The organism is Pseudomonas sp. KH_046_2 (assembly GCF_057838985.1).
Map to the genome: position 1 here is coordinate 4,295,905 of NZ_CM174480.1, position 115,343 is coordinate 4,411,247.

At 62.4% G+C, this 115,343-nt stretch carries 81 protein-coding genes and 1 pseudogene (1 of these 82 running past the window's edge); 35 read left to right on the forward strand and 47 right to left on the reverse strand.

What is annotated here, in order from left to right; genetic code table 11:
* Nucleotides 1-70: 70 nt before the first annotated feature.
* The 3 genes from AC3IX1_RS19525 to AC3IX1_RS19535 are packed head-to-tail and all read right to left on the reverse strand — an operon-like array spanning nt 71 to nt 2,376.
* Complete coding sequence (locus AC3IX1_RS19525) at nt 71-1,387, reverse strand: sensor histidine kinase (RefSeq protein ID WP_489385441.1); 1,317 nt, start codon at nt 1,385-1,387, stop codon at nt 71-73.
* Nucleotides 1,384-2,052, reverse strand: a complete 669-nt coding sequence (locus AC3IX1_RS19530) for a response regulator transcription factor (protein ID WP_489385442.1) — start codon at nt 2,050-2,052, stop codon at nt 1,384-1,386. The genes AC3IX1_RS19525 and AC3IX1_RS19530 overlap by 4 nt, the downstream gene beginning before the upstream one ends.
* A gap of 3 nt (nt 2,053-2,055) precedes the next feature.
* The gene (locus AC3IX1_RS19535; RefSeq protein ID WP_489385443.1) at nt 2,056-2,376 is read right to left on the reverse strand and encodes a PepSY domain-containing protein; all 321 of its coding nucleotides are present in this window, start codon (nt 2,374-2,376) and stop codon (nt 2,056-2,058) included.
* Between the two features lie 284 nt (nt 2,377-2,660).
* Between AC3IX1_RS19535 and AC3IX1_RS19540 the strand changes: the two genes are divergently transcribed.
* From AC3IX1_RS19540 to codA, 3 genes are all read left to right on the forward strand, one after another.
* Nucleotides 2,661-3,740 carry a patatin-like phospholipase family protein gene (locus AC3IX1_RS19540; protein ID WP_489385444.1) on the forward strand — a complete coding sequence of 360 codons (1,080 nt, stop codon included), beginning with the start codon at nt 2,661-2,663 and terminating at the stop codon, nt 3,738-3,740.
* A 75-nt stretch (nt 3,741-3,815) separates the two neighbouring features.
* Nucleotides 3,816-4,172: a 6-carboxytetrahydropterin synthase QueD gene (queD, locus tag AC3IX1_RS19545; protein ID WP_046042818.1), complete on the forward strand. Its 357-nt coding sequence runs from the start codon at nt 3,816-3,818 to the stop codon at nt 4,170-4,172.
* 187 nt (nt 4,173-4,359) lie between these two features.
* A complete protein-coding gene (codA, locus tag AC3IX1_RS19550; RefSeq protein WP_489385445.1) occupies nt 4,360-5,604 on the forward strand; it encodes a cytosine deaminase in 1,245 nt (414 codons plus the stop codon).
* Nucleotides 5,605-5,715: 111 nt separating this feature from the next.
* Here the strand turns inward: codA and AC3IX1_RS19555 are convergent, their stop codons facing one another.
* On the reverse strand, nt 5,716-6,708 hold the full coding sequence (locus tag AC3IX1_RS19555; protein WP_489385446.1) for a diaminopimelate epimerase: 993 nt from the start codon (nt 6,706-6,708) through the stop codon (nt 5,716-5,718).
* Nucleotides 6,709-6,873: 165 nt separating this feature from the next.
* On the opposite strand from AC3IX1_RS19555, the gene AC3IX1_RS19560 reads away from it, so the two are divergent.
* Nucleotides 6,874-8,025: an MFS transporter gene (locus AC3IX1_RS19560; protein WP_489385447.1), complete on the forward strand. Its 1,152-nt coding sequence runs from the start codon at nt 6,874-6,876 to the stop codon at nt 8,023-8,025.
* A 38-nt stretch (nt 8,026-8,063) separates the two neighbouring features.
* On the opposite strand, the gene AC3IX1_RS19565 is transcribed toward AC3IX1_RS19560, so the two are convergent.
* The 6 genes from AC3IX1_RS19565 to AC3IX1_RS19590 all read right to left on the reverse strand — a co-directional run bounded on the left by AC3IX1_RS19565 (nt 8,064) and on the right by AC3IX1_RS19590 (nt 15,683).
* Nucleotides 8,064-10,487 carry a TonB-dependent siderophore receptor gene (locus AC3IX1_RS19565; RefSeq protein ID WP_489385448.1) on the reverse strand — a complete coding sequence of 808 codons (2,424 nt, stop codon included), beginning with the start codon at nt 10,485-10,487 and terminating at the stop codon, nt 8,064-8,066.
* Nucleotides 10,488-10,585: 98 nt separating this feature from the next.
* Entirely contained in the window at nt 10,586-11,569 is a 984-nt protein-coding gene (locus AC3IX1_RS19570; protein ID WP_489385449.1) for a FecR family protein, read from the reverse strand.
* Between the two features lie 40 nt (nt 11,570-11,609).
* Complete coding sequence (locus AC3IX1_RS19575; RefSeq protein ID WP_057713991.1) at nt 11,610-12,110, reverse strand: sigma-70 family RNA polymerase sigma factor; 501 nt, start codon at nt 12,108-12,110, stop codon at nt 11,610-11,612.
* Between the two features lie 103 nt (nt 12,111-12,213).
* Nucleotides 12,214-13,122 carry a helix-turn-helix domain-containing protein gene (locus AC3IX1_RS19580; protein WP_489385450.1) on the reverse strand — a complete coding sequence of 303 codons (909 nt, stop codon included), beginning with the start codon at nt 13,120-13,122 and terminating at the stop codon, nt 12,214-12,216.
* The gene (locus tag AC3IX1_RS19585; protein ID WP_489385451.1) at nt 13,119-14,537 is read right to left on the reverse strand and encodes an aminotransferase; all 1,419 of its coding nucleotides are present in this window, start codon (nt 14,535-14,537) and stop codon (nt 13,119-13,121) included. The genes AC3IX1_RS19580 and AC3IX1_RS19585 overlap by 4 nt, the downstream gene beginning before the upstream one ends.
* Nucleotides 14,538-14,576: 39 nt before the next feature.
* Nucleotides 14,577-15,683, reverse strand: a complete 1,107-nt coding sequence (locus tag AC3IX1_RS19590; protein WP_489385452.1) for a polyamine ABC transporter substrate-binding protein — start codon at nt 15,681-15,683, stop codon at nt 14,577-14,579.
* Between the two features lie 216 nt (nt 15,684-15,899).
* Here AC3IX1_RS19590 and AC3IX1_RS19595 point away from each other — a divergent pair, with 216 nt between their 5' ends.
* From AC3IX1_RS19595 to AC3IX1_RS19610, 4 genes are all read left to right on the forward strand, one after another.
* Entirely contained in the window at nt 15,900-16,682 is a 783-nt protein-coding gene (locus AC3IX1_RS19595) for an enoyl-CoA hydratase-related protein (RefSeq protein ID WP_489385453.1), read from the forward strand.
* The gene (locus AC3IX1_RS19600; protein ID WP_008049801.1) at nt 16,679-17,860 is read left to right on the forward strand and encodes an acetyl-CoA C-acyltransferase family protein; all 1,182 of its coding nucleotides are present in this window, start codon (nt 16,679-16,681) and stop codon (nt 17,858-17,860) included. Before AC3IX1_RS19595 ends, AC3IX1_RS19600 begins: the two co-directional genes overlap by 4 nt.
* Before the next feature lie 324 nt (nt 17,861-18,184).
* On the forward strand, nt 18,185-19,306 hold the full coding sequence (locus tag AC3IX1_RS19605) for an HlyD family secretion protein (RefSeq protein WP_489385454.1): 1,122 nt from the start codon (nt 18,185-18,187) through the stop codon (nt 19,304-19,306).
* A complete protein-coding gene (locus AC3IX1_RS19610; RefSeq protein ID WP_489385455.1) occupies nt 19,303-20,895 on the forward strand; it encodes a DHA2 family efflux MFS transporter permease subunit in 1,593 nt (530 codons plus the stop codon). The genes AC3IX1_RS19605 and AC3IX1_RS19610 overlap by 4 nt, the downstream gene beginning before the upstream one ends.
* Before the next feature lie 12 nt (nt 20,896-20,907).
* Here the strand turns inward: AC3IX1_RS19610 and AC3IX1_RS19615 are convergent, their stop codons facing one another.
* The 5 genes from AC3IX1_RS19615 to AC3IX1_RS19635 form a co-directional block, all read right to left on the reverse strand.
* The gene (locus AC3IX1_RS19615) at nt 20,908-21,348 is read right to left on the reverse strand and encodes a carboxymuconolactone decarboxylase family protein (protein WP_489316667.1); all 441 of its coding nucleotides are present in this window, start codon (nt 21,346-21,348) and stop codon (nt 20,908-20,910) included.
* Nucleotides 21,349-21,526: 178 nt separating this feature from the next.
* A complete protein-coding gene (locus tag AC3IX1_RS19620) occupies nt 21,527-22,969 on the reverse strand; it encodes a mechanosensitive ion channel domain-containing protein (protein ID WP_489385456.1) in 1,443 nt (480 codons plus the stop codon).
* Between the two features lie 234 nt (nt 22,970-23,203).
* Entirely contained in the window at nt 23,204-23,830 is a 627-nt protein-coding gene (ycaC, locus tag AC3IX1_RS19625) for an isochorismate family cysteine hydrolase YcaC (protein ID WP_095942550.1), read from the reverse strand.
* A gap of 56 nt (nt 23,831-23,886) precedes the next feature.
* A complete protein-coding gene (locus AC3IX1_RS19630) occupies nt 23,887-24,570 on the reverse strand; it encodes an isochorismatase family protein (RefSeq protein WP_489385457.1) in 684 nt (227 codons plus the stop codon).
* A gap of 93 nt (nt 24,571-24,663) precedes the next feature.
* Entirely contained in the window at nt 24,664-25,530 is an 867-nt protein-coding gene (locus tag AC3IX1_RS19635; protein ID WP_489385458.1) for a pirin family protein, read from the reverse strand.
* A 104-nt stretch (nt 25,531-25,634) separates the two neighbouring features.
* Here AC3IX1_RS19635 and AC3IX1_RS19640 point away from each other — a divergent pair, with 104 nt between their 5' ends.
* On the forward strand, nt 25,635-26,543 hold the full coding sequence (locus tag AC3IX1_RS19640) for a LysR substrate-binding domain-containing protein (protein WP_489385459.1): 909 nt from the start codon (nt 25,635-25,637) through the stop codon (nt 26,541-26,543).
* Between the two features lie 187 nt (nt 26,544-26,730).
* Nucleotides 26,731-26,823, forward strand: a pseudogene (gene dkgB / locus AC3IX1_RS19645) (2,5-didehydrogluconate reductase DkgB); the annotation flags it as partial.
* Nucleotides 26,824-26,865: 42 nt separating this feature from the next.
* On the opposite strand, the gene AC3IX1_RS19650 reads toward dkgB, so the two are convergent.
* The 7 genes from AC3IX1_RS19650 to AC3IX1_RS19680 form a co-directional block, all read right to left on the reverse strand.
* Entirely contained in the window at nt 26,866-30,093 is a 3,228-nt protein-coding gene (locus AC3IX1_RS19650; RefSeq protein ID WP_489385460.1) for a transporter substrate-binding domain-containing protein, read from the reverse strand.
* Entirely contained in the window at nt 30,094-30,720 is a 627-nt protein-coding gene (locus tag AC3IX1_RS19655; RefSeq protein ID WP_489385461.1) for a response regulator, read from the reverse strand. It abuts the gene before it with no gap.
* Nucleotides 30,721-30,829: 109 nt separating this feature from the next.
* Nucleotides 30,830-31,231 (reverse strand): chemotaxis protein CheY, encoded by a 402-nt coding sequence (locus AC3IX1_RS19660; RefSeq protein WP_489385462.1) that lies wholly within the window; start codon nt 31,229-31,231, stop codon nt 30,830-30,832.
* Between the two features lie 105 nt (nt 31,232-31,336).
* Complete coding sequence (locus AC3IX1_RS19665; RefSeq protein ID WP_489385463.1) at nt 31,337-32,053, reverse strand: MgtC/SapB family protein; 717 nt, start codon at nt 32,051-32,053, stop codon at nt 31,337-31,339.
* 129 nt (nt 32,054-32,182) lie between these two features.
* Entirely contained in the window at nt 32,183-34,897 is a 2,715-nt protein-coding gene (mgtA, locus tag AC3IX1_RS19670; RefSeq protein WP_489385464.1) for a magnesium-translocating P-type ATPase, read from the reverse strand.
* Nucleotides 34,898-35,467: 570 nt separating this feature from the next.
* Complete coding sequence (locus AC3IX1_RS19675; RefSeq protein WP_489385465.1) at nt 35,468-36,805, reverse strand: lysine N(6)-hydroxylase/L-ornithine N(5)-oxygenase family protein; 1,338 nt, start codon at nt 36,803-36,805, stop codon at nt 35,468-35,470.
* A 133-nt stretch (nt 36,806-36,938) separates the two neighbouring features.
* A complete protein-coding gene (locus AC3IX1_RS19680) occupies nt 36,939-37,421 on the reverse strand; it encodes a sigma-70 family RNA polymerase sigma factor (protein ID WP_477777732.1) in 483 nt (160 codons plus the stop codon).
* Between the two features lie 386 nt (nt 37,422-37,807).
* Between AC3IX1_RS19680 and AC3IX1_RS19685 the strand changes: the two genes are divergently transcribed.
* The 3 genes from AC3IX1_RS19685 to AC3IX1_RS19695 are packed head-to-tail and all read left to right on the forward strand — an operon-like array spanning nt 37,808 to nt 42,356.
* Nucleotides 37,808-38,980 (forward strand): efflux RND transporter periplasmic adaptor subunit, encoded by a 1,173-nt coding sequence (locus tag AC3IX1_RS19685; protein ID WP_489385466.1) that lies wholly within the window; start codon nt 37,808-37,810, stop codon nt 38,978-38,980.
* Nucleotides 38,981-40,954 carry a MacB family efflux pump subunit gene (locus tag AC3IX1_RS19690; protein WP_489385467.1) on the forward strand — a complete coding sequence of 658 codons (1,974 nt, stop codon included), beginning with the start codon at nt 38,981-38,983 and terminating at the stop codon, nt 40,952-40,954.
* Nucleotides 40,955-40,961: 7 nt separating this feature from the next.
* The gene (locus tag AC3IX1_RS19695; RefSeq protein ID WP_489385468.1) at nt 40,962-42,356 is read left to right on the forward strand and encodes an efflux transporter outer membrane subunit; all 1,395 of its coding nucleotides are present in this window, start codon (nt 40,962-40,964) and stop codon (nt 42,354-42,356) included.
* Between the two features lie 130 nt (nt 42,357-42,486).
* Here the strand turns inward: AC3IX1_RS19695 and pvdP are convergent, their stop codons facing one another.
* Nucleotides 42,487-44,106: a pyoverdine maturation tyrosinase PvdP gene (gene pvdP / locus AC3IX1_RS19700; RefSeq protein WP_489385469.1), complete on the reverse strand. Its 1,620-nt coding sequence runs from the start codon at nt 44,104-44,106 to the stop codon at nt 42,487-42,489.
* Between the two features lie 241 nt (nt 44,107-44,347).
* Here pvdP and pvdM point away from each other — a divergent pair, with 241 nt between their 5' ends.
* The 5 genes from pvdM (at nt 44,348) to AC3IX1_RS19725 (ending at nt 52,310) form a co-directional block, all read left to right on the forward strand.
* Nucleotides 44,348-45,697, forward strand: a complete 1,350-nt coding sequence (pvdM, locus tag AC3IX1_RS19705) for a pyoverdine-tailoring dipeptidase-like protein PvdM (protein WP_489385470.1) — start codon at nt 44,348-44,350, stop codon at nt 45,695-45,697.
* Nucleotides 45,698-45,726: 29 nt separating this feature from the next.
* The gene (gene pvdN, locus AC3IX1_RS19710) at nt 45,727-47,007 is read left to right on the forward strand and encodes a pyoverdine-tailoring periplasmic protein PvdN (RefSeq protein ID WP_489385471.1); all 1,281 of its coding nucleotides are present in this window, start codon (nt 45,727-45,729) and stop codon (nt 47,005-47,007) included.
* Between the two features lie 16 nt (nt 47,008-47,023).
* A complete protein-coding gene (gene pvdO, locus AC3IX1_RS19715) occupies nt 47,024-47,908 on the forward strand; it encodes a dihydropyoverdine dehydrogenase (RefSeq protein ID WP_489385472.1) in 885 nt (294 codons plus the stop codon).
* Between the two features lie 208 nt (nt 47,909-48,116).
* On the forward strand, nt 48,117-49,766 hold the full coding sequence (locus tag AC3IX1_RS19720) for a cyclic peptide export ABC transporter (RefSeq protein WP_489385473.1): 1,650 nt from the start codon (nt 48,117-48,119) through the stop codon (nt 49,764-49,766).
* A 126-nt stretch (nt 49,767-49,892) separates the two neighbouring features.
* Nucleotides 49,893-52,310, forward strand: coding sequence for a TonB-dependent siderophore receptor (locus AC3IX1_RS19725; RefSeq protein WP_489385474.1), 2,418 nt, complete (start codon nt 49,893-49,895; stop codon nt 52,308-52,310).
* Between the two features lie 100 nt (nt 52,311-52,410).
* Here AC3IX1_RS19725 and AC3IX1_RS19730 read toward each other — a convergent pair whose 3' ends face one another.
* Entirely contained in the window at nt 52,411-52,917 is a 507-nt protein-coding gene (locus AC3IX1_RS19730; protein WP_489385475.1) for a PaaI family thioesterase, read from the reverse strand.
* A gap of 230 nt (nt 52,918-53,147) precedes the next feature.
* The gene (locus AC3IX1_RS19735; RefSeq protein WP_489385476.1) at nt 53,148-53,453 is read right to left on the reverse strand and encodes a hypothetical protein; all 306 of its coding nucleotides are present in this window, start codon (nt 53,451-53,453) and stop codon (nt 53,148-53,150) included.
* A gap of 89 nt (nt 53,454-53,542) precedes the next feature.
* Between AC3IX1_RS19735 and AC3IX1_RS19740 the strand changes: the two genes are divergently transcribed.
* On the forward strand, nt 53,543-54,874 hold the full coding sequence (locus tag AC3IX1_RS19740; RefSeq protein ID WP_489385477.1) for an IS4 family transposase: 1,332 nt from the start codon (nt 53,543-53,545) through the stop codon (nt 54,872-54,874).
* Here AC3IX1_RS19740 and AC3IX1_RS19745 read toward each other — a convergent pair.
* From AC3IX1_RS19745 to relB, 3 genes are read right to left on the reverse strand one after another with little or no spacing between them, the layout of a single operon-like run.
* Complete coding sequence (locus AC3IX1_RS19745; protein ID WP_489385478.1) at nt 54,862-55,134, reverse strand: hypothetical protein; 273 nt, start codon at nt 55,132-55,134, stop codon at nt 54,862-54,864. The two genes, AC3IX1_RS19740 and AC3IX1_RS19745, sit on opposite strands and share 13 nt — an antisense overlap.
* A 27-nt stretch (nt 55,135-55,161) precedes the next feature.
* Nucleotides 55,162-55,617 (reverse strand): GNAT family N-acetyltransferase, encoded by a 456-nt coding sequence (locus AC3IX1_RS19750; protein WP_489385479.1) that lies wholly within the window; start codon nt 55,615-55,617, stop codon nt 55,162-55,164.
* Entirely contained in the window at nt 55,589-55,789 is a 201-nt protein-coding gene (gene relB / locus AC3IX1_RS19755) for a type II toxin-antitoxin system RelB family antitoxin (protein WP_489385480.1), read from the reverse strand. Before relB ends, AC3IX1_RS19750 begins: the two co-directional genes overlap by 29 nt.
* Before the next feature lie 536 nt (nt 55,790-56,325).
* Between relB and AC3IX1_RS19760 the strand changes: the two genes are divergently transcribed.
* The gene (locus tag AC3IX1_RS19760; protein ID WP_489385481.1) at nt 56,326-56,685 is read left to right on the forward strand and encodes a DUF6124 family protein; all 360 of its coding nucleotides are present in this window, start codon (nt 56,326-56,328) and stop codon (nt 56,683-56,685) included.
* Between the two features lie 147 nt (nt 56,686-56,832).
* Here the strand turns inward: AC3IX1_RS19760 and AC3IX1_RS19765 are convergent, their stop codons facing one another.
* The 8 genes from AC3IX1_RS19765 to AC3IX1_RS19800 all read right to left on the reverse strand — a co-directional run bounded on the left by AC3IX1_RS19765 (nt 56,833) and on the right by AC3IX1_RS19800 (nt 86,846).
* Nucleotides 56,833-57,798: an alpha/beta hydrolase gene (locus AC3IX1_RS19765; protein WP_489385482.1), complete on the reverse strand. Its 966-nt coding sequence runs from the start codon at nt 57,796-57,798 to the stop codon at nt 56,833-56,835.
* A 280-nt stretch (nt 57,799-58,078) separates the two neighbouring features.
* Nucleotides 58,079-69,883 carry an amino acid adenylation domain-containing protein gene (locus tag AC3IX1_RS19770; protein WP_489385483.1) on the reverse strand — a complete coding sequence of 3,935 codons (11,805 nt, stop codon included), beginning with the start codon at nt 69,881-69,883 and terminating at the stop codon, nt 58,079-58,081.
* Nucleotides 69,880-72,978: a non-ribosomal peptide synthetase gene (locus AC3IX1_RS19775; protein WP_489385484.1), complete on the reverse strand. Its 3,099-nt coding sequence runs from the start codon at nt 72,976-72,978 to the stop codon at nt 69,880-69,882. The genes AC3IX1_RS19770 and AC3IX1_RS19775 overlap by 4 nt, the downstream gene beginning before the upstream one ends.
* Nucleotides 72,979-72,989: 11 nt before the next feature.
* Nucleotides 72,990-74,048, reverse strand: a complete 1,059-nt coding sequence (locus AC3IX1_RS19780; RefSeq protein WP_489385485.1) for a TauD/TfdA family dioxygenase — start codon at nt 74,046-74,048, stop codon at nt 72,990-72,992.
* Between the two features lie 52 nt (nt 74,049-74,100).
* Nucleotides 74,101-83,337 carry an amino acid adenylation domain-containing protein gene (locus AC3IX1_RS19785; RefSeq protein WP_489385486.1) on the reverse strand — a complete coding sequence of 3,079 codons (9,237 nt, stop codon included), beginning with the start codon at nt 83,335-83,337 and terminating at the stop codon, nt 74,101-74,103.
* 242 nt (nt 83,338-83,579) lie between these two features.
* Nucleotides 83,580-84,314 carry a thioesterase II family protein gene (locus AC3IX1_RS19790; protein WP_489385487.1) on the reverse strand — a complete coding sequence of 245 codons (735 nt, stop codon included), beginning with the start codon at nt 84,312-84,314 and terminating at the stop codon, nt 83,580-83,582.
* An 82-nt stretch (nt 84,315-84,396) separates the two neighbouring features.
* Complete coding sequence (locus AC3IX1_RS19795) at nt 84,397-85,569, reverse strand: MFS transporter (RefSeq protein ID WP_489385488.1); 1,173 nt, start codon at nt 85,567-85,569, stop codon at nt 84,397-84,399.
* A gap of 266 nt (nt 85,570-85,835) precedes the next feature.
* Nucleotides 85,836-86,846 carry a GlxA family transcriptional regulator gene (locus AC3IX1_RS19800; RefSeq protein WP_489385489.1) on the reverse strand — a complete coding sequence of 337 codons (1,011 nt, stop codon included), beginning with the start codon at nt 86,844-86,846 and terminating at the stop codon, nt 85,836-85,838.
* 89 nt (nt 86,847-86,935) lie between these two features.
* On the opposite strand from AC3IX1_RS19800, the gene inhA reads away from it, so the two are divergent.
* Nucleotides 86,936-87,622, forward strand: coding sequence for an isonitrile hydratase (gene inhA / locus AC3IX1_RS19805; protein WP_489385490.1), 687 nt, complete (start codon nt 86,936-86,938; stop codon nt 87,620-87,622).
* 286 nt (nt 87,623-87,908) lie between these two features.
* Here inhA and AC3IX1_RS19810 read toward each other — a convergent pair whose 3' ends face one another.
* A complete protein-coding gene (locus tag AC3IX1_RS19810; RefSeq protein ID WP_489385491.1) occupies nt 87,909-88,397 on the reverse strand; it encodes an SRPBCC family protein in 489 nt (162 codons plus the stop codon).
* Between the two features lie 278 nt (nt 88,398-88,675).
* Between AC3IX1_RS19810 and AC3IX1_RS19815 the strand changes: the two genes are divergently transcribed.
* Nucleotides 88,676-89,077, forward strand: a complete 402-nt coding sequence (locus AC3IX1_RS19815) for a lysozyme inhibitor LprI family protein (protein WP_489385492.1) — start codon at nt 88,676-88,678, stop codon at nt 89,075-89,077.
* 139 nt (nt 89,078-89,216) lie between these two features.
* On the opposite strand, the gene AC3IX1_RS19820 is transcribed toward AC3IX1_RS19815, so the two are convergent.
* The 3 genes from AC3IX1_RS19820 to AC3IX1_RS19830 all read right to left on the reverse strand — a co-directional run bounded on the left by AC3IX1_RS19820 (nt 89,217) and on the right by AC3IX1_RS19830 (nt 92,959).
* The gene (locus tag AC3IX1_RS19820; RefSeq protein ID WP_489385493.1) at nt 89,217-90,242 is read right to left on the reverse strand and encodes a histone deacetylase family protein; all 1,026 of its coding nucleotides are present in this window, start codon (nt 90,240-90,242) and stop codon (nt 89,217-89,219) included.
* A 151-nt stretch (nt 90,243-90,393) separates the two neighbouring features.
* On the reverse strand, nt 90,394-91,623 hold the full coding sequence (locus AC3IX1_RS19825) for a Zn-dependent hydrolase (protein ID WP_489385494.1): 1,230 nt from the start codon (nt 91,621-91,623) through the stop codon (nt 90,394-90,396).
* A 25-nt stretch (nt 91,624-91,648) separates the two neighbouring features.
* A complete protein-coding gene (locus tag AC3IX1_RS19830) occupies nt 91,649-92,959 on the reverse strand; it encodes an MFS transporter (RefSeq protein ID WP_489385495.1) in 1,311 nt (436 codons plus the stop codon).
* 484 nt (nt 92,960-93,443) lie between these two features.
* On the opposite strand from AC3IX1_RS19830, the gene AC3IX1_RS19835 reads away from it, so the two are divergent.
* The 4 genes from AC3IX1_RS19835 to AC3IX1_RS19850 all read left to right on the forward strand — a co-directional run bounded on the left by AC3IX1_RS19835 (nt 93,444) and on the right by AC3IX1_RS19850 (nt 97,833).
* Nucleotides 93,444-94,295, forward strand: a complete 852-nt coding sequence (locus AC3IX1_RS19835; protein WP_489385496.1) for a sugar phosphate isomerase/epimerase family protein — start codon at nt 93,444-93,446, stop codon at nt 94,293-94,295.
* A gap of 14 nt (nt 94,296-94,309) precedes the next feature.
* Nucleotides 94,310-95,380, forward strand: coding sequence for an isopenicillin N synthase family dioxygenase (locus AC3IX1_RS19840; RefSeq protein ID WP_489385497.1), 1,071 nt, complete (start codon nt 94,310-94,312; stop codon nt 95,378-95,380).
* A gap of 46 nt (nt 95,381-95,426) precedes the next feature.
* On the forward strand, nt 95,427-96,221 hold the full coding sequence (locus AC3IX1_RS19845; RefSeq protein ID WP_489385498.1) for an ABC transporter substrate-binding protein: 795 nt from the start codon (nt 95,427-95,429) through the stop codon (nt 96,219-96,221).
* Between the two features lie 64 nt (nt 96,222-96,285).
* The gene (locus AC3IX1_RS19850) at nt 96,286-97,833 is read left to right on the forward strand and encodes an amino acid ABC transporter permease/ATP-binding protein (RefSeq protein ID WP_489385499.1); all 1,548 of its coding nucleotides are present in this window, start codon (nt 96,286-96,288) and stop codon (nt 97,831-97,833) included.
* A gap of 23 nt (nt 97,834-97,856) precedes the next feature.
* On the opposite strand, the gene AC3IX1_RS19855 is transcribed toward AC3IX1_RS19850, so the two are convergent.
* Genes AC3IX1_RS19855 through AC3IX1_RS19875 form a run of 5 tightly spaced genes read right to left on the reverse strand, consistent with a single transcriptional unit; the run spans nt 97,857 to nt 103,585 of the window.
* A complete protein-coding gene (locus tag AC3IX1_RS19855) occupies nt 97,857-98,690 on the reverse strand; it encodes a class I SAM-dependent methyltransferase (RefSeq protein ID WP_489385500.1) in 834 nt (277 codons plus the stop codon).
* A complete protein-coding gene (locus AC3IX1_RS19860; protein ID WP_489385501.1) occupies nt 98,684-99,841 on the reverse strand; it encodes an acyltransferase family protein in 1,158 nt (385 codons plus the stop codon). The genes AC3IX1_RS19855 and AC3IX1_RS19860 overlap by 7 nt, the downstream gene beginning before the upstream one ends.
* Nucleotides 99,838-100,704, reverse strand: a complete 867-nt coding sequence (locus AC3IX1_RS19865) for a class I SAM-dependent methyltransferase (protein WP_489385502.1) — start codon at nt 100,702-100,704, stop codon at nt 99,838-99,840. The genes AC3IX1_RS19860 and AC3IX1_RS19865 overlap by 4 nt, the downstream gene beginning before the upstream one ends.
* On the reverse strand, nt 100,701-102,005 hold the full coding sequence (locus tag AC3IX1_RS19870) for a glycosyltransferase (protein ID WP_489385503.1): 1,305 nt from the start codon (nt 102,003-102,005) through the stop codon (nt 100,701-100,703). Before AC3IX1_RS19870 ends, AC3IX1_RS19865 begins: the two co-directional genes overlap by 4 nt.
* The gene (locus AC3IX1_RS19875) at nt 101,999-103,585 is read right to left on the reverse strand and encodes a glycosyltransferase (protein WP_489385504.1); all 1,587 of its coding nucleotides are present in this window, start codon (nt 103,583-103,585) and stop codon (nt 101,999-102,001) included. The genes AC3IX1_RS19870 and AC3IX1_RS19875 overlap by 7 nt, the downstream gene beginning before the upstream one ends.
* 425 nt (nt 103,586-104,010) lie before the next feature.
* Between AC3IX1_RS19875 and AC3IX1_RS19880 the strand changes: the two genes are divergently transcribed.
* The 9 genes from AC3IX1_RS19880 to AC3IX1_RS19920 all read left to right on the forward strand — a co-directional run bounded on the left by AC3IX1_RS19880 (nt 104,011) and on the right by AC3IX1_RS19920 (nt 114,028).
* The gene (locus AC3IX1_RS19880; RefSeq protein WP_489385505.1) at nt 104,011-104,925 is read left to right on the forward strand and encodes a GDP-mannose 4,6-dehydratase; all 915 of its coding nucleotides are present in this window, start codon (nt 104,011-104,013) and stop codon (nt 104,923-104,925) included.
* Nucleotides 104,922-105,893, forward strand: a complete 972-nt coding sequence (gene gmd / locus AC3IX1_RS19885; RefSeq protein ID WP_007988274.1) for a GDP-mannose 4,6-dehydratase — start codon at nt 104,922-104,924, stop codon at nt 105,891-105,893. Before AC3IX1_RS19880 ends, gmd begins: the two co-directional genes overlap by 4 nt.
* Nucleotides 105,894-105,896: 3 nt before the next feature.
* Nucleotides 105,897-107,339 (forward strand): mannose-1-phosphate guanylyltransferase/mannose-6-phosphate isomerase, encoded by a 1,443-nt coding sequence (locus AC3IX1_RS19890; RefSeq protein ID WP_489385506.1) that lies wholly within the window; start codon nt 105,897-105,899, stop codon nt 107,337-107,339.
* Nucleotides 107,340-108,137 (forward strand): ABC transporter permease, encoded by a 798-nt coding sequence (locus AC3IX1_RS19895; protein ID WP_489385507.1) that lies wholly within the window; start codon nt 107,340-107,342, stop codon nt 108,135-108,137.
* A complete protein-coding gene (locus tag AC3IX1_RS19900; RefSeq protein WP_489385508.1) occupies nt 108,137-109,396 on the forward strand; it encodes an ABC transporter ATP-binding protein in 1,260 nt (419 codons plus the stop codon). The genes AC3IX1_RS19895 and AC3IX1_RS19900 overlap by 1 nt, the downstream gene beginning before the upstream one ends.
* Entirely contained in the window at nt 109,393-110,769 is a 1,377-nt protein-coding gene (locus AC3IX1_RS19905; protein WP_489385509.1) for a glycosyltransferase family 4 protein, read from the forward strand. The genes AC3IX1_RS19900 and AC3IX1_RS19905 overlap by 4 nt, the downstream gene beginning before the upstream one ends.
* On the forward strand, nt 110,753-111,883 hold the full coding sequence (locus tag AC3IX1_RS19910; RefSeq protein ID WP_489385510.1) for a glycosyltransferase family 4 protein: 1,131 nt from the start codon (nt 110,753-110,755) through the stop codon (nt 111,881-111,883). Before AC3IX1_RS19905 ends, AC3IX1_RS19910 begins: the two co-directional genes overlap by 17 nt.
* 1 nt (nt 111,884) lies before the next feature.
* On the forward strand, nt 111,885-113,015 hold the full coding sequence (locus tag AC3IX1_RS19915) for a glycosyltransferase family 4 protein (protein ID WP_489385511.1): 1,131 nt from the start codon (nt 111,885-111,887) through the stop codon (nt 113,013-113,015).
* A gap of 95 nt (nt 113,016-113,110) precedes the next feature.
* Nucleotides 113,111-114,028, forward strand: a complete 918-nt coding sequence (locus tag AC3IX1_RS19920; protein WP_489385512.1) for a LysR family transcriptional regulator — start codon at nt 113,111-113,113, stop codon at nt 114,026-114,028.
* A 51-nt stretch (nt 114,029-114,079) separates the two neighbouring features.
* Here AC3IX1_RS19920 and AC3IX1_RS19925 read toward each other — a convergent pair whose 3' ends face one another.
* Together AC3IX1_RS19925 and AC3IX1_RS19930 are read right to left on the reverse strand one after the other, a co-directional pair.
* Nucleotides 114,080-115,021 carry a 2-hydroxyacid dehydrogenase gene (locus tag AC3IX1_RS19925; RefSeq protein ID WP_489385513.1) on the reverse strand — a complete coding sequence of 314 codons (942 nt, stop codon included), beginning with the start codon at nt 115,019-115,021 and terminating at the stop codon, nt 114,080-114,082.
* On the reverse strand, nt 115,018-115,343 hold the 3' portion of the coding sequence (locus AC3IX1_RS19930) for a class II aldolase/adducin family protein (RefSeq protein ID WP_489385514.1). The gene runs 430 nt beyond the window's last position; the window shows 326 of its 756 coding nt (coding positions 431-756); its start codon lies off the right edge, out of view; it ends in the stop codon at nt 115,018-115,020. The genes AC3IX1_RS19925 and AC3IX1_RS19930 overlap by 4 nt, the downstream gene beginning before the upstream one ends.

Sequence of the window (115,343 nt, forward strand, 5' to 3'; positions counted from 1 at the left end):
CCACAGTTAATGTTGACTGACATGGCCTCATCGCGAGCAAGCTCGCTCCCACAGGGCTCCTGATGTGGCTTCAAGTGTGTTTGGGCAACTCGATGACGACTTTCAACCCGCCCCACTCGCTTTCCAGCAACGACAGTTTGCCGCCCCAGCTATCGACGATGTCGCGCACGATACCCAACCCCAGGCCATGCCCGTCAGTCTGTTCATCCAGTCGAGTGCCGCGGCTGAACACTTGTTCGCGGCGGTCCTCGGGAATGCCCGGCCCGTCATCTTCCACGCTGAGTTCAAAACCCTCCGCAGTCTCGGCCACACTCAGGCGAACCTCTGCATCCGCCCACTTGCAGGCGTTATCCAGCAGATTGCCCAACAGTTCCAGCAGGTCCTCACGATCCCAGGGCAATTGCAGGCCGGTGGGTGCGCGGTAGCTCAGCGCCAGGTGTTCGCCATGGATCATGTTCAGGGTGGCCAGCAAGCCGGGGAGCTCGGCATCGCAATCAAACAGTGCGCCCGGCAACGCATCGCCGGACAACCGCGCACGATTGAGTTCCCGATTGAGCCGCTGCTGGACTTGTTCCAGTTGCTCCTTGAGGACTTTGCGCAATTGCGGGTGCGCATCGAGTTGCTCGCTTGAAGCCAGGCTCAACAGCACCGCCAGCGGGGTTTTCAAGGCGTGGCCGAGGTTGCCCAGGGCATTGCGCGAGCGCTTGAGGCTGTCCTCGGTGTGGGCCAGCAAGTGGTTGATCTGCGCCACCAGTGGCTCCAGTTCCACCGGCACCTGATCGTCGAGTTGCGAGCGCTGGCCCTGTTGCAACTGCGCAATCTGCTCGCGGGCCTGCTCCAGCGGACGCAAAGCCCGGCGTACGGTAATCCGTTGCAGCAGCAGAATCAGCAGCAGCGCTGTCAAACCGAGGCCAAACCCGAGCTGTTGCATGCGCCGGAAGCTTTCACGTATCGGCGTGTAATCCTCGGCGACGCTGATGGAGATCGGCACCCCCGAACGTCGATAGTCCGTGCGCAGCACCAGTAACTGTTGCCCTTCCGGACCCAGTTGCAGGTTGCCATGCAGACCGGGTTGATCGAGCACCGGCAGTTCCTGATCCCATAAGGAACGCGAACGCCAATGGCCATCGGTGAAATCGATGCGGAAATAATGCCCGGAGAACGGCCGCTGATAGGCCGGTGACAGGCGCCGCTCATCCAGTTGCAAGCCTTGCGGCCCGCGCACCAGCGCCGCCAGCAGGTTCTCGCTGTCATTGCGCAACCCGGCTTCAAGGTAGCGCTGCAACCCCATTTCGAACAGCCACAGGCTGGTTTGCGCCAGCACCAGGCCAACGACCACCATCACGCTGATCAGGCCCAGGCTCAAGCGGCGCTGAATCGATCTCACCGGGCTTGCCCGCCGAACAGGTAACCCTGGCCGCGACGGGTTTCAATCACACTTTTGCCGAGTTTGCGGCGCAAGTGGTTGACGTGGACTTCCAGCACATTGGAATCGCGCTCGGTTTCACCGTCGTAGAGGTGTTCGGCGAGATGGCCCTTGGAGAGGATCTGCTCGGGGTGCAGCATGAAATAACGCAACAGGCGGAACTCCGCGGCGGTCAGCTGAATGTCGGCACCGTCGCGCACAACGCACTGGCGACCTTCGTCCAGATGCAGCCCGGCGGCCTTGAGCGTTGGCTGGTTGACCTGGCCATGGGAGCGGCGCAGCAACGCCTGGATGCGCAAAAACAGCTCTTCGGGATGGAATGGCTTGGTCAGGTAATCGTCGGCGCCGGCCTTGAGGCCTTCGATGCGTTCGGCCCAGGAATCCCGGGCCGTCAGGATCAGCACCGGCGTGGCCAGACCCGCCGTGCGCCATTGCGCCAGCACCTCAAGCCCCGGCACGCCCGGCAAACCGAGGTCGAGAATGATCAGGTCGTAAGGTTCAGTACTGCCCTGATACACCGCATCGCGACCATCGGCCAGCCAGTCCACCGCATAGCCCTGGCGGTTGAGGCCGGCCAGCAGTTCATCGGCCAGGGGCACATGGTCTTCCACCAGGAGCAAACGCATGGATCAGTCTTCCTTGTCTTTCAATAATCGGCCGTCAGTCGCATCGATGTGCAGCTCACGGACCACGCCTTCGGGGGTCAGCAATTCGACATCATAAAGGTAGATGTTGTGCTTCTCTTCGAGTTCGGCTTCCAGCAGTTTTGCGCCGGGGTAGCGATCCATCGCTTGCTGCAGCAGTTGCTCCAGCGGCAGGATCACGCCCAGTTGACGCAGGCGCAGGGCTTCATCCTGATCCAGGTCGCGGGCCATCACTGCTGAGCAAAATGCCAGAAGCAGCAGCGCCATCCTGCGTGCGACACATCGATTGAGTAGAAACACCTTCATTACCAATCCTGATGATCCTTGAGTCACTGGCCGCTGACCGGGTCTAATTCCAGAGCGAAAGCCACAATGGTACCAGCGTTGCGTCGGGGGTCCAGGCGAGTCACCTTAACTCGCTGAACTTAATTGAAACTGAATTGCCATCATTGATAGCACCCCAGTCCCTGTGGGAGCGAGCCTGCTCGCGAAGGCGGCGGTACACCCAACACAGCGGTGACTGACACACTGCTTTCGCGAGCAGGCTCGCTCCCACATAATCTGTCCGCTGGCCATACATCGAGACCGCAATGACCGCCATCCACATCAAGTTCCCTTCCCTGACCCTCAAGGCCGGTCCGCGTGCCTTTGCGCGCATCCGGGACAACGGCTTGAGCGCCGCCGACGTCGGCACCTTGCCTGGCGCGGCTGGCGGTCCGAAGGCGCTGGGGATTCAGGGTCTGGACCTGGCGCTGTTCGGCGAGTGGCTGCCGGCGGCACCGCGTGAACGCTCGCTGATTGGCGCATCGGTGGGTTCCTGGCGCTTCGCCAGCGCCTGCCTGCCGGACGCCGCCGAGGGCATCCGGCGTCTCGGGCAGCTGTACACCGAACAACACTTCGCCAAGGGCGTGACCATGGCGCAGATCAGCCAGAGCTCACAGCGCATGCTCAATGACCTGCTCGACGGTCGCGATGCCTCGATCCTCAGTAACAACGATTACCGCCTGAACATCATGGTGGTCAAAAGCCACGGCTTGCTGGCCGACGATCATCGCGGTCGCCTGGGGCTGGGCCTGTCATCGGTCATCGCCGACAACCTGCGCGGCCGGGCACGGCTGGCACGGCACTTCGAACGCCTGATCATCCACGACCCGCGCCTGGCGCCGCCGGTCGATGCCTTGAATGACTTCCCGTCGCGCTTCGTCGCCCTCAATGCCGGCAATTTACGCCAGGCCCTGCTGGCTTCGGGCTCGATCCCGATGGTGATGGAAGGCGTGCGCGACCTGCCGGGTGCCGGCGCCGGGACCTTCCGCGACGGCGGTCTGCTGGATTACCACCTGGACTTGCCTTACAGCGGCAACGACATCGTGCTGTACCCGCACTTCACCGACCGGGTGATCCCCGGCTGGTTCGACAAGACCCTGCCATGGCGCCGCGCCTGCCCGGCTCGCTTGCAGAACGTGCTGTTGCTGGCGCCGTCGAAGGAATACCTGGCGCGCCTGCCCTACGGCAAGCTGCCGGACCGTAACGACTTCAAGCGCTTCATGGGCGATGCCCCGACCCGGCAGAAATACTGGCGCACGACCATGGACGAAAGCCGCCGCCTGGGCGACGAATTCCTCGAACTGGCCGCCAACGGTCGCCTCGGTGAGCGCTTGCTGACCCTTTAGTCAGGACAAACTGGTAAACTCGCCGCCTGCCCGAATCGCTGCGGCGAACGCCACCTGAACAGAGCTGAAAACACTGTGGAAATCTTCAAGGAATTTACTTTCGAATCCGCCCACCGCCTGCCCCACGTACCGGACGGCCACAAGTGCGGGCGCCTGCACGGTCACTCGTTCAAAGTGGCAATCCACCTGAGCGGCGACCTCGACCCGCACACCGGCTGGATCCGCGACTTCTCGGAAATCAAGGCGATCTTCAAGCCGCTGTACGAGCGTCTGGATCACAACTACCTGAACGACATTCCCGGCCTGGAAAACCCGACCAGCGAAGTGTTGGCCAAGTTTATCTGGCAGGAATTGAAGCCTCTGCTGCCGGAGCTGAGCGCGATCCGTATCCACGAGACCTGCACCAGCGGTTGCATCTATCGCGGCGAATAAGCCAGGCAACATAAATAACCTGTGGGGCGAGCCTGCTCGCGATGACTGTGGCACATTCAGCAGCAAGGTGACTGACACACCGCCTTCGCGAGCAGGCTCGCTCCCACATTTTGAACTGGCGGGATTCACCGATGGCGAGCTAACGTAAAGGGTATTGCCTAAACGATTCGCCAAAAGGATCTGCCCGATGCACATCATCAATGCCCGTCTGCGCAACCAGGAAGGCCTGCATGAGTTGTACCTGGAAAACGGCCTGATCAGCAGCATCGGCCGCCAGATCGAAGCCCCGACCCTGGGTCCTGACGATCTGGATGCCGGCGGCAACCTGGTGGTGCCGCCCTTTGTCGAGCCGCACATCCACCTCGACGCCACCCTGACCGCCGGCGAGCCGCGCTGGAACATGAGCGGCACGCTGTTCGAAGGCATCGAATGCTGGGGCGAACGCAAGGCAACCATCACCCAGGAAGACACCAAGGCCCGGGCCAAGAAAACCATCCAGACCCTCGCCGCCCACGGCATCCAGCATGTGCGCACCCACGTCGACGTCACCGACCCGCAACTGACCGCGCTCAAGGCCATGCTCGAAGTGCGCGAGGAAAGCCGGCATCTGGTCGATATGCAAATCGTCGCGTTCCCCCAGGAAGGCATCGAGTCCTACCGCAATGGTCGCGAATTGATGGAAGAAGCCATCCGCATGGGCGCCGACGTGGTGGGCGGCATTCCGCATTTCGAATACACCCGCGATCAGGGCGTCAGCTCGGTGAAGTTCCTCATGGACCTGGCCGAACGCAGCGGTTGCCTGGTGGATGTGCATTGTGACGAAACCGACGACCCGCATTCACGCTTTCTCGAAGTGCTCGCCGAAGAGGCCCGCAGCCGCGACATGGGTTCGCGGGTCACGGCCAGCCACACCACGGCCATGGGCTCCTACGACAACGCCTACTGCGCCAAACTGTTTCGCTTGCTCGGGCATTCGGGGATCAGCTTTGTCTCCTGCCCCACCGAAAGCATCCACCTGCAAGGTCGCTTCGACAGTTTCCCGAAACGCCGGGGCGTGACCCGGGTCAACGAGTTGCTTGAAGCGGGCATGAACGTGTGCTTCGGCCAGGATTCGATCGTCGATCCGTGGTATCCGCTGGGCAACGGCAACATTCTGCGGGTGCTCGAAGCCGGCCTGCACATCTGCCACATGCTCGGTTATCGCAACCTGCAAAGTGCGCTGGACCTGGTGACGGACAATAGCGCCAAAGCCATGAACCTCGGCGATCGCTATGGCCTGGAGCGCGGGCGGCCGGCGAACCTGCTGATTCTGTCGGCGGAAAGTGATTACGAGGTGATCCGCAGCCAGGGGCTTCCGCTGTACTCGGTGCGCGATGGCAAGGTCTTGATGAAGAGGACGATGCCGGTGGTGGAGTTCAGTGGGCTGAGCTGAAACTTGCACTGATTGGACTGGCCCCATCGCGAGCAGGCTCGCTCCTACAGTGGTTATATGTCGTTCACAAAACCTGTGGGAGCGAGCCTGCTCGCGAAAGCCATTTCAAAATCAATCGATCATTCGAGCCGTACCAAACAAGCTGACCCGACTCAACTCCCCCAACTCTTCCTCCAGCAAGATCGGCGCCGTGCCCCCCGGCATCATCACCTTCACCTCCCCGGCGCTGACCCAACCTGCCCGCCAGGCCGCACAGGCCACCGCGCTGGCACTGGTCCCCGACGACGCCGTCGGCCCCTCGCCCCGCTCGAATACCCGCGCGGCGATGTGCCCTTCGGACAGACGTATTGCCCATTGCAGATTGATTCCCGCCGGACAAGGTTTGCCTGCACCGACCGGTATGGCGTAAGCGATTCGCGTCAGCCCCTCACCCAGCGCCGGTTCTCGCATCTGCTCGTTGCCCGGCAGATCCCCGGCACTTTGCACCAGCGTCACGCAATGGGGATTGCCGACCCGCACGAACTGACTGCGCGACCATGCGCTATTGAGTGCCGACAATGGTTCAACGTGGCTGAGTTCGCGACCGTTGAACATCGCCGTTGCAACCCCGTGAGCACTGACCGCCGACGGCCCGAATCCCGGCTGGCCCAGATCGAGCCAGAAACCCTTCGCGCCCTCGACCTCTGCGACTTTCACTGAAGTCTGCCCCGGTGAAGGCGTATCAGCCTTGTCGTGATGAACCCTGAGCAGGCAGGCTTCGCTCTGCGGCAACAGCCCTTGATCGCTGAGGGCCTGGGAAAAAATCGTCAGTCCGTTGCCACTGCGCTCGGCCAGGGTACCGTCGGTGTTGACGATCAACAGATCAAAGGGAGGCGACGACTGAAATGGCCCCACCAGCAAACCGTCGCTGCGATGATCCTTGCTGCCGGACGGTTGAGTGCCTGGAGCCCAGCTGCAGCAAGCCTCGATCGCGGCGATCGCCCAGGCTTCGAGGGTTTGCGCTGCCTGGCTGGCCTGATCGGGCAGGTCGATACCCTGGCGGCGCAGTTCTTCGGGCGCTACCACGATGTAAATATTGCCCCGTGCATCGTACCGCTGCGCCATGGCGCCCTCCGCGTGTCATTGGAATCGCTCAACATATCGCGAAAAACAGCGGCGCTGTGCAACGATGTCACCCTACTTGACCGTAAAACTTTCCGGGCACTGATCGAACCCTCACAGGCCGATCACTGTCCGTTGAGGACGCGACGCTTATTGCCAAGGATTGTTATGACCAGCCTCAACAGCCAGACCACCTTCGTTCCCGGCCGCCTGGAACAGATGTCCACGCGCATCGGCTTTTTCATCGCCGGGGTCGGCATCGCCGCGTGGGCACCGCTGGTGCCGTATGCCAAGGCCCGGGCCGGGCTGGATGAAGGTACCCTGGGTTTGTTGCTGCTGTGCCTGGGGGTCGGTTCGATCCTGGCGATGCCGGTGGCCGGGATCCTGGCCACACGTTTCGGCTGCCGACGGGTGACGACCGGCGGGACCCTGCTGATCTGTGCCGCCCTGCCGCTGCTGGCGACGGTGTCGTCGATTCCGGCGCTGATCGGCGCATTGTTCATGTTCGGCGCGGGGCTCGGCACCGTGGATTCGACGGTCAACCTGCAAGCGGTAATCGTCGAGCGCGCCAGCGGCAAAAACATGATGTCGGGGTTCCATGGCCTGTTCAGCCTGGGCGGGATTGTCGGTGCGGCGGGTGTCAGCGGCTTGCTTGGCCTGGGGATTTCGCCCCTGGGGGCCACGCTGGTGGTGATCGTGTTGCTGCTGATCGCACTGGCCAAGGCCGTGCCGCATCTGTTGCCCTACGGCAGCGAGAGTTCGGGGCCGGCGTTTGCGGTGCCCCACGGCATCGTCCTGTTCATCGGCGGCATGTGCTTCATCGTGTTCCTCGCCGAAGGCGCGGCGCTGGACTGGAGCGCGGTGTTCCTGACACAGGAGCGTGGCATCGACACGGCGTATGCGGGGCTCGGTTATGCGGCGTTTGCCTTGACCATGACAGCCGGGCGCTTGACCGGCGACAAAATCGTGCGACACCTGGGCGCGACGCGGGTGATTGTGTTCGGCGGGCTGACAGCCGCTTCAGGCTTGTTTCTGGCGACGTTCGCGCCAAGTTGGGAGGCGGCGCTGGTGGGTTATGCGCTGCTGGGGGCCGGTTGTTCGAACATTGTGCCGGTGCTTTACACCGCGGTCGGCAAACAGACGGTCATGCCCGAAAGCATCGCCGTGCCGGCCATTACCACCCTGGGTTATGCGGGCATCCTGGCAGGCCCCGCCGTCATCGGCTTCGTCGCCCATGGCAGCAGCTTGAGCTTTGCCTTTGCCTTGATGGCGCTGTTGCTGGTGGCGGTGGCCGTTGGCGGGAGAGTGTTGAAGGTCTGAATTGTGGCGAGGGGGCAAGCCCCCTCGCCACAGATGAGCTAGAACCCGACACTGGCCTGCACAAAGAACGTGCGCGGCGCACCGACGTACATGCCCGAGTTGTTGTCGCTGGAACGGGTGAAGTACTGCTTGTCGAAGATGTTCTTCACCCCCGCCCCCAGTTTCAGGTTCGACACCTGCGGACCGAAGTCATAGCCGGCACGTGCGTTCCAGAGCACGTAGCCCGGGATATCACCGAACTGGCCGTCAGCGGTGCCTTCGGTGATGTAGTTGCCATTGAAGCTGCCATCGGCGTTCACGCCGGTGCCCGGCGAACGCTGCTTGGACTGGGCGAACGCATCGAGGTTGTAAGTCCAGCGGTTCACGTCGTAACGCAGGCCGGCGGTGGCCACCTGGCGGGAGTAGAACGGCAGGTCACGGCCCTTGAAGCCCGGGATCTCACCTTCGTAGGTGGCGCGGGTGTAGGTGAAACCGGCGTTGGCGGTCAGGCCGTCCAGCAGCGGGTTCAGCGCGGCCATGTCGTAGTGCACCGAGGCTTCGATACCCTGGTGCTTGGTCGCGCCGAGGTTGGTCCAGCCCACGTCATTGCTGATGTATTGCAGTTCGTCGTCGAAGTCGATGTAGAACAGCGTCACCTCACCGCCCCACACGTCATCGTTGTAGCGCGTACCGATTTCGTAGGTCTTGGCCTTTTCCGGCTCCAGGCCGTTGGCGGGCTCATTACCGATACCGCCCTGCCCCAGCTGGAAATACTGCAGCGCGCCGAACGAAGTTTCGTAGTTGGCGAACAGTTTCCAGGCATCGGACATGTGATACATCACGCTCAGGGCCGGCAGCGGCTCGTTGCTCTCGATGCTGCGTTTTTTCTCCGGCACCCGTTTACCGGCGGTATCGAGCACCGGGCGATCGTGCCAATCGGTGCTGATGTGCTCGAAGCGAATACCCGGGGTAACGGTCCAGTTGCCAACGTCGATCTTGTTGTCGACGTAGACCGAATTGGCCTCGGTGCCACCGGTGCGGTCCTGATAGACATGGCCGTCCGCCCCCGGACGCACAACCGGCTCGTTGTTGACCAGCGCCACACGACTGGCTTCTTCGTGCATGGCCTCTTTCAGGTAGCGATAACCGACGCTGACTTCCTGGGTGGTCGGGCCGACATCAAACACATGGGACACCCGTGGTTCGATACCGAAGGTGTAATAGGTGCGCGGGTAGGAGTTGAGTGTCTTCAAGTCACGCGAGGCGATGGTGCTGCCACGAAAACTGTCGGTGTAGTAAGTCAGCACTTCGGCCTGAGTGCGATCGTCGATCTGCCGCACCCACTTGAACGACACATCCTTGCGGCGGCCGCTGAAGTTGTCGTGGTCGCGCACCGATTGGAACGGGTCGGCGTCGTACTGCGCCTGGGTCAGGCCGCCGGGCATGTCGGCCTTGGCGTCGTAGTAGTGGAAGTTGAGGCTGAAATCGTCGACATCGGTCGGTGCCCAATGGGTCTTGAGGATCACGTCGTCGATGTCGTTGCCGTTGTTGCTTTCACGGTAGCCGTTGCCGTTCACGCCGGAATACAACAGCGCCACGCCCATGCCGTTGTCGGCGGTGCCGCCCATGAACGCGGTGTCGATGTGCTTCCAGCCACCGTGCTGCGAGGTTTCCAGGGTGGTGCCGATTTCAGCCGAGGCTTTTTCCGGGATCGCGCGGGTCACGAAGTTGATCACGCCGCCGACGTTTTGTGGTCCGTAGCGCACGGAGCCGGCGCCGCGTACCACGTCGATGCTGTCGAGGTTGCCCGAGGAAATCGGCGCCATGGACAGTTGCGGCTGACCGTAAGGCGCGAACGCCGCCGGGATGCCGTCGATCAGCACGGTGGAGCGAGGCGACAGGCGCGAAGTCAGGCCGCGCACGCCGACGTTGAGGGAAATATCGCTGCCACCGGTGCCGTTGGCGTCCTGGACTTGCACGCCCGGGACACGTTTGAGTACGTCGCCGACGTTCATCGCGCCCTGCTCGACCATGGCTTCGCGGCGCACCACCGTGCGTGCGCCGGGGTGGTTCTGCACCACGGCGGCATCGGCGTCGCCGAGCCAGTCGCCGACCACCTTGATGTCCGTCACGCCCAGTTCCAGTGGGCCGTTGGCCGCCGAAGTCGGCGCTGGCATCAACGTCACCGAACCTTCATCGATCTGGTATTGCAGGCCACTGCCTTGCAGCAACTGGCGCAGCGCGTCTTCCGGGGAAAGGTTGCCATCCACCGCCGGGGCCTGCTTGCCGGCAACCAGTTCAGGGCTGAAGAACACCTGAAGCGAGGTTTGCTGGCCCAATTGACTCAGGGCCTGTCCCAAAGGTTGCGCCGGGATGCGGATGCCGTCGGCGGCAAAGGCCTGGGGCAGCGCAATATTGACCGCCAGCGCGAGGGCCAGCGGCAACCAGGGGAGTTTGTTGTTTTTAGCGGTGGAGTTTTTCACGTCGAACGTAATCCTGTGGATCGCAAGAGTGTGCGCTTGTTAATGCAAACCAGTTGCAGTTGAACAGGAAGACGATGAACTCGAAAAAAACCTGAATTTTATTTTGAAATTATTTCCTGGCTGCCATCGTCAAGGGTGCGCACGGCCACCGGCAGGATGCTCGGCAAGGCCTTGAGCAGCGCATCAGTGTTGTCGGATTTGAACACGCTGGTCAGGCGCAGATCGCCCACCGCTGCGCTGGCGACCTTGAGCGGCTTCTCGCGATAGCGCGAGACCTGCTCGGCGACATCGGCCAGGCTGGCGTTGTTGAACACCAGTTTGCCGCTGCGCCAGGCGGTCATTTCCGCCGGATTGACGGCATAGGCGGCGGCAACTTTGCCCTGGGCATCGACGTGGGTGCCAAGGCCTGCCGTCAGATTGATGAAATCGTTGTCGGCGGCGTCGTGCCCTTGAACCTTGACGGTGCCCTGCTCCACCACCACCCGGGTTTCGCTGGCGCCTTTGCGTACATCGAATCGGGTACCGGTGACCGTGACCTTGCCGCTGCCCGCCGCGACCACAAAGGGCCGGCTGGTGTCATGCTCGACGCTGAACATCGCTTCGCCTGCATTCAATTCGACGTTGCGGCGATCCTTTTCAAAGCGCACCTTGATCCGGCTGCGGCTGTCCAGATCGACCACCGAGCCATCCGGCAGCGTCACATGGCGGCGCTCATTCAGGGCTGTTGAAAACTCGGTGGTGTAAGGCGCCGGATGATTGAAGCCGCTGAACAGGCCCAGGCCAAGCGCCACGGCCAGTACGCTGGCGGCCACCGCGTAGCGCAGCACCGGGCGAGGTTTTTTCAGGGTTGACGGGGTTTCACACAGGGCCCGCAAACGCGTCGCCGGCACCAGGTCGGCGGCGCTCCACAAGCCCTGCAGCACTTCGAATTCGTTGCGGTGCTGGGGGTGCTGGTCCAGCCAGAGCTCAAACCGGTGCCGCACTTCGACATCCGCAACCGGCTCCCGCAAACGCACAAACCACTGCGCCGCTTCATCGCGAACCGCTGTTTGCCCGCACGCACAATCACGAGTATCCATCATGGAAGTTCCTGTTTGGCTGGGGAGGAGAAGGCGGAGCCGATCATGACTGCAACCCGTCCAGGCGATCGCGCAGGTGTCGAAGCGTGCGGATCATATACTTTTCCACCATGTTCTTGGACAGCCCCAGGCGTTCGGCGATTTCTGCCTGGGTCAGGCCCTCGATTTTCTGCCAGACAAACACCTTGCGGCAGTTGACCGGCAGCTCGGTGAGCGCCCGTTCGATGGAATCCGCCAGCTGGATCGCGTGCATGAAATGCTCCGGGTCGCCGGTCGGCGACTCACTGAGATCGATCGCCTCTGACTCCATGGCGCCCCGCCGGTCCTCGCGCCGATAACCATCCACGGCAATGTTGCGCGCGGTCTGGTGCAAATACGCCCGGGGCTGTTGCACCACTGCCGAATCGGACTCAAGCACCCGCACAAAGGTATCGTGGGCCAGGTCCTCGGCCTGCTGACGATTCCTCAGGCGACGGGTCCAGGTGCCAACCAACTCTTCGTAATGCTCAAAAAAGCCGTGTCTGCGGGGCAGCTTGAGGGTCATTGCGGTGTGCTGTGGAGACGGAGCGTGAATAGTAATGCTTCCTATTAACCTGAAGCAATGGTTTGCCCCCCCCACACCGGTATCGGTAGGCCAAAAAATTGGGTCAGTGCCTGCGCAACCACTCGATAAACAGCGCAAACAATTCCGACTGCGAACCCACCTCCAGTTTCAGGTACAGGTTCTTGCGGTGCATGCGCACGGTTTCCGGTGAGATGCTCATCTGGCTGGCCGTGGATTTCACCGAATGCCCACGCAGGACCATGTGCGCCACTTGCCGCTCGCGCTCGGTGAGCAAGTCGCTGCCGAAATGCTCGAATGCCGACTGCACCCGGTGCTTGAGATCATCGCGCAGGCCCTGGTCTTTATCGCACTGGATCTCGCCACTGCGCAGCAATCCACGCTGACTGAACTCACTAATGAATTCGCGCACCAGCGGTTCCACGGCACGCAGCAGATTCAGCTGTTCACTGCTCAGGCATTCACCGCCGAAACCCTGATAGAGGCTGACGGAAATCTTCGTGTCATTGCCGGTATCGACGATGTAGTAGCTGTCTTCCGAGCAGCCCGCCTTCAGGTAATAGGATTTGTAGTAGTCACTGTCGAAGAAATTGTCCGGGGCAATTTCCTCCAGGTGATAGAACCCTTGCGCCAACCCCTGCTCCACCGCCAGGCAGAACGGGTCGAGCAAATAACCGCCGGCAAAATAGCGCTCCAGGATCGAGACCTGATACTCCTGGGCAATCCCGCGCTGATGCAGCAACTGGGGCGCGCGGTCCTTGCGCTCGAGGCTGATCATCATCGACTCGACGGACACCAGCTGCGCCAACGCTGACGCCAGGTGTTGCAGGGCGTCAGGCTCATCGATATGGGCGAAAGCCTCGCGCATTCCCCCATGCCATTTGTGCAATGCCCCGAAGGGCACCGCGATCAGCGTATCGTCGTCTGGTTTGCTCATGCCCCGCAGTCTAGCGGCTGGACAAGCCCTTGGTAACAGCCTGACTGACGAAATCATTGGCCCGCGTACTGTCCGCTCGCTTCAAGCTCGGCGGCGACTTCCAGAATGCATTCGCGCAGGGTCTCGACGATTTCATCGACCTGGACAAAGGTCAGGATCAGCGGCGGCGACATCACGTTGAGGTGCATGATCGGCCGCACCAGCAAGCCCCGGGCCTGGGCCCGCACGTGGATTTTCTCGCCAATGTTGATCTCGTCGGGGAACAGCGCCTTGGTGCGTTTATCGGCGACGAACTCCACGCAGGCCATGAGTTTCTGGCAGCGCACATCCCCCACCAGCGGCAAGCCCCGCAGGGTTGCCAGGCGCTCTTCCAGATAGGCCCCCACCGTGTCGACATGGGCCAGCAGGTTCTCCCGCTCGATGATCTCGATGTTCTTCAGCGCCGCCGTGCAGCACACCGGATGCCCGCTGTAGGTGAAGCCGTGGGTGAAGCAGCGGCCCTTGCCCGGCTCGGCGATGACTTTCCAGATGCGCTCGGAAAAGATGCACGCGCCCAGCGGCAGGTAGGCCGAGGTCAGGCCCTTGGCGGTGGTGATGATGTCGGGCTGCACGTCGAACACATCATAAGAGGCAAAGAACTTGCCCAGGCGCCCGAACGAGGTCACCACTTCGTCGGCGACGAACAGGATGTCGTAGCGCTGGCACACGTCCCACATGCGCTTGAGATAACCCCGGGGCGGAATGATCACCCCGCCCGAGCCCATGATCGGCTCGGCGAAAAAACCGGCGACCTTGTCCGCACCAATCGAGAGGATCTTGTCTTCGAATTCCTTGACCAGGAACTCGAGGAACTGCGCTTCATCCATGCCGTCCGGCGCGCGGTACGGGTTGGGGTTGGAGACGTGGTGGATCAGCGGGTTGGCGTAATCGAACTCCGGCACCCGGTCGGCGGCCTTGTTGCCGATCGACATGGTCAGGGTGGTGGAGCCGTGATAGGCGTTGAACCGCGCAATGACGTGCTTCTTCTCGGGTTTGCCACGGCAGTTCTGGTAGTACTGGATCAGCCGGTAGGCGGTGTCCACGGCGGTGGAGCCGCCGGTGGTCAGGAATACATGGTCGAGGTCGCCGGGGGCCAGGCTGGCGAGCTTTTCGCACAGCTGGATCGCCACGTTGTTCGACATGTCGGAAAACGGATTGGAATAGGCCAGTTGCCGCACTTGGTCAGCGATGGCTTCGGCCATTTCCTCACGGCCCAAACCGATGTTGGTGCACCACATGCCGCCCACCGCATCGAGAAAGCGGTTGCCCTGGGTGTCGTAGATGTAGGCGCCTACGCCTGCGACGATGTTCAACGAGCCTTGTTCGGCGTGTTCGTCGAACACGTGATAGCCGTGCATGTGGTGAGCCTTGTCGGCCTTGACCAGCCGGGACTCGTCCGCTGGGGAAAAAACGCTGCGTGTTGGCGTCGCCATAAATAAACCTCTAACCGAAATGACTAACGTTCGAACCCATCAGATGCCGCTTTTCACGGTGCTCCAGACCCGGGTAATCGCCCGCATGTCCTTGGCGTCCTGGGTCTTCTGCGGAAACAGCCGCTCGCGGGTTTGCGCATCGGGGTAAATCGCCGGGTTGTTGCGCACATCGGCGCTCAACAACGGCGTGGCTGCGGCATTGCTGTTGGCGTAATTGATGAAGTCGCTCACATCCGCCATCACCTGCGGCTGCATCAGGTACTCGAGAAACCTGTGGGCATTGGCAACGTGTGGCGCGTCGGCCGGGATGTACATGTTGTCGAACCAGATCAACGAGCCTTCCTTGGGGATGAAGTAGGCCAGGTCGATCTTCTTCTTGGCTTCTGCGGCGCGGGCCATGGCCGTGGCGTAGTCGCCGGACCAGGTCATGGCCATGCACACGTCGCCGTTGGGCAGGCTGGTCAGGTAATTGACCGAGTCGAACTTGCGGATGTACGGCCGCACGGACAGCAGCAAATCCTGGGCGGCTTTCAGATCCTCCGGTGCGGCGCTGCGTGGATCACGTCCCAGGTACTTCAGGGCCATGGGAATGACTTCGGTCGGGGCATCGAGCAGGGTCACGCCGCAGTCGGCGAAGCGCGAGACGATCTTGGGATCGAAGATCATCGCCAGCGAGCCGATCGGCGCGTCCGGCATGCGTTCCTTGATCTTGTCGACGTTGTAGGTGACGCCGTTGCTGCCCCAGGTATACGGCGCCGAGTAGGTGGTACCCGGATCATAGCCTTGCAGATCCTCCAGGACTTTCGGGTCCAGGTTTGTCCAGCCCGGCAGCTGTTTCTTGTCCAGCGGCTGGAACACCTTGGCCTTGATCAGCGGTGGCGCCAGGGAGGCGTTCAACACGATCAGGTCATAACCGGAGTGGCCGGTGAGCAATTTGGCCTGCACCGTTTCGTAGGCATCGAAGGTGTCGTAGATGACTTTGATGCCGGTGGCCTTTTCGAAATCGGCCACGGTTTTTTCACCGATGTAATCCGCCCAGTTGTACAGCCGCAGCGTATTGCTGTCGTCCACTTGAGCGGCGTAGGCATTCAATGTCAGCGGTACAACAAACAGACTGGAAATCACCTTAAGCAGCGTCTTGCCCATAGCAAATGCACCTTATAGCGAGTTCGGCTCTGGATGAGCGGATGCCCCCACTATTGGTCGATTCGCCGGGCGCGGCCATACCCCGAATGGGTGTGTGTCGCTTTTGGCACACCGGCATGGCAAAAAGCGGCAGTGCAGTTGACCCGTTTTGCCATAGATCCGGAGTTTGTCCGGCGCTTAAAGTGGCAGCCCTGAACCGACCCTGCAGAGCCTGCGATGACCGACCTGATCAAACACGAGCAACGCGACGGCGTGTTGACGCTGACCATCGACCGCCCGGAAAAGCTCAATGCGCTGAACAACGCTATGTACACGCAACTGGCCGAGCTGTTGCTGGCCGCCGACGAAGACCCGCAGACCGGCGTGATCATCCTCACCGGCGGCCCGGCCTGTTTTACCAGCGGCAATGACCTGGTGGATTTCCTGCAGAATCCACCCACTCATCTGGACGCCCCGGCGTTCTACTTGATGAAGGTCGTCACGCGCCTGCAAAAACCGCTGGTCGCGGCAGTCTGCGGTGCGGCCATCGGCATCGGCACCACCTTGCTGCTGCATTGCGATCAGGTACTGGTCACCCGCAACGCCAAGCTGCGCATGCCGTTCGTCAACATCGGCCTGTGCCCCGAATTCGGCGCCAGCCTGTTGCTGCCACGTCGGCTCGGCCATGCCCGCGCCGCGAGCCTGCTGCTGTTGGGCAATGGCCTGGACGGTAACGAAGCAGTGGCCTGGGGCCTGGCCAACGAAGCCTTCGATGACGGCGCACAATGCCTGGCGGCGGCGACAAAAATCGCCCAGCGCTTCCTGGCCATGCCCCAGCAAGCCTTGCGCCAGTCCCGGCAGCTGATGAAACAGGCTTCCCTGGCCGAACTGGAAGCCACCCTGCGCGAAGAAAACACGCTGTTCATCCAGCGCCTGAATACCGACGAGGCGAAAACCGCCTTGAACGCCCTGCTCAATCGCAGTACAGATAAGAATCCACCGAAAGGAAACCAGCCATGAACACTCCAGAAATCTACGTCGTCAGCGCCGCCCGTACCGCCATCGGTACGTTCGGTGGTTCGCTCAAGGACGTGCCACTGGCCGACCTCGCGACCACGGCCGTGAAAGCCGCCCTGGAGCGAGCCGCCGTGGACCCGGCGCTCGTTGGCCATCTGGTGATGGGCAACGTGATCCCGACCGAAACCCGTGATGCCTACATCTCCCGCGTTGCGGCGATGAACGCCGGCATCCCGAAGGAAACCCCGGCCTACAACGTCAACCGCCTGTGCGGTTCGGGCCTGCAAGCGATCATCAACGCCGCCCAGACCCTGATGCTCGGCGATGCCGACATCGTCGTCGGCGCCGGTGCCGAATCCATGAGCCGTGGCCCGTACCTGATGCCGAGCGCCCGTTGGGGGTCGCGCATGGGCAACGCCCAGGTCATCGACTACATGCTCGGCATCCTGCATGACCCGTTCCATGGCATCCACATGGGCATCACCGCCGAGAACGTCGCCGCGCGCAACGGCATCACCCGCGAAATGCAGGACGCCCTGGCCCTGGAAGACCAGAAACGCGCGGCCCACGCGATTGCCAATGGCTACTTCAGCGAGCAGATCGCGACCGTGGAAATCCAGGATCGCAAAGGCGTCAAACTGTTCAGCGTCGACGAGCATCCGCGCGCCACGTCCCTGGAACAGCTGGCTGCGATGAAGCCTGCGTTCAAGAAGGACGGCTCGGTCACCGCCGGCAACGCCTCGGGCCTCAACGACGGCGCCGCGGCACTGGTCATGGCCAGCGGCAATGCGGTCCAGGCCAATAACCTGAAGCCACTCGCCCGCCTGGTCAGCTACGCCCACGCCGGCGTCGAGCCGGAATTCATGGGCCTGGGCCCGATCCCGGCCACCCGCCTGGCGCTCAAGCGCGCCGGCCTGACCGTCGCCGACCTGGACGTGATCGAAGCCAACATCGCCTTCGCCGCCCAGGCCTGCGCCGTCAGCCAGGAACTCGATCTTGATCCGGCCAAGGTCAACCCGAACGGTTCGGGCATCGCCCTGGGCCACCCGGTGGGCGCAACCGGCGCGATCATCGCCACCAAGGCCATCCACGAACTGCATCGTACTGGCGGCCGTTACGCGCTGGTGACCATGTGCATCGGTGGTGGCCAGGGGATTGCGGCGATTTTTGAACGAGTCTAAGCAATAGCTGTACAAAAGGCCGGTGATCGCGCAGATCACCGGCCTTTTTCATTCCAGCAGACCAGTAGCGATTCCCTGTGGGAGCGAGCTTGCTCCGGGCGGCGTTCCGACGATTGCGGCCGTTCAGTCGACAAACATGCTGCCCGACACACCGCTATCGCGAGCAGGCTCACTCCTACAGTGGTTCTTCAGCGCAAACAAAATCTCCTTCCCTCTCTGGACCAACCACCTGACGACCGGCAGCAAAAACCAATTGCCTCAAAATATTACATACGTCATATTATAGCCATCATAATTAACCCCCGCTCCAACAGGTAATCCTCCATGACCAGCATGCCCACCGTTGAACCCGACCTGGCTGCCCCGGTGACTGCCGCCAAACCTCCCCTGCTCAAACGCCTGCTGTTGCCAACAGTGGGCATCGCAGCGTTGGTATTGGCCGGTGTGTATGGCGCGCATTGGTGGAGCGCCGGACGTTTCACCGAGGAAACCGACGACGCCTACATCGGCGGCGACGTTACGGTGATCGGGCCGAAAGTGGCGGGTTACATCGATGAAGTGCTGGTGGCCGACAACCAGAAGGTCAAGGCCGGCGACGTGCTGATCCGTCTCGATTCGCGCGACTACCGTGCCAACCTGGCCAAGGCCGAAGGCGCAGTGGCCGCCCAGGAGGCCTTGCTGGCCAACCTCGACGCCACCGAACAACTGCAACAGGCCGTCATCGGCCAGGCCCGCGCCGGCATCGACGCCGCCGGTGCCGAAACCGCCCGCTCCCGGGATGACGATGCCCGCTACAAGAAACTGGTGACCACCAACGCCGTCTCGGTGGAAAGCGCCCAGCGGGCCAACGCCACGTTCAAGACGGCCCAGGCCCAAAGCAACCGCGCCCAGGCTGAATTGCTGGCCGCGCAGCGCCAGTTGAATGTGATCGACACCCAGAAACAACAGGCCCGGGCCGCCTTGATCCAGGCCAAGGCCGAACGTGACCTGGCGCAATTGAATGTCGGCTACACCGAACTGAAGGCGCCGGTCGATGGTGTGATCGGCAATCGCCGGGCCCGGGTCGGCGCCTATGCCCAGGCCGGCTCGCAATTGCTCTCGGTGGTGCCAACCAGTGGTCTGTGGGTCGATGCCAACTTCAAGGAAGACCAACTGGCGCACATGGTGCCGGGGCAACGGGTGGTGATCCGTGCCGACGTGCTGTCGGGGCAGGAGTTCCACGGTCACTTGGACAGCCTGGCCCCTGCCAGCGGTTCGCAATTCAGTGTGTTGCCGCCGGAAAACGCCACCGGCAACTTCACCAAGATCGTGCAGCGGGTGCCGGTGCGGATTCACCTCGACCCGGCCGACAGTGTGCTCGGCCACCTGCGTCCGGGGTTGTCGGTGACCGCTGAAGTGGACACCCGCAAGGAGCCTGAAGCGCCAGCCGTGGCCAGCGCGCCATGAGCCGCGCCCTCGCCGCCCCGGCGCAACCGTTCAATGCCGCGAGCATGGCGACGGCGACCAAGGTTTTCGCCTTTGCCAGCATGTGCATCGGCATGTTCATTGCGCTGCTGGATATCCAGATTGTCTCGGCTTCGCTGCGTGACATCGGCGGCGGGCTCTCCGCCGGCACTGACGAAACCGCGTGGGTGCAAACCAGTTACCTGATCGCCGAAATCATCGTGATCCCGCTGTCGGGCTGGCTGTCCCGGGTGTTCTCGACGCGCTGGCTGTTTTGCGCATCGGCGGTGGGATTCACCCTGACCAGCCTGCTGTGCGGCGTGGCCTGGAACATCCAGAGCATGATTGCCTTCCGTGCCCTGCAAGGGTTTCTGGGCGGCTCGATGATCCCGCTGGTGTTCACCACGGCCTTCGTGTTCTTCACTGGCAAACAACGGGTGATCGCCGCCGCGACCATCGGCGCGGTGGCCTCATTGGCCCCGACACTGGGTCCGGTGATCGGTGGCTGGATCACCGACATATCGTCCTGGCACTGGCTGTTCTACATCAACCTGGTCCCCGGCATCTTTGTCGCCGTGGCCGTGCCGATGCTGGTAAAAATCGACCAGCCGGAACTGTCGCTGCTCAAAGGCGCGGACTACTTGAGCATGGTGTTTCTGGCGCTGTTCCTCGGCTGCCTGGAATACACCCTCGAAGAAGGCCCGCGCTGGAACTGGTTCAGCGACCGCACGATCCTGACCACCGCGTGGATCAGCGGCCTGGCCGGGCTGGCGTTCATCGGCCGGACCTTGCATGCGGCCAACCCGATTGTCGATCTGCGCGCCTTGAAGGATCGCAACTTCGCCCTTGGCTGTTTCTTCTCGTTCGTCACCGGCATCGGCCTGTTCGCCACCATTTACCTGACGCCGCTGTTCCTCGGCCGGGTGCGTGGCTACGGAGCTCTGGACATTGGTCTGGCGGTTTTCTCCACCGGGGTGTTCCAGATCATGGCGATTCCGCTGTATGCCTTTCTGGCCAATCGCATCGACCTGCGCTGGATCATGATGACCGGCCTCGGGTTGTTCACGTTATCGATGTGGGATTTCAGCCCGATCACCCATGACTGGGGGGCCAAGGAATTGATGCTGCCGCAAGCCTTGCGCGGGATTGCCCAGCAATTGGCGGTACCGCCGGCGGTGACCTTGACCCTCGGCAGCCTGGCGCCGGCACGGCTCAAGCATGCGTCGGGGTTGTTCAACCTGATGCGCAACCTGGGCGGGGCCATCGGCATCGCCGCGTGCGCGACCATCCTCAACGACCGCACCAACCTGCATTTCACCCGGCTGGCGGAGAATCTCAACAGCACCAACGAGGCCCTCAACCAGTGGTTGTCCCAGGTCGGCAACAACTTCGCCGCCCTCGGCCAGAGCGGTGACGCCGGGGTCACCGCCAGCCTGCATCAGCTATGGCTGCTGACCTACCGCGAAGCCCAGACGCAAACCTATGGCGACGCGTTCCTGATGATCATGGTCTGCTTCATTATCGCCACGGCGATGGTGCCCCTGATGCGCAAGGTGCAACCACCGGCCGCGCCGAGTGCCGATGCTCATTGATGTTTGTACAGGTCAGGCCTGGGGCATTTTGCGGAAGCCGATGGCCAGGCGGTTCCAGGCGTTGATGGTGGTGATGGCGACGGTCAGGTCGACCAATTCCTTGGCATCGAACTGCGCGGTAGCCAGTTCATAGTCTTCGTCCGGGGCATGGGTCTGGCTGATCAGGGTCAGGGATTCGGTCCAGGCCAGGGCGGCGCGTTCACGCTCGGTGAAGAACGGCGTTTCGCGCCAGGCCGACAGTGTCGCCAGGCGACGCTCGGACTCACCACCCTTGCGTGCATCGGCGCTGTGCATGTCCAGGCAGAAGGCGCAGCCGTTGATTTGCGAGGTGCGCAGCTTGACCAGTTCGATCAGGTTTTTTTCCAGCGGCAGCTTCGACACCGCCGTTTCCAGGGCGATCATCGCTTTGAGGGCATCAGGGGACGCGGTGTAGAAATCGATACGGGGTTTCATGGCGTGCTCCAGGGTAAATGAGTGTGTCACTACGTTAGTCCCACGAGCGGTCTACACAAATAGCCAATCCTTTAGAAGTCGAGGAGGCCATTGGCGGTAACGAGTGGCATGGGTGAGCGCATTCCCCTGTAGGAGCGAGCCTGCTCGCGAACCGCGCAGCGGCCATTCACCACCAAGTTCAAACCCGATTGCGCAACCACTGCAAAAAGCCCTTTTTCGCCACCGCCACCGGCAGGTCCTGAGTCAGGGTTTTCGCTTTGAGCAGCCGGTAATCGAGCAAAGTTTTCATTGCATCGCTGATGTCGTGACGGGCATCCAGGCATGGCTTGAGGTATGACTTTTCGATGCGGTACAAGCCACAGAATGTCTTGGCGGTAAACCGCGCAGGCACCGAACTGTCGTCCAGGATCCCGGCTTCGCCTATCACTTCCCCCGGCCCCATTCGCCCGGATTCAAAAGGTTCACCGTGCCGGGTCAGCGTCACCGTCACTACCCCGGACTCGATGATGAACAGGTGATCACTGACCTCCCCCGCGTCCAGGATCGTTTCCCCGGCGCGGAACGATTGCAAGGTCATGTTTTGGCTGAAGGTGTCTTTCTCTTCCTGGCGCAGGGTGGAGAAAATAGGCGAACTGTCGAGCAACGCCCGGGCCCGCGACAGGTTGCCCGGCGGATTGGGCTCCACGCTCGACAGCAGGTTGACGCCGGACGCCTGCAAGTGCCGGAAGGCCAGGTCGAACAGTTGATTGCGCACCGAACGTTTCTGGTCCATCTGCGCGACAAATCCGCTGATTTCATAGACCACGCCGGTGTTGCTGGCACTTTTCATGCCGACATTTGGCGATGGTGTGTCCAGCAGAAAGCGGCAACCCTGCATGGCCCGCTCCAGGGCTTCGATCACCGTGTTCGGTCGCGCGTGCGGGCTCACTTCCAACGAAACGGAGATGCCGAACATATCGCTCGGCCGACTGAAATTGATGATCTTGGCCTTGGCGGCCAGGGAGTTGGGAATCACCGCCATGCAACCCTGGGAGGTCTGCAGGCGCGTGGCCCGCCAGTCGATGTCGGTGACCCGGCCTTCCATGCCATCGATGGAGATGTAGTCATCCAGCTGATAGGGCTTGGTGGTGTTCAGGACGATCCCGGAGAACACGTCGCTGAGGGTACTTTGCAAGGCCAGGCCGACGATGATCGCCAATGCACCAGACGTCGCCAGCACGCCCTTGACCGGCAGATCGAGCACATAGGCCAGGGCGGCGATCACCGCGATCAGGAAAATCACCGCACCGAGCAGATCCTGAAGCAATCGCCCGGTATGCCCGACCCGTTGCATCATCACCGCGCCGATCAGAACAGTCAGGGTCCGCGCGCCGAACAACCACCAGCCGATCTGCAAGCCGGTGGCCGCCAGGTGCAGGGGTATGTTGTCGGGCCAGGGCGGTGGCTCCATCGGGTTCAGGCCTTCGTTGAACAACAAGAGGCTGAACAACGAAAAAATCACCACCCGCACCAACAGCCGCCAGGCGCTGCCAAAGGCACTGAGCAAGTACCACAACCCAAGATCGATCAGGATCAGCGCCATCGCGCAGATCAGCGGGTGTTCGGTGAGCAATGACAGCATCAAGCAACTCCAGCCAGGGCCAATTACGCGAAGATCGCATGGATTGGCCATAGTGTAGGAGCAATTGATTTGGCGGGATGAACACCCTCCCAAAAACACCACAAAACCAATGTGGGAGCGAGCCGGCTCCGGGCGGCGTTCCGACGAAGGCGGACTGACAGTCACTGCAACAGTGTCTGTTCTACCGTCATCGCGAGCAGGCTCGCTCCTACAGGGGAAGGCGTGTTGACTGGATTACTTGCTGTTGGCCAGCGTGCTGTAGCTGGTCATCAGGTTACGGTAATCCGGAATATGGTTGGAGAACAGCGTGCCCAACCCTTCGATGTCGTTGCGCCAGTCGCGGTGCAGTTCACAGGCCAGGCCGAACCAGGTCATCAGTTGCGCGCCCTGGGCGGTCATGCGGTTCCACGCCGATTCGCGGGTCAGTTCGTTGAAAGTGCCGGACGCGTCGGTGACTACGAACACCTCAAAGCCTTCGGCCAGGGCCGAGAGGGCCGGGAACGCCACGCACACCTCCGTCACCACACCGGCGATGATCAGTTGTTTCTTGCCGGTGGCCTTGATCGCCTTGACGAAATCTTCGTTGTCCCAGGCGTTGATCTGACCCGGGCGAGCGATGTACGGCGCGTCCGGAAAAAGTGCCTTGAGTTCGGGCACCAGCGGTCCGTTGGGACCGGTTTCGAAACTGGTGGTGAGGATGGTCGGCAGCTTGAAGTACTTGGCCAGGTCGGCCAGGGCCAGCACGTTGTTCTTGAATCGATCCGGGTCGATGTCGCGCACCAGTGACAGCAGGCCCGCCTGATGATCAACCATCAGAACCGCGGCGTTGTCCTTGTCCAGACGCTTGTAGGAAGTAGTCATTGCAGTAGTCCTCGCATGTTATCGATGCCGATTGGAAATCGGCGTGGGGTCACCGGTCAGCGCTGGGAGTCCAGCGCCTCGTGTTCGTTCGCCACTTGCTGGGCCTTGAGGTAACTCTCGATCAGCAATTGATAATGCGGCATGGCCTGGGCGTAGACAGCGGCCCACTGCTCGGCATCCGGACGGTTCCACGAGCCTTGCAGTTCGGATAGCGTAGCCATGATGTCGATCGGCACCACCCCGGCCTGGGCCAGACGGGCAACGGTCAGATCAGTGGCCAGTTTCGAGTGGTTGCCGGAGGCGTCGACCACCGCAAACACCTTGTAGCCTTCATGCACGGCGGCGATGGACGGGAACGCCAGGCACACGCTGGTCAGGGTGCCGGCGATCACCAGGGTTTTCTTGCCGGTGGCTTTGACCGCCGCATGAAACTCCCGGTTGTCCCAGGCGTTGATTTCACCTTTGCGCGCCACGTATTGCGCATGGGGTGCGGCTTCGTGGATTTCCGGGATCAACGGCCCGTTCGGTCCTTGCGGAACCGAGGCAGTGGTAATCACCGGCATTTTCAGCAAGGTTGCAGCCTTGGCCAGGGCAATGGCGTTGGCACGCAGTTGTGGCACGTCCATGTCCTTGACGATCTGGAACAGTCCGCTCTGGTGATCGATCAACAGCATCGCGCTGTCGTTGGGGTCGATGGTCGGTTTCTGGCCGTTGAAGTTGGCCGCGTAGACAGTGTTCATGAGCGTTTCCTCTTTCTTTTGGGCAACAGCCATCCCTGGCCTGAAAACCGGCCTACTCATCCTGTGTAGAGTCGGGTGTTAAAGCGCTGCGAATTAACCGTGCATCCGGCCGAACTGGCCGGACTGGAAGTCGGCGAAGGCCTGGTGGATTTCTTGCTCGGTGTTCATCACGAACGGCCCGTGACCGACGATCGGCTCGTCGATCGGCTCGCCGCTGAGCAACAGCACCACCGCGTCTTCGCTGGCTTCGAGGGTCACCTGATCGCCCTTGCGATCGAACAGGGCCAGTTGCCCCTGGCGCACCGATTCCAGGCCGTTGACCTGAACCGTGCCGCGCAGCACCACCAGTGCGGTGTTGCGCCCTTCATGCAGGTCAAGGGTGAGCGACTTGCCGGCATTCAAACGAATGTCCCACACGTCGACCGGGGTGAAGGTGCGCGCCGCGCCCTTGTGGCCGTCGAACTCACCAGCGATCAGGCGCAGGCTGCCGGCGTTGTCCTTCAAGACGATGTTCGGGATGTCGCCATCGAGAATCGTCTGGTAACCAGGGTCGGCCATTTTGTCCCTGGCCGGCAGGTTGACCCACAGCTGCACCATCTCCAGAGTGCCGCCGCTTTTGGCGAATCCATCGGAGTGGAACTCCTCATGCAGGATCCCCGAGGCGGCCGTCATCCATTGCACATCGCCAGGGCCGATCTTGCCGCCGCTGCCGGTGGAGTCCCGGTGCTCCAGTTCGCCCTTGTAAACGATAGTCACGGTTTCGAAGCCACGATGGGGATGCTGACCAACGCCACGTCGCTCGCTGGTCGGGGTGAATTCCGCGGGGCCGGCGTGATCCAGCAGCAGGAACGGGCTGATGTGTTTGCCCAGGTTGTCGTAGGAAAACAGCGTGCGAACCGGAAAACCGTCGCCAACCCAATGGGTCCGTGGACTGGTGTAGATACCGATGATGTTTTTCATGGTGTCTCCTGATGAGGTGAGTGAAACCATGGACAAAGCTTAAAACCGTGACCTTTGCTGCGCTAGACTGCAAAAATCAGCTTTAGCGTTCTATCTGGAGAACGATGGTGGAAGACCTCAACACCCTCTACTACTTCACCCAAGTGGTGGAGCATCACGGTTTCGCCGCGGCCGGCCGGGCGCTGGACATGCCCAAGTCCAAGCTCAGCCGACGCATCGCCGAGCTTGAAGAACGCCTCGGTGTGCGCCTGCTGCACCGCACCAGCCGGCATTGTTCATTGACGGAAATCGGCCAGGCCTATTACCAGCGCTGCCTGGCCATGCGGGTGGAAGCGGAAAGCGCCGCCGAACTGATCGAGCGCAACCGCTCCGAGCCCCAGGGCCTGGTGCGTGTCAGTTGCCCGACGGCGCTGCTCAATTCCTGGGTCGGGCCGATGCTGACCCGCTACATGCTCAAGTTCCCATTGGTGGAGTTGTTCATCGAGAGCACCAACCGCCGGGTCGACCTGATTCACGAAGGCTTCGACATTGCCCTGCGGGTACGCTTTCCGCCGCTGGAGAACACCGACATGGTGATGAAGGTGCTGGGCAACAGTACCCAGAGCGTGGTCGGCAGCCCGGCCTTTTTATCGCGCCTGTCGACACCGGCCTCCCCGGCCGACCTCAGCGGCTTGCCGAGCCTGCACTGGGGCGCGGCGCAGCGCGAATATCAGTGGGAACTGTTCAGTGCCGACGGCAGTACCGCGATGATCCGGCATGCCCCGCGCATGGTCACCGACGACCTGTTGGCCTTGCGCCATGCGGCGCTCGCCGGGATCGGCATCGTTCACCTGCCCAGTGTGGTGGTGCGCGATGAAATCGCTGCCGGGCAATTGGTGGAGTTGGTGCCGGGCTGGGCACCGAAAAGCGGCGTGATTCATGCCATTTTCCCTTCGCGTCGGGGTTTGCTGCCATCGGTGCGCACGTTGATCGATTTTCTCGGGGAGGAATTCAGTCGTAGTGATATTGCTTAAGGGCGGGGTAAGGCTTTGGACCGAGTGATGGCTATCGCGAGCAGGCTCGCTCCTACATTGGATCTATATGCACCGCAAATCCCCTGTGGGAGCGAGCCTGCTCGCGATGAGGCCAGTTAAAACACCATCAATGCCGCAATCTGCCGCCGATTCATGACTTTCGGTAAAGCAACCTCTGGAGTCATCAATGTCCATTCCCGCCTTCGGCCTGGGTACGTTTCGCCTGCAAGGCCAGGTGGTCATCGATTCGGTGAGCACCGCCCTGGCGCTCGGCTACCGGTTGACCCGCCCTGAAGGCATCGCACCGAACTGGGATTGAGCCTCAATCCTGCTCCAGACGCTGGTCCAGGCGGGCCATGGCTTGCTGCAACCGGTCGACGGCGTCGTCGATCATAGCCGCGCGGCCGTCATTGCACGCCTGCTCCAGTTGTTCGCAACACTCGACCAGGGCGAGCGCTCGCACCATCAACGCCCCGCCCTTGATCCGGTGTGCCAGCTCCTGCAAGCCCGGGCGATTGCCGCCGGCGTGCAAGGCCAGCAAATGCACGCGGTCCTCGCGGTTGGTCAGCGCCAGGTCGTGCAACAGTTGATCGATCAGCTCACGATCCGCATCCGCATAGCGTTCCAGCCCGCTCAAGTCGAACTCGGCGACGCCATGGTCGTCGATAGCCGTTGAGGGTGCGCTGGAAAACCGCTGGGCCAGCCACGCCTGCAAATCCACCAGGCGAATGGGTTTGAACAGGCAATCGTCCATGCCCGCCGCCTGACACCGGGCCTTCTCCTCGGCCTGCGCATTGGCGGTAAAGCCCAGAATCAGCGTCGATGACAGCCCCTGCACCTGCTCTTGCTCACGTATCGCGCGCGCCAATTCGTAACCACTGAGCTGCGGCATGTTGCAGTCGGTGATGACCAGGTCAAACCGGTCTCCGCGCCACTGTTCAAGCCCCTGCGCCCCGTCTTCAGCCAGCACCACGCGATGGCCCAGGTAGCTCAGCTGCCGCGAGAGCAACAGGCGATTGGCCGGGTAATCATCGACCACCAGAATCGACAACGCCCGGGTCGTGAGCTGCGCCGGATCCTGGGGCTTGCCCCCCGCGGGTAACGCTTGCAGGGCAGGCAGCACCAGGCTGATGTCCACCCGCGTCCCGCGCCCGAGCTCACTGTCGAGTTGCAACCGGCCGCCCATCATTTCGCACAGGGTACGACTGATCACCAGGCCCAGGCCGGAACCTTGCCGGGCGCTCTGCTGGCTGTTGCCCGCCTGCACGAACGGGCTGAACAGGCGTTGCTGGTCGAACGCGCTGATGCCGATGCCGCTGTCTACGATGCGTACGTTGACGGCGAGGTGCGCCGGGGCTTGAGGCCGCACTCGCAGCGTCAGGCTCACCTGGCCTTCCCGGGTGAACTTGATCGCATTGCTCAGCAGATTGGACAGCACCTGTTTGAAGCGCGTGGGGTCGAGCATCACGTCACAGTCACTGTGCTCGTCGAGCTCGACCCGCCACTGCAGATTCTTCTGCACCGCCAGCCCTTCGAAAACCCGGCAGACCGACGTCACCAGCGATTGCAGATTGACCCGCTCCGGCGCCAGCGACAAATGCCCGGATTCGATCCGGGCGACGTCCAGAATGTCGCCGATCAAATCCAGCAATTGTTGCCCGGCGTTGGACGCCACCTCGATGGCCGCACGGTCGGTCTCCCCTTCATCGGCCCGTTTCAGCGCCAGTTCGAGCATGCCGATCAACGCATTCATCGGCGTGCGGATTTCATGGCTCATGGTGGCCAGGAACGTAGTCTTGGCCCGGTTCGCCTCGTCCGCCGCGTCCTTGGCTTCCTGCAATTGCCCGAGCAATTGCTGGCGCTGGCGAATCTGCCGGCGCTGCCAGACGATCCCGGCCAACGCGAGCAACAGCAAGACACCCGCCACCGCAAACGCCTGCACGATCGCCTGCCGGTGTCGCAGCCAGTAACTCTGCTCGACCATCGAGTCGTAACGCCAGGGTTGGGTCAGCTCGTCAATTTCTTCGGGAGGAATGCTCAACAGCGCCTTGTCCAGGATCGAATGCAGCTCGGTGGCCTCGCGACTGGTCGCCAGGGTGCTTCGTGCAGGGTCGGTGCCCACGGTGCTGGTCACTTGCAGGCGATCGCGATACTGCCGGGAAATCAGGTAACGGGCGCTGATCAAGGAGTTGATGCCGCCCTGGGTCGTGCCCTGGTCGACCATTTCCATGGCGTCCGTCGACAGGGGCGCATCCACCAGCTGGATCAGCGGGTAATGCTGGCGAAGGTACTCGTCGACAATGTTGCCCCGGGTCAGCGCCAACGTCCTTCCCGCCATGTCATCCAGCGTCCTGGGGCTGTCCGTGTCCACCCGGGTCACCAGCACCGAAGGACTGCTCAGGAACGCGCGGGTGAACAGCAACTCATCTTCACGCTGGGAACTGAGGCCGATACCGGCCAGCACATCGATCTGCCCGCTCTTGATGGCGGTCATCATCTCGGCCACCGACTTCATGCCCTGGATGTCAAATTGCAAGCCGGTGCGCAAACTGATTTTCGTCAGCACATCGACGCCAATACCGCGAAACTTGCCTTCGCTGTCGATAAATGAAATCGGCGGGATATTTTCGTTGATCGCGACCGTCACCCGCGGGTGGCGTTCGAGCCAGTGTTGTTCGGCGACGCTCAATTGCAATGACTGGGTGCCGGGGATAGACCCCCCGTTCGCCCCCCAACGACGCAGAATGTTCATTTGCTCATTGGTGGTGATGGCCGCCAGCGCCTTGTTGACGATGCGCAACAGCGATTCGTTGTCGCGTGCCATCGCAAAGGCAAAACGCCCGGACTCCATGGGCGAGAAGTCCGTCAGGTGCACGTTGTTCAGGTAGTTTTTGCTGATCAGGTAATGGGCATTGATCGCATCGCCCAGATAGACATCGGCCTGGCCGAAAGCCACGGCGCCCATCGCCGCCAGTGTCGAGGGAAACAGCTGGACCTGCGCCCTGGAATAGAACTGTTGCACGCTGTATTCGGGCAAGTAGTGATACAGCATCACCAGCCGCTTGCCGGCCAGTGTCGGGTCGAGCACCGGCGGGAAATCGGTGCGGGTGACCAGCACCGGTTGATCGACCGCATAGGCACTGGACATCTGCAGCTGTGGATCTTCGGCTTCAAACCGATTGGCCGTTCCCAACAGGTCTGCCTGCCCCACCTTGATGGCCTGCACCGCGTCGGCCCGCGACGGATAACGCCGGACCTCGATGACGACGTTCAACAATTGTTCGAGCAACCCGGCGTAATCGGCGGTCACGCCTTCGAATACCTTGCCCGCCGTGTTGAACTCGAAGGGGGGATAGTCCGGCGCCGAGACGGCCAGCACCAATCGGCCCTTTTGCTGCAACCAGCGCGACTCGGTTTGCGACAACCTGACGCTCAGGCCTTCGACGCTCGAGCGCCCCAACAGGGTCAACGACTGTTGCGCACAGACCGTCGATGCCCAGAGAAGAAGGCCGATCAGCACCCCACCTGCCAGTCGTCGGAATGCGTTCATTCAGATCAGATGATTGCGCAGGGCGAAATCCCTCAAGTGCACCGACGAGCTCACGTTGAGCTTGAGGGTGAGTCGGGTCTTGTAGGTACTGACGGTCTTGTAGCTCAGGTGCATGATCTCGGCGATTTCCAGGTTTTTCGAACCCCGGGCCAGGTACTGCAGGATGGTCAACTCACGATTGGAGAGCTTGTCGATCAACTGCTTTTCACTGCGTTGCAGCTCCCCCATCGACACGGAACTCGAGGGGAGCTGGGCGAAATAGGTGTAGCCGGCCATCACGGAATTCACCGCCGCCTTCAGGTCATCCAGGTCCTTGCTCTTGGAAACATAGGCAACGGCCCCGGCACGCATGCAGCGGTCCTGATAGAACTGGGCCTCCAGTGAAGTGAACACCACCACGCGACATCGCGTGTTTTCGGCCTTGATACGGTCCATCACCTCAAGCCCCGCCACACCGGGAAGGCCCAGATCAAGCAGCACGACATCCGGTCGATGCTCCCGGATCAACGCCAGGACCTCATCGCCACGGGAGGCCTCATATACCTGCTTGAACCCTTCGCCCTTGAGTACGAGTTTGATCATGGATCGAACCACCGGATGATCTTCCACAATCAGTGCTGACTTCATGACAACTCCCGTGCAAAACAACACGATCGGGCAAAAAAATGCCCTCCAGGCACCGCAGCGGTTGGGCACAACGCTGCGCATTGACTTTTGCATGGATGGCTGCAAAGAACTACCTGACAGAAATGACAGTTCCGACGAACGGCAGGTGACGATTGACAGCGTTCATCAGCTGCGTAATGCACGCCAGGTCAGGCAGGGCGGCCTGGCTGACCTGGATGTTGCCCGCGACTGACGGCAAGGGCGCCTGCTGTTCATTGAAGATAAAGGCCTGATGGACCTGCGGGTTGTCGGCAAAGAAACCGAGCAGATCGAGCGCTCCGCTCGCCATCGCCCCATTGACGAGTACCAGGTCCAGAGGCTCGCAACCGTACTCCACCAGTGGAAGCAGCTCGTCGAGACTCTGCACCGGTGCCACGCGAAAGTAGCCAAGCTGATTGAACAGCCGCTCGATCCGCAGGCGGTTGAAGTGCTGCGCATCGGCGATCAGGATGCGCAAGGATTTGTTCGGCATGGTGACCTCCAAAAGGATGTCGGTTTCAAGAGGTCGCAAAGCCTACGGAAGACCTTCCTAGGTTTATGTAGGAATATTCCTAAATAAATGCCGGTCAATCTGACTTTACTCCGTGGTACTCGGACTCCAGAACGCCTGCACCACCAGGGTCGAGGTCGAAATCCGTGCCACCAGTGCATCCAGTTCATCACCATCGACCGAGGTGGTGGCCAGGGTGGCTTCGATTTCAATTTCATCCGTGCCGAAGGCGTGCACGTCGACATCGCTGGCCGGGTAGTTGCTGCGTTCCAGCTCGGCTTCGAGCAAGGCCAGCACGGTTTTCTGCTGCGTACGCCGGGCAATGACATAGACGATGTTGGTGACTTCCGCCGAAATCACATCCAGCGGCTGACGGTTGATGTTGTTGACGATCGGCCGCAGCAGCGTGTTTGCCGCCAGCACGAACAAGGTGCCAAGCAGCGCCTCGGCCAGCAGGTCGGCACCGGCGCAGGCGCCAACCGCCGCCGAGGTCCAGAGCGTGGCGGCGGTATTGAGGCCGCGCACATTGCCCTCTTCGCGCATGATCACCCCGGCACCGAGAAAGCCGATGCCGGAAACCACGTAGGCTACGACCCGCACGGCGCCTTCGGCACCGGCGAGACGGTTGGCCATGTCGACGAAAATCGCCGCGCCCACCGCCACCAGCACATTGGTGCGCAGGCCCGCGGTGCGCTGCCGGTACTGGCGCTCGAAACCGATCAGGCCGCCGAGGATGAAGGCCGCGCTGAGGCTGACCAGGGTGTCGAGCAGCGAGCTCAGGTTGAGGTTGTTGATGGCTTGCATATGAAACTCCTTGATAAACACACGATCCCTGTAGGAGCGAGCCTGCTCGCGATGTGGGTCTGACAGCCAATGATGATGTTGAATGACAGACCGCTATCGCGAGCAGGCTCGCTCCTACATCTGGCAGCATTACTGCCAGCCAAACCGGCGAATGTAGAACCCCTTCACCGCCTGGGTCAGCGCCATGTACGCCAGCAGGATCACCGGCAGGAACACGAAGTACAGCGACGGCAACGCCTGCAATTTGAAGTAATGCGCCAACGGTCCCATCGGCAGGAATATCCCCACGGCCATGATCAGCCCGGTCATCACCAGCAAGGGCATGGCCGCGCGGCTTTGCAGGAACGGGATCTTCGGCGTGCGGATCATGTGCACGATCAGTGTCTGGGTCAGCAGCCCGACCACGAACCAGCCGGACTGGAAAAGGGTCTGGTGATCCGGGGTGTTGGCATCGAACACGTACCACATCAAGGCGAACGTGGTGATGTCAAAGATCGAACTGATCGGCCCGAAAAACAGCATGAAGCGCCCGACATCCGCCGGCTGCCAGCGCTGCGGTTGCTTGAGCATTTCGTCATCGACGTTATCGAACGGGATGGCGATCTGCGAAATGTCATAGAGCAGGTTCTGCACCAGCAGGTGCATCGGCAGCATCGGCAGGAACGGGATGAACGCACTGGCCACCAGCACCGAGAACACGTTGCCGAAGTTCGAACTGGCGGTCATCTTGATGTACTTGAGCATGTTGGCGAAGGTCCGGCGCCCTTCCAGCACGCCCTCCTCCAGCACCATCAGGCTCTTTTCCAGCAGGATGATGTCGGCCGCCTCCTTGGCGATGTCCACGGCGCTGTCCACGGAAATACCGATGTCGGCGGTGCGCAAGGCCGGGGCGTCATTGATGCCGTCGCCCATGAACCCGACCACATGGCCGTTGCCTTTGAGCAGCCGGACGATGCGCTCCTTGTGGGAAGGCGTCAGTCTGGCAAAGACGTTGGTGGTCTCCACCGCTTTCGCCAGCTCGGCATCGCTCATGCGTTCGATGTCGTTGCCCATCAGCAGGCCTTGCTGTTCCAGGCCGACTTCGCGGCAGATCTTCGCCGTCACCAGTTCGTTGTCGCCGGTCAGCACTTTCACCGCCACGCCATGGGCGGCCAGAGCCTTGAGGGCGGGCGCGGTGCTTTCTTTCGGCGGATCGAGAAACGCCACGTAACCGATCAGCGTCAGTGCCTGTTCATCGGCCAGGCTGTAGGTGTCGCGCCCTTCGACCATTGGCCGTGCCGCGACCGCAACTACCCGCAGGCCTTCGGCGTTGAACGTGGCCGTAACCTGACGGATGCGCGCCAGCAGATCTTCGGTCAAGGCTTCATCGACTTCGCCATGGCGTACCCGCGAACAGACTGCCAGCACTTCTTCCACTGCGCCCTTGCAGATCAGCAGGTGCGGTTGATCGCGCTCGGCGACCACCACCGACATGCGCCGGCGGGTGAAATCGAACGGGATCTCGTCGACCTTGCGAAACGCCGTGCCGACTTTCAGCTCACGGTGGATCTCGACGTGTTCGAGCACCGCCACATCCAGCAGATTTTTCAGGCCGGTCTGGTAGTAGCTGTTGAGGTAGGCCATTTCCAGCACGTCATCCGAGTCGTGGCCCCAGACGTCGACGTTGCGCGCCAGGAAGATCTTGTCCTGGGTCAGGGTGCCGGTCTTGTCGGTGCACAGCACGTCCATGGCGCCGAAGTTCTGGATGGCGTCGAGGCGTTTGACGATGACTTTCTTGCGCGACAGGAACACCGCGCCCTTGGCCAGGGTCGAGGTGACGATCATCGGCAGCATTTCCGGAGTCAGGCCCACGGCAATCGACAGCGCGAACAGCAGCGCTTCGGTCCAGTCGCCCTTGGTGAAACCGTTGATGAACAACACCAGCGGCGCCATGACGAACATGAAGCGGATCAGCAGCCAGCTGACTTTGTTGACCCCGGTCTGGAACGAAGTCGGCGCCCGGTCAGTGGCACCCACGCGCTGGGCCAGGGCACCGAAATAGGTGCTGTTGCCGGTGGTGAGAATCACCGCCATGGCCGTGCCGGACACCACGTTGGTGCCCATGAACAGGATGTTGTCCAGGTCCAGGGGGTTGATAGTGTCGCGGTCCTGCTGACGGGGAAACTTTTCCACCGGCATCGATTCACCGGTCATGGCCGCCTGACTGACGAACAGGTCCTTGGCGCTGAGCACCCGGCAATCGGCGGGAATCATGTCACCGGCCGACAGCACGATCAGGTCGCCCGGCACCAGTTGCCCGATCGGCAGTTCGATACGCTGCGCGCCGCGGTCCTCAAGGTCGCGGCGCATCACCGTGGCGGTGTTGCTGACCATGGCCTTGAGAGCATCGGCGGCCTGGTTGGATTTGGTTTCCTGCCAGAAACGCAGCAAGGTCGAGAGCACCACCATGGAGAAAATCACGATGGCGGCTTTCATGTCTTCGGTCAGCCAGGAGATGACCGCCAGCAACGTCAGCAGCAGGTTGAACGGATTCTTGTAGCAGTGCCACAGGTGCGTCCACCACGGCAGCGGTTGTTCGTGTTCGACTTCATTGAGGCCGAATTGCTCGCGCAGGGCATCGGCTTCGAACTCGCTCAAGCCGTCGGTGTGACTGCCCAGGGTGTCGAGCAATTGACCGGTGTCGCTGCCGGCAGCGGCCACCAGGGTTTGCGCCAGGGTGGGCGGGACTTCACGGCTGACCGTGGTGTCGGTGAAGGTTTCCAGCAACGCCAGGCGGCGAAAGTGCCGGGCGATGTGGCGGTTACGCAGGAAGCCTGCGAAGAGTTCCTTGAGGGTAAGTTTCATGGCTGGTGCCCCTTTGGTCAGCCGGGAAACCGTCGAGCAGGCAAGTCCACGCCTCTGCCGCTGGAACAACCGGCAAAGCAAGGCCTGGCGCGCCGGTCACGAATGACAGGCGTGTCGATAGGGCGGCGGCCACGACAAAAAGTCGAAACCACGCACTGTTCAGCGTCGATGAGAAGGGACGTCGGGACACGGCCGGGACTGGCCATGATCGGGATGCCGCTGCTCGCTTGTCGGCGAGACAACGGCACAGGAGACTGCGCGTTATCTGGCCGAGAAAATGCCGGTTACCGAGACCGGCCGACAACTGTCACTCGAACAAGTACCCACTGTGGGTCTCCGTAATGGATGAAAACGCGCGAAGCTTACGCCTCGATGTCTGGAGAGTAAACCCGTTACAAAACCTTGCAGGGGGAATCGCGGGGTTCTTCAGGAAGGGTTCAGGATTGGGTGTTTGGGGGGATTTCAAAGGCCCCATCGCGAGCAGGCTCGCTCCTACAATGAACCTGCGTACACAGGTCAAATGTAGGAGCGAGCCTGCTCGCGAAGGCGGCCTGACAGGCGCTGAAGATCCTAGCTCGCCGTCGCCAACAACAAATCCACCACCGACCGCCCCTGCCCGCGATGCTTGCCGTGCTCATACAAAGAGCCGGCAATCTCATCGGCACGAATCGGCAGGATCGACAGCAAGGTGTCGCTCAGCCCATGGCTGGCCTGGCAAAAGCCCTGCATGTAGAGGCCGGCCTTGCAGCGTTCATCGGTGATCAGTTTGTAGTTGCGATCGACCTCGAAGTCCCCCAGATACTCTTCCAGCGGCGCCAGCAGCTTGCGGTGCATCTGCCGCTCGTAACCGGTGGCCAGCACCACGGCGTCGTAGTGACGCACCGAGACTTCGCCGGTGGCATTGTTGCGCAACACCAGTTCGACGCCCCGTTCGTTGGCGGTGGCCTTTACGATAGTGGTCAGGGTGTGGAATGCATGACGGGCGATGCCCGAGACTTTCTGCCGGTAGAAAATACCGTAGATGCGCTCGATCAGATCGATGTCCACCACCGAGTAGTTGGTGTTGTGGTACTCGTTGACCAGTCGCTCGCGCTCGCTGTCGGGTTGCTGGAACACCAGATCGGTGAACTCCGGCGAAAACACTTCGTTGACGAAGGGGCTGTCGTCGGCCGGCTTGAGTGCCGAGCCGCGCAGGATCATGTCCACCTGCACCGACGGAAAGCTGTCGTTCATATCGATGAAGGCCTCCGCCGCGCTTTGCCCGCCACCAATGATTGCGATGCTCATCGGCCGGTTGTCCACGCACGGCTGCTTGGCCATCTGCGCCAGGTACTGGGAGTGATGGAACACCCGGCCGTCATCCTTGAGTGCCTTGAACACCTCGGGAATGCGTGGCGTGCCACCGGCGCTGACCACCACCGAACGGGTGGTGCGCACATGTTGATGCCCGCTCGCATCGCGGGAAATCACCCGCAGCGCCTCGACCTGATGATTGTGCAGCACCGGCTCGATGGTCAGCACTTCTTCACCGTAGCGGCTTTGCGCGGTGAACTGTCCGGCGACCCAGCGCAGGTAGTCGTTGTACTCCATGCGGCACGGATAGAAAGTGCCCAGGTTGATGAAGTCCACCAGACGCCCGTGGGCCTTGAGGTAATTGACGAACGAGTAAGGGCTGGTCGGATTGCGCAGAGTCACCAGGTCCTTGAGGAAGGAAATCTGCAGCTCGCTCTGGGTCACCAGGGTGTTGCCGTGCCAGCGGTAGTCGGCCTGCTTGTCGAGGAACAGCACATCCAGGTTGCCCTGGCTCGCCCCGCGCTCTTGCAGTGCGATGGCCAGTGCCAGGTTCGACGGGCCGAAACCGACGCCGATCAGGTCGTGAACGAGGGGCGTAGCAATTGCCTGTGTCATTTCCAGTGTCCTCTGGATGAACCCCTCAACAATGGGGCATTGAACCTAAGTGACCTGACCCACCAAGGGCCGCACAACAGGTCGTCTGTTGAGTAGGAACGAGGACCGTGAAAAAAAATTTAACCGCGCAGGATCACTGGGCGTCCCACTGTCGCATCCGTATACGGCAATGCTTCATGGCGTTGACAATGTGCTTCTCGACCATTGCCCGGGAAATGCCCAGTTGCTCGGCAATCTGCGGATGGGACAGGCCTTCGATCTTGCGCAGCAGGAAACTCTCGCGGCACAACCTCGGCAACTCCGCCAGAGCACTCTGGAGCATTTCCAGGCGCTGGCCATGATCGAGCACGTTTTGCGGCGAAGGGGTGAAATAGCGCTCCTCATTGTCGAGTACGTCCAGGGGCTCGGCCTGACGCAGGGTGTTGCGTCGATGGTCGTCGATAACCAGGTTCAGGGCGGTGCGATAAAGGAATGCCCGGGGCTGCTCGATCGGCGTATCACTGGAACGCTCCAGGACCCGCAGATAAGCGTCATGCACCACATCTTCGGCCACCTGACGGTTGCCCAGCCTGGCGTTCAGGAAACACACCAGTTCGCGATAGTAGTTTTCCAACATGACTCCCGTCCGCACGGGGGTGCGGTTTCTGTCCTTGAGCCCTTTCGGTGACTGCTGAATCACACAGTGGCACGATAGTGGCAGTTCGAGCCGCGTAATTTATAGTAATTCTCATATAGATTTAAAGTACTGCTTCGACTTGCCCGATAAATTGTCTCGATCCCTGTAGGAGCGAGCCTGCTCGCGATGGTCGTGAACGATGATGCGTATTTTCTGATTTAACGCGTCGTCCTTGCGGCCATCGCGAGCAAGCTCGCTCCTACAAGGGTTTTGTGTCGTCGCCTAAATTCCGCGCCCGGTTCATCGTTTACAGGACAGCTCCCCGTCTGCGCCCCGGTCTCCCCGCTGCTGAACGACGGGCCGATTTTCCCAGGCCGGAACCCTGCATGAAACGTCCCCGACAGACCCGACGCGCCCTGCTTGCAGCACTTTGTCTGATCCCCGTGGCTGCCGTCGCCGCCTGGCAGTTCATCCCCCCGGGCCGCGACGGGTTCGCCACCGTCCAGGTCAGCCGCGCCGACATTGAAAGCAGCGTCACGGCCTTGGGCACCCTGCAACCGCGGCGCTATGTCGACGTCGGCGCCCAGGCCTCCGGGCAGATCCAGAAAATCCACGTGGAAGTCGGCGATGTGGTCAAGGAAGGCCAGTTGCTGGTGGAAATCGACCCGTCCACGCAACAGGCCAAACTCGATGCCGGGCGGTTCTCCATCGAAAACCTCAAGGCGCAGCTGCAGGAACAACGGGCGCAACACGAACTGGCCCGGCAGAAATACCAGCGCCAACAGAACCTCGCCGCTGGCGGTGCTACCCGCGAGGAAGACGTGCAGACTGCCCGGGCCGAATTGCGCGTGACCCAGGCGCGCATCGACATGTTCCAGGCGCAGATCCGCCAGGCCGAAGCCAGCCTGCGCAGCGATCAGGCGGAGCTCGGCTACACGCGGATTTATGCACCGATGGCCGGCACCGTGGTGGCACTGGATGCCCGGGTCGGCCAGACCCTCAACGCCCAGCAGCAGACTCCGCTGATCCTGCGCATCGCCAAACTGTCGCCGATGACCGTGTGGGCCGAGGTCTCGGAGGCCGACATCGGCCACGTCAAACCCGGCATGCACGCCTGGTTCACCACCCTGAGCGGCGGCACCCGGCGCTGGACCAGCACCGTGCGGCAAATTCTTCCGGTCCCGCCCAAGCCGCTGGACCAGACCAGCCAGGGCGGCGGCAGCCCCGCCAGCACCAGCAAAAGCGGGAGTGCCCGCGTGGTGCTGTACACCGTGTTGCTGGACGTCGACAACGCCGACAACGCCTTGATGGCGGAAATGACCACCCAGGTATTTTTCGTCGCCAATCAGGCGCAGAACGTACTCACCGCGCCCATCGCCGCCTTGCAGGCCGGCCCGCAGACAGACCGACAGACCGCCCAAGTGGTCGCCAGCAACGGCAGCATCGAGCAGCGCAACGTGCGCACCGGCATCAGCGACCGCCTGCGGGTACAGATCCTCGACGGCCTGCAGGAGGGCGATCACCTGTTGATCGGCCCGGTCGACGGGAGTGGCGGCTGAATGCAGACGCCCCTGATCGACCTTTCGGACATCCGTAAAGCCTACGGCGGCGGCAACGCGCCTGAAGTCCACGTGCTGCGTGGCATCGACCTGTCGATCCATGCCGGGGAGTTCGTGGCGATTGTCGGCGCTTCCGGCTCCGGCAAGTCGACGCTGATGAACATTCTCGGCTGCCTCGACCGCCCGACTTCGGGCGAATACCGCTTCGCCGGGGAAAACGTCGCCGCCCTGGACAGTGACGAACTGGCCTGGCTGAGGCGTGAAGCCTTTGGTTTTGTGTTCCAGGGCTACCACCTGATTCCCTCCGGTTCGGCCCAGGAAAACGTCGAGATGCCGGCGATCTACGCAGGCACCCCCGCCGCCGAACGCCACGCCCGCGCCGCCGCCCTGCTCGAGCGCCTCGGCCTGGCTTCGCGCACCGGCAACCGTCCGCACCAACTCTCCGGCGGGCAACAGCAACGGGTGTCGATTGCCCGCGCGTTGATGAATGGCGGCCACATCATTCTGGCCGACGAACCTACCGGCGCCCTCGACAGCCACAGCGGCGCCGAGGTCATGACCTTGCTCGACGAACTGGCGAGCCAGGGCCACGTGGTGATCCTCATCACCCACGACCGCGAAGTCGCGGCCCGGGCCAAACGCATCATCGAAATTCGCGACGGCGAGATCATCAGCGACAGCGCCCGGGACAATCCCGCCGCGCAAAACCCGGCCAACCCCGGCGCCCTGCAAGCCGTCGATTTACGCAAGCGCCTGAGCGAAGGCGCCGAAGCCACCGGCGCCTGGAAAGGCGAATTGGTCGATGCCGTGCACGCGGCGTGGCGGGTGATGTGGATCAACAAGTTCCGCACCGCCCTGACCCTGCTCGGCATCATCATCGGCGTGGCTTCGGTGGTAGTGATGCTGGCGGTGGGCGAAGGCAGCAAGCGCCAGGTGATGGCGCAGATGGGCGCGTTCGGCTCCAACATCATTTACCTCAGTGGCTCGGCGCCCAACCCGCGCACGCCCATGGGCATCGTCACCCTCGATGACGTCGCCGCGATTGCCAGCTTGCCCCAGGTGATGCGGATCATGCCGGTCAACGGCCAGGAGGCCGGGGTGCGTTTTGGCAACCTCGATCACTTGAGTTACGTCGGTGGCAACGACACCAACTTCCCGGCCATTTTCAACTGGCCGGTGGTCGAAGGCAGCTACTTCACCCACGCCGATGAACAGAACGCCGCGGCGGTCGCGGTGATCGGGCACAAGGTGCGGACCAAACTGCTCAAGGACGTGGCCAACCCGATCGGCCAGTACATCCTGATCGAAAACGTCCCCTTCCAGGTGGTCGGTGTGCTCGCGGAAAAAGGCGCCAGCTCCGGCGACACCGACAGCGACGACCGCATCGCCATCCCCTACTCCGCCGCCAGCGTGCGGCTGTTCGGCACCCACAATCCCGAGTACATCGCCATCGCCGCCGCCGACGCGCGCAAGGTCAAGGAGACCGAAAAAGCCATCGAACAACTGATGCTGCGCCTGCACGACGGCAAGCACGATTTCGAACTGACCAACAACGCAGCGATGATCCAGGCCGAGGCGCGCACGCAAAACACCCTGTCGCTGATGCTCGGCTCGATTGCGGCGATTTCGCTGCTGGTGGGCGGGATCGGCGTGATGAACATCATGCTCATGACCGTGCGCGAGCGGACTCGCGAGATCGGTATCCGCATGGCCACCGGCGCCCGCCAGCGCGACATCCTGCGCCAGTTCCTCACTGAAGCGGTGATGCTCTCGGTGGTGGGCGGCCTCACCGGGATCGCCCTGGCGCTGATCGTCGGTGGCGTGCTGATTTTCAGCGAAGTCGCTGTCGCGTTCTCCCTGATAGCGGTACTGGGCGCCTTCGGCTGCGCCCTGGTCACCGGTGTCGTTTTCGGCTACATGCCGGCCCGCAAGGCTGCCCGACTCGACCCGGTCACGGCCCTTACCAGTGAATGATCGATTGATGAAGCCGCCACTCAGTGTGATAACCCTGTGCCTGTTGCTCAGTGCCTGCGGCACCCCGCCCCAGCGCCCCGACAGCGGTATCCAGCCGCCGACCGCCTGGCAATCGCCGCACACCGCCGGCGCCGTCCATGACAACCAGCAATGGTGGAACCGCTTCGGCAGCCCGCAACTGGGGCGCCTGATCGAACAGGCGCGGCTAAGCAGCTACGACCTGGCCGCCGCCATCGCAAGAGTGCGCCAAGCCCAGGCCAACACGGTGATTGCCGCCGGCTCGCAACTGCCCGAGGTCAAGGCCGGGGTCAACGCCAACCGCCAGAAACTGCTGCGCGGTAGTGGCTACAGCCAGCTCGATGCCGACAGCGATAACGACGCCGTCGACTACTTCACTGCGAACCTGACTGCCAGCTACGAAATCGATTTTTGGGGAGGACAACGGGCCAGCCGCGACAGTGCGCAATTCAGTTTGCAAGCCAGCGAGTTCGATCAGGCCACGGTGGAATTGACGTTGCTCAGCGGCGTGGCCAACGGCTACGCGCAAGCCTTGTCGCTGCAGGAGCAGAGCCGCATCGCCGAATTGAACCTGGCCAATGCCCAAAGCGTGTTGAAACTGGTGCAGACCCGTTTCGATTCGGGTTCGGCCACGGCCCTGGAAATGGCGCAGCAAAAAAGCCTGGTGGCGGCGCAGCAACGCCAGCTGCCGCTGGTGCAGCAACAGGCCGAGGATGCACGGATCAGCCTCGCCGCCCTGCTCGGCCGCCCGGTTCAGGCGCTGTCGCTGGGTCAGGAACGCTTCGATCAACTGACCTGGCCTGCGATTGACCCCGGGATACCTAGCCAATTGCTCAGCCGCCGTCCGGACATTGCCCGGGCCGAGGCGCAACTGGCCGCGGCCCAGGCCGACGTCACCGTCGCCCGGGCCGCGATGCTGCCGACCGTGACCCTCACCGCCGAAATCGGCTCCGGTGCCGACCGGGCCGACGACATCCTGCGCAGCCCCTTCTACAACCTCACCGCCGGGCTGCTCGCGCCGGTGTTCAACAACGGTCGCCTCGGCGCCCAACGCGACAAGGCCACGGCGCGTCAGCAAGAATTGCTGGAAACCTATCGCGGCGCGATCATCAACGGCTTCGCCGACGTCGAAAAAGCCCTCAACAGCATTCGCGGACTGGATGAACAGCGCGGGTGGCAGAGTGAAGAACTGAGCCAGGCGCAGACCGCGTTCAACATCGCGCAAAGCCGTTATCAAGCCGGGGCCGAGGATTTGCTGACAGTGCTGGAAACCCAGCGCACGCTGTATGCGGCGCAGGATTTGAATGTGCAACTGCGGTTGTCGCGGATGCAGGCGAGTATTGCGCTGTACAAGGCGTTGGGTGGGGGGTGGCAGGTTTTGTAGTTGTGGTATCCGGGAGGACGCCATCGCTGGCAAGCCAGCTCCCACAGTGTTTTTGTTGTTCGCTGACTTTGCGTACACCCACTAACCCTGTGGGAGCTGGCTTGCCAGCGATTGAACGATAACGCGGGTATCAAGCCTGGCTCTGTCTAGCCTTCAGATTGCGCGCATACCACGGTCGCTGCGGCACTTTGCGGAACAAGTCCTTCAGCTTCTTCTCGTCCTCGCCAAAGGTGATGCGCAGCGCCAGCTTCATGGTTTCCGGGTCCACTTCCACTGACTTGCCCGCCTGCAACCCCGGCGTGGTGCTGCAGCCATGGGTGCTCGGCCCGAGCCACGGGTCATCGATCTCGACCCAGCGTCCCGGCGCAAACCATTGCACGCCGTTGACCTGCAGCCGACTGACCTGCCCCGGATGAAAGCGCTCGTGGGCGCGGAACCAGTCTTCCAGGCGATCGTCGATCCAGCCGTGGAAATGCCAGAACACCGGGCTCACATGGGAAGAAAACGGGTCGCCGAGAAAATCGTTTTCCGCTGCAAACCAGCGTGCGGAAAAGTCCGACGGATCCCGGGCGAACGGCACCGGCTGACCGTTGGACGGATCACGGGGCACCGAAGCCCAGCGCATGTGCAGCCAGTCGTGCAGGCCCAGTTCGACCTCCGAGCCGAACTGGCCGAGGGTCAGCGTCGACAGGTAACGCGGGTCGCGGTAGCGGGATTCCCAGACTTGGAAGTTGCTGTGATACGTCTCGCCAGTCTTGATGTCGCTGACCCATTGCGTGTACTCATCATCGTCCTCGGCCAGCCAGGTCGGCGGCAGCGCAGTGCCGTCGTGGTTGTCGAAGTAACGCGCAAAGCCGAGCCGGTCCCGCGCCAGCTCCGGTTGCGGCAACGGGAAATGCGTCCAGGACGGCAAGTCCTGCATCGAACGTGCAGTGCCGAGCATGTGCCGGTGCATGAAGAAAAAATCCACGCCCGAACCGTTGCGATCCTTGCGCTCGCCACGGGCATCGCGCTCCTGGTCCCGCGGGCCGGGTTGCCAGCCGAGCCCGCGCAAGGCGCCGCGCTGGTCTTCGGACAGCTTGTGCCACTTGTCCCGGGAGGCATGCCAGAGCTGGTGAAACAGCCGATGTTCCGGGGACACCAGCCACATCAGCAGGGCCGGATTGAGGCCGGCACGCTCGCGGGCTTCAGGGAATACCCGTTTGACGGCAATGAATCGATTGTCCTGGGCCGTCAGCATCAGCGGCCGCTTCAGGTCCAGCACCCGCCCACTGAGGCTGCCGCTGCCGGCGTTGCCGAAACCGGCCCAGACCTCGTCCAGGGTCATGTCGAACTCGTAATCGCAACAGCCGCTGGCGCCCAGCAGTCGCCAGACCAGCTGCTTCGGGTTGGCCCCGGACAGATCGCCGAGCACCCGGTAACGGGGCTCTTCGGTAGAGCGCAAACGCTCGGCGGTGTCGAGATAACCACTGAAGCCGCGCCCCTTGTGACCGATGTCGAGAAACACTTCCAGGCCTTCGCGCGGCAAACCTTCGATACCGGCGTCACGACCTTCGAAACGAATCTGCCAGACCCCGCGCAAGGTATCCGCCAAGCGTTGGCCGGCAACATCCGCCAGGTCGAACGAGGCTTCGCCGGGGGTGATCGTCGGGTCCGGCCTGGTCAGTTCGCGATGCCCGTAATACACCGCCGGCACAGCGGCACCGGTCAGCGCCAGGCCAGCGAGGAACCATCGTCGAGAAATCGTCATTGCCCTACCTGTGTCAGCCATGGAGCAGGCTTTATCCAAGCTAGAACGTTTGTTGCCCGCATAAATTTAAAAGCATCGCGGGCAAGCCCGCTCCCACAGGAATTGCGATACCCCTGTGGGAGCGGGCTTGCCCGCGATGAGGCCATCAGCCGCGCTAAATTTTCCGGCCAGCCACTCGTTCCTCCCAGATAGCAAAGGCCCCTGCGCCTGATCCTCGACGGCGAACCTGACTGAGACGGCAATGACAAAACCACGTTCGAAAAAGGCTCTTTTCATCGGCCTGCCGCTGGCCCTGGCGATCAGCGCGGGTGCGGGTTTCGCGGCCTGGGACTACGGGTTCAGGGACAACCCCGGCTACCCGGTCAAGGTGATGAAACAGGCCGATCAGTTGCAGGAACGCATCCTCTCGTTCGACAGCCACATCACCGTGCCCATGGACTTCGGCACTGCCGGCAATGAAGTCGACAAGGACGGCGAAGGCCAGTTCGACCTGGTCAAGACCGGTCGCGGGCGCCTGTCCGGTGCGGCGCTGACGATCTTCGGCTGGCCGGAAATCTGGAACGGCCCCAACGCCCCCCATCGCCCCACCGCCGGTTTCGTCGACGAGGCCCGCCTTGAGCAGGAAACCCGCTACAAAATCATCAGCGCGATGGTGCGTGACTTCCCCAATCAAGTGGCCATCGCCTACACCCCCGACGACTTCCGCCGCCTGCACGGCGAGGGCAAGTTCGCGATCTTCATCAGCATGCTCAACGCCTATCCGCTGGGCAATGACCTCAACGCCCTGGACAAGTGGGCCGCGCGCGGCATGCGCATGTTCGGCTTCAGCTACGTGGGCAACAACGCCTGGGCCGACTCGTCGCGGCCGCTGCCGTTCTTCAACGATTCCCGGGATGCCCTGGGCGGGCTGTCGGACATCGGCAAGCAAGCGGTGCATCGCCTCAACGACCTGGGCGTGATCATCGATGTGTCGCAGATGTCGACCAAGGCCCTGGAGCAAGTGGCGCAACTGAGCCGCACGCCGATGGTCGCCTCCCACTCGGCACCGCGCGCCCTGGTGGACATCCCGCGCAACCTCAGCGATGCGGAAATGCAGTTGATCAAGAACAGCGGCGGCGTAGTGCAGATCGTTGGATTCCCGACCTACATCCGCCCGCTGAGCCAGGCCACCCAGGACAAGCTCAACGCCCTGCGCGCCCGTTTCGACCTGCAACCGCTGCAAGGCCTGGAGATGGCCCTGATGCCGGGCGACCCGGTGATCACCGTCTGGCCCGAACAACGTTTCGGCGAATACGCCAGCCAGCTCTACTCGATCCTCGACGAAGAACCCAAGGCCAGCCTCAAGGATTACGGCGACGCGATCGATTACGCCGTGAAAAAAATCGGCATAGACCACGTCGGCATCAGTTCCGACTTCAACGACGGCGGCGGCCTCGACGGCTGGAAAGACGTGAGCGAGGCCCGCAACGTGACCGCCGAACTGATCAGCCGTGGCTACAGCGAGGCCGACATCGCCAAGCTCTGGGGCGGCAATTTCCTGCGGGTCTGGGACCAGGTGCAGAAGTCCTCCCGGCCTGTCGTTCAACACTGATTTCTCCTTTGCCAAAGCGAACCGAATCCATGACCAACCGTCGTTCATTCCTCAAGCAGGCCGGCATCCTCGCGGCCGGCATCCCCCTGGCCTCCGCCGTGAGCCTGCCGGCACGGGCCGCCAGCCCCGCGCCACTGCCCAAGGACAAATGGGACCAGTTGCGCCAACTCTTCACCCAAGACCCGAACTACCTGCACTTCGCCAACTTCCTGGTGACCTCGCACCCGCTTCCCGTGCGTGAAGCCATCGAAATGCACCGCGCCAACCTCGATCGCAACCCAGGCCTGGCCATGGACTGGCATCGCGGCGAAACCGAACGCCGCGAAGAAGAGGTGCGCGTGTGGGCCGGCCGCTACCTGAAGGCCAAGCCGTCGCAGATCGCCCTGACCGGCAGCACCACCGAAGGCCTGGCGATGATCTACGCCGGCATCCACGTGCGCCCGGACCAGGAGATCCTCACCAGCGAACACGAGCACTACGCCGCCAACAGCGTGTTCGAATACCGCACCCAGAAGGACGGCACCCAGGTTCGCAAGATCAAATTGTTCGAAGACCCGTACAAGGTTTCGACCGCCGAAGTGCTGGCCGCAATTGAACGCAACATCCGCCCCGAAACCCGCGTGCTGGGCATGACCTGGGTGCACTCCGGCAGCGGCGTGAAGTTGCCCATCGGCGAAATCGGCAAACTGGTGGAAGAAAAAAACCGTGGCCGCGAGGACAAGGACCGCATCCTCTACGTGATCGATGGCGTGCACGGCTTCGGCGTGGAGAACGTCGACTTCCCGGACATGCACTGCGACTTCTTCATCGCCGGCACCCACAAATGGATGTTCGGCCCACGGGGCACCGGGATCATCTGCGCCCGCTCCGACGAGCTCAAGGACGTGACCCCGACCATCCCGACCTTCTCCGAAGCCACCCAGTTTTCCACGGTGATGACCTACGGCGGCTACCACTCGTTCGAACACCGCTGGGCGCTGACCGAGGCCTTCAAATTGCACCTGGAACTGGGCAAGGCCGAGGTCGCGACGCGCATTCACGCCATCAACAGCCACCTGAAAAAACGCTTGCAGGCACACCCGTCGGTGGAGCTGGTGACGCCGCTGTCGCCGGAGTATTCCGCCGGTTTCACCTTCTTCCGCATCAAGGACCGGGATTGCGAGGAAGTCGCCAATTACCTGATGGACCAGCGTGTGGTGTGCGATGCCGTGGACCGTGATGTCGGACCGATCATTCGTGTGTCGCCGGGGCTGCTCAATACCGAAGCGCACATCGACCGCCTGATGGAACTGCTGGCCAACCAGGTCTGACTGAGCGAGAGCCAATATGAAAAGCACCCTGAAAAAACTCGGCGCCCTGACGCTGTTGGCCGTGCTCGGCAGCGCCTTGCCCGGCCTCGCCCAGGCCTACACCGCGCCGTTGCCCGGCAAGGTCTTCAAGGATTGCCGCAACTGCCCGGAAATGGTGGTGCTGCCCGCCGGCACCTTCACCATGGGCACCCCGGAAGGTGAAGTCGGCCGCGAACCTGATGAAGGCCCGATGCATGAGGTGACGTTCGACAAACCCTTCGCCATGAGCCGCTACCAGATCACCGCCGGCGAATGGGCCCAATACATGAAGGAAACCGGAGTCACCCTGCCCGATGGCGACACCCGCCCCGGCCGCGAGTGCATCAACAGCAAGCCGCGTTATCCACAGAGCCCGCGCCAGCCGGCGGTGTGCATGAACTTCGCCGAGGTCAGCGCCTACGTCGCCTGGCTGTCGATGAAGACCGGCCAGCACTACCACATCGTCAGCGAGGCTCAGCGCGAATACGCCGCCCGCGCCGGGTCAACGGGAGCGTTCCCCTTCCCGTTCGACCCCGGCACCGAGTACAGCATCGCCACCCACGCCAACACCTACGGCCCCACCGATGGCTACAGCTATTCCTCACCGGTGGGCAGCTATCCGGCGAATGCCTTCGGCATGTACGACATGCATGGCAACGTCTACGAGTGGATCGCCGACTGCTACCACCCGGACTACGTCGGCGCGCCCACCGACGGCAGCGCCTGGACCGAACCGAACTGCGACACCCTGCGCATCCGCGGCAACGACTGGGGCGAAGCGCCGGTGTTTTCCCGCTCGGGCAACCGCAATGACATCGACCCGCAAACCCGTGGCGACTGGATCGGATTCCGCGTCGTGCGCGACTTGACACCCAACCTCTGACATCCCCGCCCCCCTTGTAGGAGCGAGCCTGCTCGCGAAAGCGGTCTGCCTGTCGCAATAGAAGTTGATTGATAGTCCGCCATCGCGAGCAGGCTCGCTCCTACCTGTCAGCGAACCGAGCCCCGCTACCAGTCGCCCACCGTTAAATAAAGCCCTCCATCAGACGTTCTACTGGGTATCTGCCTTACGACCCAAGGAACTGCTTGCCATGACCCAGCCTACCCGAGGCGCCATCGGCGAATTACTGGCCCTGTTGAAACCGTTTCGACTGATCGTTGCCACGTCCATTGTCCTGGGCATGGTGGGTGGCCTGAGCGTGACGGTGTTGCTGGCCACCATCAACAACGCGCTGCACTCGGCGGAGGGCCTGACCCAAGGCGTGGTCGCCCTGTTCGGCGGTCTGTGCCTGCTGGCCCTGGGCAGTTCGATCTGCTCGGACATCGGCACCAACTACGTCGGCCAGCACATCATTGCCAGGCTGCGCAAAGAGTTGGGGGAGAAAGTCCTTTCGGCGCCCATCGAGCAGATCGAGCGCTACCGCAGCCACCGGCTGATCCCGGTACTGACCCACGACGTCGACACCATCAGCGACTTCGCCTTCGCCTTCGCGCCGCTGGCGATTTCCCTGACCGTGTCCCTCGGCTGCATGGGTTATCTGGCGATGTTGTCGTGGCCGATGTTCCTGATGATGGTGCTGGCGATTGCCATCGGCACCGGCATCCAGTTCTACGCCCAGGGCAAGGGCATCCAGGGTTTCATGGCCGCCCGCGACGCCGAGGACGACTTGCAAAAGCACTACAACGCCGTTGCCGGTGGCGCCAAGGAGTTGCGCATCCACCGCCCGCGCCGCCAGCGCATGTTCGTCAAGGGCATCCAGGGCACTGCCGATTTCATCTGTAACACCCAGGTGCGTTCGATCAACACCTTCGTGATCGCTAAGACCCTGGGCTCGATGCTGTTCTTTGTGGTGATCGGCCTGGCGCTGGCCCTGCAATCGTTCTGGCCCAGTGCCGACAAGGCGGTGATGAGCGGCTTCGTGCTGGTGTTGCTGTACATGAAAGGTCCGATCGAACACCTGGTCAGCACTTTGCCGATTGTCAGTCGCGCGCGCATTGCCTTCCGCCGCATCGCCGAACTGTCCAGTCAGTTTTCCTCGCCCGAGCCGCACCTGCTGCTCAATGACAAAGGCACCCCGCCGACGGTGGTCAACCGCCTGCAACTGGACAACGTCAGCTACGCCTTCCCCGCCGCACCGGGCAGCGACGCGTTTCGCCTGGGCCCGGTGAACCTGACCATAGAGCAAGGCGACATCATTTTCATCGTCGGCGAAAACGGCTGCGGCAAGACCACCCTGATCAAGTTGCTGCTGGGCCTCTACGCGCCGCAGCAGGGTTCGATCCTGCTCAACGGCCAAGGCATCGATGCGCACAATCGCGACGACTACCGCCAGTTGTTCACCACGATTTTTGCCGATTACTACCTGTTCGATGACGTGGTCCAGGGCGACCAACACATTCCCGAAGATGCCAACCAATACCTGCAACGGCTGGAGATCGCGCACAAGGTCAGCGTCAGGGACGGCAGTTTCACCACCACCGACCTGTCCACCGGCCAGCGCAAGCGCCTGGCGCTGGTCAATGCCTGGCTGGAAGAACGCCCGGTGCTGGTGTTCGACGAATGGGCCGCCGACCAGGACCCGACCTTCCGCCGCATTTTCTACACCGAGCTGCTGCCGGACCTAAAGCGCTTGGGCAAAACCATCATCGTCATCTCCCACGACGACCGCTATTTCGACATGGCCGATCAACTGGTGCGCATGGAATCGGGCCGGGTCGTCACCGAGCGCGCAACCGCCTGAACGCCGTGGCCGCACGCAAATCATTGTTTTTTGAAGTTTGTTTTCCGGTTTAGCCAAAGTGGTCCGTCTAATAATAATTATCATTAACTAAAAAACTGCACACACCATTCTGGAGCGATTCGAGCAATGCAAAGCCTTACTCTGTCCCGCGCACCCTTGGCGTTAGCCATCGAACGGCAAAAGAAATTCCGAACGGTCGTGCCGGGCGCGCTGCTGACCCTGTTGCTGCTGGGTACGTCCCAGGTCGAGGCAGCCCCGGTGAACGTCAATGTACCGGCCCAATCGCTGGCCAGCGCATTGCGCCAACTGGGCCAGCAGACCAACCTGCAGATTCTCTACAGCCAGGACATGGTCAACGGCATCAAGTCCACGGCGGTGTCCGGCAACATGGAACCGGAACAGGCACTGAAAACCTTGCTGCTGGGGAGCGGCATCAATTTTCAGTTGAATGGCAACACCGTGTCGCTGGTGCCATCGGCCGCTGACTCCAGTGCACTGCAACTGGGGGCGACGTCTATCACCGGCGTGGCGCTGGGGCCGACCACCGAAGGTTCGCACTCCTACACCAGCGACGAAGTGACCATCGGCAAAGGCAACATCAAGCTCAAGGACATCCCGCAGTCGGTGTCCGTCGTCACGCGCCAGCGCATGGACGACCAGAACCTGAACAGCCTGCAGGACGCCATGCGTCAGGTCACCGGCGTGACCATCAAGACCTACAACTCCGGCTCCAGCCTCAACGACGTCTACATGCGTGGCTTCCTCGTCGACCAGGTGCAGGTCGACGGCGTCTCGCAGCCCACCGGCCAGGGCGACATGGCCACCAGCTTCGACCTGGCGATGTACGATCGCATCGAAGTGCTGCGCGGCCCGTCGGGCCTGTACCAGGGCGCGGGCGAACCCGGCGGTACGATCAACGTGGTGCGCAAGCGCGCCCTGAGCAAATTCGCCCTCGGTGGCGAACTGGCCGCAGGCTCCTACGATCGCTACCGTTCTTCGGTGGACGTCACCGGCCCGTTGAACGAACAGGGCACCGTGCGCGGTCGTTTCATCACCGCCTACGAGAACAACCAGTCTTTCGTCGACTACGCGCAGAACGAACGCCCGATGGTCTACGGTCGCCTGGAATTCGACCTCAACCCGGCCACCACCCTGTCGGTCGGTGGCGCTTACCAGAAGAACAACTCCACCCCGGCCTTCGGCTTGCCGGCCTACGCCGACGGCTCATTGCTCGACGTACCGCGCTCGACCTTCGTCGATGCCAAGTGGAACACCCTCAACGAAAAAGTCTGGGAGTCCTTCGCCGAACTCGACCATGAACTGGACAACGGCGGTCAGTTCAAGACCACCCTGACCTACCGCGACGCCGAAACCCCGGAGCGCAACTTCACCTGGGCCGACGGTGCGGTCGACCCGGCCACCGGTGACAGCTGGGCCGTGGCCTACGACTACTACACCCACATCAAGACCATCGGCGTCGACAGCTTCGTCACCACGCCGTTCGAATTCGCCGATCGTCGGCACGAGTTCACCGTGGGCGCCGAGTACCAGCACCTGGACAAGGACTTCACCTACGGCGGCGGCGAGTACTTCCCGATCAACGTGTTCGATCCGGGCAGCATCGACATTCCCCGCAACGACTATGCGCACGTCAACGGCAACTGGTCCAAATCCGATCAGTACGGCGTCTACACCCGCGCCAAGTTCAACGTCACCGACTGGCTCGATGTCATCGGCGGCAGCCGCGTCACCTGGTACGAAAGCGATGCGAAGAACGCCAACGCCTTCTTCAACAACTTCGGCGAAGCCCACACCAGCATCAACCGCAAGGTCGTGCCGTACGGCGCCATCATCGGCAAGATCACCCCTGAACTGTCGACCTACTTCAGCTACACCGGCGTGTTCAAGCCGCAGAGCGAAATCGGCACGGACGGCGAGCCGGTCGGCCCGCGCGAAGGCAAGCAGTACGAGATCGGCCTCAAGCGCGAGTTCTACGACGGTCGCCTGAACGCCAGCATCGCCGCCTTTCGCATCTACGATGAAAACCGCGCCGAATACGACAACACCTCCGGTGCCTACATGACCGAAGGTAAGGCCCGCAGCCAGGGTTGGGAAACCGAGTTGAGCGGCAACCTGACCGACAACTGGAGCATCGTTACCGGTTACGCCTACACCTCCACCAAGTTCCTGGACGGCGATCAGGCCAACAAAGGCAAGACCTTCAGCACCATCACGCCCAAGCACAACTTCAACCTGTGGACCAAGTACGAGTTCACCGACGGTGCGCTCAAGGACTTCAGCGTCGGCGGTGGCGTGCGTGTAGTCAGCGACACCTACTACCAGCGTGACGTGAAGTTCCAGCAAGGCGGTTATGCCGTTACCTCGGCGCAGGTCGGCTACAAGTTCAACGAACACCTGTCGTCGACACTGACCGCCAACAACCTGTTCGACCGCAAGTACTACGACCGCGTCGATGCCTCCTGGGGCACCAACTTCTACGGCGACCCGCGCACCCTGACCCTGAGCCTGCGCGCGCAGTACTGATTGCCGGCAGCGTCAACAGCCACACCCCACCGGGCCGCTTGCGGCCCGGTGCTGATTCGCTGACGAACCGCAAAGGTGATGTGCGTTTATTGCTCCGGGTTCAGGATTCGACCTTACGGCCGTGTGCGTCGGCTCTGAGTTGCCCGGTATCGACACGGACAAAAGTGGAGTCCCCGACAGCAGTCAGGACATCCCCGGCGAAGACCTCGCAAATGACCCGGCTTTTGCGCCCGACCTCGCCCTCGACTCTTGCACGCAGTGTCAGGGGGACACCCATCGGGGTGGGCTTGATGTACTTGATGCCCAGGTTTCCGGTGACGCATGTAACGTGAGGCAGGCTGCCGACCTCGCGCTGTTCTGCCCGGTAGTGATAAGCCATCGCCGCCCAGTTGGAGTGGCAATCGACCAGCATCGCGATCAAACCGCCGTAAACCAGACCCGGCCAGCCGCAGTACTTGTCATCCGGCAAATGCTGCGCCATGACATGCACCCCGTCTTCGTGCCAGAAGCTCTTGATGTGCAGCCCGTGCGGATTCTGGCTGCCGCAGCCATAACAAACACCTTCTGGCGCGGCGATGTCTTGAAGTGAAGTGTTCTGCGTGGTCATGCCGTGTTCCTCCTTAATACGGGTGGAAAATCGTGGTTCAAAGCGGACCGGGTCGCCCGCATTGCCAAACCTCGACCGTCAAGTGAGGCGACAGGATTCGTACAAGAAGGGACGCTTTCACCTTTCCCGGCGGGAGCGAGCGGCGGGCAGCATCGGGTCGATGTCGATATTACATAGCCGATACGGGATGCGGAAGATAGCTCGGCAGCCCCCTGTCCGTGGCTTGAGGACTATTCCTTCAGGCGTGAAAATTGCTGAACCAGGAATGCGCTCACGGTGGCTGCGCAGGCTGCCCATGCGCATGCCACCGGCCAATGCCTGAGTGGACCGAGCACGTCTCCCATCAGAAAACCGCTTGAAAGCAGAAACAGAAACAATGCGACGGCTGCAAGGGCGATGCGTGGAATCGCCATCAGCCATCGCCACCAGGCACCGGGTTCAAAGCGCCGCGTTCCCCATCGAGTCAACGCTGTCAGCCCCGCAAGCAAAAATGCGGCAATGACCAGCAGCAGTGGAATGATAAAGAGAGCCAGCATGGGCTAATGCCGATCAGTTAAGCCTTCTCGCTTGACCTTTGGCCGCAAGAAATCAAAATCCGATGCCTGTACTGGCATCGGATTTTTTTATGCGTCTCGCTCGGGCACTGGAACTGACCCACAACATCGCCTCTACCCCCAACGCCATCGAGGGATTGGATGCCTTGCTCGATCCTTCTTTGGTCGAACAGGCGCTTGAACAAGCCGGTGTGGCGACGCTGCGCAAGCGTCGTTTGCCGCTGGAAATGATGCTCTGGTGCGTGATCTCCATGGCGTTCTTCCGGCGCATGTCGGCCTGGGATGTGGTCAGTCGCATGAACATCATGTTGCCGGGCCAGCGCCCGTTGGTGGCCCCCAGCGCCGTAGTCCAGGCCCGTCAGAGATTGGGCAGCGAAGCTGTACGACAAGTCTTCGATTTGACCCAGAAAAGTTGGCATGAGGCGGCCAATCATCCGACTTGGGCCGGTCTGCGTTTGTTGGGCGTCGATGGCGTTGTCTGGCGCACGCCCGACACGCCGGAAAATCGGGCGCGCTATGACTCCGCCAGCAACCAGCACGGCGACACCGGTTTTCCTCAGGTGCGCATGGTCTGCCAAATGGAGTTGACCAGCCATTTGCTGATTGGAAGTGCGTTTGACGGCTACCGCAGCAACGAAATGAAACTGGCCGAGCAACTGATCGAAACCACCCCCGATCACTCGCTGACGCTGTTTGATCGTGGTTTTTACTCGTTAGGTTTACTGCATCAGTGGCAGCAGGCAGGCGTCGAACGCCACTGGCTGATGCCGCTGAAAAAAGGCTCGCAGTACGAGGTGATCCAGCGTTTGGGGCGCCAGGATGCGATTGTTTCGCTGAGCACTTCGCCGCAGGCCCGCAAGCAATGGCCTGGGTTGCCGGAGCGGCTGACCGCGCGACTGCTGAGCAAAACCGTGAAGGGCAAGGTGTGTCAGATTCTGACCTCAATGGCTGACCCGCTGCGTTTTCCTTCCGACGAGATCGTTGATCTGTACAGCCAGCGCTGGGAAATCGAATTAGGCTTTCGGGAAATGAAGCAGACGCTGCTCAACAGCAGTTATACGCTGCGCAGCAAGACACCCGAGATGATCGAGCAAGAGTTGTGGGGCGTGTTGTTGGGCTACAACTTGTTGCGCTATCAGATGGTGGAAATGAGTCGCCACTGTCCTGGCATTTACCCGTGCGAAATGAGCTTTACCGCGTGTACCTGGGCGATTCTCGGGTTTATCAACAGCGTCTCGGCCGACCGTTCCGGGAACATCCCCAAGTATTTGGCCGAGCTTCATGCTTCAGCGCCGCACTACGTGCTGCCGCATCGACGTGAGGAGCGCGTTTATCCTCGGGCGATTCGGCTGAAATCACCGAAGTATCCGATCAAAAATAAAAATGCCAGTCAGCTTAACTGACTGGCATTAGCCAGCATGGGCTCGACTTCTCCGCCGTCCTCGCCGGGTGTGTAGAAGCTTTCTGTCCAGATGTCCCTGCACAGGGCGAAGGTCAGATAAATGACTGCCACCGGGGCGATTGGGAATATCAGGCAACTGATGAGGCTTTTCTTGAGATCCATCATTGAATCGTCCTTGGTTTTTTTCAGAACGCCGTTGGACTTGATACGGCCAATTACCGGGCAGTTTTTCGTATTTCGCTGTACTTTTTCCTCTGGCAAGGCAATTCATCAGTGATTTCGCATTGGCTATATGCCCCTCTCCAATGACTTCATATGCGTCGCATGTTCATCGTGTATCGGTCGGAACCCGCAATGAAGGTAAAAGGCAGCGCCCTCGGGGGTGTCCGTGGACAGTCGCACACTGCGAAAATGCTCAGACGCCAAATCCAGAAGCTGCTGCACCAGCGCTTTACCCACGTTCTGGCCCCTTGATGCACGTGCGACGTACACCCGCCGTAATCTCCCTACGCTCGATTCGGAAAATGGATCGGATGAAAGACCTCCAACGGCTATCAGCCGCCCGTTGCGAAACACCCCCAAAAGGCACTCACCCTGCTGATCGAATCGATTGGCGCCGCTTTCCCATTCCGCAATCAACCGGGTGAGGAACCTGAAGCCTTCTGCAACGGCCTGCGCTTCCAGCTCGCGGATTTGCGGTGCGAGCCCAGAGATTTTACATATCACCAATTCGTCCATTGACATTGCGCTTTGACTCGATGAGGGCTCGAATATCTTCCATCATCCGATCATGTGGGACATTCGGGCGCGGGTCGTCTATCGAAGCTTGCACCTTGGCGCGGAACCAACGGTCATGGCTGGCGGCCTGCTCTTCGGTCTCAAGCCCTGAAACGATGGGGGAAGGTTCGGCGCTCATAATGGCCTCCAGGGCCGCTGTCGTCATTGGCAATGATGAATGTCATTGGGTTAGCCGAGCATTGCGTCGCGTCAGATCGTAAGGGCTGTACTTCCGAGGGCCAACCGCAAATTTTCGTAGGACTCTTCCTGCCGACTCCGAGGAATTCAACGCTCTTTGACAAGGCATGACAGCAGGTTAAAAACCACTCGATAGCGCCCGTTTAAGCGGCCTACAGGTTACTTTGTGAAAGCCACAACGCCTTGCGTCGTTGCCTACAGGTACGCCAGAATCCGCCGGCTTGTGCGCCTTGGGGGTGGTCGGTAACTTGGTTCGGGTCACTGATTGTCAGTGATCGGGTTTAGTAGCCCGCACTCCCCACTCTCGGTTGCACAAGCTTCATTTAGTCAGGCTCGCCTGCACTCAATGGTGGCTGTGCGCATGGCGTCCTCGGACGCGCCGGATTTGGTGGGTTCTCCGGTCTACTAACTTGCGCACAGCCGCCACCCTTTCGTTTAGTAGCGAAGTGGTTGTGGCCCCCATTAGGAAATCCACCTATGTTCAAAGTTACTCCAAATCCGCCGGAATCCGACCCGGCTTCCCCGTACGAAAGTCCCAACTCCAAACAATTCCACGAAGCCACCGAACGCGCGCTCAATCACTACCTCAACCCGGGCGCCAACATCATGGCCACCCCGCGCGCACCCAGCACCATGTTCATCGTCAACCCCGAACTCAGTACCGAAACCCTGCTGGTGCACGCCTGCGAATCGCTGGCGTCGGCCAATGTCATGGCCAACGATCTGGTGGATCATCTGCAGGGGACGAGTCGCAATGCGCTGTTGGGGATTGCGCAGGTGATCATGCTTGGGGAACTGGCGGTGAATCGGGCGCTGGATCGGCTTGATCCGCCTTAGTTATCTGAGTCAGCGCAAAACAAACTGTAGGAGCGAGCCTGCTCGCGATGGCGGTGTGTCAGACACATCAATGTTGAATGTGCTGCCGCTATCGCGAGCAGGCTCACTCCTACAGGGGGACGGCATCGCTAATCACTACGCTGTGCGTCAGGCCAGGCTTTCGCCAATCTGCCCCGCCAGTTGCACCAGCATCCCCGGCACTTCCTGGACCATTTCGCCCATGCGCGCAAAGTCGTGGGTCATGCCGGCCTTCACCTCCAGCACCAGGGGTTGCCCCGCCGCGCGCAGTTTCTCGGCCCAGGCCAGGCCTTCATCGAGCAACGGGTCGTACTCGGCCAGCCACAGCACCGTCGGCGTCAGCCGTTGCACGCACTCGGCGTACAGCGGCGAAAAACGCCAATCGGCACGATCCGCTTCACTGCGTTGGTATTGCTGGTAGAACCACTCCAGCGTGGTGGCTTCCAGCAGATAGCCCTCGGCGAATCGCGCAAGAGACGGACGCTTTTTTACCGCGTCGATCACCGGGTACAGCAACACTTGCAGGCGCGGCACCAGCGGCCAGCCCAATGGGTCCTGGGCAATGGCGATGCACAGCGATGCCACCAGGCTGCCGCCGACGCTGTCCCCCGCCAGCGCAATGCGCCTGGCGTCCAGACCCAACGTCTTGGCTCCGGTGATGGCCAGCCAACGTGTGATGTCTTCGGCATCATTGTAAGCGGTGGGAAAACGGTGTTCCGGCGCCAGGCGATAGTCCGCCGACAACACGGCAAACTCCCCCACCAGCGCCAGACGCCGGCACAGGGTGTCGTGGGAATCGAGGCTGCCCACCACATAGCCGCCGCCATGAAAGTACAACAACACCGGGCGCGGCTCGCTGCCTGGTTGCGGTTTGGCGTACAGCCGCGCGTTGAGCAAATGCCCGTCTCGCGCCGCAATGCTCACCGCCGTCACTGTCAACGCGCCCGTCGGAGCTGCATCGAGCAATTGCGAAGTCTGTTCGAACTGCTGCCGCGCTTCTCCGGGGCTCAGCTCATGCATGGGTTGGCTTTTGCCGCTGAGGCGGCCGAACTCGGCCAGCTCTAGAAATCCTTCGATGTCCGGGTGCAGTGCCATGGGCGGTGGTCTCCAAAAATAAAAAGCTCGCCCAATAAACGAACCGTGAGGGCCGTTCATTAGGGCGAGCTCAAGAACTTCTGAAGCGAATGAAAATCTGTGGCCAGGACCACTTACCTGTGGCGAGGGGGCTTGCCCCCGTTGGGCTGCGAAACGGCCCCAAAACCAGCCACTGCGGTTATTCAGGCATACCGCATTGTTCGGGTTTACGACTGCTTCGCAGCCGAACGGGGGCAAGCCCCCTCGCCACAGGGAAGCCGCCTCGCCACAAATTATCGGCTTAGATCTCTGGCACCACCTCCCGGCCCAGCGCCGCCACCACGGCGTCCAGGCACTCATCCTGCTGCAGGATATCGAAGTGGCCGGCCGTTACCCTTTGCACCTTGCGCAGCCGTGGTTGCTGACGCTCCAGGGTCGCGCGTTCGGCCGTCGGGTTGCCATCGGCCCACCAGCAATGCAGTTCGGCCTGAGTCATCGGCAGGGTTTCGATCTGCCGCGACAGTGCCTTCAACCGCGTGCTGACCATGAACGTCTGGGCCAGTTCGTCGGCACCGAGCAATGCGTAACCGCTGGCCTGATCGCTTTCGCTGCCGATCACCAGGCGAATGATCCGCGCTACGGCGTCGTGGTCCCCTGCCGACTCGGTACTCAACGCCCGGGCAATCACCTCGCCATCCATGCCCAAGGTCGCACCAAGGAACTCTGCCAGATCCACACGCCACTCATCCGGGCTGGCGACGGCATTGGCCTGGGTCGGCACAAAGCTGTCCACCAGACCGACGAATGCCACACGCTGGCCCTGCTGTTCGAACAGGTCACTCACCATCAACGCCAACGCCCCGCCCAGCGACCAGCCCAGCACGTGGTACGGCCCCTGGGGTTGCCGCGCGCGGATCGCCTCGACGTAGTCGGCGGCCATCTGCGACAGCGAGGTGTCGTGCCACTGCCGGTCGAGCAGCATCCGGCATTGCACGCCGTACACCGTGCGCTCGCCCTCCAGGCGCCGGGCCAGTGGTTCGTAGTCGAACACCGTGCCGAAACCGGCGTGCAGGCAGAACAGCGGCGGCTGATCGCCTACCACCTGGTTGAGCAGCAACAGCGGTTGTGGACTCTGCCGTACTGGCTGTTCATCGACACCGGACAACCCGGCAATCGTCGGCTTGGCCATCATGTCCCGCAGCTTGAGCTGGAAGCCAGGCTCATTCAGGGCACGGACTTTCGAGATCACCTTGAGGGTGCGCAGCGAATCGCCGCCCAACTCGAAGAAGTTGTCGGTGATGCCGACCTTTTCGATGCCCAGCACCTGTTGCCAGATGTCCGCCAGCGCCCATTCCAGCGGCGTGCGCGGCGCCACGTAGTCGCGACCGCTGAAGGCCGGATCCGGCAAGGCCTTGCGGTCGAGCTTGCCGTTGGGGGTCAGCGGGAAGCGCGGCAGCACCACGACCTGCGTCGGCACCATGTAGTCGGGCAGACTCTCGCGCAATGCCGCCTGGCAACGCGGACCGAGGCCATCGTCTTGCGCCGCCACCACGTAGCCCACCAGTTGCGGCCCCTGGCCGTTGTCACGCACCACCACCAGCGCATCGTTGACCCCGGCCTGTTCGCGCAAGCGGGCTTCGATTTCGCCCAGTTCGATGCGGAAGCCGCGCACCTTGACCTGATGATCGATGCGCCCGACGTAATCGAACACGCCATCCTCGCGACGGCGCACCAGGTCGCCGGTGCGGTACAGGCGCCCGCCCTCGCTGCTGAACGGGTCGGCGACGAAGCGCTCGGCGCTCTGCCACGGATGGCGATGGTAGCCGCGCGCGACACCCCGTCCGCCGATGTACAACTCGCCGACCATGCCCACCGGCAGCGGGTTGAGGTCCATGTCCAGCACGTGCAGGCTGCGGGCGCCGACCCGTTGGCCAATGGGCGCATACATCGCCTGGCAGTGGCCGTCGGCGGCGATTTTCCACAGCAGCGGCGTGACCACGGTTTCCGTCGGGCCGTAGCCGTTGACCAGGAATTGCGGCCTGAGTGTGTGCTTGACCCGTTCGAACGTAGCGTCCGGCACCGCATCGCCACCGAAGCAATAGATGCGCACCGGCGGCGGATCGCCACCCTGCAATTCGGCATGCTCGGCCAGTTGCAGCAGGTACGCCGGCGGGAAGCAGGCGACGCTGATGCACTGGCGGTGCAGCACCGCCAGGGTCTGTTCGGCGGTCCACAAGGTGTTGTCGCGGATCACCAGGGTCGAGCCGCTGATCAGCGCGGTGATCCAACGTTCATGGGCGCCGTCGAAGGCGAATGACATGAAATGCAGTTCGCGGTTGCCCGGGTCCATCTCGTACAGCTCGGCGATGGCTTGCACGTGCATGCTCAGCGGCCCGTGGGCCACGGCGACGCTTTTCGGCTTGCCGGTGGAGCCCGAGGTGTAGATCAGGTAGGCCAGTTGCTCGGCGTGCACGGAATACGATGGCAGCGTCACATCGACATCAAGGTTCAAGCGATCCACCGCGACCATCGCCGTGCCCGGATTGAGTTGCGCGCTATCGCGCAGCCGCTCCTGGGTCAGCAGCAGTCGCATGTCGCTGTCGGCCATCATGTAGCGCAGGCGTTCCTGCGGATATTGCGGGTCCAGCGGCACGTAGGCGGCGCCGCACTTCATCACCGCCAGCAGCGACACCACCAGCTCCAGCGAGCGCTCCATGAACACGCCGATCACGTCTTCGGCCTGCACGCCTTGTTCCAGCAGATGCACCGCCAGGGCATCGGAGCGACGATCCAGTTCGGCGTAGCTCAAGTGCTCGGCGTCACGGTCGGCATAACTGAGCACCAGCGCCGTGTGATCCGATTGCAGTCGCGCACGTCGACGGATCAGTTCGTGCACCGGCGTCTCGTCCCCCTCGGCCACCACCGGCAGCTCGCCGTCCAGCGCCCGGCCTTCGTCCAGGGTCAGCAGGCCCAGCTCACCGACGGCGCACCCGGCGGCGTCGCACAGGCGCTGCATCAGGCTTTCCATGTGACTGCGCAGGACTTCGACGGTGGCCAGATCGAACTGATCGCGCTGGTGCATGTACTCGATGCGCAGCCCTTCGTCGAGGCTGACCATCAGGTCCATGGCGAAGCTGGTCAGGCCGAAATCGGAAACGTCCTCGAAACGCAGGGAGTCGCCGTTCCACTCGCGCAGGGTGCGGTCCACCGGCTGGTTTTCGAAGACGATGATGCTGTCGAACAACGACTGCCCGCCCTGCCCGGCCCAGCGCTGGATATCGCTGAGCGGGGTTTGCTGGAAGTCGCGGATGTCGAGGTTATAGGCCTGGAGTTCGCGCAGCCAGTCGCCGACGCTGGTCTCGGTCGGCACGCTGCTGACCACCGGCAAGGTGTTGATGAACAGCCCGAGCATGTTCTCCGAGCCGTTGAGGGTTTCCGGGCGCCCGGACACGGTGGCGCCGAAGGTCACCGTGCGCTGGCCGGTGTAGCGCTGCAACAGCAGCAGCCACGCGGCTTGCACCAGGGTGTTGAGGGTCACTTGCTGTTGCTGGGCAAAGGCCTGCAAACCCGCGGTCTGCCCGGCACTCAGGTGCGTGTAGATCGCGTGGTAACCCGCTTGCGGCGCTTTGACCGGCAGTGCGCGGGCCAGGTGGGTGGCGCCTTCGAGATTACTGAGTTTGCCTTTCCAGAAGGCCTCGCTGGCCTCGGCGACTTGCTGGCCGAGCAAGTCGATGTAGTCGCGATAGGCCGCCACCGGTTCGTGCTCCTCACCGCTGTAATGGCGCAGCACTTCACCGATCAGGCGCGACACGCTCCAGCCGTCCATGAGAATGTGGTGGTAGGTCCAGATCAGGCGATAGCGGTCGTCCTCCAGACGTATCAGCAACAGGCGCAACAAGGGTGCGCGGTTCAGCGAGAAGCCACGCTCACGTTCTTCGAAAGCCAATTGGCGCACGCGCTCAGGCTGATCATCCATCCCGCGCCAGTCCAGTTCGGTGAGCAATGACGGCGCGTCACGCAGCACCACTTGCAGCGGTTCCTTGTCGCCTTCCCAGAGGAATGCGGTGCGCAGAATCCCGTGACGTTGGGCAGCATCCGCCCAGGCTTCGCGGAAACGCGCACCGTCAACACCGCGCACGCCCACTTCGATCTGGTTGACGTACAGCCCCGAGTCGCCGTCCTGCACCGAGTGGAACAGCATGCCCTGCTGCATCGGTGACAGCGGATAAACATCCTCGACTTCGTCCGCTGTCAGTTCCAGCGCCTGATACTGCGAGTCACTCAGTTCGATGCTCGCGGCCGATGCAACCACAGTCGGTACGGATTGATCCGCCGTGAGCGGTTGAGCGACCGTCGCCAGTTCGGCGATGGTCGGATGGCTGAACACGTCCTTGGGGGAAATGCTCAACCCGGCCTTGCGTGCGCGGCTGACGGCCTGGATCGAGACGATGGAGTCGCCGCCCAGTTCGAAGAAGTTGTCGAAAACGCCCACCTGCGGCACGTCGAACAATGCTTGCCACACTGCTTGCAGCGTCGCTTCCACAGCATTGCGCGGCGCGACGTATTCGCGCACTTGCTGGTCCGGCTGCGGCAATGCGCGGCGGTCGAGCTTGCCGTTGGGCGTCACCGGCAACTGATCGAGCAGCAGCACGTGGCTTGGCTGCATGTGCTCGGGCAGCGCGTTGCGCAGGTGTTGCTTGAGTGGATCGACAGCGGCATCGCTTACGACGTAAGCCACCAGTTGTTTGGACTTGCCAACGTCGAGGGCAATCACCACCGCTTCGCGCACCTGTGGATGCTCCAGCAGGCAGGCCTCGATTTCCCCCAGCTCGATGCGCAAGCCACGGATCTTCACTTGATGGTCGATGCGCCCGACGTATTCGATCACGCCGTCCTCGCGATAACGCGCCAGGTCGCCGGTGCGGTACAGGCGCTCGCCCTGCTCACCGAACGGGCTGGCGACAAAGCGTTCGGCGGTCAGGTCCGCACGGTTGTGATAACCACGGGCCAGGCCGATGCCGCCCAGGTACAGCTCACCCACGCAACCCTGCACCTGCGGTTGCAGGCTGTCGTCGAGGATGTAGGTCACCAGGTTGGCGATCGGATAACCGATCGGCACGCTGAAGCCGCCGTCGTCGACACAGGTCCAGTGGGTCACGTCGATGGCCGCTTCGGTCGGGCCGTAGAGGTTGTACAGGCCGACGTTGGGCAGCACGCGGAACAGGCTGTGCTGCAAGTCCGCCGACAGGGCTTCGCCGCTGCACAGGATCTGCCGCAGGCTGGCGCAACGCTCGAAGCCTTCGCCCTGGACAAACGCCTGCAACATCGACGGTACGAAATGCAGGGTGCTGACCTGGTACTGCTCGATCAGGCTGACCAGTTGCGCCGGATCGCGATGGGCGCCCGGTTCGGCCACGGCCAGGCGTGCGCCGACCATCAGCGGCCAGAAGAACTCCCAGACCGACACGTCGAAACTGAACGGGGTTTTCTGCAACACGGTGTCGCGCCCGTCCAGCGGATACGCGCCCTGCATCCACGCCAGGCGGTTGTACAAGGCATCGTGACGATTGGCCGCGCCCTTGGGTTTGCCCGTGGAACCGGAGGTGTAGATCATGTAGGCCAGCGATTGCAGTTCGACCACGCAGGGCAGGTTTTCTTCGCTCAGGCCTTCGAGCAACAATGCCATGTCGTCCAGGCAGATCGCGGTGGTGGCGGCCGGAATCGGCAACTGCTGCAGCAAATGCCGCTGGGTCAGCAGCAGGTGCACGCCGCTGTCGTCGAACATGTGTTCCAGGCGTTCGCGCGGGTAGTCCGGGTCCAGTGGCACGTAGGCGCCACCGGCCTTCATGATCGCCAGCAGGCCGATCACCAATTCCAGCGAACGCTCGGCGGCAATGCCAACCAGCACTTCGGCGCCGACGCCCTGGCTGCGCAGGTAGTGCGCCAGCCGGTTGGCCTGTTGGTTGAGTTCGTGATAGCTGAGGGTCTGGCCGGCAAACACCAGGGCCGGGGCCTCCGGGGTTTGCAGCGCCTGGGTTTCGAAGCACTGGTAGACCGGGCGCACGTCCGGCCAGGTCTGCACGGTGCGGTTGAAGCCTTCGACTTGCTGCGCGGTTTGTGCCGCATCGAGCAGGCTCAAGCGCCCCAATGGCTGCTGCGGCGCACGGACCATGGCATCGAGCAACGCCAGCAGACGTGCGCTCAAGCCTTCGATGGCTTCGGCGCTGAACAGTGCCGTGTCGTAGTTGAAACGCAGGTCCAGGCATTCACCCAGTTCAGCGGCGATGGCCAGGGGGAAGCTGGTCTGGTCGTAGTTGCTGATGCCGGAAAACTTCAACGCGCTGGCGTTACCCTCCTCCAGCGCTTGCGCCACCGGATAGTTTTCGAACACCAGCAGCGTGTCGAACAGCGCTTCTCCAGAGTGACCAGCCCAGCGCTGTACGTCCGCCAGCGGCGTGTATTCGACTTCGCGCAACCTGAGGTTGAGCGCCTGGACTTCATCGATCCATTGGCTGACCGTGCGTTCGGGGTGCGGCGTGGCGATCACCGGCAAGGTGTTGATGAACAGACCGATCTGCTGCTCGATCCCCTGCAACTCGCTCGGACGCCCCGACACGGTGGCGCCGAACGCCACGGTCTGCTGCCCGGTGTAGCGCTGCAACAGCAACAGCCACGCCGCTTGCAGCAGGGTGTTGGGCGTGACGCGGGCCTGACGGGCAAAGCCACTCAGACGCTCGGTGGCCGCGCGGTCCAGGCTCAGGTGCAGGGTGCGATGAGCATCGCCCTGCCCGGCAACCGGTCCCGGCAAGGCGCCGGCCAGACGGGTCGGCTCGGCGAACGACTGCAATTGCTCCAGCCAGAACGCTTCGCACGCGGCGCGATCACGGCTGCCCAGCCAGGTCATGTAATCGCGATAACCGCCAACACTCGGCGCGGGTATGACGCCGGAATACCGCTGCAGCACTTCGCCGAACAACTGCGAAGTGCTCCAGCCGTCGAGCAGGATGTGGTGGTTGGTGAAGATCAGGTGATGAGTGTCGCTGGTGGTCTGCACCAGGGTCAGGCGCAGCAAGGGTGCCGCCGTCAGGTCGAAGCCGCGCAAACGGTCGTCCTCGGCCAGGCGATCCAGCGCTTCGGTCACCTTGGTTTGATCGCGCCAGTCGAGCACGGTCAATGGCAGCGTGGCGTCGGCAAGGATCACTTGCAGCGGCCGCGAGCCGTTGCTTTCGATGAAGAACGCCGCGCGCAGCACTTCATGGCGCTGCAGCGTCTTTTGCCAGGCATCGCGGAACGCCTCGACGTCGAGTCCCTGCACATCCACGCGCATCTGTGGCACGTAGGCCCCGGCATCCGGGGCGAACAGGCTGTGGAACAGCATGCCTTGCTGCATCGGCGACAGCGGCAGGATGTCTTCGATCCGGCTGGCCGCCAGCGGCAAGGCATCCAGTTGCGCCTGATCGACATGCACCAGCGGCACGTCGCTCGGGGTCAAGCCGCCGGCACCGCTGAGGCAATGATCGATCAGCTGTTGCAGTTCCAGGGCGTAGGCATCGGCCAGACGCTGCACGGTCTGCGGGTTGAACACTTCGCCGCTGAAGGTCCAGCTCAGGCGCAGTTGCCCGGCATACACCTGACCGTTGATGCTCAGCCCCCGGTCCAGTTCGGCCGATGCGCCCTGCTCGGCACCACCGCTTTCCCGGGCCGGGCGCCATGGCGCCTGCTCGTCGAAGCTGGCATCGAACTGGCCCATGTAGTTGAAGGTGACCTGCGGCGACGGCAGATCCTCAAGGCCGGCGTCGGCCAGATAGCGCAGGATGCCGAAACCAATGCCTTTGTCGGGCACGGCGCGCAGCTGTTCCTTGACCGCTTTGATACTGCCGGCCAGATCAGTGGCCGGGGTGAGTTTCACCGGGAAAATCGAGGTGAACCAGCCCAGGGTGCGGGTCAGGTCGATGTCGTCGAACAGGTCTTCACGGCCGTGGCCTTCCAGTTTCACCAGGGTCGAAGTTTGACCGGTCCATTGGCCCAGCACCCGCGCCAGCGCCGTCAGCAACAGGTCGTTGACCTGGGTGCGGTACGCCGCCGGAGCGTCTTGCAGCAATTGGCGGGTCAAGGTGCTGTCGAGCAACGTTTCCACGCTCACGGCATGCTCGCTGGCCAGGCTGCCTTGGGGGTTGTCGGTGGGCAGTTCAACTTGCACGTCGCGGTACTGGTCTTGCCAGTAACCGGCCTGGCTAGCCAATTCAGCACTTTGCGCATGGGATTGCAGGCGAGCGGCCCAGGCCTGATAGGCGCTGGTTTTCGCTGGCAGACGCAGGGGTTGAGCTTGCTGCGCCTGCTGGTAGGCCGTTTGCAAATCTTCCAGCAGCAATCGCCAGGACACGCCGTCCACCGCCAGGTGATGCACCACCAGCAGCAGGCGCTGGCCCGCCGCGCCCATGTCCACCAGCAAGGCGCGCAACAGCTGGCCGTCCTGCAGATTCAGGCTGGCCTGCGCGGCGTTGCACAGTTCCAGCAATTCAGCGGCATCGGCAGCCTGGCGCTGCCACAGCACCTCGGCGCTGTTCCACTGCTCGGCCTGGGCCTGTTGCCAGACGCCGTCGACATTGCGCAAACGCAGGCGCAATGCATCGTGATGCTCCACCAATGCAGCCAAGGCCTGTTGCAGGCTGGCACTGTCCAGCGGCTCGCGCAGTTCCAGCAACAGAGACTGGTTCCAGTGGTGACGGGGCTCGATGTCTTGTTCGAAGAACCAGTGCTGGATCGGCGTCAGCAGCACCTCGCCACGCACCAGTCCCTGATCGATCACCAGCCCTGCACTGCGCTCGGCAACCTTCGCCAGACTCTGCACGGTCTGGTGCTGGAACAGATCCCGCGGGGTGATGCGAATCCCGGCCTGACGCGCGCGGCTGACCACCTGGATCGAGATGATCGAGTCGCCGCCCAGTTCGAAGAAGTTGTCGTCGATGCCCACGCGTTCGAGCTTGAGTACGTCTTGCCAGATCGCCGCCAATGCACCCTGCATCTCGTCCAGCGGTGCCGTATAAGCCTGTTGCGCCAGCGCGGCGTCGGGCTTGGGTAACGCGTTGCGATCAAGCTTGCCGTTGCTGGTCAGCGGCCACTGATCGAGTTTGATCAAGTGTGCCGGGACCATGTAATCCGGCAAACCGGCCTGCAAATGTTCGCGCAGGGACTGGCGCAAATCGCTGTTGTCGCCGGTCGCGGTGAACCACGCGACCAGTTGTGGGCTGCCATTGACCTGCGGCGCCAGCACCAGCGCCTGTTCGATGGCCGGATGGCTTTGCAGGCGATCCTGGATTTCCCCCAGCTCGATGCGGAAGCCACGGATCTTCACTTGATGGTCGATACGCCCGGCGTACTCGATGCTGCCATCGGCGCAGTACCGCGCCAGATCGCCGGTGCGGTACAGGCGCGCGCCCGACTCGGCGGCGAACAGGTCCGGCACAAACCGCGTGGCGGTCAGGTCGGCACGCTGGTGATAGCCGCGAGCAAGGCCGGCACCGCCGACGTACAACTCTCCGACGCAACCCTTGGCCACCGGATTCAGGCGCGGGTCGAGCACGTACCAGCGCAGATCGCCGATTGGCTCCCCCAGCGGCGAGCTGTTGGCGCCATCGAGGTCGGCGCGGGACAGCGGTCGGTAGGTCACGTGCACGGTGGTTTCGGTGATGCCGTACATGTTGATCAGCAACGGCTGCCGGTCATCGAAGGCGTCGTACCATGGACGCAGGCTGGCCACATCCAGCGCCTCGCCGCCGAACACCACGCAGCGCAGGGCCATGTTTTGCGCGTTGGCGCAGGCGAACGGCAGCAACTGGCGAAAGGCCGATGGCGTCTGGTTGAGTACGGTGACGCGCTCGTCACGAAGCAAGCGGGCGAAGTCTTCCGGGGAGCGGCTGACCGCGTGGGGCACCACCACCAGCTTGCCGCCGTAGAACAGCGCGCCAAAGATTTCCCATACGGAAAAGTCGAAGGCATAGGAATGGAACAGGCTCCACACATCCCGCGCATTGAAACCGAACCAATGTTCGGTGGCACTGAACAGCCGCGTCAGGTTGCTGTGGGGCAGCAGCGTGCCTTTCGGTTTGCCGGTGGAACCGGAGGTGTAGATGACGTAGGCCAGGTTCGCTGGCGCGGTCAGGTTCGGCAGGTTGTCGGCGCTGACCTCGGACAGCCCGTCGCTGGCGTGATCGAGGCAGATCACTTCGATCTGTTCGTTCAACGGCAGGCGCGGCAACAGCGCGGAATCGGTCAGCAACAGGCGCGTGCCGCTGTCAGCGAGCATGTAGGCCAGGCGATCCTGCGGGTATTCCGGGTCCAGCGGCACGTAGGCACCACCGGCCTTGAGGATCGCCAGCAGGCTGACGATCATCTCCAGCGAACGCTCCAGGGCGATGCCCACCAACACATCCGGGCCGACGCCGCGTTCGCGCAGGCGATGGGCGATGCGGTTGGCGCGGCGGTTCAGTTCGGCGTATGTGAGGGTGACGCCGTCGCAGGTCACGGCAATGCTGTGCGGGTGCGCGGCGGCCTGGGCTTCGATCAATTGATGGGCGCACAACAGGTTCGGCTGATCGCCGTTCAACACCGCACTGCGATTCCAGTCGAGCAAGGTGGCCTGCTGCTCGGCGGCGTCGAGCATGCACAGGTCCGCCAGGGCGGCCGTGCTGTCAGTGCAAATCGCCTGCAACAGGTTCAGCCAGTGCCCGCCGAGACGCTCGATGGTCGAGGCGTCGAACAGTTCGGTGGCGTAGACGAACGACGCGTGAATGCCCTCGTCGCCTTCGACGGTGTCGAGCATCAGGTCGAACTTGGTGGTCTTTTCGTCCCAGATCAGCGGTTCGACCCTCAGCCCCGGCAGGTCCCAGCGTTGCGCGCCGCCACTGTCGCGCTGGTGGTTGAACATCACCTGGAACAGCGGCGTGTGGCTCAGGCTGCGTTCCACGCCCAGGCCATCGACCAGTTGCTCGAACGGCAGGTCCTGATGGGCCTGGGCGCCGAGGGCCGCGGCCTTGATCTCGGCCAGCAATTGCCCAAACGGCTGGTCGGCCCGTGGCTGGCTGCGCAGCACCTGGGTGTTGACGAAAAAGCCCAGCAGGTTTTCCACGTCCTGGCGGGTGCGGTTGGCAATCGGCACGCCGACGCGGATGTCCTGTTCGCCGCTGTAGCGGTGCAACAACGTCTGCAATGCCGCCATCAGCAGCATGAACAGGGTGCAGCCTTCGCGGCGGGCGAGCTCACGCAACTGCGCGGTCAATGCGGCAGAAACTTCCAGCTCGACACTGGCCCCCTGCTGACTCGGGATCGCCGGGCGACGACGGTCAGTCGGCAAGTTAAGTGGCGGATGTTCACGGCCCAACTGTTCGCGCCAGTAATCGAGCTGACGTTCGGCCTCGCCAGCCTCCAGCCACAGGCGCTGCCAGCGGGCGAAGTCGGCGTATTGGATGCCCAGCTCCGGCAACTGCGGGGCCTGCCCGGCACTGAGTTGTGCATAGAGCCGGGTGAACTCCTGCAACAGGATCGACAGCGAGCCGCCGTCGGTGACGATGTGGTGGAAGGTCAGCACCAGCACATGTTGCTGCGCATCGAGGTGGATCAAGCGGCAGCGCATCAACGGGCCGTGTTGCAGGTCGAACGGCTGCTCGGCGTTCAGGGCGATCTGCCGTTGCAGTTCGGCCTCATCGCCAGCGCTGACTTCGACCAGCGGCGCATCCATCCGTGGATGGATCTTTTGCAGCACTTGCTGATCGTCGAAAACGAAGGTGGTGCGCAGCACTTCGTGACGCTGCACCAGCGCGCTCAGGGTCTGCGCCAGCGCCTCAGGGTTGAGCTCGCCGCTCAGGCGGAAGGCACCGGTCAGGTTGTAGGCGGTGGCCTGGGGCTGCATCTGCCAGAGGAACCACAAGCGCTGCTGTGCGTAGGACGCCGGCAGCGTGTCGACAGCGCGGTCCCGTGGCGGGATCGGCAGCAGTTCCAGGGTCAGCCCCTGGGCGTGCATCTTCTGTTGCAACGCACGCCGGGCGTCCGCGCTCAAGCCGCAGAAACGCTGGGCCAGGGTCATCATTCTGTCCGGTGCAGCACTCATCGCGCGTGTTCCTCATCCACTTCGTCGAACAACGCTTCGAGGGCGTCTACATCGTTTTCTTTGTGTTCGTTTTGCTGACGGAACTGCTCGATCTCCGTCGCCAGGCGTTCCAAGGTGTCGCCGTCGAAAAACAGCTTGAGCGGGATCGCCAGGTTCAGTTCTTCCTGGATCCGCGCACGAATGCGCGTGGCCAGCAGCGAGTGCCCGCCGAGTTCGAAGAAGTTGTCGTGCACACCGACGCGTTCGACGTGCAGCGCTTCGGCCCAGATCGCCGCCAGGGTTTTTTCCAGGTCGTTGCGCGGCGCGACGAAGACGCTGCGGCGCACATCGAGATCGAGCAAGGCCTGGCGATTGAGTTTGCCGTTGGGCATCAGCGGGAAACGCTCCAGCACCTGCAAACGCGCCGGTTGCATGTGCTCGGGCAGCGCTTCGGCCAGATGGCTGCGCAATTCATTGAGGCGGATGTCGGCGGTGTCGGCCGGGGACACCACGAAGCCCAGCAGTTGCAGGCCGGTCGGGGTTTCCCGGGCAATCACGGTGGCGTCTTCGATGCCCGGCGCGTTGCGCATGGCCGACTCGATTTCGCCCAGCTCGATGCGGAAGCCGCGGATTTTCACCTGGTGATCGACCCGGCCCAGATACTCCAGCACGCCATCGGCGCGATAGCGCGCCAGGTCGCCGGTGCGGTACAGCCGCTGGCCCGCCGCCTTCGCGAACAGGTCGGGGACAAATCGCTCGGCGGTCAGCGTGGCCCGTTGCAGATAACCCCGGGCAATGCCGGCACCGCCGACATACAACTCGCCTTCGACGCCCACGGCCACCGGTTGCAGGTCCGGGCCGAGCACGTGGATGCGCATACCGGCAATCGGCTGGCCGATCGGCACGCTGTCTTCCTCTTGACCGAGCGGCAGCTCCCAGGCCGAACACCACACCGTGCCTTCGGTCGGGCCGTATTCGTTGACCAGCGCCACCCCCGGCAATGCCTCGCGATGTCGCTGCACCAGTGCGTTGCCGCAGGCTTCGCCGGCGACGATCACACAGGTCAGCGCCTGGTGGTCGAGGTGTTCGAGAATCTGTGCGTGGTAGGACGGCAAGGTCAGGTAGTGGGAAATCTCTTCGCGCTGGATCAACTCGGCCAGTCGGGCCGGATCCTTGTAGCTGTCTTCGTCCGGCAGGCACAGGGTCGCGCCCTGCCCCAGCGCCCAGAAAACCCCGGCCACCGAGCTGTCGAAGGAGAACGACGAGAGCATCAGGAATGCCCGCAGCGGCTGGCGATAGAAAGCGTTGCGCGCCAGGGTCGAGGCCACGGCGTTGGCATGGCTGATCATCACGCCCTTGGGCTTGCCGGTGGAACCGGAGGTGTAGATGACGTAGGCCAGATTGGCGCTGTCGCCCTGTGGCTCAGGCCGGGTTGGCGCGGCGGACCAGACTTCGGCCCCCGGCTTCAGGGACATTGTCCGCTCACTGCGTAATGCATCCGGCAGTGCCTGACAGGCCAGCACATGACGCGCGCCGGTATCGGCGAGCATGAACGCCAGACGTTCGATCGGGTAGTTCGGGTCCAGCGGCAAGTACGCAGCGCCGGCCTTGAGCGTGCCCAACAACGCAATGACCATTTCCAGGGAGCGCTGGCCGTAGACCGCAACGATTTCATCCGCCGCCACCCCTTGGGCGCGCAAGGTATAGGCCACCTGGTTGGAGCGCGCATCCAGCTCGGCATAGGTCAGACGCTGACCGTTGACGCTCACGGCGATGCGTTGTGGATGCAGGCGCGCCTGTTCGCTGAACAGTTCTTGCAGGAAGCGGCACGGCAATGCCTGCTCGGTGGCGTTCGGGTTGAAGCCTTCGATCAGGCGAGTCCGTTGCGCAGCACTCAGCAGATCAGCCTGAGCCAGGGTCAATTCGGGCGCCCCCAGCAATTGGTGGCTGAACTCGACAAACTGCTCCAGCCATTCGACCAGCATCGATTCGGGCAGTGCACCGTCTAAACAAGACAACTGCAACTGATCGCCCAGCACCCGCAGGCGCAGGACTTCGGGGTTGCCGTCGTCCACCTCGATAGCGCGTTCAATGGCGGCCTGATAGACGAAGCCGTAACGCAACGGCGCGGTGCCTTCGGCACTCAGTTCGAATTCATTGAGGCAATCGAGCCACGACAGCGACTGTTCGACGCTGGCGGCAAACGCCACCAGCGCTTGTGCCAGGGTCTGCTGGCTGCGGTGCTCGAAAGCCACCGGCAAACGCCGGGCGAAGCGTCCGAGGGTGGCGATGGTTTGTTCGTTGCGACCCTCCACCTGCCAGCCCATCAGCAGCTTTTCCTGGTGGCCGATGCGCGCAACGAAAGCGGTCCACAGCAATAGCGCCAACTGCTCTGCTTCTACGCCCGTTTCGCCAGCGACCCGTTGCACGCTGGCCCGCCACGGGGCGTCAACCAACGTTGCCTGACGACGAACCAGCGTGACATCGACGGCTTTTTCGAACGGCAAGCGATGGGCCACGGCGAATTGCTGTTGCAGGTTGCGCCAGAACGCGGCGCCCTGGTGGCCGATGTCTTCTTCGCGCAGTTCTTCCTGCCATGCGCTGTAGTCCAGGTATTGCAGCGCGTCCTCGTCGTCGCCCAGGGTTTCACCGCGCAACAGGCTGCCCAGTTCACTCGCCAGCACCCGCAGCGATGCCTCGTCGAAGCTGCATGCCGGGGCCAGCAGGGTGATGAACGGCTGCCCTGCTCCGTCGTCAACCTGCGCCACCACCAGCGCCTGATTCGAATCTTCAACCATGACTTCACGGCTGCGGCTCAAGGCCTCGGCCACCGAAGGCTGGTTGCCCAGCAGTGTGAGCGGCAACCCATCGCACAGGCTCTGCACCGGCCACTTCATGCCCGGCAGGCGGCGGTACAGCGTGCGCAGGATTTCATGGCGCTGACCGAGGGTTTCCAGTGCCCTGCGCAACGCCTGGGCGTCCACTGGCCGGGCGACCGGCAACGTCAGCGCGGCGAACAGCGGCCGTGCGCCCAGCTCCTGGGCACGCAAATAAAAGGCCTGCTGGGCCGAAGTCTGGAATACGTCTACCGAAGGTTCGAGGGCGGTGGTGTTCATGTCGGGTGTCCTTATTCCTGATCCAGGTCGGCGCTTTTCTGCGCGATGGCCATGGCCGTGAGGATTTTTCTGTAACCGGTGAATTCGTTGCGCGCATGCACGCTGAGGATGTTGTCGAGCAGCACCACGTCGCCCTTCTCCCAGGCGAACTCGACCATCACCTCGCGGTAGATGCCTTGCAGGTGGCGAATCACATCGTCGGGAATTGGCGAGCCGTCGCCGAAGAAGGTGTTTTGCGGCAGGTCCTGCGGGCCGAATTCACGCAGCAGGTTGTCGCGGATGCTGTCCGGCAGGGTCAGTGCGTTGAAGAAGGTGCCGTGGTTGAACCAGATGCGCTCGCCGGTCAGTGGATGGCGCACGATGGCCGGGCCGTTCTGCCGGGTGCGCAGGCGGTTGCCCAGCTTCCATTCGGCCTGGATGCCGATTTTCGCGCAGTAGGCCTCGACTTCGCCGCGATTCTCGCTCTGGAATACGGTCTGCCATGGCAGGCCCATGCCGTCGCCGTAGTTGCGCACGTACATGATGCGTTTGCGGGCAAATTCTTCGCGCACCGCCGGCTCGATCCGCGCGAGGATCCGGCGGGTATCGCCGAACGGCGTTTCGCCGCCGGTGGCCGACGGCGTGTCGCAGTAGAAATACAGGTGACGCGGGAACACCGGCGAATACGAGTGTTCGTTGTGCGGGAAGATTTTCTCCGGCGCCGGGTAGTCGGTGGAGCTGTAGATCTTGAACTGACCGCTGATCTGGGTCCGTGGCGAGGCGCGGAACAGATACTCCAGGGCGCCGCCGGAAATCCCGTCGACACAGCGGTTGAACTCGCCGATATCGGCCACCTGGAAGCCACGGAACAGGATCACCGCGTGTTCCAGCAGCTTGCTTTCGATCAGCGCGCGATTCTGGGTCGCCCATTCCGCCAGGCTAACGCCGGACACGGCCGGACGGCACACCAGCGGCATGCTCAGGCCTTCGAACATCGGCGCAAAACTCACCAGCCGCGTCGGATCTTTGGACAGGCTTTTGCGGGCACCACGACCCATCCTGGGCATGGACTTGGTCGTTGAAACGGTCATAAACCCCTCCAGAAAATATTGACGGCGGCGCTCAAGGGCGCCGCCGACTGAATCAGTCCGCCGCGGATTGCGCTGCCGGCGTGCCACGGCTCGCCGAGCGACGCTTGATCGCCATGGCGCCGCCGAGCAAGGCCTTGCGTTGCTCGTTCAAGCGCGCTTCGGCACGGCGTTGCACTTCGGCGGCCAGGTCCAGCAACTCACCGACCTGCACTCCGTCAGCGCGTATCAGCGCTTCGAGCACCGCCCGGATCTGTTCGAACAAGGACTCCAGCGTGCTCGGCAGGTACTGGCCCACCGGCGTTTCGAAACTCAAGTGAATGTGTTCGGCATCGTTGTAGAACGCGGCGACCATGCCGATCTCGGCGGCCTGACGCCCGGACGGGAAGTCCTCGACCTGCAGGTCCTCCATCGACGGCAGGCGACCAACGCCTTCCTGGTAAATCAGCTTGATGTCGAACAACGGTGAACGGCCGGCCCGGCGCGGCAGGCGCAAGGCCTCCACCAGGCGCTCGAACGGCAGGTCCTGATGGTCCGAAGCCTCCAGCACCGCCCGGCGACAGGCCTCCAGCAATTGCGCTGCCGGCTGCCCGGCATCGACTTCCACTTGCAGTACTAGTTGGTTAACGAAGAAGCCGACCATTTCTTCAAGCTCGGCTTGATTTCGGTTGGCGATATCGGTGCCGATGCGCACACGACTGACCTCGGTACGCTGGCGCAGGACCAGGGTGAATCCGGCCAGAAGCAGCATGAACAGCGACAGATCGCGCTGTTGGGCAAAGTCGCGCAACTGCTGGCTGAGTTCGGCACTGAAGGTGAAATGGGCGCTGGCGCCTTCCTGTGCAGTGCGCCGGTCGCCATCGGCGGGCAACTCCAGCACGGCTTGCGGTTCAGCGAGGCGTTGCTGCCAGTAGTCGAGCTGGCGCTGCAACTCGCCGCCCTGCTCCAGCCACTGGCGCTGCCATTTGGCGAAGTCGGCGTACTGCACGCTGTGCGCCGGCAGTTGCGGGGTCTGGCCACGGTTGAGGGTTGGATAGAGCGTGACGAACTCATTGATCAGTACGCGGAACGACCAGTCATCGGCGACGATGTGATGCACCGTCAGCAACAGCACATGCTGGTCATCCGCGACCCGCAGCACCCGCACCCGCAGCAACGGACCGTGGCGCAGGTCGAATGGCCGCGCGACTTCTTCGCGGGCCAGTTGCTGCGCTTCGACGTCCGGCGCCGGTCGATGTCGCAGGTCGCGGGCTTCGAAGCTCAACGGCAATTGCCCGTGGACCCGCTGCCAGGCCTGGCCGTCTTCTTCGTAAATGGTGGTGCGCAACACGGCGTGACGCTGCACCAGGGTTTCGAAGGTGAGGCGCAGGGCATCGAGGTTCAACTCGCCGCGCAAGCGCAAGGCACCGGGCATGTTGTACATCGAACTGTCCGGCTCCAGGCTCCACAGGAACCACAGGCGCTGCTGGGCAAAGGACAACGGCTGGCGTTCGCCAGAGGTGTCCGCCACCAGCGCCGGGCGTTCACAGCTGTGTTGCAGCGCCTGCACCTGAGCGGAGAAATCCTCGAGGCGCGGATATTCGAACAGGCTGCGCAGGCTCACCGAAAGGCCCAGGCGCTGGCGGATCTGCGAGACGATTTGCGTCGCCAGCAACGAATGCCCGCCCAATTCGAAGAAGCTGTTTTCGCGGTCGACGCGACTGACCTGCAACACCTGCTGCCAGATCTGCGCCAGTTCGATTTCCAGCGCACCTTGCGGGGCACTGCCGACCTCGGCCTCCCAGACCTTCGGGGCCGGCAACGCGGCGCGGTCGAGTTTGCCATTGCGGTTGAGCGGCAACGCGGGCAGCAACACCAGTTGTGCCGGTAGCATGTAGTCCGGCAGGCGCTCACCCAAGGCGCGGCGCACGGTGTCGGTGAGCTGACGCGCATCCGCCGCCAGCAGCCCGGCATCGGCCGGCACCACGTAGCCGATCAATTGCTTGCCGCCAACGCCTTCATGCACCAGCACTGCGGCTTCGCTGATCATCGACAGGCCTTGCAGGTGCGCTTCCAGTTCACCCAGTTCGACCCGGAAACCGCGAATTTTCACCTGATGATCGATGCGTCCCAGGTACTCCAGCGCACCGTCCTCGCGATAACGCGCGAGGTCGCCGCTGCGGTACAGCCGCGCACCCGGGGTGCTGGAAAACGGATCGGCAATGAAACGTTCGGCGCTCAAGCCCGGTCGCTGGTGATAACGCTGGGCAAGGCCAGCGTCACCGCCGATGCACAACTCGCCGACGCAACCGGTCGGAAGCAGGTGCCCTTCGCTGTCCAGCACATACAACGCACGCCCTGGCAGCGCATTGCCGATAGGCACGCCAATGTGATTGCGGGTATCGGCCAGCGTGCACTCATGGGTGCTGGACACCACCGTGGCTTCGGTTGGCCCGTAGGTGTTGAGCAGGCGCACATCGCCCAAACCGGCGGCGTGCCACAGCTTCAGGCCTTCCAGCGACATGGCTTCACCGCCTACGTGGACCTGACGCAAACGCCCCTTGTCACGCCGAGGCTGGGCCGCCCACTCCTGAGCCAGCAGGAACCAGTAGGCCGCCGGCAGATCGGCCAGGGTCACGCCTTGTTCGATGATCTGGCGGTAGAGGGTGTCGGTGTCCCACAGCTCATCGCCGCGCATCACCAGCGCCGCGCCCACGCACAATGGCGGGTAGCACTGCTCGACAAAGCCGTCGAAGCTGAACGTGGCGAATTGCAGCACGCGGTCTTGCGGGGTGAGTTGTGAATAGTCCGCCGCGATCACGCAAAACTCGCGCAGTGCGGCATGGGCCAGGCACACGCCTTTCGGCCGTCCGGTAGAGCCAGAGGTGTAGATCAGATAGGCGAGGTCTTCGGCGCTGGCGAGGTTGACCAGGTTGTCGGTGCAATACCCGGCGTCTGCGCCCGGCTCCAGCGCCAGGCGCGGTAAACCTTGCGGCAGCGCTACATCGCTCAGCAACCCCGGTTGCGCCAGCAGTAGGTCCATGCCGCTGTCTTCGATCATGTAGGCGAGGCGCTCGGCCGGGTAGTCCGGATCCAGCGGCACATAACCGGCGCCGGACTTGAGGATCGCCATCAGGCTGACGATCATCTGCGCATTGCGTCGCACCGACAGGCCCACCCGCTGCCCCGGCGCCACACCCTGGGCGCGCAGGCGATGGGCGAGCTGGTTGGCCTGGGTGTTGAGTTGGGCGTACGTCAGGCGTTCGTCACCGACCATCACCGCCAGGGCATCGGGGGTGCGTGCCGCTTGTTGCTCGAAGCGCTGATGGGCCAGCAACGGGCTGTCGATTGGCGGCGCAGGCGGACGGGAATACGCCAACACCTTTGCTCGGGCCTGTGCATCCAGCAAGCTGACCGCGCCCAATGCCTGTTGTGGCTGTGCGACGAACTGCTCCAGCACCTGCAACAGGCTGGCGCCCAACTGGCTGATCTGCGCCGCGCTGAACCGGGTGCGGTCGAAACTGAAATCCAGTCGCAACGTGGCGCCGACTTCGATACCCAGGGTCAGCGGGTAACTGGTGATTTCGTGATTGTGCAGCGCGCCGAAGGTCAGCCCCGCCGGCGCTCCTTGCTTGAGGGCTTCGGCCACCGGGAAGTTCTCGAACACCAGCAGGCTGTCGAACAGCGCCCCCTGTTGCCCGGCCCAGCCCTGAATATCGTACAGCGGCACGTGTTCGAACTCGCGCAGGCTCAGGTTCAGGGCTTGCAGGTCGCTGAGCCACTGGGCCACCGACTGCCCCGCTTGCGGCGCGGCGATGATCGGCAAGGTGTTGATGAACAGCCCCAACTGCTGCTCGATGCCCGGCAACGGCGCGGAGCGTCCGGCAATCGTTGCGCCGAAGGCCACACAGGACTGACCGGTGTAGCGCTGCAACAGCAGGCCCCAGGCGCCTTGCAGCAAGGTGTTGAGGGTGATTTTCTGCTGGCGGGCGAAATCGCTCAGGCGCTGTAGTGCGGCGCTTTCAAGGCTCAATTGATGTTCGCCCATGCCGTGCCCATCGGCAGGCGTCGGCAAGGCTTGCGCCAGCAGTGTCGGCGTTTCCAGCGGCGCCAGCGCCTGTTTCCAGAACTGCTCGCCGGCCAGCAGCGGCTGCTGTTGAATCCAGCCCAGGTAGTCGCGGTATTGCCCCAACGGCCTGGCCAAGGTCTGGCCGGCATAGTGCTGGATCACTTCGCCGAGCAACTGGGCGTTGCTCCAGCCGTCCATGAGGATGTGATGGCTGGTATGGATCAGGTGCCAGTCTTCACTGCCCCGACGCACCAGCAGCAGGCGGAACAACGGCGCGGCGCTGAGTTCGAAGCCACGGCTGCGTTCCTCGGCGGCCAGTGCGTCGAGGTCGATGTCGGCCGCTTCGATCACTTGTAGTTGCAGGTCGATCTGGCGATGAATCACCTGATGCGCGCACTCAAGCCCCAGCCAGTGGAAGCTGCTGCGCAGGATGTCATGACGGTTGATCGCCGCCTGCCAGGCCCGGCCGAACGCGGCCAGTTCCAGGCCCTGGATGTCCAGGCGCAATTGATTGATGTAGGCCTCGGCCTGGGGTTCGTACAGGGTGTGGAACAGCATGCCCTGCTGCATAGGCGTCAGCGGGTAAACGTCCTCGATGGCCGGCGCCGCAACAGGCAAGGCATCGAGTTGTGCCTGGGTGATGCGCGCCAGCGGGAAGTCCGACGGCGTGACCTGGCCTGCCGCTGTCGTGCAGCAATGTTCGATCAGCGTCTTGAGTTCTTCGGTGTAGGCTTCGGCCAGTCGTTGCACGGTGGACTCGGCAAACATGTCACGGCTGAAGCCCCATTGCAGCGAGAGCTGCCCGCCATACACCTGGCCCTCCACGCTCAGCCAGTTGGCCAGCGGCGCATCGTCGCCCAGGGCCTGGCCGCCGCTTTCCGGGGCCGGGACGAACAGCGCAGCATCGTCGAACTGACGGTCGAACTGCCCCAGGTAGTTGAAGGTGATCCGTGGTGCCGGCAGGTCTTGCAGGGCCTGGCGCTGTGCCGGTTCGCCGAGGTAGCGCAGCAAGCCGTACCCCAGGCCTTTGCCGGGAATGGCGCGCAGTTGCTCCTTGATCGACTTGATCGAATTCGCCACCTCGGCCTCGGGTCGCAGGCGCAGCGGAAACAGGCTGGTGAACCAGCCGACGGTGCGGCTCAGGTCGAGGTCATCGGACAGGTCTTCGCGGCCGTGGCCTTCCAGCTGGATCAGCGTCGAACCCTGCCCGCTCCATCGGCAGATGACCCGCGCCAACGCCGTGAGCAACAGATCGTTGACCTGAGTGCGATAGGCCGCCGGGGCCTGTTGCAGCAACAGGCGGGTCAGTTCGGCGTCCAGTGTCGATTCGATCTTGTGCCCGTGGCGCTGCTGCAAGCTGCCCTGGGGGTTGTCACACGGCAGGTCCCGGGCATCCGCCAGTTGTGCCTGCCAGTACGGCATTTGCCCAGGCACGGTGCCGGCATGCTGTTGCAGGTGCGCGGCCCAGGCTTGGTAGGCGCTGGTTTTCTCGGGCAGCGCCACTTGCCGGTAAGCCTGTTGCAAGTCTTCGAGCAACACCCGCCACGACACCCCGTCCACGGCCAGGTGATGGACCACCAGCAGCAGGCGCTGGCTGCCGTCGTCGAGGCTGACCAGCAAGGCACGCAGCAGCGGCCCGTCTGCCAGATCGAGGCTGCGTTGCGCCTCATCGCACAGGGCGGTCAAGGCTTCGGTCGAAGACGCCCGACGCTGCCACAATTCAGTTGACTCGACTGGCGCTGCATGGTGCTGCTGCCAGCCTTCGGCACCGTCGATGAAGCGCAGGCGCAAGGCGTCGTGGTGGTTGATGACGGTGACCAACGCCCGTTCCAGCGCTTGCGGATTCAGCACTTCCCGGGGCGTCAGCAGCAGCGACTGGTTCCAGTGCTGACGCTGGGCGATGGCCTGTTCGAAGAAGTAATGCTGCGCCGGGGTCAGGATCACCTCGCCACTGACCGGGCCTTGATCGACAGTGCTGCGGCTGTCGAACGCCGCGACCAACGCCAGGCTGCGCACGGTCTGGTACTGGAACAGGTCGCGCGGGCTGAGGCGAATGCCCGCCTGGCGGGCACGGCTGACCACCTGGATGGAAATGATCGAGTCGCCGCCGAGCTCGAAGAAGTTGTCTTCGAGGCCCACGGGTTCCGCGCCCAATACGTCCTGCCAGATCTGCGCCAGCGCGGTCTGCAGCGCATCCTGCGGTGCGACGAATGCCTGTTGCGGCGCGGCGTCCGGCTGCGGCAAAGCCTTGCGGTCGAGCTTGCCGTTGGCGGTCACCGGTAAGGCATCCAGCGGCATCAGGTAGGTGGGCACCATGTATTCCGGCAGGCTGCCGAGCAGCCAGGCCTTGAGGGTTTGCGGCCACTGCGGGTCGGTGTCGGTATTTTCCAGCACCAGATACGCCACCAGTTGCTTGCCGCCCTGCACCAGCACCACGGCCTCGCGCACCAGGGCATGCTGCATCAGGCGAGTCTCGATTTCCCCCAGCTCGATGCGCAGGCCACGCAATTTGACTTGATGGTCGAGGCGCCCGAGATATTCGATCACCCCATCGACACGCTGGCGCACGCGGTCGCCGGTACGGTACAAGCGCGCACCGTCATGGAAGGGGCACGGTACAAAACGCTCGGCGCTGAGCGCCGGACGCCGGTGATAACTGCGCGCCAGCCCGGCGCCGCCGAGGTACAACTCCCCCGCCACGCCGGCCGGAACCGGCAGCAATTGCGCATCCAGCACATGGGTGCGCAGGTTGGCGATGGGCCGGCCGATGGGCACGCTGTCGGCGCCTTCGTCGATGCAGGTCCAGTGGGTGACGTCGATGGCCGCCTCGGTCGGGCCGTACAGGTTGTACAACCCGGCGTCCGGCAGTTTTTTGAACACCTGCAATTGCGCATCCAGCGGCAAGGCTTCTCCGCTGCAGACAATCCGCTTGAGACCGGTGCATGCCTCGACACCCGGCTCATGGATGAACGCCTGGAGCATCGACGGCACAAAGTGCAGCGTACTGATGCCGTGGTCACCGATCAGGCGGATCAACTGCGCCGGTTCACGATGCGCCCCCGGCGGTGCCACCACCAGGCGCGCACCGGTCATCAGCGGCCAGAAGAACTCCCACACCGACACATCGAAACTGAACGGGGTTTTCTGCAACACCGAGTCGCTGTCATCCAGCCCGTAAGCCTGCTGCATCCAGCACAAGCGGTTGACCAGCGCCGCGTGACTGTTGCCGGCGCCCTTGGGCTTGCCGGTGGAACCGGATGTGTAGATCACATAGGCCAGGTTCAGCGGATGCACTTCAACCTGCGGGCAGGTCTCGCTGTAGCCGTCGAGCCAGTCCTGCTCCTGATCCAGGGCGATGACCTTGACGCCCTCGGTGGGCAAGGCGCCGAGCAAGGTGCTTTGGCTGAGCAGCAAGCCAATCGCGCTGTCTTCGATCATGTAGGCCAGGCGTTCGGCCGGGTACTCAGGGTCCAGCGGTACGTAGGCACCACCGGCCTTGTGAATCGCCAGCAGGCCGATGACCATCTCCAGCGAACGCTCGACGCAGATCCCCACCAGCACATCCGGGCCGACGCCCTGCTCGCGCAAACAATGAGCCAGTTGATTGCTGCGGGCATCGAGTTGCGCGTAGCTGAGCTGGCGCTCGCCAAACACCAGCGCCGGTGCTTCGGGAGTGCGTCGGGCCTGGGCCTGAATCAACTCGTGCATGCACTGCTCGACGGGATAGGCCTCGGCGGTGCCGTTCCAGTCCTGCACCAGCACCTGTTGCTCATCCGCCGTCAGCATCGGCAACTCGCCGATTTTTTGCGTCGAGTCGTCGACTAACGCCTGCAACAGACGCGTCCAGTGCCGGGCCATGCGCGCGATCGTGTCGACCTCGAACAGGTCGCTGGCATAAGTCAGCGCGGCGTGCAGCTTGCCGCCCTTCTCCCAGGTGTCGAGGGTCAGGTCGAACTGGGTGGTGCGGCTTTGCCAGTCGATGCTGCCCAGCTCCAGACCGGACGCGGTGCTGACCGAGGCCATGTCGGCCACGTGCGGCTGGTGGTTGTACATCACCTGGAACAGCGGCGTGTGGCTGAGGCTGCGTTCCAGTTTCAGCGCCTCGACCAGGCGCTCGAACGGCAGGTCCTGATGGGCCTGGGCGCCGAAGGCGGTTTCCTTGATGGCGCGCAGCAGGTCGTCGACCCGGGTCTGGCCGTCCAGTTGGGTACGCAGCACCTGGGTGTTGACGAAGAAGCCGATCAGGCCTTCGATTTCCGCGCGGTTGCGGTTGGCGATGGGCACGCCGACGCGGATGTCGGTTTGCCCGGTGTAGCGATGCAGCAAAGCGTTGAAGGCGCCGAGCAGCAGCATGAACAGGGTGATGTTGTGTTTCTGTGCGGTGATGCGCAGTTGCTCGGCCAGTTGCGCCTCGACCGCGAATTCGTAGCGGGTGCCGCGATAGCTCGGCATCGCCGGGCGCGAATGGTCCAGGGGCAATTCCAGCACCGGGTGTTCGTCACCCAACTGCGCCTGCCAGTACGCCAGTTGCCGTGCCTGCTCGCCCGCCTCCAGCCAGCGGCGCTGCCACAGGGCGTAGTCGCTGTACTGGATCGGCAACGCTGCCAGCTGCGGTTGCGCGCCCGCATCGAAGGCGTCGTAGCAGCGGATGAATTCGTCGATCAGCACGTTCATCGACCAGCCGTCGGAGACGATGTGGTGCAGGGTCAGCAGCAGGACATGTTCCTGCTCGGCGAGCTTGAGCAAGGTCACCCGCAGCAGCGGACCGGTCGACAGATCGAACGGCAGTACCGACTGCTGTTCAGCGGTTACAGCCACGGCACCTTCGCGCTCATTGGCAGGCAATGCGCTGAAATCCACCTGTTCGATCCGCAGCGGCGCAGCGGCCGGCACTTGCAGCAAGCTGTCATCGGCTTGACGGGCGAACACCGTGCGCAGGGTTTCATGCCGCGCCACCAGGCTGACGAACGCCTGTTCCAGCGCCGACAGGTTCAGGCGCCCGGTCAGCCGCACCGCGCCCGGCAGGTTGTACGCCCCGCTTTGGGGGTCCAATTGCCAGAGAAACCACATGCGTTGCTGGGCGTACGACAGCGCCTGGCGATCCTCGGCCTCGACACCGGCCGGAATCGGGAAACGGGCGAAATCCACGCCTTCCTTGTGCAAGGCCGCAAGGAACATCTGGCGCTTTTCCAGGGGCAACCCGATAAACCGGCGAGCAAGTTTCAAGGAGTCTTCAGCATTCATCTATCGGCATCCGCATCAGTAGGCAGCAGGCGCAAAGGCGCGTCGTCCCTATAAAACGAATGCAGGCGGGAAAAATTAGCGGATCAGGCGGAAGGTGAAACGCGGAATACAGAACACTGAAAAAACCTGTAGGAGCGAGCCTGCTCGCGATAGCGGTGGGTCAGACACATTCAAGTTGAATGTGATGCCGCCATCGCGAGCAGGCTCGCTCCTACAAGGTGTACGGTGATGCAGGAATCGGGTCAGCCCACCGCCATCAACCCATGCCGCCGATGGTGCACTTCAAGCTGATCCTTGATCACCCGCAGTACCTTCGCTTCCTGCTCATGGATGAAGAAGTGCCCGCCCGCCAGCATGTCCACCGAAAAACTGCCACGGGTTTCCTGGCTCCAGCCGATCAATTGTTCAGCGGTGGCGCGGTCGGTCTTGCCGCCGAGCACGTGCACCGGGCACTTGAGCAACGGGCGCTGCACTGGTTCGAAACGCCCGCACAGCAGGAAGTCCGCGCGCAGCACCGGCAAGGTAAGGCTCATCAACTCTTGATTGGCGAGGATCTCTTCGCTGGTGCCGTTGAGGGTGCGCAGTTGCTCGATCAGTTCGGCGTCGGTCTTGGGCTGGGCAAAGCCCCGGTCGTAGTCGGCGCGCATCATCGGTGCTGCGGTGCCCGAGGCGAACAGCGCTACCGGCTCGGGGCAACCCAGCGAGCGAAACGCGTGGGCCATCTCGCAGGCCAGCAACGCCCCCATGCTATGGCCGAACAAGGCGTACGGCGCCTTGAGCGTGGCTTTCTGTTCCTGGGCCAATTGCAGCGCCAGGCGGCGCATGTCGGTATGCAAGGGCTCGCCGTACCGCGCGCCACGCCCCGGCAGTTCCACCGGTTGCAGCGTGAGCCACTGCGGCAGTTTGCGCCGCCAACGGCTATAGACCATGGCACTCGCGCCCGAATAGGGCAGGCACAGCAATGTCAGCGGGGTCACCGGGATTTCCTCGAAAGTTGTCTGCCAAGAGAACGGATGGGGCGTAGCCGGAATTAGTCGCAGATCCAATTGTGGTAAATCTTCATTTCAGATGGCGATAGCTCGGAATCGCCGAACCAAGCACCACCGCCCCTGCCGCAATCGCCAGCCAGAACCCGCTGCGCGCGCCAAAGGCGTCCACCAGCCAGCCGGAGCCGGCGGCGCCGATCGCCACGCCGATGCTCAGGCCGGTGACCAGCCAGGTCAGGCCTTCGGTGAGTTTGGCCGGCGGCACGATCTGCTCCACCAGGGCCATGGCGACAATCAGCGTCGGGGCAAAAAACAGGCCGGCGACAAACACCGCCAGGGACAGGCCGAAAATGTTCGTCGCCAGCAACAACGGCAAGGTAGTCACCGCCGTCGCTACCCCGCCGTACAGGAACAGGCGCGCCAGCGGCACTTTCGAACGCAGTGCGCCGAAGGCCAACCCGGCCAGGCACGAGCCGATGGCATACACCGACAGCACGATACTGGCCGCCGCCGGTTGGCCCTGCTGCCGGGCGAAGGCGACGCTGACCACGTCCACCACGCCGACGATGGTGCCCATGGCGACCATCAACAGCATCAGCAATTGAATGTCGCGAGATCGGATGATCGAGCCCTGGTGATGGGCTTCATGGGGATGCACCGGCGGCTCCGTGCTGCGCTGCAACACAAACGCGGTGACGCCGATGGCCAGCGCCAGCAAGGCCGCCAGCGGCCCGGCCTCGGGGAATGCCACCACGCACAACCCCACCGACAGTGGCGGCCCGACGATGAAGCAGACTTCGTCCAGCACCGACTCCAGGGCGTAGGCGGTCTGCAACTCGGGGCGACCGCGATACACCTCGGTCCAGCGAGCCCGCACCATCGCCGACATGCTCGGCATGCAACCGGCCAGCGCGGCGAAGACAAACAGCGTCCAGTTGGGTGCCTGCAACCGCGTGCACAGCAACAACAGCAGCAACGCCCCGCCGCCGAGCAGTGCCGATACCGGCAGAATCCGCCCCTGGCCATATCGATCCACCAGCCGCGAGACCTGCGGCGCACAAAAGGCCGTCGCCAGGGCGAACGTCGCCGCCACCGCGCCCGCCATTGCGTAGCCACCCTGCACCTGCGAAAGCATGGTGATCAGGCCGATGCCGGTCATGGAAATCGGCATGCGCGCGATCATCCCGGCCAGCACGAATGCGCCACTGCCAGGGGCCTTGAACAACTCGCGATAGGGGTTTGCCATGGGACGGGTCTCATCAGGGGACTGCACGTTGCCATAACGGCTGATTGTGGGGGAAGCGTGGAATTGTTGGTTGAATGTGAAGGCCCCATCGCGAGCAAGCTCGCTCCCACATTGGACGGCGTACACCCATCAACTGTGGGAGCGGGCTTGCTCGCGAAGAGGCCCTCACAGCCCCCCCTCCTCGCCCGCCAAATGAACTCTCGGCCACCCAAACCAGTCAGCTACTTAGGCCCCTTAGTTCCCGGAGTTTCACGACAATATTTCAATCAGCTGGCGGAAGCGGAAGCCTGACGTGAGCTGGACACCGGATCTGCTGCAACACTGACCGAAAACCGCTCCCGATAAGCCTGCGGTGTCACGCCCATGGCCCGCAGGAAGCTGCGGCGCAGGGTTTCTTCGCTGCCGAAGCCGCATTGCACCGCCACCCGCTTGATCGGCACGCCGGTATCGCTGAGCAGACGTCGTGCGGTTTCGACGCGGATCAGTTCGATGGCCCGGGCCGGGGTCTGGCCGGTGTCGGCGCGGTAGTGGCGTACGAAGCTGCGTTCGCTCATGCCGGCCTGCAGGGCCAGGGTCGGGATGCCCAGGTCCTTGGTCAGGTTTTCGCTGATCCAGGCGTGAAGTTCGTCGAAACGGTTGCCTTCCTGTTGCAGGGACAGGGTCACGCTGAATTGCGACTGGCCACCCGGGCGCTTGAGAAACACCACCAGTTGCCGGGCAACTTCCAGGGCCATGCTGCGCCCCAGATCTTGTTCGACCATGGCCAGCGCCAGGTCGATGCCAGCGGTCACCCCGGCCGAGGTCCAGACCGGGCCGTCGTTGATGAAGATCGGGTTGGGCTCGACGTGCAAGCGAGGGTGTTGCTGCGCCAGTTGCTCGCAACGGGTCCAGTGGGTGACCACGCGCCGTCCATCGAGCCAGCCGCTGGCCGCCAGCAGAAACGCACCGGTGCACACCGAGGAAACCCGTCGGCAGCCACGGGCATGTTCGCGCACCCAGGTGACCAACGGCGCATCTTCCGCAGCTGCGTAAACACCCCAGCCACCGGCGATGATCAGGGTGTCGGTGCCCCCCTCCGGTAACGGTTCGGCCAACAGCGCCAACCCCGCCGACGACATCACCGCCCCGCCGCCGCTGGCAATCACCGTCGGCGCATAGGGTGGCGGCAGGCCTTGCTGACGGGCAATGTCGTTGGCCGAAGCGAATACCTGCAACGGCCCGGTGACGTCGAGCAATTGCACGTTGGCGAAAGCGAGCACATGGATGGTTTTCGACATTTGGCGTAATTCGTGGGGATATTGGCGTATACGCCAAAGCCTACGAGCCTAGAGTCAAACCGTCCACCCACTTCACGAGAAAAAACACCATGACGTTGCAGATCGGTTTTCTGTTGTTCCCACAGGTTCAGCAACTGGACCTGACCGGCCCTTATGACGTACTGGCCTCGCTGCCGGATGTGAAAGTGCATCTGATCTGGAAAGACCTGATGCCGGTCAGCGCCAGCACCGGCCTGCTGTTGAAGCCGACCACCACCTTCGATGATTGCCCGGCGCTGGACGTGATCTGTGTGCCCGGAGGCAGCGGCGTCGGGCCGTTGATGGAAGATGACCAGACCCTGGACTTTCTCAAGACCCAGGCCGCCAACGCCCGCTACATCACCTCGGTGTGCACCGGCGCGCTGGTACTGGGCGCGGCGGGACTGCTCAAGGGTAAACGCGCCACCACTCACTGGGCGTATCACGAGTTGCTCAAGCCGCTGGGCGCAATCGCGGTGAAAGATCGGGTGGTTCGAGACGGCAATCTGTTGACTGGCGGCGGCATCACCGCCGGTATTGATTTCGCCCTGACCCTGGCCGCCGAGCTGTTCGACCAGGCCACCGCCGAGCTGGTGCAGTTGCAGCTGGAATACGCACCGGCCCCGCCGTTTACCGCAGGCAGCCCCGAGACGGCCCCGGCCAGTGTGCGGGAAGAGGCACGCCAGCGGGCTGCCGGCTCGTTGAAGCTGCGGGCGCAGATCACCGAGCGCGCGGCGGCGAAACTCGACCGACAGTGAAGAAATGGCGGCGGGAACCCGGTTCCTGCCGCCACGACTTTTCCTGCGCCCACAAAAAAACCCGCCGAAGCGGGTTTTTCCAAGACCATGACGACTCCTTGTCGTAGCGTTCCTTGCATATGGTCGATCATCCATGATCCTGAGCACATCCTGTGCTTCAGTGGGTGAGGCCAGAATACGCATCGGATCCAATTTGTAACAGGCGATATCGCTACCATCGCGTGTAAGACATTCGCTATATACCACCTTCCGAAAACCCCTAGACGCCTCAGGTTTCGAGCCGGCTTCAGCCACTCTGTTGCTCATGGGACTTGGCGTTGTCGATCAAAAACTGCTCGATATTGTTCATTTGCTCTTCCCAGCCACGACTGTCCATGCGGAAAGCCTTTTCGCGACGGGCCTGGGGAACGTGATCGAAACCGGACTCAGAGACCTTGAGCAAGGTTCCTTCGTCCATGTCTTCGAGCTCGAATTTCACCAGGGTGGTGGGTTCCTGGGAGTAATCGACTTCAGGGTTCACGGCATACGGGTGCCAGCGAAACGAAAACAGTCGCTCCGGCTCGACCCGCTCTACCAGTACATTCCAGCGCAAATGCTCATAACCGGGATAGGTAATCTGCCCCTGGGTCCACTCGCCTGCCACAAAACGCTTGCCCTCCAGCGCCACGCCAAACCACTGTCCGAACATTTCGGCATTGGCCAGCACGCGCCAGACCTGCGAACGCTTGGCCTTGAGCAGGACTTTCCTTTCGATGCGATCAGATGCTGGGTTCATAAGTCACCTCCTGTACTTGAACAGTAGGTCAGTAAGACCACAAGACCAACTTTAAAGTTGTACCAATCGGGATTTGCAATCAACCATACCTGAGATGTTCGGTTGCATTTACGCGGATAAGTTCTGCGGCAATCGCAAAATCAGCGGGTCGAAACTGCTAACGTTCGCCCTCGAAACAGCATCGAAAAGGATAGCCACATGAAAAACCTGCGCGGCAGTTGCCTGTGTCCCTCGGCGCTACACTGCACCTCTCTTTCGGTCACAGCGAGCACTCCAGCATGAACCCACGCTTACTATTGGCGCTGACGCCTCTGTTGTTCACCTCCATGGCGTTCGCCGTGGACTGCGACAATGCCAGCGACCAGGCGACGATGAACCAGTGCGCGGCGCAGCAGAATGCGGCCGCCGACAAGGAGTTGAATACGCTGTACCAGCAGATCACTTCGCGACTCAAGAGCAACCCGGACAGCAAGAAGCAGTTGGTGGGTGCGCAGCGGGCGTGGGTGGCGTTCCGCGATGCCGAGTGCAAATTCTCGGCGTCCGGGGTGGAAGGCGGGAGTGTGTATCCGTTGATCTACAGCAACTGCACCACGGAGCTGACCAAGGCACGGGTTCAGACGTTCAAGAACTACCTGAAGTGCCAGGAAGGGGATTTGAGTTGTCCGGTGCCTGGGGTTTGATTTTGTGCTGTTCTTGAGGGCCTCTTCGCGGGCAAGCCCGCTCCCATATGGGCCGGTGTGAATGCAAATATGCGTTCCAACTCGGTCACCTGTGGGAGCGGGCTTGCCCGCGAAAGCGATCTTCCAGACACCCAGGATCTCAGAGCTGCCACACCTCAGGGCTCACAAAAAACGCCCGCGCATTATCCTCCAGACTCTCCAGGTGATAGCCGCCCTCCTGCACAATCAGGCACGGCAATCCCAGGCTGCGAATCCGCTCACCAAGCACGGAAAAACCTTCGCGAGTCACCGCCACCTTGCTTTGCGGGTCCAGTTCGAAAATATCGAAGCCCAGGGACAACACCAATACATCGGCACCAAACTGCGTCACAGCGTTCAGCGCTACATCCAGTTGCGCCAGAAAATCCGCCTCGCTGGCGCCATGGGCCATCGGCAGGTTGAGGTTGAAACCCTCGCCCGCCCCGACACCACGCTCTTCGGCAAAACCTGCGACACCCGGATAGAAGTTGGTCGGATCGCCATGCACCGAAACGTAGAGCACGTCATCGCGGTCGTAGAAAATCTCCTGAATGCCCTGGCCGTGGTGCATGTCGGTATCCAGCACCGCTACCCGCGAAAAACCGGCGCGCAATACCTGCGCCGCCACCGCCGCGTTGTTCACATAACAGAAACCACCCGCCGCTTCGGCCCGGGCGTGGTGACCCGGTGGACGGCACAGGGCATAGGCTGCCGGCTCGCCATCGAGCAACGCCCGGGCCCCGGCGATGGCGCTTTGCGCCGACCAGTAGGCGGAACGCCAGGTCTGCTCGCCCACCGGGCAACTGCCATCGGCCAGATAACGCGCCGCCTGCGCGAGAATCCCGCGCAAGGCATTGGGCTCGCGGACAAAGATGTTCGACATCACCTCGTCGCCCCAATCCTCGGGAATCTCTTTCCAGCGCTGATGGGCCTCCTGCAAGAACCTCAGGTACGGCGCACCGTGCACCGCCAGCAGCGGATCGAGCCCGGCATCGGCCGGTTGCTCGACACTGAAACCCAACGCATGAGACGCCTGCACCAGGCGCTGCGCACGCTCCGGCACTTCCTGCGGCGTGCGCATCTGGCCACGGGAGTAGTAGCTGCGTGGATGATGGAGCAATTGTTCGGGGTGGAAAACACTGCGCATGGAGTGAATACCTGTCAGTTAACGAAAATCTTTTGGCCGAGCCCGTACCACTGTAGGAGCGAGCCTGCTCGCGATGAGGCCGGCACATTCAACATTGATGGCGACTGATCCACCGCAATCGCGAGCAGGCTCGCTCCTACAGGGATTGTGTTTAGTCGGCCTTCCCGGCGCGCGACAGCACCGCGTTGAGCAACACATCGGTGCCCTGCCGCACATCCTCGGGCAGCACATCTTCGGCTTCGTTGTGGCTCAGGCCGCCCACGCACGGGATGAACACCATGGCTGTCGGGCAGTACCGCGCCAGGTGGATCGCGTCATGCCCGGCGCCGCTGACGATCGACTGCTGAGCGTAGCCCAGGCCATCCACGGCCTGTTGCACCGCCGCCACGCAGTCCGCGTCGAACGGCGTCGCCGGGCTGATCCAGTGCGGGGTGATCGCCAGTTTCAAACCGCGAGCATCGGCAATCGCCTGCAGCCGCGCACGGACCTGTTGCTCCATCGCCTCGATGGTTTGATCGCGGTGATGACGCAGGTCGACGGTGAAGTTCACCAGGCCCGGAATGGTGTTGCGCGATGACTTGTTGATGCTCAACTCGCCGACCGTGGTCAGGCCTTCGGGGGCGAAGTCCGCCGCCAGGCCTTCGATGGCCTGGACCATCTGCGCCACACCGTACAAGGCATCCTTGCGCAACGGCATAGGCGTGGTGCCGGCGTGGGCCGCCATGCCTTCGACCCGCACGTCGAGCCAGCGAATCGCCTGGCCTCCGCTGACGACGCCGATGCTCTTGGCGTTGTCTTCAAGGATCGGCCCTTGCTCGATGTGGGCTTCAAAGTACGCATCCACCGCGCCACCCAGCGGGCGCTCGCCGGCAAAACCGGTGCGTTGCAGCGCCTCGGCGACGCTGATGCCATCGATGTCGCGCACCGCCAGCGCGGCGTCCAGCGCCATGATGCCGGTGAACACCGCCGAGCCGAACATCGCCGGGGTGAAGCGCGCGCCTTCTTCGTTGGTCCACACCGCCACTTCCAGCGGCTTGCGGGTCTGGATGCCCAGATCGTTCAGGCAACGCACCACTTCCAGGCCGGCGAGCACGCCGTACACGCCATCGAACCGCCCTCCTTCGGGCTGGGTATCGAGGTGGCTGCCCATCATTACCGGGGCAGCGTCCGGATCGGTGCCGACGCGGCGGGCGAACAGGTTGCCGATGGCATCCACGCTCAAGGTCATGCCGGCTTCACGGCACCAGTGGGCAAAGAGTTCGCGACCGGCCTTGTCCTCGTCGCTCAGGGCCAGGCGGCAGCTGCCGCCACGGACGGTGGCGCCGATTTCGGCCATCGCCATCAGACTCGCCCAGAGGCGTTCGCCATTGATCTTCAACATGTGCTTCTCCAGGAAAATTCAGGGGTCAGGCCTTGGCCAGTTCCAGGCGTTCAGCGCTGGCATGGCGACGGGCAAGGGACAGCACACACAGCAGCGAAGTCGCGGCGATCAGGCTGTAGAACACCGCCATCGGCCACCACTGGCCGGCGAACCTGTGCACCAGCAGCGTGCCGATCAGCGGCGTCAGGCCACCGGCCAGCGCGCCGCAAATCTGGTACGCCAGGGAAATCGCCGTGTAGCGCACACGGGTCTCGAACATGCCGCTGACGTAACCGGCGATCACCGCATAGAACGACGCCATGCACACCACCGCCAACGCAATGCCGAGGATGATCAGCGGCGCCTGGGCCGAACTGACCAGCACGAACATCGGGTACGGCGACGCCATGGCCAGCAGCGACACCAGGCACAGGAAGCGGGTTGCCCCGACCTTCTCGGCGACCCAGGCCGCCAGCGGCTGAATGCAGAACTGGATGATCGCGACGAAGAACAGGCACTCGAGGATCAGTGAACGCGGAAGTTCGAGTTGCTGGGTGGTGTAGGCGATCATGAAGGTGTTGGTGAAATACACCCCGGCGATCCCCAGGGTGTTGGCGCCGATGCACAACAGCAGCGGCCGCCACGCGGTGCGCAGCACCTCCATGACCGGTGCCTGCTCCTTACGCTGGCTTTTGCTGGCCTGCTCGCGGCTGGCAAGAAACTCCGGCGACTCATTGACCCCCAGGCGAATCGCCAGGCCCACCAGCAACAACAGCGAACTGGCGAGGAACGGCAAGCGCCAGCCCCAGCTCATCAGGTCTTCTTCCGGTAGACGGGTGACCGCGCTGAAGGCCAGCAGCGACAGGATCAAACCTGCCGGGCTGCCCAGTTGCGCAAACGAGGCGAAGAAATTGCGCCGGCCTTTCGGCGCATGCTCGCCGGCCATCAGCACCGCCCCGCCCCACTCGCCACCCACGGCGATGCCCTGGACGATGCGCAGCACAATCAGCAGCACCGGCGCGGCGGCGCCGATTTGTGCGTAGGTCGGCAGCAAGCCGATGCACACCGTGACCACGCCCATCATCAACAAGGTGATGATCAGCGACTTCTTGCGGCCAATGCGGTCACCGATATGACCGAAGACAATCCCGCCCAACGGCCGCGCAAAGAAACCCACGGCGAAGGTGCCGAAAGCGGCCATGGTGCTGAACAGTTTGTCGTCTGAGGGGAAGAACAGCGCGCCGAACACCAGCGCGGCGGCGGTGGCGTAAATGTAAAAGTCGTACCACTCGATCATGGTGCCAATGAAGGCAGCGGCTGCCGCACGGCGCGGCTGGGACGAAGCGGGAGGCTTCATGGGGGACTCCTTTGGTTATTTTTCTGGCAGGAGAGAAACGGCAAATCCGCGGCGCTCTGGCGGCGCCGGTCTGGGGATGATTTTTCGTTCCGGGAACATGATTAGTCAATTTTCTATTTATTATTCGAAGTATTACTACAGCTTATAATTGAGGGCTGCAGCCCTTCTCTACAGGCAACAAGCGGCCAAAAGAGAACCCTCAGCGGCCCGGTGTCGCTTGGGCGTCTTCAAAACGATGCCGTAGTGATGGCATCTCTTGCCAAGACCCAACGTAGACACGTTTTCGTCGATAAAATCCCTCCTTGGCAGCGCTATAAATAGCTAGCTATTTGTTAATAAAAGTCTGAAGTATTCATTTGAACTTTCAGATTCTTTCAGTGCGCGGCCTGTGCCTAACATCGACTCCACAGCGAACCAGCCTCTTGGCAGCCTGGCGCCGTCGAAGTGCTTTTGCAGTAGGCCTTGGGATTTTTGAGGATCACCGATGAAGCTGGAAATTTTTCGCACGCTGTGGGGTTACACCGCCAGCAAGGCCCAGGCGCTCGAGGAGTTGCTGCAAGCGGGCTTTGATGGCATGGAAGCACGCCTGCCACTGGACGCCCGTGAACGGGCCGAGTTTGGCGCCTTTCTCCAGGCCAATCGCCTGGGCTATATCAGTACGGTCTTCACCGCGTACGATGTGCTGCCGGAGCAGTCGGCGACCCCTGCCGTCCACCTCAATGACCTCGACCAGAAACTCGCCTGGGCCGCCGAACTCGGCCCGCGCTTCGTCAATGTGCTGGCGGGCAACGATCGCTGGTCCTTGCCGCAACAAGTGGAGTTTTTCGGCCAGGCGCTGGATCTGGCGCGCAAGCACGGCCAGGTCTGCAGTTTCGAAACCCACCGCTCGCGTTCGCTGTTCAACCCCTGGGTGACCCTGGAGTTGATCCGGCAATTGCCCGATCTGCTGTTCACCAGTGACATCAGCCATTGGGTGGTGACCTGCGAGCGCCTGTTGAATGACCCGGCCGATGACCTGAGCGCTTTCATCGAGCGGGTTCACCATATCCAGGCCCGGGTCGGTTATGACCAGGGACCGCAGGTCCCGCACCCGGCGGCCCCCGAATATGCCAGGGAACTGGCTTTCCACCAGCAGCACTGGGAAAGCATCTGGCGCTCGCAGCAAGCCCGCGGTTACCAGGTCAGTACCCTGACCCCGGAGTTCGGCGCCGACGGCTACCTGCATCATTTGCCCTTCACCAATGTCCCGGTCGCCGACCTGTGGTCATTGAACGTGTGGATGGGCCAGACCGAGCGTGAACACTTCGACCGTTTCAGCCACTCAAGCAATCCTTAGGGAGCCGATGCGTCATGCCTGACAACAAAAACAACAGCGCCAGCACTGACACACACAAAGCCAACTTCAATAGCATCCCGGTGGTCAACATCGCCGGTCTGTTCAGCGTCGAACTGGAACACCGCCTGGCCGTGGCCGAACAATTGGGGCGCGCCGCCAGCGAGGTCGGGTTCCTCTACATCACCGACCACGGCATCGACCCGCAACTGATCGCCAACCTGCGCAAGGCTGCCAAGGACTTTTTCGACCAGCCCATCGACACCAAGATGCGCCACTACATCGGCACCTCGCAAACCCACAAGGGTTTTGTACCCGAAGGCGAAGAGGTCTATTCCAAGGGCAAGCCGGACCACAAGGAAGCCTTCGACGTCGGCTTCGAAGTCCCGGCCGATGACCCGCTGGTGCTGGCCAACACCCCATTGCTGGGGCCCAACGACTGGCCGCAGCTGCAAGGTTTCAAGGCGTCGGTGCAGGCCTACTATGAAGCCATCTTCGCCTTGGGCCGGCGCCTGTTCGGCGGCTTCGCCCTGACCCTGGGGCTGGAAGAAAACTATTTCGACAGCCTGGTGACCCGTCCGCCGTCCAAACTGCGCCTGATCCACTATCCCTTCGACGGCGCCGCCCATGACGCACCGGGTCTTGGCGCCCATACTGACTACGAGTGCTTCACCATCCTTCTGGCCGACAAACCGGGCCTTGAGGTGATGAACAATCTTGGCCAATGGATCGATGCACCACCGATTGCCGATGCCTTTGTCGTCAACATCGGCGACATGCTGGAAGTGATGACGGCAGGCGCTTTCGTTGCCACCGCGCACCGGGTACGCAGCGTGAAGGAGGAGCGTTATTCCTTTCCGCTGTTCTATGCCTGCGACTATCACACCCAGATCAAACCGCTGCCCGGTTTCGCCCAGGCAGGCAACGACTACGAAGAAATCACCATCGGCGAACACATGTATGGCCAGGCGCTGCAGACCTATCAGTATCTGCGCCAGAGGGTGGCCAACGGGGACGTTCAACTGCCAGGCAAGGCGCGCAAGCCCGCCAGTTTCGGACATTTGAGAAATCAGGCTCAACCGTCCTGATTGAAGTTTTCAGCTAAACCCCTACCTACGCCGGAGTCAGCACATCATGAAAAACAACAAGAAAAACCTTTTGGGCCTGGCTGTATTGGCAGCCGGCATGTTCGGCGCCTCGGTGAGCATGGCCGCGGCAGACACGTTCAAGGTCGGCATGGAGATCACCTACCCGCCCTTCGAGTCCTATGACAAGGACAAAAACGTGGTGGGTTCCGACCCCGAGCTGGCAACGTCACTGGCCAGGCACATGAACGCCAAGGTGGAGTTCGTCGACACCAAGTTCCCGAGCCTGATCCTGGGCCTGAACTCCGGCAAGTACGACGCGATCATTTCCGGCATGTACATCACACCGGAGCGCCAGACCCAGGCCCAGACCATCGCCTATGCCAACACCGGCGCCGCGGTCATGGTGCCCAAGGGCAGCGAGATCAATGCGAAAAAGCCTGAAGACCTGTGCGGCCTGAAACTGGGCCTGGAACAGGGCACCACCTGGGTCAAGGAATTCAAGAAGCTCTCCGACGAATACTGCGTACCGAACAATAAAGGCGCGATCACCGTCAGCGAGTACCCTTCGGCACCCGAAGTGACCCAGGCCCTGCTGTCCAAAAATATTCAGGCCCAGGTCGAAATCGCTGGCGCGGCAAAAATGATCGCGGAAAAGACCAACGGCCGGGTAGTGATCACCACCGAGCATCCGATCTATCAGCAAACCCTGGGCATCTTCGTCAAGAAAGGTAACGACGAAACCTTCCAGGCCGTGCAAAAGGCCTTCGAGGAGAGCAAAAAGAGCGGTGAATACGCGGCAATCCTCCAGAAATATGGCCTGGAAGAACCGACTGCCAACTAAGAACCTGTCCTTGTAGTCTGGTCATCTGCCTCCCCTGCACCGGGGCGGCAGATCGAGGTGCCCCATGCAATTCGATTGGTCGTATTTCTTATCCCTGTTCTCCCTGCCGGACTTCTGGAAGGCCTGCGTCACGGTGGTCCAGCTCAGCGCCCTGGCCTGGTTCATCGGCATGCTGCTGGGTTTTGTCCTGGCCTCGGCCAAGCTGTCCCAATCGCCCTTGCTGCGCATTCCCGCAGCGGTCTACATCTGGTTCTTCCGCAGCATCCCGTTGCTGGTGCTGGTGGTCTTCGTCTACAACCTGCCGCAATTGTTTCCCGGTAGCGGACCGATTCTGTCGAACCCCTTCTACGCAGGGTTGCTGGCCCTGGTGGTCACGGAAGCGGCGTACATGGCGGAAATCCATCGTGGCGGCCTGATCTCCGTGGCCAAGGGCCAGAAGGAAGCCGGGCGCGCGCTGGGTGTCGGCCTGTTCGGCATGCAACGCCTGATCGTGATCCCCCAGGCTTTCCGTATTTCGCTGCCCACGCTGATCAATGAATACATCACGGTGGTCAAGCTGACCTCGCTGGTCTCGGTCATCTCCCTGACCGAAATCCTCACGGTCGGCCAACGCCTCTATGCCACCAATTTCCTGGTCATGGAAACCCTGGCGGCGGTAGGCGTCTATTACGTGTTGATCGTCACCGTGTTCGGTTACTTCCTGCAGCGCCTGGAGCGCTACCTGGACCTGAACTTCCGCAAGCCGCACACACTCGACGCGGCCACCATCGCCAGGTTCAAGGCCAGCGCCGAAGCGTTGCCCGACATTGCGCGCAAAGCCGCAGGCAACAATACAACGCCGATCCTGCAACTGAAGAACATTCAGAAGAGCTACGGCACGCACAAAGTGCTGCTGGGTATCGACCTGAATGTCGAATACGGCCAGGTGGTCTCGATCATCGGGCCATCCGGCTCCGGCAAGACTTCGCTGATCCGCACCGTCAACGGCCTGGAAACAATCGATACCGGCGACATTCTGTTGTTCGGCGAAAAATTCATCGAAGCGTCGGACAAACCCAACAGCACCCGCCTGCGTAAAGGCGTGCGCCACATCGGCATGGTGTTCCAGAACTTCAACCTGTTCCCGCACCGCACCATTCTCGACAACGTCACCCTGGCGCCCCGTTACCATGGCCAGCCGGGCGAGCTGAGTGAACATCGTGCCTATGCGCTACTGGACAAGGTCGGCCTGCTGGCCCATGCCCACAAGTACCCGCACCAGCTCTCCGGCGGGCAGCAACAGCGCGTGGCGATCGCTCGAGCCCTGGCGATGGAGCCGCAGATCATGCTGTTCGACGAGCCGACCTCGGCCCTCGACCCGGAACTGGTCAACGACGTGCTGAACGTGATCCGCGACCTGGCCAAAGAAGGCATGACCATGCTGATCGTGACCCACGAAATGGACTTTGCCATGTCGATATCCGACCGGGTCGTGTTCATGGAGAACGGTAATATCCAACTGGATGCCGCACCGCAAACCATACGATGCGATGCCGAAGGAGAACGCGTGCGGCGCTTCATGGGCATCAGTACCCGATCGCCGAACCTGTCTGCAACGCTGGATCATGCATGAGCAGGGTGCAGCCTTAATGCCGATCAGGGTTTACGCGCAATGATCACCTGACTTTTCGCCACCACGGCATCCAGCGCCTGCTTGATCTGCGTGCCCCGTGGCGAGGCCAGGATCGCCTGCCAGGTATCCGCCCAGTGGTTGAGCAACGGATGGTCCGGGTTGCTGAAGTCGACCTTGGCTTCCCAGAACAACAGCATCCACATCGACCAGTAGAATCCGTACTGGCTGTGGCTGATCACTTCCAGGCCGGCATCGCTGACCATCGCCTTGAACTGCTCTTCGCTGATGATGCGGATGTGGTTGGGCTTCTGGAAATACTCGGCCGCGGCGATATCTTTCTGTAGGTCTTCGGAGCTGGGGTGCGGGACGCTCAGCAGATACAACGCGCCTGGTTTGCCGACGCGCACCAGTTCAGCGAGGAACTGGGCTGGATCGTCCACGTGCTCGATGACCTCGGTCGACACCACCCGGGTGGCGGTCGCATCGGCAATCGGCAGCGGGTTGCAGTCGGTGACATGACATTCGACGTCGCGGGCCGGTGTATCGCCCAGGCGCTGGCGGGTCGCCTCGACCTTGGCCGCGTCGATATCGGCGATGATGATCTTCGCCCCGCGCATCCCGCAGAAATGCACGTTGCCGCCGTCACCGCAGCCCACATCCAGCAGCGTGTCCTCGGGGGTCACCGGGAAGCCGGTGAACAGTTCGCCGGTCTGCTGATTGAACCAGCCGCTGAGCATCGCGTCGTGCAGGCCGAGCATGTAGGGGTCGACTTTCTCCGCCACTGGCGCCGCGGGCGGTGTCTCTGGCTGCACAGGCGCGGGCGTGGCCGCCGTGAGTTTCTTCAAAAGGCTCAGCATGAGGTGGCTCCAGAGGATGGGACGGCTGTTCGTGAGGTGCCCAGGCGTTTGACCAGCGAGGCGCCGCGGTTGCGCATGGGCATTTCGATGTAGCGATAGTTGAGTTCGCTCAGCAGCACGATCAGGCCGCCAGCCATCAGTAACATCAGAATCGGATGACCAGCCGGACTGGGCAGCCCGGCAGCCTGTAAACGGAAAATGAACTCACGTACCAGCAGGTAGGCCGGGATATGAATCAAGTAAATCCCGTAGGAGCGGCTGCCGACCCAGGTCATCAGGTTCTTGAACACTCCCTTGGGCATCAGGTAATCGCGGTTGTAGGACGCGATCCACACCAGCAGCGCACACAACAGCGCAATCACACCGATTCGGTAATGGGTAAAGGTGAAACGGTCCGTCGCCATGAAACCGAGCACCAGTGCAATCCCCACCAGTGCCGACAAGCCGGCCCAAGGGCGACGCAGGAAAGTCGGCTCCCAGCGCCGGTACGAAGGCTGCACGCTCCACATCGCCAACAACACGCCAAGGGCCAGAGCGTCGGTGCGCACCACCATCAGCATCGGCGTGCGCAAGGTCAACAATTGCACCGCAACCAGCGCCAGCAACGCCCACACCAGATGCTTGCGAAACAGCACGATCATCAGCGGAAACAGCAGGTAGAACTGCTCTTCCAGCGACAGGCTCCAGTAAACGAAACTGGTGCCGTACTCGTAGCGATAAAAACTGTCGGCAAAGCGGAAGTTGGCGAACTGGGCCACGCCAGCCAGGGTCGCCTGAAGGTTCGCGTGCAGGGTGCCGAACGCGCCGGAGCGGTTGAGAAAAAGGCACGCCAGCAACATCAGCGCCAGCCATAACCAGGCCGACGGCAGCAAACGAAAGGCCCGGCGCAACCAGAAATTGCGCGTCTGTTGCCAATACTCCTGACGCGTGGTGCAGCGGCGCAAGGCCGGGATCAGGCTACGGGCAATGACGAAGCCCGAGATCGCGAAAAACAGATCCACGCCCCACCACGGCTGGCTGTACAACGTGATGGCCTGGAACAACGGAACAGCCGCCGCGAACAGGCTGTCCTGCAGGTGATGAAACAGCACGCCAAGCACCGCAATCCCACGCAGCAACTCGATGTCCATGATCCGTTTTTCGTTGCTCATGCGCCCTCCTGGACATGAGGTTTACGGGCAATGATCACCTGGCTCTTGGGCATGAACCGGTCCAGCATCTGCTTGATCGCCAACCCGTCGGGCTGGGCCAGCAAGTCCTGCCAGGTTTTCGCCCAGCTCTCCATCAGCGGCGGATACGGCGCCTGAATCCGGTCGCGAACCGCCCCCCCCAATTCACGCCCGGCAGCCCGCTCGCTGGCCCAGAAGAAAATCATGCCCATGACCCAGAAAAACCCGGTGGCCTGGCGATGTTCGATGACCAGGCCCGCGTCTTCCACCAGCGCGGCGAATCGCTCGGGGCTGAAAATCTGTACGTGATTGGGTGATTGAAAATAGCTGGCCGGGGCGATACCTTTCTGCAAATGCTCGCCCACCGGGGACGGTACGCTCAGCAGGTACAGCGCGCCGGGGCGGCCCATGCGCACCAGTTCGTCCATGAAGGGTTCTGGCTGATCGATGTGTTCCAGCACTTCCATGCACACGACTTTGCTGGCGCAGCCGTCGGCCAATGGCAGCGGCAAACTGTTGCTGACCAGCCCCAGGTTCGCCTTATCCGACTGCTCTTCCACTTGCCGCGCCAGGTCGCGGACCTTGTCGTGTTCACTGTCGGTGAAGATCACCGACGCGCCCTGGCGGACTGCGAACAAGGTCGCCACGCCTTCACCGCAACCGACATCGAGCAAGGTGTCGTCAGCGGTGATGGCAAACCCCTTGAGCAATTCGCCGCTGTCGCCGAGAAACCAGCCGTCGAGCAGGGCATCGTACAAACCGATGTCCCTGGGCGAGACCCGCGTTTCTGATGGGGCGACCGCTACCGGTGCGGGCCGCAACTTCGCAAGCAGGCGCCGAATCATGTGCCCGACGCTTGTGCGCAGTTTGCTTCACGCCGTTGCAGCAACTGCTCGAGCACCGCCTTCAGGCGCTGCTCGGCAACGGCCTGGCTGCAGAATCCCTGCAGGCTGCGCACGGCATGGGCCGACATCCGTTGATAGCGCTCGACGTCTTGCCTGGCGACGTCATGGCTGGCGGAAAATGCCGTGCACAGCGAGTCCCAATCCGTGACGTAACGCAGGGTACGATACGCTGCCCGAGGATCGTGGGGCCAGGATGTCAGCTCGTCAGTGCCTTCGACGATAAACGCGTTGTCACGGTCGATGTAGTCGGCCATGGCGGTGTTCAGCGGCGCAATCGCCGGCTTGCCGCAGGACATGAACTCCATCAACGGCAGGCACTGCCCTTCGCCGTAGGAGCAGTTGACGACGTAACTGGTGGCCTCGACCAGGCGTTCGTAGTCGACGTCGGACAGATAGCCGTGGACCAGCACGATGCGGCACTGATAGGACTGATTCTTGTAGACGTGGTGCAGCATGTCGTTCAGCGCGTTGGCGATGTCATGGTGCGTGAGCTTGAGCACCAGGGTCGCATCGGGCCTGTCGCGAAAGGCGGTGCAGAACGCACTGATCATGTCCTTCCAGTTCTTGCGTCCGTCGTAGGGATTGAACACCGAGGTGTAGACCACGCCCTCGAGCAGCAGCTCACAGTCCCGCGGCGGTTGGTCGAAGGCGATCGGTGTGCCCTCGCGCAAGCGTTCGGGGCCGTAGGGGCGCAAGTCCGTGGTGCGACTGTCGATCAAGAGCCCGCGCAGGTTCAGGCGCGTAGGGCCCACGACCGGACGCTTGTCCAGAAGCTCGCCACGGGCGGCAAAACGGTCCCAGACGGGCGCCGCGATAGCGCTGATCGGGTACTCGGGGCCCATCACATCGCGCACGGCATTCACGGTAAAACTGGAGTGGGTGATCGCCGTCCCGCTGGCGCCCAGCACCGTCCGCCAGTCATGCCGTGGCTCGCCCTGCCAGCTCTCGGTGGGAATGGTGCTGAACTCCCATGCGAACACCGGAATCGTCGGGCACGCGTAGTGGACCGGCGTGCGATGCGGCGGGGAGAAGGACAGGAACACACAGTCTTCGCCCCGGCTCAGGCAATCGAAATACAGCCGATCGACCAGTTCGTCCGGGTTGCTGACCTCGATCACCTGCCCCAGCCGTTCGAGCACCGGGCGGAATTCCTTGAGGACGAAGTAATAGCTGTACTCGGGCCGCCCCAGGTTCTGCTGGATGTTGCTCTTGTTGGTTTCCGAATGAATGATGATCAGCACGATGCAGCCCCCGTTTCGGCAACCACCGGCACGACGTCACGGGCAGGTTCCTGATTGAAGAACAGCGCCAGACGCTGCTGCACCGGGGCGAAGCTGCAGTACTGGTGCATGCGTTCGCTGGCCGCATCCGCCATGGCCTGCCAGGCGTCCGGCTGGTTCTTTGCCATGGCGTAGCTGTTCTCACAAGCCATTTTCAACGAGCCCCAGTCCGGACGGTGGCGCAAGGTGCGGTACAGGATGCGCGCGTCTTCCGGCCAGATCGTCGGCTCCTGGCTGGACTTGACGACGAAGGCCACACGCTCGTCGATGTAGTCGCGCATCGCCGTGTGGTTCGGGGCGATCACAGGCCGTGCGCAGGACATGAACTCCATCAGCGGCAGGCACAGGCCTTCGCAGCGTGAAGCGTTGACGTAGTAACTCGCCGCGCCATAGAGCCGGGCGAACTGCTCGTCCTGCAGATAACCGTGCATGACCACCACGCGACAGGCGAAGGGCGAGAGTTGGGACAACAAGGTGATGAGTTCGACGTAATAGGTCGACAGGTCGTTCTGGGTCATCTTCAACACGAGCGTGGCGTCTTGCACATCACGCAGCGCCCAGCAGAACGCCGTGATCAGGTGGTGCCAGTTTTTGCGCCCGTCGTCGGGGTTGAACACGCTCACGTAGATGACGCCATCGACCTCGATTTCCACCGTTTGGCTGGTGTCGGGGAAAGCCGCCTGTGGGTGCTCATCCGGCACGAAAGCTTCGCTGATTGCAGGCACATCCGGCACGGGCGCTTCGCTGACCGCAGGTTCAACCGGCGACGGTTGAAGCGTGCGAAACCGGGCCAGCCATGGGCGAGCGGCATCCGGCACCAGATCGCGAACGGCTTCGCGATACCACAACAGCAGGTAATGCCTGGTAATGAACAGGCGTCGACGCAGTGTCAACGGCGGCGCCGCAGGTTCAGGTTCCGGCTCGGGTTGAGGCTCGGGTTCGACGATTTCCTGCGGCGGTTGCTCGATGATCGGCGCGATCAAGCCATCGGCGGACAACCCCATCGAGCGGCTGTCCAGGATGCAACCCTTGATCTGCAGCGTGGTGCCCGCGTTCACCGGCGTACCGGGATATTGCTGGCGGATGTCGGCGAAGCGTTCCCACAAGGGCGTCGGCAACACCAGCACCGGGAAGTCGTCGCCCAGGGTCCGGCGGATGGCTTCGGCGGTGTGGGTGGACAAGGTGATCACTCGCCCCAGACGAGCCAGTGTCTGGCTCCAGTCTTGACGCGGATCGTTGTCCCAATGCTCGGCGGGAATGCTGTCGAACTCCCAGGCGACCACGCACACCATCGGGCATTGCAAGTCGGAGGGGGTCTTGTGCGGTGGTGCGAACGAAATGAACAGGCAGTCCTGGCCGGCCTGCTGCAACTGCCGATACAGCGGGTCGACCTCGGCGGCCGTCGAGACGACATGCACTGGCCCGAGGCTTTCAAAGAGCGGTCGATACGCCTTGAGCACGAAGTAATAACTGTACTCGGGACGGCCGAGACTCTGGCTGATGGAGCTGTCGTTGACGTCGGAGTAAAGAATAAAATTCATGGCATCCCACGGTGACGCCGCCATCCCGGCAGCCTCACGCTATGACGGGGAGGATACGGTTCGAGTCAGTGTTTACTGGCGCTCGTCCATCGTCTTCCGGCCCGTCTTCGTTCTTGTTTTAGTAGTCAGTTTCTCGCAGTTTCGAAGCGACGCTGCCGAACCCTGGGTAATCGTGACGATGGGGCATTCTAAACACATCCATCGAGGGTTCGTGAACCGCCCGGCGAGAATAAATCGGGCCAAGCTGACGAGAACTGATCAGTCACTATTGGACTTATTGAAATCGCCGAACAAATGACACAAATTGGCTAGCAAACAACTACAACAAACATTTCACCCGGCTTTCAAGCGATCATACCGGCTTGTAAAACCCTTCCATGAAGCCTGTGGAAACCGGATGAAATGTATGACCAAGGGATCGCTGTTTGAAAAAGCGTTTGTTTGTCACGGGTCTTGGCGGATTCGTCGGAAAACACATCCAATCGCGCTTGCAGGCTGATGCCTCAAAATGGGCGCTTCTGCCTGTGCCTTGCCAGTACGATCTCGCCGCGCCGGACAGCCTCGAAGGCCTATGGCCTGAAATGCCCGATGCGGTAATTCACCTGGCTGGCCAGACTTTCGTCCCGGACGCCTTTCGTGATCCGGCGCGCACCCTGAACATCAATCTGCTGGGCACCCTGAACCTGCTGCAAGCCCTCAAGGCGCGCGGATTCACCGGCACGTTCCTGTACGTCAGCTCCGGCGATGTCTATGGCCAGGTCACCGAAGAGCATCTGCCCATCACTGAACTGCAACCACCCTGCCCGCGCAATCCATATGCCGTGAGCAAACTGTCGGCCGAGTTCCTGAGCCTGCAATGGGGCCTGAGTGAGGACTGGCCTGTGCTGGTCGCCCGCCCGTTCAACCACATCGGCAGCGGGCAGAAAGACAGCTTCGTCATCGCCAGCGCCGCCCGTCAGATCTGCCGGATCAAGCAAGGCCTGCAAGGGCCACAACTGGAAGTCGGGGACATCGACGTCACCCGCGATTTTCTCGATGTCGGGGACGTGGTCTCGGCCTACCTGGCCTTGCTGGAAAAAGGTACGCCGGGGCAGGTCTACAACATTTGCTCGGGGCGCGAGCAGAGCATTCGCAGTTTGATCGAACAGCTGGCAGATCTTGCCCGGGTCGACCTGCAACTGGTCCAGGACCCTGCGCGACTTCGCCGCGCGGATCAGCGTCGGGTGTGTGGCAGCCCTGCGAGGCTGGCCCAAACCACCGAATGGAAGCCTGAAATCACAACACAACAATCCCTGCGGGCGATCCTGTCCGACTGGGAGAAGCGAGTACGACAAGAATGACTAAAAGTGCATTGATCACAGGTATCACCGGCCAGGATGGCGCTTATCTGGCGAAACTGTTGCTCGACAAGGGCTACAAAGTCCACGGCCTGGTAGCGCGTCGCAGCAGCGACTCGCGCTGGCGCCTGCGCGAGATGGGAGTCGAGGCGGACATCGTCTACCTGGACGGCGATATGGCCGATGCCTGTTCAGTGCAGCGCGCGGTGATCAAGTCGGCGCCGGACGAGGTCTACAACCTTGCCGCGCAAAGCTTTGTCGCAGCCTCCTGGGATCAACCGGTGACCACCGGCATCGTCGACGGCCTGGGCGTTACCCACCTGCTCGAAGCGATCCGTCAGTTCAGCCCGCACACGCGTTTCTACCAGGCGTCCACCAGCGAAATGTTCGGCCTGATCCAGGCCGAGCAGCAGGACGAGAACACCCCCTTCTATCCGCGCAGCCCTTATGGCGTGGCCAAGTTGTACGGTCACTGGATCACGGTGAACTACCGCGAAAGTTTCAACCTGCACGCCAGCAGCGGCATCCTGTTCAACCATGAATCACCGCTGCGCGGCATCGAGTTCGTGACGCGCAAAGTCACCGACGCCGCCGCCCGCATCAAGCAGGGCAAGCAGCAGGAACTGCGCCTGGGCAACATCGACGCCAAGCGCGACTGGGGCTTTGCCGGGGACTACGTCGAGGCCATGTGGCTGATGTTGCAACAGGACAAGCCCGACGACTTCGTGGTGGCCACCGGCGTGACCACCACCGTGCGCGAGATGTGCCGGATCGCCTTCGATCACGTGGGCCTGAACTACCGCGATTACGTGAAGATCGACCCGGCGTTCTTCCGCCCGGCCGAAGTGGAAGTGCTGCTCGGCAACCCGGCCAAGGCCCAGCGTGTGCTGGGCTGGAAGCCAAAAACCGACCTGGATACCCTGATCCGCATGATGATGGATGCGGACATGAAACGCGTCGCCAAGGAGTAGGCCATGCTGATCCCCGTGATTCTCTCCGGCGGTGCCGGGACAAGGTTGTGGCCGGTGTCGCGTGAAGGCCACCCCAAACCGTTCATGGCCTTGCCTGACGGACAGTCACTGTTGGGCAAGACCTATCGGCGTGCCGCGGACCTGCTCGACGGCTGGGGCGATATCGTCACGGTGACCAACCGCGAGTACTACTTCCAGAGCAAGGATCACTTTCGGGACGCACAACTGGGCCGTCATCGCGGGCACTTCCTGCTGGAGCCGACGGGGCGCAATACGGCGCCGGCCATTGCCGCCGCCGCCCTCTCCCTCCAGGCCCTGCATGGCGACGACGCGATCATGCTGGTCATGCCCGCCGACCACCTGATCGTCAATGTCGATGCGCTCAAGGACGCGGTCGAGCATGCCGTGGCATTGGCCAGGCGCGGTCATCTGGTGACCTTCGGTGTCGTGCCGACCGCTCCGGAAACCGGTTTTGGCTACATTGAAGCCGGCACATCACTGGACGACAAAGGCGCGGCCAGCGTGCGGCGCTTCGTCGAAAAACCTGACCTGCAAACCGCAACCCATTACCTGGAAAGCGGCAACTTCCTGTGGAACTCCGGGATGTTCTGCTTCTCGGTCGCCAGCCTGCTGGCCGAACTGCAAACCCACGCGCCCGACTTGCTGGAGCAGACGCAGACCTGCATGGCCGCCAGCGCTGCGGTGGAAAACGCGGACTGCCTGCAACAGGAACTGTCGCCGGCCCTGTTTGGCGAAATCATGGACATTTCCATCGACTACGCGTTGATGGAGCGCTCCGACAAGGTGGTCGTCGTGCCGGCCCGTTTCGACTGGAGCGACATCGGATCCTGGGGGGCGGTGGCCGCGCTGGTGCCGGCGGATGCACAAAACAACCGCGCCGTCGGCGAGTCGATTTTCATCGACAGCCACGATAACTTCGTCCAGAGCGATAACCGTCTTGTCGCGACAGTGGGTGTAGACAACCTGATCATCGTCGACACCGCCGACGCGGTGCTGGTGGCCCACGCCGACCGTGCCCAGGATGTGCGCCGGGTGGCCAGGCAACTCAAGGATAAAGAGCACGAAGCCTATCGCCTGCACCGGACGGTCAGCCGGCCATGGGGCACCTACACGGTGCTCGAGGAAGGCCCGCGCTTCAAGATCAAACGCATCGTGGTCAAGCCTGGCGCCAAGTTGTCGCTGCAGATGCACCACCATCGCAATGAACATTGGGTGGTGGTCGAAGGCATGGCCAAGGTCACCAACAATGGCACCGGTACTCATCTGGTGGCCAAGAACGAATCGACCTTCATTGCCGCCGGTCACAAGCATCGCCTGGAAAATCCCGGCGTGATCGACCTTGTGATCATCGAAGTGCAAAGCGGCGAATACCTGGGAGAGGACGACATCGTTCGCTTCGAAGATCAATACGGCAGGACGGTTTGAATGCTGCGTAACCTTTACCAATCGCTGTGGAGTTACCGGGGTTTCATCCTCGGCAGTGTCAAACGGGAGTTTCAGGCGCGTTATCGCAACTCGCTGTTCGGTGCCTTGTGGACCGTGCTCAATCCGCTGTCGATGATCCTGGTCTACACGGTGATCTTCTCCACCATCATGCGCGCCCGCTTGCCGGGCGTGGATGACGGGCTGGCCTATAGCGTCTACCTGTGCGCCGGCCTGCTGACCTGGGGACTGTTCGCCGAGATCACGACGCGCAGCCAGAGCATGTTCCTGGAAAACGCCAACCTGCTGAAGAAAATCAGCTTCCCGCGCATCTGCCTGCCGGTCATCGTGCTGCTCAATGCCGGGATCAATTTCGCGATCATCCTCGGTTTGTTCCTCGGCTTCCTGCTGATCAGCGGGCGGCTGCCGGGCATGGCGTTGCTGGCGCTGGTGCCGTTGCTGATCCTGCAAGTGCTGTTCGCCGCGGGGCTGGGGATGATCCTGGGCGTGCTCAACGTGTTCTTTCGCGACGTCGGGCAGTTTTTTGGCATCTGCCTGCAATTCTGGTTCTGGCTGACGCCGATCGTTTATCCGTTGTCGATCCTGCCGCCGGGCATCCAGCACTTTATCGAGTTGAACCCGATGACGGCGCTGATGAACAGCTACCAGAACCTGTTTCTCTACAACCAATGGCCAGACTGGAGCTCGCTGCTGCCGTTGCTGGTGATCGGCCTGTTGTTCTGTGGGATGGCGCTGCGGCTGTTCCGCCAGCGTGTCGGTGAAATGGTGGACGAGCTCTGATGGGACATATACGTGTCAGTGGCCTGGGCAAGGCCTACAAGCAGTACCCGAATCGCTGGAGCCGGCTGTTCGAATGGCTGGTGCCGTTTTCCCCCACCCGGCATCACCTGCACTGGGTGCTGCAAGGGGTCGATTTCGAGATACAGCCGGGCGAAGCCGTGGGCATCGTCGGGGTCAACGGAGCCGGCAAAAGCACGCTGTTGAAGATGATCACCGGCACCACCCAGCCCACCTGCGGCGACATCCGGTTGCAAGGTCGTGTGGCGGCGCTGCTGGAGCTGGGCATGGGCTTCCACCCGGACTTCACCGGTCGGCAGAACACCTTCATGGCCGGGCAGTTGTTGGGCATGCAGGTCGAAGAAATCGAAGCGCTGATGCCGGAGATCGAGAGCTTCGCCGAAATCGGCGAGGCCATCGACCATCCGGTTCGTACCTATTCCAGCGGCATGCAGATGCGCCTGGCGTTCAGCGTGGCCACCGCACGGCGGCCGGACATCCTGATCGTCGATGAAGCGCTGTCCGTGGGTGACGCCTACTTCCAGCACAAAAGCTTCGATCGCATCCGCAACTTCCGCAAGGCCGGCACCACGTTGCTGATCGTGTCCCACGACCGCTCGGCGATCCAGTCGATCTGCGACACCGCCATCCTCCTGGAAAACGGGCGCATGGCCATGCGTGGCAAGCCCGAAGAAGTGATGGACTACTACAACGCCATGCTCGCCCAGCGCGAGGGCCAGACCGTGCGCCAGGAAATGCTCGCCAACGGGCAGGTGCAAACCATCTCCGGCACAGGTGAAGCGGGCATTCTCAGCGTCCGCCTGCTTGACCCCAAGGGCCGCTCGGTGGAGGTGGCGGAAGTCGGTCAGGCAATGGTCCTGGAGGTGCAGGTCGAGGTGCGCCAGGACATCGAGCGGCTGATTCTCGGTTTCATGATCAAGGATCGCCTCGGCCAGCCCATGTACGGCATCAATACCCACCGGGTCGACAAGGCCCTCACCGACCTGAGTGCCGGCGAACGCGTCACCTACCGTTTTGCCTTCGACATGCGCCTGGGCAAGGGCAATTATTCGGTGGCCTTGAGCCTGTCGCGGCTGGATTCGCACCTGGATCGCAACTTCGAATGGCGTGACTACGGGTTGGTCTTCCACGTGATCAACAATCGCCAGGAAGACTTCGTGGGTTGCTCCTGGCTCGAAGCGCAGACCAGCGTGACCCGTTCCAGCGAAAACCGGGTGGAATCCGTTGGGGAGACGCGATGACCAGACTGTTGGTGGAATGTACCTACGTCTTCGAACACCCGGATGCCAACTCGGGCATCCAGCGGGTCGTGCGTAATGTGATTCAGCAATTGCCGGCTGCGGACGCCCGGCGCGAATGCGTTCCGGTGGTGATGATCAACGGCGCATTGTTCGAGGTGAAAAGCCTGGCGCCCCTGCCCACCGTCAAAGTGGACCTGATGAGCGTGCGGGTGAAGCTCGAACAGTTTGCCAATCAGTTCTGGCTGCGCCACCGCGCGCTGGAACGACGTCGCCCTTTCAGCCAATCGAAGTTCGCCCGCCGGGTGCTTTACGTCGGTTGCCGTCTGACCGCGTTCGCCTGCCTGAGCCTGCCGATGCGCCTGCTCGACCGGGCACTCAAGGGCCAGCAGGTTCCCGAGCGCTGCGTGCCGTTGCAGCATCGCGCAGGCGATCAGTTGGTGCTGCTGGATTCGTCCTGGCACGCCAACTTTTTCCCCCTGGCCGAGCAACTCAAGCGTGACGGGGTGGGTATCGTTTCGGTGATCTACGACCTGATTCCCCTGACCCACCCGCAGTTTTGCGACGCAGGATTGGTGAAGGTCTTCAACGAATGGTTCGACTGGATCGCCCGCACCGCCGATGGCTACGTGGCGATCTCGACCACCATCCGCGACCAGGTTCGCCAGGAGATGACCCGCAGGATCGGCCCCGCGCAGGTTCAGCAACGCTGGTTCGACTACTTCCACCTCGGCTCCGAACTCGACCTGACCGATGCCCGTTCCGCCATCGACCCGGGGCTGCTGCAGATGTTCAAGACGCCGGACCCTGTGTTCCTCATGGTCAGCACCATCGAGCCGCGCAAGAACCATGCGTATCTGCTGGACGCGTTCGAGCGCACCTGGGCGGCCGGGTCAAAAGCCCGGTTGTGCATCGTCGGCAAGATTGGCTGGAAGTGCGAGGCGCTGATCGAGCGTATCCGCCGGCATCCGCAATTGAACCAGCGCTTGTTCATGTTCAACACCCTCTCGGACAAGAGCCTGGAACACGCCTATTCCCACGCGACATCGCTGGTGTTCCCCTCCTACGTCGAAGGGTTCGGTCTGCCGCTGGTGGAAGCCATGCAGCGAGGTTTGCCGGCCATGGCCAGCGACATCCCGGTGTTCCGCGAAATCGGCGGCGAGTACATGGCGTATTTCGACCTCGCCGACCCGCAGAACCTGGCCGATCTGGTCATCGACATGGAAAGCGGCGGCGCCTTTCCCGCCCCCCTCAACCTGGATAACTGGCGTTGGCTGAGCTGGCGCGAGGCGAGCGCGCAACTGGTCGAACGCATCCAGCGCAACCTGCACAGCGATGCGAAGGTGCCTGAGAGTCAGCATGCGAATTGCCCTTAACGCCCGTATCCTCCAGGCGCCGCGTACGGGCATCGGCCAGTACGTCGCCGAACTGGCGACGGCCCTGGCCCGCGAACCGGACGTCGAGTTGTCGTTGTTCCATGGCTGGGGCTGGAGTTCAACCCTGCCTGACACGGCGATGCCCGGATACTCGCGTCTGACGCCGCTGCTGCGACAGATCCCGGGGGCCTATCAGGCACGGCGCTGGCTGGAGCAAAAGCGTTTCGACCAGCGCCCCGCCCAGGCCATCGATCTGTATCACGAGCCGAGCTTGTGGCCGCTGTCGTTCGACGGCCCGACCATCATCACGCTGCATGACCTCACGCACTTGCACTACCCCGACACCCAACCCCCGGCACGCCTGCGCGAAATCGAGCGGCGACTGGCCGACGGCGTACAGCGGGCGCGGCTGATTCTGACCGACTCTCAGCACATCGCCGATGAAGCTCAGGCCTGGTTCGCACTGCCGGCCGAGCGCTTCGTGGTGGCGCCGCTGGGTGTGGCCGCGCGCTTTCACCCCCGTGAACCCGAGGCCATCGATCAGGTTCTCAAGGCCCACGGCGTCGAGGCCCGGGAGTATTTCCTCTGCGTCGGCACCCTGGAGCCGCGCAAGAACCTGACCCTGGCCCTGCGCGCCCATGCCCGGCTACCGGAAACCGTGCGCCAGCGTTTTCCGCTGCTGATCGCCGGCATGGCCGGCTGGCAGCGCCAGCAGTTCAACGACGAATTGCGCTCGGCCCTCGCGTCAGGTCATGTGTGCCTGCTGGGGTACCTGCCCGACGAGGATCTGGCGCAGTTGCTGGCCGGCGCCCGGGCGCTGGTCTTCCCTTCGTTGTACGAAGGGTTCGGCCTGCCGGTGCTGGAGGCCATGGCCAGTGGCACCCCGGTAATCCTGACGGGTGAGTCGGCGATGCCGGAGGTGGCTGGCGACGCCGGCAACTACATTGAGACGCACGACCCCGACACCTTGCGCGATGCCCTGCAGCGGTTGATCGACGACCCAGCGCATTGGCAGGCCTGTCGCGAGGCGGGCTTGCAGCGAGCGAAGCTTTTTTCCTGGGAACGTTGCGCGACGGTGACAGCCCGCGCCTACCGCCAGGTTATGGAGAACTGATATGCGCGTTCTGCACTTTTATAAAACCTACTTGCCCGACTCCATGGGTGGCATCGAACAAGTCATTTTCCAGATGAGCGAAAGCGGTGCGCGCCATGGTGTCGACAGCAGCGTGCTGACCCTGAGCAATAATCCGGTACCGGGCGTGTTGCAGATCCGCGAGCACCAGGTGCATCAGGCCAGGATGGATTTTCAACTCGCCTCCACCGGTTTTTCCTACAGCGTGTTCAAGCAGTTTCGTGAGCTCGCGGCTGAAGCCGACGTGGTCAACTACCACTTCCCCTGGCCCTTCATGGACCTGGTGCATTTTGCCAGCACCACCAAAAAACCCAGCGTGGTGAGTTACCACTCCGACATCATTCGCCAACGTCACCTGCTCAAACTGTACCGGCCGTTGATGCGTCGGTTCCTGGACAGCGCGGATCGAATCGCCGTGGCGTCCCCCAACTACTTTCACACCAGCGATGTGCTCAAGGACTACCGGGACAAGACTCGAGTCATCACCTATGGCCTGGACAAGTCGGGTTATCCGAAGCACGACGCGGCACGGACCGAGCGCTGGCGCCAGAAGCTGGGGGACAAGTTCTTTCTGTTCGTCGGTGTCATGCGCTACTACAAGGGGCTGCACATCCTGCTCGAAGCGATGCAGGGGCTGAACTATCCCGTGGTGATCGTGGGTGCCGGCCCGCTGGAAGCGCAGCTGCATGCCCAGGCCAGGGCCCTGGGTCTGCAGAACCTGCACTTCCTCGGTTTCCTGGGCGACGAAGACAAGGTCGCCTTGCTCGAGTTGAGTTATGCGGTGGTGTTCCCGTCGCACCTGCGCTCCGAAGCCTTTGGCATTTCGCTGCTGGAAGGCGCGATGTATGGCAAACCGATGATCTCCAGTGAAATTGGCACCGGCACCAGTTACATCAACATCCATAACGAGACCGGACTGGTGGTGCCGCCGAGCAATCCATCGGCATTTCGTGAGGCAATGCGCACGCTTTGGGAAAACCCGGTGCTGGCGGCGCAAATGGGCGAGAAAGCTCAGGCCCGTTATCAACATCTGTTCACGGCGGACGAAATGGGTCGCAAATGGGCGGCCTTGTATGAGGAACTGCTGGAAGAAAAAGCCCTCGCCTACGCATGACGCCGATCCTGCGATGTAGAATTTCCATGGTTTGCGCACGACGTGTGCAGGCCGTCGACTTTCTCTATCAACCTTTTCCTGACTGTTGAACGCCTATGCAACGTCTGCTCAATGACCGCCTGGACTGGAACCTGCTGCGCACCTTTCGGGTGATTGGCCAGGAGCAGAGCATCAGCCGCGCCGCCGCCCGCCTGCACCTGACACAACCGGCAGTGAGCCAGGCACTCAAGCGCCTGGAAGAACAACTGGGCCGCCAACTGATTGCCCGTCGCGGGCCACGTTTTGCCCTGACCGAAGTCGGCGAGCAGATCTTCGCTCTGGCCGGGGAAATCTACGGGCAAATGTCCCAGGTCAGCAGCGTGCTGGAACAACCGGCCGACGAAGTGATCGGCAAAGTGCGGTTGCTGATCATCAGCCGGATCTTCTCCGAGCGCTTTGATGACTTCCTCGCCGATTTCCATCGCCAGTACCCGCGAGTGGACCTGGAAGTCGATGTGATGCGCAGTTCCGATATCGTCAGCGCCCTCCAGGAAAAAACCGCGACCCTAGGCCTGAGCCTCAATCGGCGCCCGCAGCCACGCCTGGAGCAGCGCTTGTTCCTGCGTCAGCGCTATGCGTTTTTCTGCGGCAAACACCATGGAATGTTCGGCCAACAGGCCGTCGCCGAAGGGGATTTGCAGCGGGAGAATTTCGTCAGTTTCACCAGCGACCAGATCGGCGGCATGCTCTCGCCGCTGACGATATTCCGCGATCAGCAGGGTTTCAGCGGCCGCATCGTCGCGTCCTCACCGAGCCTGGAGGAAGTCCGGCGACTTGTGATCGCCGGCTTCGGTATCGGCTGTCTGCCCGAACACGTGGTGGCGGCGGACGTCGACGCCGGACTGCTCTGGCGCCTGCCCCCCCACGAAGGGATTGCCGATGTGGACATTCATTTGCTGTGGAATCGCGAACAGCGCATGAGCCGGGCCGAGACGATCTTTCTCGAAAGCCTGCAACAACGGCTGACGGATTAGACGCAACGGGCGAGTTCGCAGGGCATTTTTATTAGGTGGATAGCGGTGGGTTCAATAACCCAGTAATCGGTCGGCACAGTTCAATAACGGTTCGCCGCTATTCAATCGACGGAAGTTTTCCGCCACTTGTTCGGCAATACAATCATGGGAAGCCGCCGAGGCCATGTGCGGGGTGATGGTGACACCGGGCATCGTCCAGAGCCGGTTATCGACCGGCAGAGGTTCCTGCTCGAAGACATCCAGCAAGGCGCCGCGCAAGTGTCCGCTCGCCAAGGCCTGCTCGAGGTCGTCGATGTTCAAATGACCGCCCCGGCCACAGTTGACCAGTGCAGCGCCGTTGGCGAGTTGTTCGAAAGTGGCTCGCCCGAGAATCCCGCGGGTTTCGCTGGTGAGTGGCAACAGGTTGATCAGCAACTCGACGCCGTCGAGAAACGGATGCAAGGCATCAACCCCGGCGAACGTGCGCACACCCGGCAAGTCCTTGCTGCGCCGTGCCCAGCCGCGCACGTCGTAACCGGCTGCGACCAGGTCCAGAGCAATCGCGCTGCCCAGCGATCCGAGCCCCATCACACCGACCTTGAACTGCCCCGCCGCCCGTTGCAGCGGCCGCTCCCAGCGTTGCTCCCGCTGTTGCGACAACACCTGGTCGAAACCGCGGTGATAGTGGATCACCGCCCAGCGCACGTACTCGGTCATGCCCTGGCGATGGCCCGGGTCGACCACACGGCAAACCGGCAGGTCCGGGCATGAAGGATCGTGATCGAGGTGATCGATACCGGCTGCCACCGAGTGGATCACCTGCAGGTTCGGCAATGCGCCGAGACTGCCGGGCAAGGGAAACCAGCACGCCGCCATCTGCGCATTGGCGGCCCGGGAATCATCGGCCTGCACGGCGGTGAGCTGCGGCGCACTGCGGGCAAACGCCGCCTGCAATTGCTTGAGCAGCAGGGTATCGCGGGACAACAGGACCACGGTATTGATGACGGCGTTCATGACAAATAAGACTCGCGCTGGGATTCGATCAACGTCAGAGCGGCCTCCCAGGCCAGGTCGATGATGTTGTCCTGCTCATCACGGTCAAACTGTTCGGCGGTGTGCGCACAGACTTCCGGTGACGGGTAATGCAGTGCCGAACCACCGGCCAGTGCCTGCACCTGGGCCTGACAGGCGCGCTCCAGGAAGTGGATTTCCTGGAAAGCCTGGGCCACGCCCGAGCCACCTACCAGCAAACCATGGTTGCGCAGGATCATCGCCCTGTGCGGACCGAGGTCGGCGATCAAGCGCTCGCGCTCATCCAGCGACAGCGCGATGCCTT

Excerpts from the sequence above, each read along its gene's own strand:
- AC3IX1_RS19530 (WP_489385442.1), bottom strand. The coding sequence starts at position 2,052 with ATGCGTTTGCTCCTGGTGGAAGACCATGTGCCCCTGGCCGATGAACTG.
- AC3IX1_RS19535 (WP_489385443.1), bottom strand. The coding sequence starts at position 2,376 with ATGAAGGTGTTTCTACTCAATCGATGTGTCGCACGCAGGATGGCGCTG.
- AC3IX1_RS19540 (WP_489385444.1), top strand. The coding sequence starts at position 2,661 with ATGACCGCCATCCACATCAAGTTCCCTTCCCTGACCCTCAAGGCCGGT.
- codA (WP_489385445.1), top strand. The coding sequence starts at position 4,360 with ATGCACATCATCAATGCCCGTCTGCGCAACCAGGAAGGCCTGCATGAG.
- AC3IX1_RS19555 (WP_489385446.1), bottom strand. The coding sequence starts at position 6,708 with ATGGCGCAGCGGTACGATGCACGGGGCAATATTTACATCGTGGTAGCG.
- AC3IX1_RS19560 (WP_489385447.1), top strand. The coding sequence starts at position 6,874 with ATGACCAGCCTCAACAGCCAGACCACCTTCGTTCCCGGCCGCCTGGAA.
- AC3IX1_RS19570 (WP_489385449.1), bottom strand. The coding sequence starts at position 11,569 with ATGATGGATACTCGTGATTGTGCGTGCGGGCAAACAGCGGTTCGCGAT.
- AC3IX1_RS19575 (WP_057713991.1), bottom strand. The coding sequence starts at position 12,110 with ATGACCCTCAAGCTGCCCCGCAGACACGGCTTTTTTGAGCATTACGAA.
- AC3IX1_RS19580 (WP_489385450.1), bottom strand. The coding sequence starts at position 13,122 with ATGATTTCGTCAGTCAGGCTGTTACCAAGGGCTTGTCCAGCCGCTAGA.
- AC3IX1_RS19585 (WP_489385451.1), bottom strand. The coding sequence starts at position 14,537 with ATGGCGACGCCAACACGCAGCGTTTTTTCCCCAGCGGACGAGTCCCGG.
- AC3IX1_RS19590 (WP_489385452.1), bottom strand. The coding sequence starts at position 15,683 with ATGGGCAAGACGCTGCTTAAGGTGATTTCCAGTCTGTTTGTTGTACCG.
- AC3IX1_RS19595 (WP_489385453.1), top strand. The coding sequence starts at position 15,900 with ATGACCGACCTGATCAAACACGAGCAACGCGACGGCGTGTTGACGCTG.
- AC3IX1_RS19600 (WP_008049801.1), top strand. The coding sequence starts at position 16,679 with ATGAACACTCCAGAAATCTACGTCGTCAGCGCCGCCCGTACCGCCATC.
- AC3IX1_RS19605 (WP_489385454.1), top strand. The coding sequence starts at position 18,185 with ATGACCAGCATGCCCACCGTTGAACCCGACCTGGCTGCCCCGGTGACT.
- AC3IX1_RS19610 (WP_489385455.1), top strand. The coding sequence starts at position 19,303 with ATGAGCCGCGCCCTCGCCGCCCCGGCGCAACCGTTCAATGCCGCGAGC.
- AC3IX1_RS19615 (WP_489316667.1), bottom strand. The coding sequence starts at position 21,348 with ATGAAACCCCGTATCGATTTCTACACCGCGTCCCCTGATGCCCTCAAA.
- AC3IX1_RS19620 (WP_489385456.1), bottom strand. The coding sequence starts at position 22,969 with ATGCTGTCATTGCTCACCGAACACCCGCTGATCTGCGCGATGGCGCTG.
- ycaC (WP_095942550.1), bottom strand. The coding sequence starts at position 23,830 with ATGACTACTTCCTACAAGCGTCTGGACAAGGACAACGCCGCGGTTCTG.
- AC3IX1_RS19630 (WP_489385457.1), bottom strand. The coding sequence starts at position 24,570 with ATGAACACTGTCTACGCGGCCAACTTCAACGGCCAGAAACCGACCATC.
- AC3IX1_RS19635 (WP_489385458.1), bottom strand. The coding sequence starts at position 25,530 with ATGAAAAACATCATCGGTATCTACACCAGTCCACGGACCCATTGGGTT.
- AC3IX1_RS19640 (WP_489385459.1), top strand. The coding sequence starts at position 25,635 with ATGGTGGAAGACCTCAACACCCTCTACTACTTCACCCAAGTGGTGGAG.
- AC3IX1_RS19650 (WP_489385460.1), bottom strand. The coding sequence starts at position 30,093 with ATGAACGCATTCCGACGACTGGCAGGTGGGGTGCTGATCGGCCTTCTT.
- AC3IX1_RS19655 (WP_489385461.1), bottom strand. The coding sequence starts at position 30,720 with ATGAAGTCAGCACTGATTGTGGAAGATCATCCGGTGGTTCGATCCATG.
- AC3IX1_RS19660 (WP_489385462.1), bottom strand. The coding sequence starts at position 31,231 with ATGCCGAACAAATCCTTGCGCATCCTGATCGCCGATGCGCAGCACTTC.
- AC3IX1_RS19665 (WP_489385463.1), bottom strand. The coding sequence starts at position 32,053 with ATGCAAGCCATCAACAACCTCAACCTGAGCTCGCTGCTCGACACCCTG.
- mgtA (WP_489385464.1), bottom strand. The coding sequence starts at position 34,897 with ATGAAACTTACCCTCAAGGAACTCTTCGCAGGCTTCCTGCGTAACCGC.
- AC3IX1_RS19675 (WP_489385465.1), bottom strand. The coding sequence starts at position 36,805 with ATGACACAGGCAATTGCTACGCCCCTCGTTCACGACCTGATCGGCGTC.
- AC3IX1_RS19680 (WP_477777732.1), bottom strand. The coding sequence starts at position 37,421 with ATGTTGGAAAACTACTATCGCGAACTGGTGTGTTTCCTGAACGCCAGG.
- AC3IX1_RS19685 (WP_489385466.1), top strand. The coding sequence starts at position 37,808 with ATGAAACGTCCCCGACAGACCCGACGCGCCCTGCTTGCAGCACTTTGT.
- AC3IX1_RS19690 (WP_489385467.1), top strand. The coding sequence starts at position 38,981 with ATGCAGACGCCCCTGATCGACCTTTCGGACATCCGTAAAGCCTACGGC.
- AC3IX1_RS19695 (WP_489385468.1), top strand. The coding sequence starts at position 40,962 with ATGAAGCCGCCACTCAGTGTGATAACCCTGTGCCTGTTGCTCAGTGCC.
- pvdP (WP_489385469.1), bottom strand. The coding sequence starts at position 44,106 with ATGACGATTTCTCGACGATGGTTCCTCGCTGGCCTGGCGCTGACCGGT.
- pvdM (WP_489385470.1), top strand. The coding sequence starts at position 44,348 with ATGACAAAACCACGTTCGAAAAAGGCTCTTTTCATCGGCCTGCCGCTG.
- pvdN (WP_489385471.1), top strand. The coding sequence starts at position 45,727 with ATGACCAACCGTCGTTCATTCCTCAAGCAGGCCGGCATCCTCGCGGCC.
- pvdO (WP_489385472.1), top strand. The coding sequence starts at position 47,024 with ATGAAAAGCACCCTGAAAAAACTCGGCGCCCTGACGCTGTTGGCCGTG.
- AC3IX1_RS19720 (WP_489385473.1), top strand. The coding sequence starts at position 48,117 with ATGACCCAGCCTACCCGAGGCGCCATCGGCGAATTACTGGCCCTGTTG.
- AC3IX1_RS19725 (WP_489385474.1), top strand. The coding sequence starts at position 49,893 with ATGCAAAGCCTTACTCTGTCCCGCGCACCCTTGGCGTTAGCCATCGAA.
- AC3IX1_RS19730 (WP_489385475.1), bottom strand. The coding sequence starts at position 52,917 with ATGACCACGCAGAACACTTCACTTCAAGACATCGCCGCGCCAGAAGGT.
- AC3IX1_RS19735 (WP_489385476.1), bottom strand. The coding sequence starts at position 53,453 with ATGCTGGCTCTCTTTATCATTCCACTGCTGCTGGTCATTGCCGCATTT.
- AC3IX1_RS19740 (WP_489385477.1), top strand. The coding sequence starts at position 53,543 with ATGCGTCTCGCTCGGGCACTGGAACTGACCCACAACATCGCCTCTACC.
- AC3IX1_RS19750 (WP_489385479.1), bottom strand. The coding sequence starts at position 55,617 with ATGTCAATGGACGAATTGGTGATATGTAAAATCTCTGGGCTCGCACCG.
- relB (WP_489385480.1), bottom strand. The coding sequence starts at position 55,789 with ATGAGCGCCGAACCTTCCCCCATCGTTTCAGGGCTTGAGACCGAAGAG.
- AC3IX1_RS19760 (WP_489385481.1), top strand. The coding sequence starts at position 56,326 with ATGTTCAAAGTTACTCCAAATCCGCCGGAATCCGACCCGGCTTCCCCG.
- AC3IX1_RS19765 (WP_489385482.1), bottom strand. The coding sequence starts at position 57,798 with ATGGCACTGCACCCGGACATCGAAGGATTTCTAGAGCTGGCCGAGTTC.
- AC3IX1_RS19770 (WP_489385483.1), bottom strand. The coding sequence starts at position 69,883 with ATGAGTGCTGCACCGGACAGAATGATGACCCTGGCCCAGCGTTTCTGC.
- AC3IX1_RS19775 (WP_489385484.1), bottom strand. The coding sequence starts at position 72,978 with ATGAACACCACCGCCCTCGAACCTTCGGTAGACGTATTCCAGACTTCG.
- AC3IX1_RS19780 (WP_489385485.1), bottom strand. The coding sequence starts at position 74,048 with ATGACCGTTTCAACGACCAAGTCCATGCCCAGGATGGGTCGTGGTGCC.
- AC3IX1_RS19785 (WP_489385486.1), bottom strand. The coding sequence starts at position 83,337 with ATGAATGCTGAAGACTCCTTGAAACTTGCTCGCCGGTTTATCGGGTTG.
- AC3IX1_RS19795 (WP_489385488.1), bottom strand. The coding sequence starts at position 85,569 with ATGGCAAACCCCTATCGCGAGTTGTTCAAGGCCCCTGGCAGTGGCGCA.
- AC3IX1_RS19800 (WP_489385489.1), bottom strand. The coding sequence starts at position 86,846 with ATGTCGAAAACCATCCATGTGCTCGCTTTCGCCAACGTGCAATTGCTC.
- inhA (WP_489385490.1), top strand. The coding sequence starts at position 86,936 with ATGACGTTGCAGATCGGTTTTCTGTTGTTCCCACAGGTTCAGCAACTG.
- AC3IX1_RS19810 (WP_489385491.1), bottom strand. The coding sequence starts at position 88,397 with ATGAACCCAGCATCTGATCGCATCGAAAGGAAAGTCCTGCTCAAGGCC.
- AC3IX1_RS19815 (WP_489385492.1), top strand. The coding sequence starts at position 88,676 with ATGAACCCACGCTTACTATTGGCGCTGACGCCTCTGTTGTTCACCTCC.
- AC3IX1_RS19820 (WP_489385493.1), bottom strand. The coding sequence starts at position 90,242 with ATGCGCAGTGTTTTCCACCCCGAACAATTGCTCCATCATCCACGCAGC.
- AC3IX1_RS19825 (WP_489385494.1), bottom strand. The coding sequence starts at position 91,623 with ATGTTGAAGATCAATGGCGAACGCCTCTGGGCGAGTCTGATGGCGATG.
- AC3IX1_RS19830 (WP_489385495.1), bottom strand. The coding sequence starts at position 92,959 with ATGAAGCCTCCCGCTTCGTCCCAGCCGCGCCGTGCGGCAGCCGCTGCC.
- AC3IX1_RS19835 (WP_489385496.1), top strand. The coding sequence starts at position 93,444 with ATGAAGCTGGAAATTTTTCGCACGCTGTGGGGTTACACCGCCAGCAAG.
- AC3IX1_RS19840 (WP_489385497.1), top strand. The coding sequence starts at position 94,310 with ATGCCTGACAACAAAAACAACAGCGCCAGCACTGACACACACAAAGCC.
- AC3IX1_RS19845 (WP_489385498.1), top strand. The coding sequence starts at position 95,427 with ATGAAAAACAACAAGAAAAACCTTTTGGGCCTGGCTGTATTGGCAGCC.
- AC3IX1_RS19850 (WP_489385499.1), top strand. The coding sequence starts at position 96,286 with ATGCAATTCGATTGGTCGTATTTCTTATCCCTGTTCTCCCTGCCGGAC.
- AC3IX1_RS19855 (WP_489385500.1), bottom strand. The coding sequence starts at position 98,690 with ATGCTGAGCCTTTTGAAGAAACTCACGGCGGCCACGCCCGCGCCTGTG.
- AC3IX1_RS19860 (WP_489385501.1), bottom strand. The coding sequence starts at position 99,841 with ATGAGCAACGAAAAACGGATCATGGACATCGAGTTGCTGCGTGGGATT.
- AC3IX1_RS19865 (WP_489385502.1), bottom strand. The coding sequence starts at position 100,704 with ATGATTCGGCGCCTGCTTGCGAAGTTGCGGCCCGCACCGGTAGCGGTC.
- AC3IX1_RS19875 (WP_489385504.1), bottom strand. The coding sequence starts at position 103,585 with ATGAATTTTATTCTTTACTCCGACGTCAACGACAGCTCCATCAGCCAG.
- gmd (WP_007988274.1), top strand. The coding sequence starts at position 104,922 with ATGACTAAAAGTGCATTGATCACAGGTATCACCGGCCAGGATGGCGCT.
- AC3IX1_RS19890 (WP_489385506.1), top strand. The coding sequence starts at position 105,897 with ATGCTGATCCCCGTGATTCTCTCCGGCGGTGCCGGGACAAGGTTGTGG.
- AC3IX1_RS19895 (WP_489385507.1), top strand. The coding sequence starts at position 107,340 with ATGCTGCGTAACCTTTACCAATCGCTGTGGAGTTACCGGGGTTTCATC.
- AC3IX1_RS19900 (WP_489385508.1), top strand. The coding sequence starts at position 108,137 with ATGGGACATATACGTGTCAGTGGCCTGGGCAAGGCCTACAAGCAGTAC.
- AC3IX1_RS19905 (WP_489385509.1), top strand. The coding sequence starts at position 109,393 with ATGACCAGACTGTTGGTGGAATGTACCTACGTCTTCGAACACCCGGAT.
- AC3IX1_RS19910 (WP_489385510.1), top strand. The coding sequence starts at position 110,753 with ATGCGAATTGCCCTTAACGCCCGTATCCTCCAGGCGCCGCGTACGGGC.
- AC3IX1_RS19915 (WP_489385511.1), top strand. The coding sequence starts at position 111,885 with ATGCGCGTTCTGCACTTTTATAAAACCTACTTGCCCGACTCCATGGGT.
- AC3IX1_RS19920 (WP_489385512.1), top strand. The coding sequence starts at position 113,111 with ATGCAACGTCTGCTCAATGACCGCCTGGACTGGAACCTGCTGCGCACC.
- AC3IX1_RS19925 (WP_489385513.1), bottom strand. The coding sequence starts at position 115,021 with ATGAACGCCGTCATCAATACCGTGGTCCTGTTGTCCCGCGATACCCTG.